Source organism: Paragemmobacter amnigenus (assembly GCF_009908265.2).
In the GTDB taxonomy this organism is placed as follows: domain Bacteria; phylum Pseudomonadota; class Alphaproteobacteria; order Rhodobacterales; family Rhodobacteraceae; genus Paragemmobacter; species Paragemmobacter amnigenus.
In genome coordinates, this window is the sequence record NZ_JAAATX020000006.1 from 169300 (window position 1) to 280292 (window position 110993).

At 66.6% G+C, this 110993-nt stretch carries 111 protein-coding genes and 1 pseudogene (2 of these 112 only partly in view); 61 read left to right on the plus strand and 51 right to left on the minus strand.

Annotated elements, in window-relative coordinates; translation table 11 throughout:
- From GU927_RS10110 to GU927_RS10130, 5 genes are all read left to right on the plus strand, one after another.
- Positions 1 to 513, plus strand: the 3' portion of a protein-coding gene (locus GU927_RS10110; RefSeq protein WP_161762314.1) for a radical SAM/SPASM domain-containing protein. It extends 453 nt beyond the left edge of the window; the window shows 513 of its 966 coding nt (coding positions 454-966); its start codon lies beyond the left edge, outside the window; its stop codon occupies positions 511 to 513.
- 167 nt (positions 514 to 680) lie between these two features.
- On the plus strand, positions 681 to 1373 hold the full coding sequence (locus GU927_RS10115) for an SGNH/GDSL hydrolase family protein (RefSeq protein ID WP_161762315.1): 693 nt from the start codon (positions 681 to 683) through the stop codon (positions 1371 to 1373).
- A gap of 133 nt (positions 1374 to 1506) precedes the next feature.
- Positions 1507 to 2589, plus strand: coding sequence for a phenylalanine--tRNA ligase subunit alpha (pheS, locus tag GU927_RS10120; RefSeq protein ID WP_161762316.1), 1083 nt, complete (start codon positions 1507 to 1509; stop codon positions 2587 to 2589).
- A 326-nt stretch (positions 2590 to 2915) separates the two neighbouring features.
- Positions 2916 to 5324 (plus strand): phenylalanine--tRNA ligase subunit beta, encoded by a 2409-nt coding sequence (gene pheT, locus GU927_RS10125; protein ID WP_161762317.1) that lies wholly within the window; start codon positions 2916 to 2918, stop codon positions 5322 to 5324.
- 191 nt (positions 5325 to 5515) lie between these two features.
- Positions 5516 to 7117 carry a GMC family oxidoreductase gene (locus tag GU927_RS10130; RefSeq protein ID WP_161762318.1) on the plus strand — a complete coding sequence of 534 codons (1602 nt, stop codon included), beginning with the start codon at positions 5516 to 5518 and terminating at the stop codon, positions 7115 to 7117.
- A gap of 7 nt (positions 7118 to 7124) precedes the next feature.
- Here GU927_RS10130 and GU927_RS10135 read toward each other — a convergent pair.
- The 3 genes and pseudogenes from GU927_RS10135 to GU927_RS10145 all read right to left on the minus strand — a co-directional run.
- Positions 7125 to 8378: pseudogene (locus tag GU927_RS10135) on the minus strand (MFS transporter); the annotation flags it as partial.
- 21 nt (positions 8379 to 8399) lie between these two features.
- Entirely contained in the window at positions 8400 to 9044 is a 645-nt protein-coding gene (locus tag GU927_RS10140) for a DUF1523 family protein (RefSeq protein ID WP_161762320.1), read from the minus strand.
- 9 nt (positions 9045 to 9053) lie between these two features.
- Positions 9054 to 9320 (minus strand): hypothetical protein, encoded by a 267-nt coding sequence (locus GU927_RS10145; RefSeq protein ID WP_232489182.1) that lies wholly within the window; start codon positions 9318 to 9320, stop codon positions 9054 to 9056.
- Positions 9321 to 9432: 112 nt separating this feature from the next.
- Here GU927_RS10145 and GU927_RS10150 point away from each other — a divergent pair, with 112 nt between their 5' ends.
- On the plus strand, positions 9433 to 10716 hold the full coding sequence (locus GU927_RS10150; RefSeq protein ID WP_161762321.1) for an acetylornithine deacetylase/succinyl-diaminopimelate desuccinylase family protein: 1284 nt from the start codon (positions 9433 to 9435) through the stop codon (positions 10714 to 10716).
- Between the two features lies 1 nt (position 10717).
- Here the strand turns inward: GU927_RS10150 and GU927_RS10155 are convergent, their stop codons facing one another.
- From GU927_RS10155 to panB, 3 genes are all read right to left on the minus strand, one after another.
- The gene (locus GU927_RS10155) at positions 10718 to 11158 is read right to left on the minus strand and encodes a hypothetical protein (RefSeq protein WP_217765584.1); all 441 of its coding nucleotides are present in this window, start codon (positions 11156 to 11158) and stop codon (positions 10718 to 10720) included.
- 189 nt (positions 11159 to 11347) lie between these two features.
- Positions 11348 to 12187, minus strand: coding sequence for a pantoate--beta-alanine ligase (panC, locus tag GU927_RS10160; RefSeq protein WP_161762323.1), 840 nt, complete (start codon positions 12185 to 12187; stop codon positions 11348 to 11350).
- The gene (gene panB / locus GU927_RS10165) at positions 12184 to 13008 is read right to left on the minus strand and encodes a 3-methyl-2-oxobutanoate hydroxymethyltransferase (RefSeq protein ID WP_161762324.1); all 825 of its coding nucleotides are present in this window, start codon (positions 13006 to 13008) and stop codon (positions 12184 to 12186) included. Before panB ends, panC begins: the two co-directional genes overlap by 4 nt.
- A 149-nt stretch (positions 13009 to 13157) precedes the next feature.
- Here panB and GU927_RS10170 point away from each other — a divergent pair, with 149 nt between their 5' ends.
- Positions 13158 to 13496, plus strand: a complete 339-nt coding sequence (locus GU927_RS10170; RefSeq protein WP_161762325.1) for a cupin domain-containing protein — start codon at positions 13158 to 13160, stop codon at positions 13494 to 13496.
- Positions 13497 to 13600: 104 nt separating this feature from the next.
- On the opposite strand, the gene GU927_RS10175 is transcribed toward GU927_RS10170, so the two are convergent.
- On the minus strand, positions 13601 to 14533 hold the full coding sequence (locus GU927_RS10175) for a L,D-transpeptidase (protein ID WP_217765585.1): 933 nt from the start codon (positions 14531 to 14533) through the stop codon (positions 13601 to 13603).
- Positions 14534 to 14737: 204 nt separating this feature from the next.
- On the opposite strand from GU927_RS10175, the gene GU927_RS10180 reads away from it, so the two are divergent.
- Together GU927_RS10180 and GU927_RS10185 are read left to right on the plus strand one after the other, a co-directional pair.
- A complete protein-coding gene (locus GU927_RS10180; RefSeq protein WP_161762326.1) occupies positions 14738 to 15070 on the plus strand; it encodes a TFIIB-type zinc ribbon-containing protein in 333 nt (110 codons plus the stop codon).
- Positions 15071 to 15132: 62 nt separating this feature from the next.
- Positions 15133 to 16128 (plus strand): P1 family peptidase, encoded by a 996-nt coding sequence (locus GU927_RS10185; RefSeq protein WP_161762327.1) that lies wholly within the window; start codon positions 15133 to 15135, stop codon positions 16126 to 16128.
- Here GU927_RS10185 and GU927_RS10190 read toward each other — a convergent pair.
- From GU927_RS10190 to pgsA, 3 genes are read right to left on the minus strand one after another with little or no spacing between them, the layout of a single operon-like run.
- The gene (locus tag GU927_RS10190; RefSeq protein WP_161762328.1) at positions 16115 to 16552 is read right to left on the minus strand and encodes a molybdenum cofactor biosynthesis protein MoaE; all 438 of its coding nucleotides are present in this window, start codon (positions 16550 to 16552) and stop codon (positions 16115 to 16117) included. The genes GU927_RS10185 and GU927_RS10190 overlap by 14 nt on opposite strands.
- A 3-nt stretch (positions 16553 to 16555) precedes the next feature.
- Complete coding sequence (moaD, locus tag GU927_RS10195) at positions 16556 to 16804, minus strand: molybdopterin converting factor subunit 1 (protein ID WP_161762329.1); 249 nt, start codon at positions 16802 to 16804, stop codon at positions 16556 to 16558.
- On the minus strand, positions 16801 to 17466 hold the full coding sequence (gene pgsA / locus GU927_RS10200) for a CDP-diacylglycerol--glycerol-3-phosphate 3-phosphatidyltransferase (RefSeq protein WP_161762330.1): 666 nt from the start codon (positions 17464 to 17466) through the stop codon (positions 16801 to 16803). The genes moaD and pgsA overlap by 4 nt, the downstream gene beginning before the upstream one ends.
- A 123-nt stretch (positions 17467 to 17589) precedes the next feature.
- Here pgsA and truB point away from each other — a divergent pair, with 123 nt between their 5' ends.
- The 3 genes from truB to GU927_RS10215 all read left to right on the plus strand — a co-directional run bounded on the left by truB (position 17590) and on the right by GU927_RS10215 (position 19975).
- Complete coding sequence (gene truB / locus GU927_RS10205) at positions 17590 to 18492, plus strand: tRNA pseudouridine(55) synthase TruB (RefSeq protein ID WP_161762331.1); 903 nt, start codon at positions 17590 to 17592, stop codon at positions 18490 to 18492.
- 80 nt (positions 18493 to 18572) lie between these two features.
- Entirely contained in the window at positions 18573 to 19082 is a 510-nt protein-coding gene (locus GU927_RS10210; protein WP_161762332.1) for a DUF1643 domain-containing protein, read from the plus strand.
- The gene (locus GU927_RS10215) at positions 19079 to 19975 is read left to right on the plus strand and encodes an alpha/beta fold hydrolase (protein ID WP_161762333.1); all 897 of its coding nucleotides are present in this window, start codon (positions 19079 to 19081) and stop codon (positions 19973 to 19975) included. The genes GU927_RS10210 and GU927_RS10215 overlap by 4 nt, the downstream gene beginning before the upstream one ends.
- 6 nt (positions 19976 to 19981) lie before the next feature.
- On the opposite strand, the gene GU927_RS10220 is transcribed toward GU927_RS10215, so the two are convergent.
- A complete protein-coding gene (locus GU927_RS10220) occupies positions 19982 to 20998 on the minus strand; it encodes a calcium-binding protein (protein WP_161762334.1) in 1017 nt (338 codons plus the stop codon).
- A gap of 273 nt (positions 20999 to 21271) precedes the next feature.
- Here GU927_RS10220 and rpsO point away from each other — a divergent pair, with 273 nt between their 5' ends.
- Positions 21272 to 21541 (plus strand): 30S ribosomal protein S15, encoded by a 270-nt coding sequence (rpsO, locus tag GU927_RS10225; protein WP_161762335.1) that lies wholly within the window; start codon positions 21272 to 21274, stop codon positions 21539 to 21541.
- A 364-nt stretch (positions 21542 to 21905) separates the two neighbouring features.
- Positions 21906 to 24047, plus strand: coding sequence for a polyribonucleotide nucleotidyltransferase (pnp, locus tag GU927_RS10230; protein WP_161762336.1), 2142 nt, complete (start codon positions 21906 to 21908; stop codon positions 24045 to 24047).
- 63 nt (positions 24048 to 24110) lie between these two features.
- Here the strand turns inward: pnp and GU927_RS10235 are convergent, their stop codons facing one another.
- Positions 24111 to 25541 (minus strand): mannose-1-phosphate guanylyltransferase/mannose-6-phosphate isomerase, encoded by a 1431-nt coding sequence (locus tag GU927_RS10235; RefSeq protein WP_161762337.1) that lies wholly within the window; start codon positions 25539 to 25541, stop codon positions 24111 to 24113.
- A gap of 275 nt (positions 25542 to 25816) precedes the next feature.
- Between GU927_RS10235 and GU927_RS10240 the strand changes: the two genes are divergently transcribed.
- Complete coding sequence (locus GU927_RS10240; RefSeq protein ID WP_217765586.1) at positions 25817 to 26653, plus strand: glycosyltransferase family 10 domain-containing protein; 837 nt, start codon at positions 25817 to 25819, stop codon at positions 26651 to 26653.
- On the opposite strand, the gene GU927_RS10245 is transcribed toward GU927_RS10240, so the two are convergent.
- The 3 genes from GU927_RS10245 to GU927_RS10255 are packed head-to-tail and all read right to left on the minus strand — an operon-like array spanning position 26634 to position 28807.
- A complete protein-coding gene (locus GU927_RS10245; protein WP_161762339.1) occupies positions 26634 to 26930 on the minus strand; it encodes a hypothetical protein in 297 nt (98 codons plus the stop codon). The genes GU927_RS10240 and GU927_RS10245 overlap by 20 nt on opposite strands.
- Before the next feature lie 12 nt (positions 26931 to 26942).
- Positions 26943 to 27527: a glycosyltransferase family 2 protein gene (locus GU927_RS10250; RefSeq protein WP_161762340.1), complete on the minus strand. Its 585-nt coding sequence runs from the start codon at positions 27525 to 27527 to the stop codon at positions 26943 to 26945.
- Complete coding sequence (locus GU927_RS10255) at positions 27524 to 28807, minus strand: glycosyltransferase family 2 protein (RefSeq protein ID WP_161762341.1); 1284 nt, start codon at positions 28805 to 28807, stop codon at positions 27524 to 27526. The genes GU927_RS10250 and GU927_RS10255 overlap by 4 nt, the downstream gene beginning before the upstream one ends.
- A 203-nt stretch (positions 28808 to 29010) precedes the next feature.
- Here GU927_RS10255 and rfbF point away from each other — a divergent pair, with 203 nt between their 5' ends.
- The 12 genes from rfbF to GU927_RS10315 are packed head-to-tail and all read left to right on the plus strand — an operon-like array spanning position 29011 to position 39782.
- On the plus strand, positions 29011 to 29778 hold the full coding sequence (gene rfbF, locus GU927_RS10260; RefSeq protein WP_161762342.1) for a glucose-1-phosphate cytidylyltransferase: 768 nt from the start codon (positions 29011 to 29013) through the stop codon (positions 29776 to 29778).
- A gap of 3 nt (positions 29779 to 29781) precedes the next feature.
- Positions 29782 to 30834, plus strand: a complete 1053-nt coding sequence (gene rfbG / locus GU927_RS10265) for a CDP-glucose 4,6-dehydratase (RefSeq protein WP_161762343.1) — start codon at positions 29782 to 29784, stop codon at positions 30832 to 30834.
- The gene (gene rfbC, locus GU927_RS10270) at positions 30831 to 31391 is read left to right on the plus strand and encodes a dTDP-4-dehydrorhamnose 3,5-epimerase (protein WP_161762344.1); all 561 of its coding nucleotides are present in this window, start codon (positions 30831 to 30833) and stop codon (positions 31389 to 31391) included. The genes rfbG and rfbC (GU927_RS10270) overlap by 4 nt, the downstream gene beginning before the upstream one ends.
- The gene (locus GU927_RS10275) at positions 31391 to 32227 is read left to right on the plus strand and encodes an NAD-dependent epimerase/dehydratase family protein (RefSeq protein ID WP_161762345.1); all 837 of its coding nucleotides are present in this window, start codon (positions 31391 to 31393) and stop codon (positions 32225 to 32227) included. Before rfbC (GU927_RS10270) ends, GU927_RS10275 begins: the two co-directional genes overlap by 1 nt.
- Positions 32217 to 33275, plus strand: coding sequence for a class I SAM-dependent methyltransferase (locus tag GU927_RS10280; protein WP_161762346.1), 1059 nt, complete (start codon positions 32217 to 32219; stop codon positions 33273 to 33275). Before GU927_RS10275 ends, GU927_RS10280 begins: the two co-directional genes overlap by 11 nt.
- A complete protein-coding gene (locus GU927_RS10285) occupies positions 33268 to 34038 on the plus strand; it encodes a cephalosporin hydroxylase family protein (protein ID WP_161762347.1) in 771 nt (256 codons plus the stop codon). Before GU927_RS10280 ends, GU927_RS10285 begins: the two co-directional genes overlap by 8 nt.
- 25 nt (positions 34039 to 34063) lie before the next feature.
- Positions 34064 to 35182 carry a GDP-mannose 4,6-dehydratase gene (gmd, locus tag GU927_RS10290; RefSeq protein ID WP_161762348.1) on the plus strand — a complete coding sequence of 373 codons (1119 nt, stop codon included), beginning with the start codon at positions 34064 to 34066 and terminating at the stop codon, positions 35180 to 35182.
- Positions 35183 to 35194: 12 nt separating this feature from the next.
- Positions 35195 to 36133 (plus strand): GDP-L-fucose synthase family protein, encoded by a 939-nt coding sequence (locus GU927_RS10295; protein WP_161762349.1) that lies wholly within the window; start codon positions 35195 to 35197, stop codon positions 36131 to 36133.
- Positions 36130 to 37296, plus strand: coding sequence for a DegT/DnrJ/EryC1/StrS family aminotransferase (locus GU927_RS10300; RefSeq protein ID WP_161762350.1), 1167 nt, complete (start codon positions 36130 to 36132; stop codon positions 37294 to 37296). The genes GU927_RS10295 and GU927_RS10300 overlap by 4 nt, the downstream gene beginning before the upstream one ends.
- A 23-nt stretch (positions 37297 to 37319) precedes the next feature.
- Positions 37320 to 38069 (plus strand): glycosyltransferase family 25 protein, encoded by a 750-nt coding sequence (locus tag GU927_RS10305; RefSeq protein WP_161762351.1) that lies wholly within the window; start codon positions 37320 to 37322, stop codon positions 38067 to 38069.
- The gene (locus GU927_RS10310) at positions 38059 to 38919 is read left to right on the plus strand and encodes a glycosyltransferase family 2 protein (protein WP_161762352.1); all 861 of its coding nucleotides are present in this window, start codon (positions 38059 to 38061) and stop codon (positions 38917 to 38919) included. The genes GU927_RS10305 and GU927_RS10310 overlap by 11 nt, the downstream gene beginning before the upstream one ends.
- Complete coding sequence (locus tag GU927_RS10315; RefSeq protein WP_161762353.1) at positions 38916 to 39782, plus strand: alpha-1,2-fucosyltransferase; 867 nt, start codon at positions 38916 to 38918, stop codon at positions 39780 to 39782. The genes GU927_RS10310 and GU927_RS10315 overlap by 4 nt, the downstream gene beginning before the upstream one ends.
- A 4-nt stretch (positions 39783 to 39786) precedes the next feature.
- Here the strand turns inward: GU927_RS10315 and GU927_RS10320 are convergent, their stop codons facing one another.
- Positions 39787 to 40578 carry a glycosyltransferase family 25 protein gene (locus tag GU927_RS10320; protein ID WP_161762354.1) on the minus strand — a complete coding sequence of 264 codons (792 nt, stop codon included), beginning with the start codon at positions 40576 to 40578 and terminating at the stop codon, positions 39787 to 39789.
- A gap of 111 nt (positions 40579 to 40689) precedes the next feature.
- Entirely contained in the window at positions 40690 to 41349 is a 660-nt protein-coding gene (locus GU927_RS10325; protein ID WP_161762355.1) for a peroxiredoxin, read from the minus strand.
- A gap of 322 nt (positions 41350 to 41671) precedes the next feature.
- Between GU927_RS10325 and GU927_RS10330 the strand changes: the two genes are divergently transcribed.
- Complete coding sequence (locus tag GU927_RS10330; RefSeq protein WP_161762356.1) at positions 41672 to 43132, plus strand: aldehyde dehydrogenase family protein; 1461 nt, start codon at positions 41672 to 41674, stop codon at positions 43130 to 43132.
- A gap of 227 nt (positions 43133 to 43359) precedes the next feature.
- Positions 43360 to 45339: an FAD-dependent oxidoreductase gene (locus GU927_RS10335; protein ID WP_161762357.1), complete on the plus strand. Its 1980-nt coding sequence runs from the start codon at positions 43360 to 43362 to the stop codon at positions 45337 to 45339.
- Here GU927_RS10335 and GU927_RS10340 read toward each other — a convergent pair.
- The 9 genes from GU927_RS10340 to hspQ form a co-directional block, all read right to left on the minus strand.
- Entirely contained in the window at positions 45329 to 46369 is a 1041-nt protein-coding gene (locus tag GU927_RS10340; RefSeq protein ID WP_161762358.1) for an acyltransferase family protein, read from the minus strand. The genes GU927_RS10335 and GU927_RS10340 overlap by 11 nt on opposite strands.
- Positions 46370 to 46391: 22 nt before the next feature.
- Entirely contained in the window at positions 46392 to 47054 is a 663-nt protein-coding gene (locus GU927_RS10345; RefSeq protein WP_232489183.1) for an RluA family pseudouridine synthase, read from the minus strand.
- Complete coding sequence (locus GU927_RS10350) at positions 47051 to 47947, minus strand: homocysteine S-methyltransferase family protein (RefSeq protein WP_161762440.1); 897 nt, start codon at positions 47945 to 47947, stop codon at positions 47051 to 47053. The genes GU927_RS10345 and GU927_RS10350 overlap by 4 nt, the downstream gene beginning before the upstream one ends.
- Before the next feature lie 126 nt (positions 47948 to 48073).
- A complete protein-coding gene (locus GU927_RS10355; RefSeq protein ID WP_232489184.1) occupies positions 48074 to 48871 on the minus strand; it encodes a GFA family protein in 798 nt (265 codons plus the stop codon).
- The gene (locus GU927_RS10360; protein WP_232843772.1) at positions 48871 to 49326 is read right to left on the minus strand and encodes a GAF domain-containing protein; all 456 of its coding nucleotides are present in this window, start codon (positions 49324 to 49326) and stop codon (positions 48871 to 48873) included. Before GU927_RS10360 ends, GU927_RS10355 begins: the two co-directional genes overlap by 1 nt.
- Before the next feature lies 1 nt (position 49327).
- On the minus strand, positions 49328 to 50905 hold the full coding sequence (locus tag GU927_RS10365) for a gamma-glutamyltransferase family protein (RefSeq protein ID WP_161762359.1): 1578 nt from the start codon (positions 50903 to 50905) through the stop codon (positions 49328 to 49330).
- 212 nt (positions 50906 to 51117) lie between these two features.
- On the minus strand, positions 51118 to 51531 hold the full coding sequence (locus tag GU927_RS10370; protein ID WP_161762360.1) for an ATP-binding protein: 414 nt from the start codon (positions 51529 to 51531) through the stop codon (positions 51118 to 51120).
- A complete protein-coding gene (locus GU927_RS10375) occupies positions 51509 to 51844 on the minus strand; it encodes an STAS domain-containing protein (RefSeq protein WP_161762361.1) in 336 nt (111 codons plus the stop codon). Before GU927_RS10375 ends, GU927_RS10370 begins: the two co-directional genes overlap by 23 nt.
- A 63-nt stretch (positions 51845 to 51907) precedes the next feature.
- On the minus strand, positions 51908 to 52234 hold the full coding sequence (gene hspQ, locus GU927_RS10380) for a heat shock protein HspQ (protein WP_161762362.1): 327 nt from the start codon (positions 52232 to 52234) through the stop codon (positions 51908 to 51910).
- Positions 52235 to 52318: 84 nt separating this feature from the next.
- Here hspQ and GU927_RS10385 point away from each other — a divergent pair, with 84 nt between their 5' ends.
- Positions 52319 to 53200 (plus strand): AEC family transporter, encoded by an 882-nt coding sequence (locus GU927_RS10385; protein WP_161762363.1) that lies wholly within the window; start codon positions 52319 to 52321, stop codon positions 53198 to 53200.
- Between the two features lie 76 nt (positions 53201 to 53276).
- Complete coding sequence (locus tag GU927_RS10390) at positions 53277 to 53861, plus strand: transglycosylase SLT domain-containing protein (RefSeq protein ID WP_161762364.1); 585 nt, start codon at positions 53277 to 53279, stop codon at positions 53859 to 53861.
- 16 nt (positions 53862 to 53877) lie between these two features.
- Here the strand turns inward: GU927_RS10390 and GU927_RS10395 are convergent, their stop codons facing one another.
- The gene (locus GU927_RS10395; protein WP_161762365.1) at positions 53878 to 54480 is read right to left on the minus strand and encodes a LolA family protein; all 603 of its coding nucleotides are present in this window, start codon (positions 54478 to 54480) and stop codon (positions 53878 to 53880) included.
- A 349-nt stretch (positions 54481 to 54829) separates the two neighbouring features.
- Between GU927_RS10395 and GU927_RS10400 the strand changes: the two genes are divergently transcribed.
- Positions 54830 to 56131, plus strand: a complete 1302-nt coding sequence (locus GU927_RS10400; RefSeq protein WP_161762366.1) for a D-amino acid dehydrogenase — start codon at positions 54830 to 54832, stop codon at positions 56129 to 56131.
- Between the two features lie 126 nt (positions 56132 to 56257).
- Here the strand turns inward: GU927_RS10400 and GU927_RS10405 are convergent, their stop codons facing one another.
- From GU927_RS10405 to GU927_RS10420, 4 genes are all read right to left on the minus strand, one after another.
- Positions 56258 to 57292, minus strand: a complete 1035-nt coding sequence (locus GU927_RS10405; protein ID WP_161762367.1) for a lysine-2,3-aminomutase-like protein — start codon at positions 57290 to 57292, stop codon at positions 56258 to 56260.
- A 110-nt stretch (positions 57293 to 57402) separates the two neighbouring features.
- A complete protein-coding gene (locus GU927_RS10410; RefSeq protein WP_161762368.1) occupies positions 57403 to 60489 on the minus strand; it encodes a DNA translocase FtsK in 3087 nt (1028 codons plus the stop codon).
- An 11-nt stretch (positions 60490 to 60500) separates the two neighbouring features.
- The gene (locus GU927_RS10415; protein ID WP_161762369.1) at positions 60501 to 61679 is read right to left on the minus strand and encodes an aminotransferase class I/II-fold pyridoxal phosphate-dependent enzyme; all 1179 of its coding nucleotides are present in this window, start codon (positions 61677 to 61679) and stop codon (positions 60501 to 60503) included.
- Between the two features lie 134 nt (positions 61680 to 61813).
- A complete protein-coding gene (locus GU927_RS10420) occupies positions 61814 to 63145 on the minus strand; it encodes an amidase (protein WP_161762370.1) in 1332 nt (443 codons plus the stop codon).
- Between the two features lie 76 nt (positions 63146 to 63221).
- Here GU927_RS10420 and GU927_RS10425 point away from each other — a divergent pair, with 76 nt between their 5' ends.
- The gene (locus tag GU927_RS10425; protein ID WP_161762371.1) at positions 63222 to 64451 is read left to right on the plus strand and encodes an FAD-dependent monooxygenase; all 1230 of its coding nucleotides are present in this window, start codon (positions 63222 to 63224) and stop codon (positions 64449 to 64451) included.
- A 52-nt stretch (positions 64452 to 64503) separates the two neighbouring features.
- On the opposite strand, the gene GU927_RS10430 is transcribed toward GU927_RS10425, so the two are convergent.
- From GU927_RS10430 to trxA, 3 genes are read right to left on the minus strand one after another with little or no spacing between them, the layout of a single operon-like run.
- Positions 64504 to 64686, minus strand: a complete 183-nt coding sequence (locus GU927_RS10430; RefSeq protein WP_161762372.1) for a Trm112 family protein — start codon at positions 64684 to 64686, stop codon at positions 64504 to 64506.
- Entirely contained in the window at positions 64683 to 65327 is a 645-nt protein-coding gene (locus GU927_RS10435) for an LON peptidase substrate-binding domain-containing protein (protein WP_161762373.1), read from the minus strand. The genes GU927_RS10430 and GU927_RS10435 overlap by 4 nt, the downstream gene beginning before the upstream one ends.
- Positions 65328 to 65354: 27 nt before the next feature.
- Positions 65355 to 66257: a thioredoxin gene (gene trxA, locus GU927_RS10440; RefSeq protein ID WP_161762443.1), complete on the minus strand. Its 903-nt coding sequence runs from the start codon at positions 66255 to 66257 to the stop codon at positions 65355 to 65357.
- A 131-nt stretch (positions 66258 to 66388) separates the two neighbouring features.
- Here trxA and GU927_RS10445 point away from each other — a divergent pair, with 131 nt between their 5' ends.
- The 6 genes from GU927_RS10445 to GU927_RS10470 all read left to right on the plus strand — a co-directional run bounded on the left by GU927_RS10445 (position 66389) and on the right by GU927_RS10470 (position 70680).
- Positions 66389 to 67027 carry an SGNH/GDSL hydrolase family protein gene (locus tag GU927_RS10445; protein WP_161762374.1) on the plus strand — a complete coding sequence of 213 codons (639 nt, stop codon included), beginning with the start codon at positions 66389 to 66391 and terminating at the stop codon, positions 67025 to 67027.
- A 34-nt stretch (positions 67028 to 67061) separates the two neighbouring features.
- Complete coding sequence (gene rfbC / locus GU927_RS10450; protein ID WP_161762375.1) at positions 67062 to 67622, plus strand: dTDP-4-dehydrorhamnose 3,5-epimerase; 561 nt, start codon at positions 67062 to 67064, stop codon at positions 67620 to 67622.
- A complete protein-coding gene (gene rfbB, locus GU927_RS10455; RefSeq protein WP_161762376.1) occupies positions 67619 to 68659 on the plus strand; it encodes a dTDP-glucose 4,6-dehydratase in 1041 nt (346 codons plus the stop codon). Before rfbC (GU927_RS10450) ends, rfbB begins: the two co-directional genes overlap by 4 nt.
- Positions 68656 to 69510, plus strand: a complete 855-nt coding sequence (gene rfbD, locus GU927_RS10460; RefSeq protein ID WP_161762377.1) for a dTDP-4-dehydrorhamnose reductase — start codon at positions 68656 to 68658, stop codon at positions 69508 to 69510. The genes rfbB and rfbD overlap by 4 nt, the downstream gene beginning before the upstream one ends.
- The gene (gene rfbA / locus GU927_RS10465) at positions 69507 to 70382 is read left to right on the plus strand and encodes a glucose-1-phosphate thymidylyltransferase RfbA (protein ID WP_161762378.1); all 876 of its coding nucleotides are present in this window, start codon (positions 69507 to 69509) and stop codon (positions 70380 to 70382) included. Before rfbD ends, rfbA begins: the two co-directional genes overlap by 4 nt.
- Positions 70383 to 70488: 106 nt before the next feature.
- The gene (locus GU927_RS10470; RefSeq protein WP_161762379.1) at positions 70489 to 70680 is read left to right on the plus strand and encodes a hypothetical protein; all 192 of its coding nucleotides are present in this window, start codon (positions 70489 to 70491) and stop codon (positions 70678 to 70680) included.
- Positions 70681 to 70931: 251 nt separating this feature from the next.
- On the opposite strand, the gene GU927_RS10475 is transcribed toward GU927_RS10470, so the two are convergent.
- From GU927_RS10475 to GU927_RS10495, 5 genes are read right to left on the minus strand one after another with little or no spacing between them, the layout of a single operon-like run.
- Positions 70932 to 71168: a formate dehydrogenase subunit delta gene (locus tag GU927_RS10475; RefSeq protein ID WP_161762380.1), complete on the minus strand. Its 237-nt coding sequence runs from the start codon at positions 71166 to 71168 to the stop codon at positions 70932 to 70934.
- Positions 71158 to 71961 (minus strand): formate dehydrogenase accessory sulfurtransferase FdhD, encoded by an 804-nt coding sequence (gene fdhD, locus GU927_RS10480; protein ID WP_394357669.1) that lies wholly within the window; start codon positions 71959 to 71961, stop codon positions 71158 to 71160. The genes GU927_RS10475 and fdhD overlap by 11 nt, the downstream gene beginning before the upstream one ends.
- Complete coding sequence (gene fdhF, locus GU927_RS10485; protein WP_161762382.1) at positions 71958 to 74834, minus strand: formate dehydrogenase subunit alpha; 2877 nt, start codon at positions 74832 to 74834, stop codon at positions 71958 to 71960. Before fdhF ends, fdhD begins: the two co-directional genes overlap by 4 nt.
- A complete protein-coding gene (locus GU927_RS10490) occupies positions 74831 to 76360 on the minus strand; it encodes a formate dehydrogenase beta subunit (protein WP_161762383.1) in 1530 nt (509 codons plus the stop codon). The genes fdhF and GU927_RS10490 overlap by 4 nt, the downstream gene beginning before the upstream one ends.
- On the minus strand, positions 76360 to 76830 hold the full coding sequence (locus GU927_RS10495) for a formate dehydrogenase subunit gamma (protein WP_161762384.1): 471 nt from the start codon (positions 76828 to 76830) through the stop codon (positions 76360 to 76362). The genes GU927_RS10490 and GU927_RS10495 overlap by 1 nt, the downstream gene beginning before the upstream one ends.
- 200 nt (positions 76831 to 77030) lie before the next feature.
- On the opposite strand from GU927_RS10495, the gene GU927_RS10500 reads away from it, so the two are divergent.
- The 3 genes from GU927_RS10500 to GU927_RS10510 all read left to right on the plus strand — a co-directional run bounded on the left by GU927_RS10500 (position 77031) and on the right by GU927_RS10510 (position 79993).
- Entirely contained in the window at positions 77031 to 77933 is a 903-nt protein-coding gene (locus GU927_RS10500) for a D-amino acid aminotransferase (RefSeq protein ID WP_161762385.1), read from the plus strand.
- A 70-nt stretch (positions 77934 to 78003) separates the two neighbouring features.
- Positions 78004 to 78720, plus strand: a complete 717-nt coding sequence (locus GU927_RS10505; protein ID WP_161762444.1) for a sulfotransferase-like domain-containing protein — start codon at positions 78004 to 78006, stop codon at positions 78718 to 78720.
- Between the two features lie 79 nt (positions 78721 to 78799).
- Positions 78800 to 79993 carry a phytanoyl-CoA dioxygenase family protein gene (locus GU927_RS10510; protein WP_161762386.1) on the plus strand — a complete coding sequence of 398 codons (1194 nt, stop codon included), beginning with the start codon at positions 78800 to 78802 and terminating at the stop codon, positions 79991 to 79993.
- 51 nt (positions 79994 to 80044) lie between these two features.
- Here the strand turns inward: GU927_RS10510 and GU927_RS10515 are convergent, their stop codons facing one another.
- Both GU927_RS10515 and GU927_RS10520 read right to left on the minus strand, forming a co-directional pair.
- Positions 80045 to 81268 (minus strand): argininosuccinate synthase, encoded by a 1224-nt coding sequence (locus GU927_RS10515; RefSeq protein ID WP_161762387.1) that lies wholly within the window; start codon positions 81266 to 81268, stop codon positions 80045 to 80047.
- 127 nt (positions 81269 to 81395) lie between these two features.
- A complete protein-coding gene (locus GU927_RS10520; protein ID WP_217765587.1) occupies positions 81396 to 82391 on the minus strand; it encodes a hypothetical protein in 996 nt (331 codons plus the stop codon).
- A 126-nt stretch (positions 82392 to 82517) separates the two neighbouring features.
- Between GU927_RS10520 and ilvA the strand changes: the two genes are divergently transcribed.
- A complete protein-coding gene (gene ilvA, locus GU927_RS10525) occupies positions 82518 to 83765 on the plus strand; it encodes a threonine ammonia-lyase IlvA (RefSeq protein ID WP_161762390.1) in 1248 nt (415 codons plus the stop codon).
- 6 nt (positions 83766 to 83771) lie between these two features.
- Here ilvA and GU927_RS10530 read toward each other — a convergent pair whose 3' ends face one another.
- The gene (locus GU927_RS10530; RefSeq protein ID WP_161762391.1) at positions 83772 to 84077 is read right to left on the minus strand and encodes an Hpt domain-containing protein; all 306 of its coding nucleotides are present in this window, start codon (positions 84075 to 84077) and stop codon (positions 83772 to 83774) included.
- A 161-nt stretch (positions 84078 to 84238) separates the two neighbouring features.
- Between GU927_RS10530 and GU927_RS10535 the strand changes: the two genes are divergently transcribed.
- Complete coding sequence (locus tag GU927_RS10535; RefSeq protein ID WP_232489186.1) at positions 84239 to 85423, plus strand: PP2C family protein-serine/threonine phosphatase; 1185 nt, start codon at positions 84239 to 84241, stop codon at positions 85421 to 85423.
- On the opposite strand, the gene GU927_RS10540 is transcribed toward GU927_RS10535, so the two are convergent.
- The gene (locus GU927_RS10540) at positions 85420 to 85863 is read right to left on the minus strand and encodes an NUDIX hydrolase (protein WP_161762393.1); all 444 of its coding nucleotides are present in this window, start codon (positions 85861 to 85863) and stop codon (positions 85420 to 85422) included. The two genes, GU927_RS10535 and GU927_RS10540, sit on opposite strands and share 4 nt — an antisense overlap.
- Positions 85864 to 85933: 70 nt before the next feature.
- Here GU927_RS10540 and hslO point away from each other — a divergent pair, with 70 nt between their 5' ends.
- The 7 genes from hslO (at position 85934) to GU927_RS10575 (ending at position 94227) form a co-directional block, all read left to right on the plus strand.
- The gene (gene hslO, locus GU927_RS10545) at positions 85934 to 86929 is read left to right on the plus strand and encodes an Hsp33 family molecular chaperone HslO (RefSeq protein ID WP_161762394.1); all 996 of its coding nucleotides are present in this window, start codon (positions 85934 to 85936) and stop codon (positions 86927 to 86929) included.
- Positions 86922 to 87518 carry a CoA pyrophosphatase gene (locus GU927_RS10550; protein ID WP_161762395.1) on the plus strand — a complete coding sequence of 199 codons (597 nt, stop codon included), beginning with the start codon at positions 86922 to 86924 and terminating at the stop codon, positions 87516 to 87518. Before hslO ends, GU927_RS10550 begins: the two co-directional genes overlap by 8 nt.
- Positions 87515 to 88654, plus strand: coding sequence for a CCA tRNA nucleotidyltransferase (locus tag GU927_RS10555; protein WP_161762396.1), 1140 nt, complete (start codon positions 87515 to 87517; stop codon positions 88652 to 88654). The genes GU927_RS10550 and GU927_RS10555 overlap by 4 nt, the downstream gene beginning before the upstream one ends.
- A 60-nt stretch (positions 88655 to 88714) precedes the next feature.
- A complete protein-coding gene (locus tag GU927_RS10560; RefSeq protein WP_161762397.1) occupies positions 88715 to 90562 on the plus strand; it encodes an ABC transporter ATP-binding protein in 1848 nt (615 codons plus the stop codon).
- A complete protein-coding gene (locus GU927_RS10565) occupies positions 90559 to 92412 on the plus strand; it encodes an ABC transporter ATP-binding protein (RefSeq protein WP_161762398.1) in 1854 nt (617 codons plus the stop codon). The genes GU927_RS10560 and GU927_RS10565 overlap by 4 nt, the downstream gene beginning before the upstream one ends.
- On the plus strand, positions 92409 to 93629 hold the full coding sequence (locus tag GU927_RS10570; RefSeq protein WP_161762399.1) for a class I SAM-dependent RNA methyltransferase: 1221 nt from the start codon (positions 92409 to 92411) through the stop codon (positions 93627 to 93629). The genes GU927_RS10565 and GU927_RS10570 overlap by 4 nt, the downstream gene beginning before the upstream one ends.
- Before the next feature lie 100 nt (positions 93630 to 93729).
- Positions 93730 to 94227 carry a L,D-transpeptidase family protein gene (locus GU927_RS10575; protein WP_161762400.1) on the plus strand — a complete coding sequence of 166 codons (498 nt, stop codon included), beginning with the start codon at positions 93730 to 93732 and terminating at the stop codon, positions 94225 to 94227.
- 52 nt (positions 94228 to 94279) lie between these two features.
- Here GU927_RS10575 and GU927_RS10580 read toward each other — a convergent pair whose 3' ends face one another.
- A complete protein-coding gene (locus tag GU927_RS10580) occupies positions 94280 to 94837 on the minus strand; it encodes a CAP domain-containing protein (protein WP_161762401.1) in 558 nt (185 codons plus the stop codon).
- Between the two features lie 201 nt (positions 94838 to 95038).
- On the opposite strand from GU927_RS10580, the gene GU927_RS10585 reads away from it, so the two are divergent.
- Both GU927_RS10585 and GU927_RS10590 read left to right on the plus strand, forming a co-directional pair.
- Positions 95039 to 95641, plus strand: a complete 603-nt coding sequence (locus GU927_RS10585; protein WP_161762402.1) for a L,D-transpeptidase — start codon at positions 95039 to 95041, stop codon at positions 95639 to 95641.
- Between the two features lie 145 nt (positions 95642 to 95786).
- On the plus strand, positions 95787 to 95966 hold the full coding sequence (locus GU927_RS10590; RefSeq protein WP_023663741.1) for a hypothetical protein: 180 nt from the start codon (positions 95787 to 95789) through the stop codon (positions 95964 to 95966).
- 95 nt (positions 95967 to 96061) lie between these two features.
- On the opposite strand, the gene hemH is transcribed toward GU927_RS10590, so the two are convergent.
- Together hemH and GU927_RS10600 are read right to left on the minus strand one after the other, a co-directional pair.
- A complete protein-coding gene (gene hemH, locus GU927_RS10595) occupies positions 96062 to 97114 on the minus strand; it encodes a ferrochelatase (RefSeq protein ID WP_217765592.1) in 1053 nt (350 codons plus the stop codon).
- 112 nt (positions 97115 to 97226) lie between these two features.
- The gene (locus tag GU927_RS10600) at positions 97227 to 98054 is read right to left on the minus strand and encodes an SAM-dependent methyltransferase (RefSeq protein ID WP_161762404.1); all 828 of its coding nucleotides are present in this window, start codon (positions 98052 to 98054) and stop codon (positions 97227 to 97229) included.
- A 31-nt stretch (positions 98055 to 98085) separates the two neighbouring features.
- Here GU927_RS10600 and GU927_RS10605 point away from each other — a divergent pair, with 31 nt between their 5' ends.
- The 5 genes from GU927_RS10605 (at position 98086) to GU927_RS10625 (ending at position 101470) form a co-directional block, all read left to right on the plus strand.
- Complete coding sequence (locus tag GU927_RS10605; RefSeq protein ID WP_232489187.1) at positions 98086 to 98811, plus strand: double zinc ribbon domain-containing protein; 726 nt, start codon at positions 98086 to 98088, stop codon at positions 98809 to 98811.
- A gap of 39 nt (positions 98812 to 98850) precedes the next feature.
- Positions 98851 to 99105 (plus strand): glutaredoxin 3, encoded by a 255-nt coding sequence (gene grxC / locus GU927_RS10610; RefSeq protein WP_161762405.1) that lies wholly within the window; start codon positions 98851 to 98853, stop codon positions 99103 to 99105.
- Entirely contained in the window at positions 99105 to 99941 is an 837-nt protein-coding gene (locus GU927_RS10615; RefSeq protein ID WP_161762446.1) for a carbon-nitrogen hydrolase family protein, read from the plus strand. Before grxC ends, GU927_RS10615 begins: the two co-directional genes overlap by 1 nt.
- Positions 99938 to 100384, plus strand: a complete 447-nt coding sequence (locus GU927_RS10620; RefSeq protein ID WP_161762406.1) for a MarR family winged helix-turn-helix transcriptional regulator — start codon at positions 99938 to 99940, stop codon at positions 100382 to 100384. The genes GU927_RS10615 and GU927_RS10620 overlap by 4 nt, the downstream gene beginning before the upstream one ends.
- A gap of 249 nt (positions 100385 to 100633) precedes the next feature.
- Positions 100634 to 101470, plus strand: coding sequence for a YihY/virulence factor BrkB family protein (locus GU927_RS10625; RefSeq protein WP_161762407.1), 837 nt, complete (start codon positions 100634 to 100636; stop codon positions 101468 to 101470).
- On the opposite strand, the gene GU927_RS10630 is transcribed toward GU927_RS10625, so the two are convergent.
- From GU927_RS10630 to rbfA, 3 genes are all read right to left on the minus strand, one after another.
- Complete coding sequence (locus GU927_RS10630; RefSeq protein ID WP_161762408.1) at positions 101464 to 104973, minus strand: translocation/assembly module TamB domain-containing protein; 3510 nt, start codon at positions 104971 to 104973, stop codon at positions 101464 to 101466. The genes GU927_RS10625 and GU927_RS10630 overlap by 7 nt on opposite strands.
- Positions 104973 to 106730 (minus strand): autotransporter assembly complex protein TamA, encoded by a 1758-nt coding sequence (locus tag GU927_RS10635; protein ID WP_161762409.1) that lies wholly within the window; start codon positions 106728 to 106730, stop codon positions 104973 to 104975. Before GU927_RS10635 ends, GU927_RS10630 begins: the two co-directional genes overlap by 1 nt.
- Positions 106731 to 106910: 180 nt before the next feature.
- Positions 106911 to 107333 carry a 30S ribosome-binding factor RbfA gene (rbfA, locus tag GU927_RS10640; RefSeq protein WP_217765593.1) on the minus strand — a complete coding sequence of 141 codons (423 nt, stop codon included), beginning with the start codon at positions 107331 to 107333 and terminating at the stop codon, positions 106911 to 106913.
- 97 nt (positions 107334 to 107430) lie between these two features.
- Between rbfA and dapB the strand changes: the two genes are divergently transcribed.
- On the plus strand, positions 107431 to 108240 hold the full coding sequence (gene dapB, locus GU927_RS10645; protein WP_161762410.1) for a 4-hydroxy-tetrahydrodipicolinate reductase: 810 nt from the start codon (positions 107431 to 107433) through the stop codon (positions 108238 to 108240).
- 113 nt (positions 108241 to 108353) lie between these two features.
- A complete protein-coding gene (locus GU927_RS10650) occupies positions 108354 to 108719 on the plus strand; it encodes a dihydrodipicolinate reductase (protein ID WP_161762411.1) in 366 nt (121 codons plus the stop codon).
- Positions 108720 to 108843: 124 nt separating this feature from the next.
- On the opposite strand, the gene GU927_RS10655 is transcribed toward GU927_RS10650, so the two are convergent.
- On the minus strand, positions 108844 to 109032 hold the full coding sequence (locus tag GU927_RS10655) for a DUF1674 domain-containing protein (protein WP_161762412.1): 189 nt from the start codon (positions 109030 to 109032) through the stop codon (positions 108844 to 108846).
- Positions 109033 to 109097: 65 nt separating this feature from the next.
- Here GU927_RS10655 and GU927_RS10660 point away from each other — a divergent pair, with 65 nt between their 5' ends.
- Positions 109098 to 110348 carry an RsmB/NOP family class I SAM-dependent RNA methyltransferase gene (locus GU927_RS10660; RefSeq protein WP_161762413.1) on the plus strand — a complete coding sequence of 417 codons (1251 nt, stop codon included), beginning with the start codon at positions 109098 to 109100 and terminating at the stop codon, positions 110346 to 110348.
- A 52-nt stretch (positions 110349 to 110400) separates the two neighbouring features.
- Here GU927_RS10660 and GU927_RS10665 read toward each other — a convergent pair whose 3' ends face one another.
- A protein-coding gene (locus GU927_RS10665) for an SDR family NAD(P)-dependent oxidoreductase (RefSeq protein WP_161762414.1) crosses the window boundary here: on the minus strand, positions 110401 to 110993 show its 3' portion. It continues 145 nt past the right edge of the window; 593 of the gene's 738 nt are visible here — the last part of the coding sequence; its start codon lies off the right edge, out of view; the stop codon is at positions 110401 to 110403.

Genomic DNA, 110993 nt, shown 5'->3' on the forward strand with positions numbered 1-110993 from the left:
AACCGCATCGCCGAAATCGCCCACCGCACCGGCCTTCAGGCCCGCTTCAGCCAGATCCGCCCCAATGACAGCATCATCGCCCGCTTCGACACGCCCAAGCTGGAAATGGAAACCCGCGCCATCAACTTTGACCGCCACGGCAATGACCGCGGCGGCTTGCTGCCGGACCTCTCGCCCGAAAACCCGCGCACCGATCCCTGCAACTTCGTCTTCCAGCATTTCCACATGGGCTATACCGGCAATGTCGTGCCCTGCTGCCACATCCGCAGCGACCGCCCCGAACATGCCAAACACGTCATCGGCAACCTCGACCGCGCCGAGACGATCTTCGACATCTTCTTCGGGGCCAAGGCCGCCGCATGGCGCCGCGGCCTGATCCACGACCGCGCCAAGACCGGCCCCTGCGCCACCTGCACCGCGCCCGTCATCCTGAACCAGCCCAACTGGCGCGAACTGCTCCAGAACGCCTATCAGCGCCACGTCGCCCCCCTCGAAGGGCAGGCGGCCACCTGACGCGGCCCGCCCCTGCCGCAGTCCGCCCCTTTGACCGCACGAACAACCGTCCGCAGCATTTCCTCTGTTTTTTCACCCGCCCGCCGCATCCGCAACCGAAGCGCGCCTTGACCGCGCCGCCTTTCGCCCCCAGCCTCGACCCGAAATTTGATCCTGAAAGTCTTGCCATGATCCGTTCCTTCCTCGCGCTCCTCTCCCTCTTCGCGCTGCTCTCCTGCGGCGAGATGGTGACAGACCAGACAAAGGACGCCCGCATCTTTCTCATGGGCGATTCCATGATGGCGGCGAACCGCAGCTCGGGCAAAGCCGTCGCCGACGAGATCGAACGCAGGCTGGGACAAGAGGTTATCGACCGCTCGGTCTACGCCGCGCGCTACTTCTACTACCTGCCCCTCACCGGCGCGGCCGGAATGCGGATCGGCGCGCAATACCAGCCGGGCAACTGGGACTGGGTGGTGCTGAACGGCGGCGGCAACGACCTGATGTTCGGCTGCGCCTGCGGGCATTGCAACACGATGGTGGACCGCCTGATCTCGAAAGACGGCCGTCAGGGCGCGATCCCACAGATGGTCGCCCGCATCCGCAAGGACGGGGCAAAGGTCGTCTATTCCGGCTACCTGCGGAACCCTGGCCTCTTCACCCCCGTGCGCGCCTGCAAACCCTATGGAGACGAGCTTGACCGCCGCCTCGCCCGCCTTGCCGCCACCGACCCCAAGGGCATCTTCTTCCTGCCCATGTCCGACCTCGTCCCCCATGGCGACCCGTCCCTGCACCAGCAGGACCTGATCCACCCCTCGCCCAAGGGCAGCGCCGCCATCGGCGCCCGCATCGCGGCCACGATCCGCGCCAACGGCGGCTGACCCCCTTCATCTCGGCCCAAATACTCTCGGGGGTCCGGGGGCAGACGGCCCCCGGGGCAGATGCAGGGCGCCCCGCCCCTTGCATCGAAAGCCCCTTCCCGCTACCACCCCTGCGTTCCCTCAGGAGGCACCGATGGACGGGCTCGACACGCTCAAGGCCAAGTATCTTTCCGCCGTCGCCGGCGCGTCGGACGAATCCGCGCTGGAAGAGGTCCGCCTCGCCGCGCTGGGCAAGAAGGGCGAGATCAGCGCGATGATGGCCGGCTTGGGCAAGATGGACCCCGACGCGCGCAAGGCCGCAGGCGCCAGCCTGAACGCGCTCAAGGACGAGATCGACGCCGCCCTGCGCGCCCGCAAGGCCGGTCTGGCCGATGCCGCGCTGGACGAACGGCTGCGGACCGAATGGCTGGACGTCACCCTGCCGGGCCGCCCCCGCCGCACGGGCACCATCCACCCCGTCAGCCAGGTGATGGAGGAGCTTTCCGCCATCTTCGCCGACATGGGCTTTGCCGTCGCCGAAGGCCCGCAGGTGGAATCCGACTGGTACAATTTCGACGCGCTCAACATCCCGCCCGAACACCCCGCGCGGCAGGAACACGACACCTTCTTCATGCACCGCGCCGCAGGCGACGACCGCCCGCCCCACGTGCTGCGCACCCATACCAGCCCCGTCCAGATCCGCGCCATGATGGACAAGGGCGCGCCCATCCGCGTCATCGCCCCGGGCCGCGTCTACCGCATGGACATGGACCAGACCCACACGCCCATGTTCCATCAGGTCGAAGGTCTGGCGATCGACCGCGACATCTCGATGGCCAACCTGAAATGGACGCTCGAGGAATTCTGCCGCGCCTTCTTCGAGGTGCCCTCCGTCGAACTCCGCTTCCGCGCCTCGCATTTCCCCTTCACCGAACCCTCGGCCGAGGTGGACATCCGCTGCTCGTGGGAAGGCGGCCAGCTCAGGATCGGCGAAGGCGACCGCTGGATGGAAATCCTCGGCTCCGGCATGGTCCACCCCAAGGTGCTGCGCGCCGCGGGCGTCGACCCCGACGAATGGCAGGGCTTCGCCTTCGGCATGGGCATCGACCGTCTGGCCATGCTGAAATACGGCATCCCCGACCTGCGTGCCTTCTTCGAATCCGACCTGCGCTGGCTGCGCCACTACGGCTTTGCCGCACTCGACATGCCCAACCTTCCGGGCGGGCTCAGCCGCTAAAAGAAAAGGCCCCCGCGCAGGGGGCCTTTCCGGGGACGCAGGCAAAGCCTTGGCTCAAAGCGCCAGAACCAGCACCGCGACCAGCGACAGCCCCATGATCAGGATCAGTCGCCAGGCCGGAACACGGCGGGTAGGTTGGGGTACATCAAACATCGGGTCCATGCCCCGACCCTGCCCCTGATCCAGAGCAAGATTGTGGCAACCCCGCGCCTTGCCACGGGCAGCGCGCAAACAACCCGTTTCCACCCCGGAAACCGCCCCGCCCGCTTCCCCTTTCCCGCCCTTTGCGCTAATCCCTGCCCCGACATTCCGAAGGGACCGGCAAGATGAAGTTCACCCTCTCCTGGCTGAAGGACCACCTAGAGACCGAGGCATCGCTGGATGACATCCTCTACGCCCTGACCGATCTCGGTCTGGAAGTGGAAGAGGTGACCGACCGCGCCGCCAAGCTGTCCGCCTTCACCATCGCCAAGGTGCTGCACGCCGAACAGCACCCCGACGCCGACAAGCTGCGCGTCTGCCGCGTCCTGACGGACGAGGGCGAGAAACAAATCGTCTGCGGCGCCCCCAACGCCCGCGCGGGCATCACCGTCGTCCTGTGCAAGCCGGGCACCTATGTGCCGGGCATCGACACCACCATTTCCGTGGGCAAGATCCGCGGCGTGGAATCCCACGGCATGATGGCGTCGGAACGCGAACTGGAACTGTCCGACGAACATAACGGCATCATCGAACTGCCCTCGGGCGAGGTGGGCGAACGCTTCTCGGACTGGCTGGCGAAGAACCGGCCCCAGATTGTCGACCCGATGATCCACATCAAGATCACCCCCAACCGCCCCGATGCACTCGGCGTGCGCGGCATCGCCCGCGACCTTGCCGCGCGCGGTCTGGGCACGCTGAAACCGCTGGCGATCCCCGCGATCAAGGGCGGCTTCCCCTCGCCCGTCCGCGTGGAAATCGACCCCGCGCTGAAATCGAAGGGCTGCCCCCTTTTCGCGGGCCGCACCATCCGCGGCGTGACAAACGGCCCCTCGCCCGACTGGCTGCAACAGCGCCTGACGGCCATCGGCATGCGGCCCATCTCGGCGCTGGTGGACATCACCAACTTCTTCACCTTCGCCCTGAACCGCCCGCTCCACGTCTTCGACGCGGCCAAGGTCGCAGGCCCCCTCCGCATCCACCCCGCCAAGGGCGGAGAGGAGCTTCTGGCGCTGGACGGCAAGACCTACACGATCCGCGAAGGCATGATGCTCATCTCCGATGACAACGGGCCGGAATCGCTCGCTGGCATCATGGGCGGCGAACATTCGGGCTGCACCGAGGCGACGACCGACGTCTTCCTCGAATCCGCCTTCTGGGACCCGATCACCGTGGCCTCCACCGGCCGCGCGCTCAAGATCAACTCCGACGCCCGCTACCGCTTCGAACGCGGGGTGGACCCGGCCTTCACGCTGCCGGGCCTCGACCTTGCCACGCAGATGATCCTCGACCTCTGCGGCGGCGAAGCCTCCGACCTTGCCATGGATGGCGCCGTGCCGGACGTGACCCGCGCCTACCGCCTGAACCCCGCCCGCGTCATCTCGCTGGTGGGCATGGACATCCCCGAAGCCGAACAGCGCCGGACGCTGGAAGCACTGGGTTTCACCCTGTCGGGCGACATGGCCTCGCCCCCCACATGGCGCCCCGACATCCTCGGCGAAGCCGATCTGGTCGAGGAAGTCGCCCGCATCGCCTCGCTGACCAAACTCGAAGGCAAACCCCTGCGCCGCACGCAGGCCGGCGTCCCCCGCCCCATCCTGACGCCCCTGCAAATCCGCGAGAAATCGGCCCGCCGCACCCTCGCCGCACTCGGCTACAACGAATGCGTCACCTACAGCTTCATCGACCATGAGGCCGCCACCCTGTTCGGCGGCGGCACGGATGCGGTGCGGGTCGAAAACCCCATTTCCTCGGAAATGACCCACCTGCGCCCCGACCTGCTGCCGGGCCTCCTGCGCGCCGCCGCCCGCAATCAGGCGCGCGGCTTCGCCGACCTCGCGCTGTGCGAGATCGGCCCCGCCTTCCACGGCGGCGAACCGGGCGAACAGCACCTGCAGGCGACGGGCCTGCTCGTCGGCCACACCGCCCCGCGCGATCCCTATGGCAGCCGCCGCCCCGTCGACGTCTTCGATGCCAAGGCCGATGCCGAAGCGATCCTCGCCGCCCTCGGCGCCCCCGCCCGCGTGCAGATCACACGCAAGGTCGCCGCATGGTGGCACCCCGGCCGCTCCGGCGTGATCGGCCTCGGCCCCAACACGCTCGCCACCTTTGGCGAGGTGCATCCCCGCGTCCTCGCCGCCCTCGGCGTCAAGGGAACTGCGGTGGCCTTCACCATCCTCGTCGCCAACGTCCCCCTGCCCAAGGTGAAGACCCCCACCCGCCCCGCACTCGCCATCAGCGACCTGCAGGCGGTGGAACGGGACTTCGCCTTCGTCGTGGACAAGGGGGTCGAGGCGCTGACAGCCATCAACGCCGCCCAGGGGGCCGACAAGGCACTGATCGAAAGCGTCCGCCTCTTCGACCAGTTCACCGGCGAGAAGGCAGAGGCACAGATGGGCGCGGGCAAGAAATCCATCGCCCTGACCGTCCGCCTGCAACCCACCGAAAAGACCCTGACCGAGCCGGAAATCGAGGCTGTCTCGGCCAAGATCATCGAAAAGGTGACCAAGGCCACAGGCGGCACCCTGCGCGGCTGACCGTAGGATGGGCACTATTGCCCATCCTGCACCAGCGCACCCTTAACCACGTTTCACCCGCATCTGTGCGCCAATCGCGTATGTACAGCTGTCTGCACAGTTTGCGGCACAACCATCGGCACACCCCCCGCCGCCACGTCACGCTTCCCCAGCGCCCCGACGGTCCCTAATCTCGGCTGGTGGAGGTGCCCATGCAGTACGATTACATCATCGCCGGTGGCGGCTCCGCAGGCTCGGTCCTCGCCGCCCGCCTGTCCGAAGACCCCGCCGTGACGGTCTGCCTGCTGGAAGCGGGCGGTGACGGAAAATCCTTTCTGATCAACACCCCCGCCATGGTCGCCGCCATGGTGTCGGGCCGCCCGAAACTGCACAACTGGGCCTTCCGCACCACGCCCCAGCCCCACCTGATGAACCGCCGCTGCTATCAACCGCGCGGCAGGGCACTGGGCGGTTCCTCGGCCATCAACGCCATGCTCTACACCCGGGGCCACCCGTCGGATTACGACACATGGGCCGACCTTGGCGCCGATGGCTGGGACTGGCGCTCCGTCCTGCCTTACTTCCTGAAATCCGAAGGAAATTCCCGCGGCGCCTCTGACCTGCACGGCGCGGACGGCCCCCTCAGCGTCACCGATCAGGCCAGTCCCCTGCCCGCCACCCATGCCTTCATCCGCGCCATGCAGACCCTGCAACTCCCCGAAACCCGCGACTTCAACGGCCCCACGCAACTGGGCGCGGGGCTCTATCAGGTCACCCAGTTCCACAGCGGCCCCCGCAAGGGCCGCCGCTGCTCTGCCGCCGCCGCCTATCTGCATCCCGTGCTGTCACGCCCCAACCTGACGGTCCTCACCGGCGCGACGGTGCAGCGCCTGACGCTCGACGGCAAACGCGCCACGGGCCTGATCGCGCGGCAGGGCCGCCGCACCCTCACCCTCACCGCAGGGCGCGAGGTCATCCTCTCGGCCGGGGCCTTCGGGACACCACAGATCCTCCTCCTGTCCGGCATCGGACCGGTCGAGGAGCTGCGAACCCATCGCATCGCGGTTAATCACGCCCTCGAAGGCGTCGGGCAAAACCTGCAAGACCATCTCGACCACACGCTGCACTGGCGCTCGCTCCGCCCCGATGTGGTGGGGTTCAATCCGGCGGGTATCCTGCGCCTCTTGCGCGGGATCGCGCCCTTCCGCCGCCACGGCACCGGCGTCCTCACCAGCGTGGGGGCCGAAGGCGGGGCCTTCTTCTGCTCGCGCCCCGACCTGCAAATCCCTGATCTTCAGGCGCATTTCTGCGTCGCCATCGTGGATGACCACATGCGCCGCATCCACCTTGCCGACGGCTACACCGCCCATGTCTGCGTCCTGCGCCCCCAGTCGCGCGGCACCGTCGGACTTCAGGACGCCAACCCCGCCAGCCCCCCGCGCATCGACCCCGACTTCCTGTCCGACCCCCGCGACATGGACACGCTCAAACGCGGCGTCCGGCTTCTGGAACAGGCGATGGACTCCGAACCCATGGCCCCGTGGCGTGGCCAGAGGCTCTATCCCCTTGACGGAACGGACAAATCCCTCGAAGCCGACATCCGCGCCCGCGCCGACACGATCTATCACCCTGTCGGCACCTGCCGCATGGGGCGCGACGAACTGGCGGTGACCGATCCCGAACTGCGCGTTCACGGTCTGGAAGGGCTCCGCGTGGCAGATGCCAGCGTGATGCCCCGCCTGATCGGGGGAAACACCAACGCGCCCACCATCATGATCGCCGAACGCGCCGCCGACCTGATCCGCAACGGTTAATGACCGGTTAAGAACCCGCAAACCCCCGCCCGATCGCCCGCCACCCCAGCGCGGCCAGCACGCCCGCCCCCGCGGCGGCGATCCACAGCGGCAGCACCAGCGCCACAGGCCGCGCCACCACCCCCTCGGCCCAACCCATCACCGCACCCGACAGAACCAGCCCCAGAGGCATCATTCCCCAGGCCAGCAGCCGGTACAGGCTGTTGACCCGCCCCAGCAGCCGGTCCGGTATCACCCTCTGCCGATGGCTGACCGATACGAGGTTCCACACCATCCCCGTGAACTCGAACAGGCCCAGCATCACCGCCAGCACCACCGCATTCCCTGCCAGCGCCACCCCCGCAAAGGCAGGGGCCGAAGCCGCCAGCATCCACTGCGCCGTCCGCGCGGGCCCCAGCCGCGCCACGACCCGCCCGCCCAGCAGACTGCCCGCAATCCCCCCGACCGCCCCCCCCGCCAGCACCAACCCATAGGCCGCAGCCGACAGCCCCAACGTCTCCTGCGCGTGCAGGACCAGCGCCACGACGACCATCTGGTGCAGCAGGTTCCACACCCCCGTCACCACCGCCAGCACCCTGAGCAGCGGCGCGCGCATCAGGAACCGCGCCCCTTCGGCCAGCTCTGCCCGCCAATCCGCCGCCCCGTCCCGCACCGGCCGGAACGCCCCCCGCACCCCCAGCAGCAGCAATACCGCCACCGCATAAGCCCCCGCATTCAGGGCAAAAGGCAGCACCAGCGCCACCCCGATCAGCGCCGCCCCCAGCGCAGGCCCGACCAGCGCATTGCCGATCAATTCCACGCTCCACAACCGCCCGTTGGCCAGCTCCAGCCGCTCTGCCCCCACCAGCGCGGGCAGCATCGTCTGCGCGGCATTGTCGCGGAACACCTCAGCCCCGCCCACCACCAGCGCGGCCCCCAGCATCACGGCGAAAAGCCACGGCACGCCCAGCCCCACCACCGGCGCGGGCGGCAGCGGACCGGCCAGAACCACCGCCCCCGCCACCACGGCAAAGGCCAGCGCGCGGAGCACATCCATCGCCAAAATCAACCACCGCCGGTCCACCCGATCCGTGACCACCCCCGCGGGCAGCGCCATCAGGAACCACGGCAGGCGCAACGCCACAGGCACCAGCGCCACAAGGAACGGATCACGCGTCAGCAGTGTCGCCGCCCAGGCCCAGGCGACCACCGCAACCCCGTCGGCCAGATTCGTCGCCCCACTGGCAAGGATGAACCGCGTCAACATGCGCGCAGCCAACCCCGCCCATGGGGCAAAATCAACCTACTTCCGCCCGAAAACTCGCCGGAACCAGCCGCCCACCCCCGCCCGCGCCCGATCCGCGCGGCGGTCGAGATCGTCGAACGCCTCCTGCGCTTCGATCACCGCAGGCTCGATCATCCGCTCGCGGAACTGCGCCAGCATCCGCCAGACCATGGCCACCAGCCCCGCCAGCAGCGTCAGGATCACGATGCTGACCCATGGAATGATCCGCACATCGGGGCTTTCCACCTGCCGCAGCGAGATCGCATTAGGAAAGATCGTGAACAGCTCGTTGCGCCAGCCGTAATGCGTCACCGCCACCCATTTCGGCGCGGCGGTTGTGGATTGCAGCTCCTTCGCCTCTGTATTGGTGCTGGAACTGTCCATCTTGAAATAGGGCGGCCAGCCCCAGCCCGTATCCTCGTTGCGGTATTCCATCGTGCTGCCATCGGGATAGACGGCATTGATGAAAAAGATGTCGCGGCTCGTCCCCGACCCCGTCCCGACATCCGGCGCCGCCCAGAACCAGCTGTTCTCGCCCAGATCCATGCGGCGGTTCTCGGTCCCCACGATCCGCACGATATCCGTCTGCGGCAGTGTATAGTGCAGGAAGGCGAAGATCAGCAGCGCCAGCGTGCCAAGAACGGACCATTTCAGATAACGCATTGCCGCCCCTCAGGAAAAATTCAAAATCCAGACCAGCGCCACCACGACGACGGTCGGAATGACAAAGACCAGCCAGATCAGCCGCCGCCTCAGGCTGTGTTCATAGGCCGCCAGCCCCTCGGCGATGAAGGCATCGCGCGATCCCGTGCCACCCTCGTGGTCATAGGTCTTTTCAAGCCGTTCGCGTTCCACCGACCGCGCATAGATCGCCAGCAGCCAGTAGATCACCGTCAGCGCGATATAGCCGAAAAGCGCCAGCTTGAAGAAAGCGATCATCCGCGAAACCCCGTCACCCTTGCCCCGCCAATGTGGCCCCGCCGCGCCACAACCGCAAGGCACGGCCCGCTTGCCCCTTGGCAGCGGCCCCCGCGACCCCCACCATAGGGGAATGGATGCCCTGACCCACGCCGCCCTGACCCACGCCATCGACGCCCGCCGCGCCGCCCTGATCGGGCTGGCACAGGACCTGATCCGCATCCCCACGCTCAACCCGCCGGGGCGGTGCTACCGCGACATCTGCGACTACCTCGCCGCCCGCCTGATGGCGCAGGGCTGGACGGTTGAACTGGTCCGCGCCACCGGCGCGCCGGGGGACAGCGACGCCTACCCCCGCTGGAACATGGTCGCGCGGCTGGAGTCGGGCCGCGCGGGCGACTGCGTGCATTTCAACAGCCACCATGACGTGGTCGAGGTGGGCCACGGCTGGACCCGCGATCCCTTCGGCGGCGAGCTGGACGGCGACCGCATCTATGGCCGCGGCGCCTGCGACATGAAGGGCGGCCTTGCCGCCAGCATCATCGCCGCCGAAGCCTTCCTTGCCACCACCCCCGACTGGCGCGGCGCGATCGAGATCAGCGCCACGGCAGACGAGGAATCGGGCGGCTACGGTGGCGTCGCCTATCTGGCCGAACGCGGGTATTTCAGCCCGGACCGCGTGCAGCACGTCATCATCCCCGAACCGCTGCACAAGGACCGCATCTGCCTCGGCCATCGCGGCGTCTGGTGGGCCGAGGTGGAAACCCATGGCCGCATCGCCCACGGCTCCATGCCCTTCCTTGGCGATTCGGCCATCCGCCACATGGGCGCCGTTCTGGAAGAGATCGAGCATCACCTCTACCCCCTCCTCTCCACCCGCACGACCGCCATGCCCGTGGTCCCGCCACAGGCCCGCCAATCCACGCTGAACATCAACTCCATCCACGGCGGCGAACCCGAACCGCCCGCAGGATCGACCGCCCTGCCCGCGCCTTGTGTGGCTGACCGCTGCCGCATCATCCTCGACCGCCGCTTCCTGATCGAAGAGGCGCTGGACGAGGTCAAATCCGAACTCCGCGCCGTGCTGGACCGCGTGCAATCCCGCCGCGCAGGGTTCACCTACACGATCCGCGACCTGTTCGAGGTGCAGCCCGTCATGGCCGACCGCGACGCGCCCGTCGTCCGCTCCACTGCCGCCGCCATCGAGCGGGTGCTGGGACAGGTGGCCGATTATGTCGTCAGCCCCGGCACCTATGACCAGAAACATATCGACCGCATCGGCCGTCTGAAGAACTGCATCGCCTATGGCCCCGGCCTCCTGCACCTCGCCCACCAGCCCGACGAATGGGTGGGGGTGCAGGACATGACCGACAGCGCCAAGGTCATGGCGCTGGTTCTGGCCGATCTTCTGGGCTGACTCAGCAGGCGGTTACGACCGTACCCGGGAAGTCAGGCGCACCGCAGGGGGCAAACAGCGGCACGGTGGCCGGTGCCTCGGCCTTGCCTGCGCTGTCCAGACCAATGCTCAGGCTTGGTTGCCCGCCGCCAAGGCCAAAGTCGACGATGCCGGACAGATAGGGAAAGATCACCCCGCCAGACACGAAGGGCTTGCCCGTCCCGAAATCCCAGCCGCCCCCGACGGCCCCGGCATGGTTGACCGTTCCCTGAAACCCGATGGCGCGCAGTTGCACATCGCGCGGGTTCTGCGGATCAAAGGTCAACCGCAACTCGCCTCCGGTCATGTCGCCATTGGGCTGCACCGTGGTCTGCCGCCAGCCAATCCCGAAACGCGGAGTGAACCCGCCCCCCAGATCGAAGGACAGCCCGACAAAGGCCGAGTCAGTGGTCAACTCTGTCACCTGCTGCGGCGGCAGGGCAAATGCGGGGGAAGCCAAAGTGGCACAGACGGCGACGGCGGCAATCGGTTTTGCGAACAAGGTCTTGCTTTCATGATGAAGGATCGAGTGCGATCCATACCCGTGCCACCATCGCATCACGACAGGTCAGAGGTCTGGACGGACCACCCGTACGGATGACCCACCCCGCCCTCAGACCGCGATATTGTCGATCAGCCGCACACCATCCAGCCACGCCGCCGCCAGCATCCGCACCGGACGCGACGCATCGGTCACCGGACCCAGCGTCGCGGCATCGCGGAATTCGATGTATTCCACGCTCTCGAACCCTTCGGCCAGCACGGCCTGCGCGGCGCGGTCGGCCACCTGATCCTGCGGCACGCCCGACCGGAAATCCCGCGCCGCCGCCAGCATCGCGGCATAGAGCGCGGGGGCCTTCTGCCGCCCCGCCGCCGTCAGCCGCACATTGCGCGACGACATGGCCAGCCCGTCGGGATCGCGCACCGTCTCGCAGCCGACCACCGTCACGGCCATGTCCAGATCCGCCACCAGCCGCTGCACCACCTGCAACTGCTGCCAGTCCTTCTGCCCGAAATAGGCCCGGTCCGCCTGCGTCATCCCGAAGAGCTTGGCCACCACCGTCGCCACCCCGTCGAAATGCCCGGGCCGCAGCGCCCCTTCCAAGGGTTGCGACACGCCCCCCACCGACACGGTCGTCACGAACCCCTCGGGATAGACCTCCTCGGGCGCGGGGCAGAACACCACCTCCACCCCCACCCAGCGCAGAAGGGCGGCATCGGCATCCTCGGTGCGGGGGTATTTCTTCAGGTCATCGGGATTGTTGAACTGCCTGGGGTTCACGAAGATCGTCGTGATCACCCGCCCGCATTCCGCCTTGGCCCTGCGCGCAAGGCTCAGATGCCCGTCATGCAGCGCGCCCATGGTCGGGACCACGCCCACCACATGCCCCTCGGCCTTCCAGCCACGCACGACGGCGCGCAGCTCCTCCACCGTCCGGATGATGACCGTCAAGATTTCACCTGATCCGCAAAGCCATGCTCCGGCCCCGGAAAGGCCCGCGCCCGCACCTCGGCGGCATAGTCCGCGATGGCCTGATCCGCCGCCGCGCCCAATTCGGCATAACGCTTCACGAATTTCGGCTTGAACGCGGTGAACATGCCCAGCATGTCATCGATCACCAGAACCTGCCCGTCGCAATCCACCCCCGCGCCGATGCCGATGGTGGGGATGGAAAGCTCACCCGTGATTCGCGCCGACAGGCCGACCGGCACCTTCTCCAGCACGATGGAAAACGCCCCCGCCGCCTCACAGGCCCGCGCATCGGCCATGACCCGCTCCGCCTCGGCATCGCGGCCCACGACCTTGTACCCGCCCAAAGTGTTCACCGCCTGCGGGGTCAGCCCGACATGCGCCATCACCGGCACCCCCCGCGCGGTCAGAAAGGCGATCGTCTCGGCCATGTGCTGCCCGCCTTCCAGCTTCACCGCCGGCGCGCCGGTTTCCGCCATCAGCCGCGCCGCGTTGCGATAGGCCTGCGCGGGGCCTTCCTCGTAACTGCCGAAGGGCATGTCGATCACCGGCATCGCCTTCTGCAGCCCCCGCACCACGGCGCGGCCATGCAGGATCATCATCTCCAGCGTCACGCCGATGGTCGACGGCATCCCGTGCAGCACCATCCCCACGGAATCGCCCACCAGCGCAATGTCGCAATGCGCATCGACCAGCCGCGCCATCGGCGTCGTATAGGCCGTCAGCACGACAAGCGGCACACCACCCTTGCGGGACGTGATGTCCGGCGGCAGCACGGGGCGGACGGGGGCGGTCGCGCTCATCGGCGTCTCCCTGTTTCAACTCTGCCCGATATACAGGCACAGCCGCCCCGCAACAGCAAGTCCGTTCGCTGCGCTGCGGCGTGGATCGCGCCCCTTGACCGGCGCCGCCCGCCCGCCTCCCATGCAAGGCACAACAGACGGAGCATCCCATGACCCACCTCGCCCGCGTGACCCGCGACGGCATCCCCCCCGAAACCACCCGCCCCGACCCCGACCGCGTGATCGCGGGCGACCCCGTCCACACCACATGGAACATCGAAGACCGCGACGGCCTCTTCTGCGGGCTGTGGCAATCCACCCCCGGCAAGTGGCGCGTGTCCTATAGCGAATGGGAATATGTCCACATTCTGTCCGGCCATTCCATCCTGACCGATGCGGCGGGCCGCGAAACCCACCTGAAGGCAGGCGACAGCTACATCATCCGCCCCGGCTTTACGGGTACATGGGAAGTCGTCGAGACCACGCTGAAGGACTACGTGATCCGCTAAGGCCGTACGAATTTTCTGGCGAAAATTCGCGCCCCACACCTACGGCAGCGAAAAGGGGCGATGCACCGCATCGCCCCCCGATTTTTCGCAGAAAAATCGCCCGCTCAGCCAGCGGCCGGCGCAGCCGCCGCTTCCGCCACAGTCTCGCCCGTCAGCTCATCCAGCGTCGGGCACTCGGCCTCGTCGATGCCACGGTTGCGGCAGATCCGCAGGCGGCGGCGCTCGTCCTTCTCGGCCTGCTTCGCGGCGGCCTCGGCGGCCAGACGCTCGTCTTCGATCCGCTTCGCCTCGGCCTCGGCAATGGCGATCTTGTCGGCCTCCAGCTGCGCGCGGTTTTCCGGCGTGTCCGGCACGGCGCGGCCATAGGCGTCGTCCATATAGGGCCCCTCGGCGGCAAGGCTCTGCTCCAGCGTCCGCACCACGATGCGGTCACCCACCTCGGCATTCTCGAACAGATGGATGGCGTCCTGATTGAACAGCCGGATGCAGCCCGCGCTGGTCGCCCGCCCGATCGAGGCATTGTCGATCGTGCCATGCACGCGGAACATCGTGTCCCGCCCGCCGCGATAGAGATACAGCGCCCGCGCCCCCAGCGGATTCTCCAGCCCGCCCGGCAGCCCGCCCGCATAGGCGGCGTAAAGGTCGGGCCGCGTGCGGACCATGTTCGCCGTGGGCGTCCACGACGGCCATTCCTGCTTGCGCCCGACATAGCCGGTCCCGCGGAAGGAAATCCCCTCGCGCCCGACGGCAATGCCATAGCGCGTGGCCTTGCCCCCCTCCTGCACGTGGTAGAGGACGCGCGCATAGGTATCCACCACGATGGTCCCCGGCTTCTCGTCGCCCGCATAGGCCACCTCGGTCCGCGGGTTGGTGCCGAACAGGTGCAGCGGCTCGACCGCGGGGATCAGGTATTCCCCGTCCTGCACGGCCTGATAATGGGCAGGCACCTGCGCCTCGGGCGGGATGCTCTCGGTCTGGGGCGCACCGGCACAGGCGGCAAGACCCAGAAGGGCGGCAAAGGCGGTCAGTCGGATCATCAGGGCGTTCACGATATCTGGACTCGCTTGGTCAAAGGTCGTGCCTACAAGCACTTTTGGATATGAACCCGTCAAGCCCCGCTCCGGTTTCATCACCAGTTTTTGCCGCCCGCCCGGCGAATCCGCCGATTTTGTCCGGAAAGCTTGCATCCCGCCCCGCCATCCCCATCTCCACCTCAACCAAACGCACAAGGAGACGGACCGATGCGCTGCCCCGTGGACAACGAAACCCTCGTCATGGCCGACCGCAACGGGGTAGAGATCGACTATTGCCCGAAATGCCGCGGCGTCTGGCTGGATCGCGGCGAGCTGGACAAGATCATCGAACGCGTCGCCGCGCCCGCCCCCGCAGCGGCCCCGCAGCCCCCCGCCCCGCCGCAGGGCTATGCCCCGCCGCAGGGCTACGCGCCGCCGCCGCCCCAGGGCTATGCCCCCCGCCCGCAGGGCTGGGACAGCGACGACCGCGGCTATGACGACCCGCGCCGCCACGGCTACAAGAAACGCAAGAGCATCCTGGGCGAGATCTTCGATTTCTGACCCTTGCCGCAGCCCCCTGCCCGTGCGACCGATTAAGGGCAGGGGATTTGGTCAGGCAGACGATGGAACGCGGCACGCGCAACCTGATCACCGACGTGGCAGGCCTGCGCGTGGGCAATGCCCATGACGCGTGCCTGCGCTCGGGTGTCACCGTGCTCTGCGCCGACCGCCCCTTCACCGCCGCTGTCAACGTGATGGGCGGCGCGCCGGGCACGCGTGAAACCGACCTCCTCGCCCCCGACCGGCTGGTGCAGCAGGTGGATGCGCTGGTGCTTTCCGGCGGCTCCGCCTTCGGGCTCGACGCCTGCTCGGGCGTGGCGGATGGCCTGCGCGGCATGGGGCGCGGCTTTGCCGTGGGCGACCAGCGCGTGCCCATCGTCCCGGGCGCGATCCTCTTCGACCTGCTGAACGGCGGCGACAAGGCATGGGACCGCAACCCCTATTCCACCCTCGGCCGCGCCGCGCTGGACGCCCTGACCGACCGGCCCGCCCTCGGCACCGCAGGCGCGGGCTACGGCGCGCTGACCGGCACGCTCAAGGGCGGGCTCGGCTCCGCCTCTGCCACCCTCTCTTCGGGCCATACCGTGGGCGCGCTGGTGGCCGTGAACGCGCTCGGCTCTGCCACCGTGGGCGACACCCACCATTTCTGGGCCGCCCCGTGGGAGCTTGACGGCGAATTCGGCGCCCTCGGCCCCGCCCCGCATCACGACCCCGCCCACGAACCCCCGCCGATGAAACGGATGGGAGAGGCCACCACCATCGCCATCGTGGCCACCGACGCCGACCTGACCCAAGCCGGCTGCCAGCGCATGGCGACCGCCGCACAGGACGGCATGGCGCGCGCGCTTGTCCCCTCCCATACGCTGATCGACGGCGATCTGGTCTTTGCCTGCAGCACCAACGTCCGCCCCCTGCAGGACCCCGTGGCCGATGCCTTCGCCCTCGGCCATGCCGCGGCCTGCTGCCTTGCCCGCGCCATCGCCCGCGCGGTCTGGCTGGCGGAACCCATGGCAGGCGATCGCCAAACCGCCTACCGCGCCCGCTTCACCACCGCGTAAGCGCCGCCTCGTCCTCGTCCTTGGCCGCGACCCATGCCGCGCCATCCGGCCCGATTTCCTTTTTCCAGAAGGGCGCGCGGGATTTCAGGTAATCCATCAGGAATTCCGCCGCGGCAAAGGCATCGGCCCGATGTGGCGCGGCGGTCGCCACCATCATGATCGCCTCGCCCACCGCCAACCGACCGTGCCGGTGGATCACCAGCGCATCGACCAGCGCCCAGCGCGCCACGGCCTGCGATACGATCCCCGCAATCGCCTTTTCCGTCATGCCCGGATAATGCTCGATCTCCATCGCGGCCATGCCGCCATCGCCGCGCACCACGCCGGTAAAGGTCACCACCGCCCCCGCGCCAGCCGCCGCCGCCGCGAAACCCCGCGCCTCCTCGCCCAGATCGAAGGGCGCCTCCTGCACGGCAACCCGCATGGCTTAGCCCCCCGTCATCGGCGGGAAAAAGGCCACCTCGCGCACACCGGCCAACGGCGCGTCAAACGAGGCAAGCTCCTGATCCAGCGCCACCCGCAGGCTTGCCAGATCGGCAAAGGCCGCCTCGTACCGCTCTTCCCGCGCGCGCAATTCCTCGACCAGCGCCATCACCGTGGCGGCGGATGTTTCCACCCGCTCCTTCGGCAGGCCGATGCGTTCCCGCACCCATGCGAAATACAGAACCTCGATCATCGGTCATCCCGCAGAAAGGGCAGCGACTTGCGGAAATAATCCCAACCCGTCACCAGCGTCAGGATCGCCGCCACCCAGATCAGCACCAGCCCCACCATCGTCGCATAGGACGAACAGCCCCGCGTCCCGCAGGACCGGATCGGATCGGCCAGACCCTGACTGACCAGCTCGGCATAGGCATCCATGGTCAGCCCCTGCCGCGCGATCCCCTCCACATGTTCCAGCCCCGTGCCAAGGAACAGCACCGCAATCGCCACCATCTGCGCCGTGGTCTTCCATTTGGCCAGCTTGGTGACCTTCAGAAGCCCCGCCTTGGCCCCGAGGAATTCGCGCAGGCCCGACACGAAGACCTCGCGGAACAGGATCGCCGTGACCGGCAGGATCAGCCACGGGTTCATCCCCGAATAGCCCGTGATGATGACCAGCGCGATCACCACCATCGCCTTGTCGGCAATCGGGTCCAGCATCGCGCCGAATTTCGATTCCTGCTTCCACGCCCGCGCCAGATAGCCGTCGAACCAGTCCGTCACCGCCGCGCTGACAAACAGCGACAGCGCCAGCCAATCCGCCCACGGCCTATGGAAATAAAGGAACATGACAGCCACCCCCGGCGCGGCCAGCAGACGGATAACCGTCAGGATATTGGGCAGGTTCCATGTCATGCCCGCAGGGATAGCAGGGGAAACACCGGATAGAAAAGGGTAAACGCGCCCTTGCAAGGTTGACGGGCGACACGCGCTTCGCTAGCAGGCCGCCTCTGGCGAACGGCAGGCGGGGGCGGCATCATGGCGCGGACGAAAAAGGGCAGGCCCGTTTCCGGCTGGCTGATCGTGGACAAGCCCGCAGGCATCACCTCCACCGCCGTGGTGAACAAGGTGAAATGGGCGCTCGCCGCGCAGAAGGCGGGCCATGCCGGCACGCTCGACCCCGCCGCGACGGGCGTTCTGGCGGTCGCTCTGGGCGAGGCGACAAAGACCGTCCCCCACATCACCGACGCACTGAAATGTTACCGTTTCATGGTCCGCTTCGGCGCCGCCACCACCACCGACGATGCCGAGGGCGACGTCCTCGAAACCACCCCCGCCCGCCCGACCGACGACGCGGTCCATGCCGCCCTGCCCGCCTTCCGTGGCCAGATCGAACAGGTTCCCCCCCAATTCTCGGCCGTCAAGGTCGATGGCGAACGCGCCTATGACCTTGCCCGCGAAGGCGAAAGGCTCGACCTCGCCCCCCGCCCGCTCTGGGTCGACAGCCTCGACCTGATCGACCGCCCCGATCCCGACCACGCCCTGTTCGAGATGGTCTGCGGCAAGGGCGGCTATGTCCGCTCCATCGCCCGCGACCTTGGCCGCGCGCTGGGATGCCTCGGCCATGTCCTGTGGCTGCGCCGCGAATGGTCCGGCCCCTTCGACGCCGCGCAGGGGATCACGCTGGACGACATCGACCGCCTCGCCCATACCCCCGACCTCGACGCGCATCTCCAGCCCCTCGAACTCGCGCTGCAAGACCTGCCGCAAGTGACCGCCACCCCCGAAGGCGCTGCCCGCATCCGCAACGGCAACCCCGGCATGGTCATCGCCACCGGCATCGACTGGGGGACCGAGGTCTGGGCCACCTACCAGAACCGCGCCATCGCCATCGGCCGCTACCAGTCCGGCGAACTCCACCCCTCGCGCGTCTTCAACTGACCTTCCCTCTTCATCTTGGCACAAATACTCTCAGGGGGTCCGGGGGCAGAATGCCCCCGGCTTGGCCGCAGGTTCCGCCGATGATCACCCGCCACCACCAGAAGGGCGACGCTGCCAGCACCGCCGTCTACTCGCCCTGCGAACGCTACCGCTATCTCTTGACCCGCGTCTGGAACCCCGACGGGCCGAAGGCGCTCTTCGTCATGCTCAATCCCTCCACCGCCACCGAATTCCAGAACGACCCCACGGTCGAACGCTGCGAACGCCGCGCCCGCGCCTTGGGGTACGGCGCCTTCCGCGTCACCAACATCTTCGCCTTCCGCGCCACCGACCCCCGCGTCATGCGCGCCGAAGCCGACCCCGTCGGTCCCGCCAATGACGACGCCATCCGCGACAGCGCCACCGGCTGGGCCGACCGCATCATCTGCGCCTGGGGCACCCACGGCGCGCATCTGGACCGTGGCGCGCGGGTGGAATCCCTGCTCCGCGCCACGGACCGCCCGCTCTATACCCTTGGCCTGTCCAAGGACGGCCACCCGAAACACCCGCTCTACATCGGCTACGACCGCCAGCCGGAGCTTTGGCAATGACCACCATCGCAGGCTTCACCCGCAGCCGCATCGCCCTTCCCGATGTCACCCTCTCGGTCCAGACCGCAGGCGACGGCCCGCCCCTGATCCTGCTGCACGGCTTCCCCGAGAACGGCCTCTGCTGGGCCAATGTCGCCCCCGCCTTCACCGCCAGCCACCGCGTCATCATCCCCGACCTGCGCGGCTACGGCCAAAGCGACGCGCCGCCCGACGACGCCACCCACGACACCTATTCCAAACGCCGCATGGCGCGCGACATCGTGGCGCTGATGGATGCACTGGACCTGCCCGCAGCCGCCATCCTCGGCCATGACCGCGGCGCGCGGGTGGCCTATCGCCTTGCGCTCGACCATCCCGACCGCATCACCCGCCTCGGCATCATCGAGATCGCGCCCACCGCCGAATACTGGGACGCATGGGGGTACGACCTTGCCATGGCCGCGTGGCACTGGACCTTCCTCGCCCAGCCCGCGCCGGTGCCCGAACGCATGATCGCCGCCGACCCCGTCGCATGGGTCGACCATACCCTGCGCGGCTGGACACTGGCGAAATCGCTGGACTGCTTCGCCCCCGCCGCCCTGCACGCCTACCGCGCGCAGGCCACCGACCCCGCCCGCGTCCATGCGATGTGCGCCGATTACCGCGCCGGCGCCACCACCGACCGCGCGCATGACATCGCCGACCGCGCCGCAGGCCGCCGCATCACCGCCCCGCTCCACTTTCTCTGGGGTCTGCACGGCTTTCCCGCCCGCACCGGCGATCCGGCAGGCATCTGGCGCCGCTGGGCCGACACCGTGACCGACACCTCCTGCGACTCCGGCCATTTCGTGATGGAGGAAAACCCGCAGGCCGTGCTTGCCGCCTTCCTGCCCTTCTTCGCGCCACCCGCCTGACTGTCGTCAGACCAGCCGCAGCCCGATCTCGTCCACGCCCAGCCCCGCCGCCCCCGTCACCCGCGCCATCACCGCGCCATCCAGCAGGATCACCGCATCCGCGCCATCCCCGATCACTTCGAGCAGCGGCTCCGATCCATCCGCAGGCGCGGGCAGTTCCACCACCAGCCGGTCCTCCTGACTGTCGTAATCCGCGATCACCGCCGCCCCTCCGGCAAGGATCACGAATTCATCCGCCCCCGCCCCGCCTGTGGCATAGCTGCCCCCCGACAGGACCAGCGCATCATCCCCGTCCCCACCGTTCAGGAAATCCGCCCCGCCCCCTGCGACAAGGCGGTCATTCCCCTCCATCCCGTCCAGCGTGTCATCACCGGCACCACCGGAAAGCTCGTCCCCGTCCGCCCCTCCGGTCAGCCAGTCATTGCCAGCCCCGCCCTCCAGACTGTCCCGCCCGTCACCGCCCGCCAGCGTGTCATCCCCCGCCCCGCCAAAGGCCAGATCGTCGCCCGACTGACCGGCCAGCAGATCGTCACCCGCATCCCCGTCCAGCAGATCATTCCCCGCACCCGCCGCCAGCCGGTCATTCCCGTCGCCAGCCAGAAGACTGTCATCGCCAAGGCCGCCATCCAGATCGTCGCCCCCGTCACCCCCGTCCAGCGTATCCGCCCCGCCCCCGCCCGACAGCGCATCCCGCCCGCCCCAACCGCGCAGCATGTCATCGCCACCGCCCCCGGCCATCACGTCACCCGCCACGGAATCGCCGTCCATCCAGAGCGGCTCATCCGGCACAGGCGGCGCATCGCTGCTGCGCGGCATCCCCTCATCCGGCCCGTCCGGTTGCGGCGCAAGGAACCCGTCTTCCCCGTCGTCCCAATCCGGCAGAAGCATGCCGCCCCCTGCCACATCGCCCGCAGGATCCGGCTCCGCATCGGTATCCACGGCGGGATCATCCCCGTCCCCCGCCACGCCACTGCCGATGAACCCGGCCATGACCAGCCCGAACAGGCCCAGCAATCCCAGCATCCCCGCACCCCTTACCGCACCACCGGACACCCCTGCCCGCCACATGCCGAAGATGCCAGAATCACCCCCCCGCTTCCAGCAGCGCAGGCCCGCTTTCTCTCGGCGTGGTTAACCCCCCGCCGCGCCACGGATCACAAAACGCCTTTCCTTCCTGCCCGTTTTCTCCTATACGCCCGCATCCGCAGCGGATCGACCGACTCGCCGCGGACCTACCGGCCTTGCTGGACGACATCCCGGCTTGTGCCTTCACCCTCTGGATACAGGAGAGATCCGATGTCGATCACCGTCGAAGAAAAGACCCGCCTCATCAAGGAATACGCGACCAAGGAAGGCGACACCGGCTCGCCCGAAGTTCAGGTCGCCATCCTGTCGTCGCGCATCGCGACGCTCACCGAACATTTCAAGGCCCACAAGAAGGACAACCACTCGCGTCGTGGCCTTCTGATGCTCGTGGCCCAGCGCCGCAAGCTGCTGGACTACCTCAAGGGCAAGGACGAAGGCCGCTACGCCTCGCTCATCTCGCGCCTCGGCCTGCGCCGCTGATCGCAAGACAGTTCCGATGCAGACGCCCGCACCGCAAGGTCGCGGGCGTTTCGCTTTTGGCACCCGCGATTTCTGACGCAGAAATCGTCGCGGAATTTGACACAAATTCCGCCCTCCCCCCCGCGCCACGCACCGGACCCGGTTTCTGCGCCAGAAACCGGCGCGGAGTTTGCGTCAAACTCCGCTTTCCCCGCCACTGCCCACTACGTCCTTCCCAAACCACCGCTTTTCCTGTATGCGCCCCCCATCTGCGACGTGAGGCCATGCCCCCGGCCACATGCGAAGGATAGGGGGCGGCGGCAATGGGGCCGCCATGAAAACGGGGGACCGGCAGGGGCCGTGATCCCTCAGATAGGATCCGCTGATGTTCAACGTTATCAAGAAATCCATCCAGTGGGGCGGTGAGACGCTCACTCTGGAAACCGGGAAGGTTGCCCGTCAGGCCGACGGCACCGTGATCGCCACGCTGGGCGAAACCTCGGTCATGGCCAACGTCACCTTCGCCAAGCAGGCGAAGCCGGGTCAGGACTTCTTCCCCCTGACCGTGCACTACCAGGAAAAATACTACGCCGCCGGCAAGATCCCGGGCGGCTTCTTCAAGCGCGAGGCGCGTCCTTCGGAAAAGGAAACGCTGACCTCCCGCCTGATCGACCGTCCCTGCCGCCCGCTCTTTGTCGACGGCTTCAAGAACGAAGTCCTCGTCATGGCGACGGTGCTGTCGCATGACCTGCACAACGAACCCGACATCGTGGCAATGATCGCGGCCTCCGCCGCGCTGACCATCTCGGGCGTGCCCTTCATGGGCCCGATCGGCGCGGCCCGCGTCGGCTTCTCGAACGGCGAATACGTGCTGAACCCGTCGGTGGACGATCTGCAGAACCTGCGGAACAACCCCGACCAGCGTCTGGACCTCGTCATCGCGGGCACAAAAGACGCCGTGATGATGGTGGAATCCGAGGCCTATGAACTGACCGAGGCCGAAATGCTCGGCGCGGTGAAGTTCGGCCATGCGGCGATGCAGCCGGTGATCGACCTGATCATCGACCTCGCCGAAGACGCGGCCAAGGAACCCTTCGACTTCTCGCCGCCGGATTACTCGGACCTCTACGCCCGCGTGAAGGCCGCAGGCGAAACCCAGATGCGCGCCGCCTTCGCGATCAAGGACAAGCAGGAGCGTACCAACGCGATCTCTGCCGCCGTCGACGCGATCAAGGCCGCGCTCTCGGACGAAGACCTTGCCGACGCCAACCTCGGCTCGGCGATCAAGAAGCTGGAAAGCTCCATCCTGCGCGGCGACATCATCAACGGTGGCGCCCGCATCGACGGCCGCGACAACAAGACCGTGCGCCCGATCATCTCGGAAACCGGCGTCCTGCCGCGCACCCACGGCTCGGCCCTCTTCACCCGGGGCGAAACGCAGGCGCTGGTCGTGACCACGCTCGGCACGGGCGAGGATGAGCAGATCATCGACGCGCTGCACGGCAACTCGCGCTCCAACTTCCTGCTGCACTACAACTTCCCGCCCTATTCGGTCGGTGAAGTGGGCCGCGTGGGCTCCCCCGGACGTCGTGAAATCGGCCACGGCAAACTGGCATGGCGCGCCCTTCAGGCCGTCCTGCCCGCACCGACCGACTTCCCCTACACCATCCGCGTCGTGTCCGAGATCACGGAATCGAACGGCTCCTCCTCGATGGCCTCCGTCTGCGGCGGGTCGCTGTCGATGATGGATGCGGGCGTTCCGCTGAAGGCACCGGTCGCGGGCGTGGCCATGGGCCTGATCCTCGAGGACGATGGCCGCTGGGCCGTGCTGACCGACATCCTCGGCGACGAGGATCACTTGGGCGACATGGACTTCAAGGTCGCAGGGACCGAGAACGGCATCACCTCGCTCCAGATGGACATCAAGGTCGCGGGCATCACACCCGAGATCATGGAACAGGCGCTGGCACAGGCCAAGGACGGCCGTCTGCACATCCTGGGCGAGATGAACAAGGCGCTCTCCGCGCCGCAGGGGTTCAGCGAATACGCGCCCAAGATCGAAACGCTGACCATCCCCACCGACAAGATCCGCGAAGTGATCGGCTCGGGCGGCAAGGTCATCCGCGAGATCGTGGAAACCAGCGGAGCCAAGGTCGACATCAACGACGACGGCGTCATCAAGATCGCCTCCTCGTCGGCGGATGCGATCAAGCGCGCCTATGACATGATCTGGTCGATCGTCGCCGAACCCGAGGAAGGCCACATCTACACCGGCCGCGTGGTGAAACTCGTCGACTTCGGCGCCTTCGTGAACTTCTTCGGCAAGCGCGACGGTCTGGTCCACGTCTCCCAGATCGCCAACAAGCGCCTGAACCACCCGAACGAGGTGCTGAAGGAAGGTCAGGAAGTGAAGGTCAAACTCCTCGGCTTCGACGACCGCGGCAAGGTCCGGCTCGGCATGAAGATGGTCGACCAGGAAACCGGCGAGGAAATCGTCGAGAAGAAGGGCGAGTCGGAAGAGGCGTGATCGCCCCCCGACCGTGACGACAGGACCCCGGCAGCAATGCCGGGGTTTTCTTTTGGGTCCGGATCAGCCCTTGGCGCCCTGACCGCGGGAATAGATATCCTCGTAACGGATGATGTCATCCTCACCCAGATAACTGCCTGTCTGGACCTCGATCAGGACCATCGGCACCTTGCCGGGGTTTTCCATCCGGTGCTTCGCGCCAAGCGGAATATAGATCGACTCGTTCTCGCCGATCAGACGGACCGAGTCATCGACCGTGACCCGTGCGGTGCCGTTCACGACGATCCAGTGCTCGGACCGGTGCAGGTGCGACTGAAGCGACAGCGCAGCGCCGGGCTTGACGACGATGCGTTTGACTTGGAACCGATCAGACAGGGCAAGTGTTTCGAACCAGCCCCACGGACGATGATCACGCGGAAAGCACTCGGCCTGTTTCGCGCCCTTGGCCTTAAGCAAATCCACGGCTTTCTTGACATCCTGCGCGCGGGACCTGTGGGCAACCAGAACGGCATCGGCGGTGGCGACAGCCAGAATGTCCGACAGGCCGATCCCGACAAGTTCCACGCCCGAATCCTCGGCACGAAGCAGGGTGCCATGGCAGTCGATGGCCGTGGCATTGCCGCCCAGCGCGTTGCCCTGCCCGTCAGGGCGCATTTCGGCCGAGACCGCGTCCCAGCCGCCCAGATCGGACCACCCCGCGCCGAAGGGCACAGCGACGAGGTTGTCCGCGCGTTCCATCACCGCGTAGTCGATGGAGAGGGACTCGACCGCCGACCATGCCGCGGGATCAAGGCGAATAAAACCGAGATCGACGCGCGCCGCATCGACGGCAGCCGTGACGGGGGCCAGAAAGTCGGGCGCATGTCGGGCAAATGCGTCAAGCATGGTGCGGGCCGAGCAAAGGAAGATACCAGCATTCCAGAGGAAGTTTCCGGCAGCGAGCATGGTTTCAGCCAGATCGCGGGGCGGCTTCTCGACAAAGCGCTTGAGGGCAATGGTCGTGCCTTCCGTCGCTGGGCCGACAAGTTCAAGCCAGCCATACCCCGTCTCGGCGCGGGTCGGACGGATGCCGAAGGTGACGATCATTCCCTCCTCTGCCGCTGCCACACCGGTCTGAACGGCAGAACGGAAGGCTTGCGCGTCAGGGATCACATGATCCGACGGGGCGACCAGCATCAGCGCATCAGGATCGGTCCTGGCCAAGTGGATCGCTGCAGCAAGGATGGCAGGGGCGGTATTGCGCGCATCGGGTTCGATCAGGACCGGACCGGGGTCTATACCCGCATCCTGCAACTGCTCGGTCACGATGAACCGGTAATCCGATCCGGTGATAACGAGAGGCCGCGCAAAACCGTCACCAGACAGACGCAGGGCCGAAGACTGGAACAGACTTTCCTCCGAAAGGAGCCGGACAAACTGCTTCGGGAAGCTCTTGCGGGAAAGGGGCCAGAGCCGGGTGCCGGACCCGCCACAGAGAAGAACGGGGTGAAGCATACATGATCCTTTAAACAGTCAGGTGGCGCATACTGCCCGCCAAACAGGAGCTTCGAGGCTACGGCATTGCTAAGAAGCCCAGGATTAAAGCAAGTGCAATGAAAAGATAACCATTGCATGCGCGGAGCGCGAGAGGTTGTTCCCAAACATGACCAAGGATCAAACTTGCGGAAGAACCGGCTGGCAGGCATCACTGCGGCTAATCTCATGAAGTTTGGCGGACCATGCAAACTCCTTCAGCGACCTCTAGTGCTCTAGCAGTCATTCCTTACGAGATGCGGCGGCATGCGATTGAAACCCTTTCACTCGATGCACTGCACTGGCCACTTGGCCGTCCTGATCGATTGCTCGAGGCGACAGTGTCTGAGATGGGGCCGCAGGACCACATAGTCACCTATCCGACCACCGCACTATATCTACGACGCCACAGGGGGCTGCGGGCCCACCTGTCTATCGTAATCGTAGAACCTGACGCCATACACGCCAAGCACGTTTGGCTTGCAGCGATCTTCTTTTGGCGCTTCCACCGCATCCTTACCCGCAACACTCTACTGTTACGCTGGATACCGAATGCCAGACTCTTCGTTTTCGGTGGTACCCAGATTGCGAATCCGTCGACCACGCGAACGGACAAGACCCGACACCTGTCGGTCATCGCCTCGGCAAAACGTGATCTCGAAGGCCATCGCCTACGGCACACGATCATTGCCGCGCTTCGCGAACGCTGTATAGCGGCGGATATCCTTGGTCGCGGCTATGCCCCGTTTGGCCAAAAGGAAGACGGCCTCGCCCCCTATCAATATTCTATCATTATAGAAAACGTCCGCGAAAAATCCTACTTCACCGAGAAGCTGGTAGATGCCCTGCTCTGCCGCACGATCCCCATCTACTGGGGTGCTCCAGACATTGACTGCTACTTCGACCCTGCCGGCATGATCATTGTCACGTCGGCGGACGAAATATTGACCGCTGCGGCCAACCTACCCGAAATTCCGTCCCCAGACATGAAGCGAGCAGCAGAGCGAAACCGCGAAATCGCGCTGCGGTATGCAGATCTAGACCAGCGTATTGCTGCGGCCGTCCTTGCTCCTCTCAAGGCAACGGCCCCCTGATCCAGCGACCCAGAATGCGATTCCAACGATGTGTGGTATGTGCTTCGGACGTTTTCCAGCACAGAAGGAAATACGCAAGCCGACCCTTCAGGCCATGAACGGGCAACATGTCCCGCTTGCCCCAGAGCGCACGGAAGTAGTCCACACGCGCGCGCAGCATCTGACCCGCTGTCTTGGGTCCATAGACCTTCTTGGACCGAGGATTGGGCACAACATAGATTTCGCTGCCTTCGACGGGGACGATCTCTCTACGCAGCAGAAACATCAGCACGATCATTCTGTCCCCGCCCTATGCGTCAGGGAACAGTCGGAATGCCTCGTCGATACGTTCCTGCGCGACATCGCTGCGATAAAGCCCATAGAACCATGACGGCGGAAAGGCAATCTGCCTGAACCCGCGTCCGAACCGTCCATAAGTTGCAAGATCGAGAACGTCGCGGTTCACTGGCAGAAAACTGCCCCGAGCATGCTTGCCCGCCACCTTTGGCACGGCCAACGCCGCGTGCGGTTCCGCTTCCAGCGCCGCGACGGCATGGGTCAGGAAATCGTCGTTGATCGCATCATCGGCCGCCAGCAGCAAAAGGTATTTCGATCGCCCCGCCAGAAAACGCCGGGCCCGGGCAAAATTCTCGACCACCGGAAGCAAACGCCCTGACGGGACACAATGAAACCGCGGGTCGGTCCTGCAGAATTCCTCGACGATCTTGCGCGTATCGTCCGTGGATGCATTCTCGAACACGAAGAACTCGGCATCGGCAAAGGTCTGTCGCGCCAGGCTCTGAAGGCTTTCCAGAATGGTCGCCGCTCCGTTATGCACCGGCAATCCCACACTGACCGTGCAGCGCGCGCGCTCGGGTATTTCGGTCCAGTTCACAGGCTTTCCCCGCTGTTCACCGCTGCGGCCCGCATCTTGACCCGTGTCCAGGCCGCCCTGCGCGAACATGTACCGGATGCGACCGCGAGCCCGTCATCCGCAAGAAGGGTGTCATAGATCCGCGCCGCCACTTCGATGTCAGACCGCCCGTCCAGCAAGGCCGCAACCTTGACTTGCGACAGACGGTCGCCAAACTTTACCAGCATCGCAGCCATCTTCTGCGGACCAATACGGTGTAACCGCCGCTCCAGCCCGCCCAGAGGGGACAGCGCCCGGTCCAGTTCCGTCACACTTCCGCTCGTGACGGCATAGCCCCGCAGAAGCCGCAACATGTCGGTGCGCTCTGCGGCTGTCAGACGGCTCATGTTCCGAAGGATGTATTGGTACCAGCCACGGTAGGAAGGCCGCGGTGCGCTTGGCCCGATCACATTCCGAACCGTTTCGAGTGTCATGAAGAAAGCAGCCGGCACCCCCATTCCGACAAAACCCGCGTCCTGCACGCTATCCTTTTCCGCCTCTTTCTCGAATCGGTTTGCAGGGCTCGTGTCCGATACAACCTCCGGCCCGCCTGCCGCCGACCCGGTCACATGGCTCTGGTGTGAATTGCCCGTGCTCGCCTTGCTATAGCCGCTGACCGAGAAGGGATGGGCGACATGCAGGTGACGACCCCCGGTCAGGACAGCAAGGAATGTAAAGAAGAAATCGGGGACCTTGCTTCGAAAGAACGGCTGCCCCACGGGCGTCAGGCTATCCAGAAACGCGCGCGACACGGCGCCATGATACAGCGCGGGATAGGAGCCGGGCCAATACATGTTTCCCGCGAGGAGCATCCTGCGCCATCGTGTGGTGTGGCTCGGCGTTACAGTGCCGAAACAGCTTCGCCTCGACAATCTGGCGCGCCCCGCCCTGCCACCACCCTGCAATTCGGGCCAACCGAAGGTCGGCAGGCTCCAGCTGAGCGAATCGGGCCTTTCCCGTTCCAGCAGCTTTCGCAGCAACCCGAACTGTCGGGGCAACAATCCGTCATCGTCCCCGATGAAAACGACATAGTCGCCGCTGCTGTGGTCAAGCCCGCATTGGAAATTCTCGCGCATCGACACCCTGCGACCCGGATTTGCGACAACCACACGCGGATCCTTCAGGCCTGACAGGAACGCTCCGGTACCATCGCTGCAGGCATTGTCGCTCACGACGATTTCCAGATCGGGGTCATCGATGGCAAGCACGGTGGCAAGAGAGTGCTTCAGATAGGGCAGGCGTTCCCGCGTCGGGATGATCACACTGATCTTCACTCATAAAACCCGGACAAAGCCGGCGATGGCGCTCAGGCACCAAAACCGGACACAACTCGCACAAACAGACCAAAGTGGTTATCTGCGTATTCCCCTTCCTGCGCAACTTGCTTTATCAGGGATCGCAAAGCAGGGCGCAGAGGCCGTGCGGGATTGTCAGTGACTTATCTTACGTCAGGCAGAGCATCGAAATGAAAGCCGTCATCCTTGCAGGTGGACTAGGGACACGGATCAGCGAAGAGTCGCATCTGCGCCCGAAACCCATGATCGAGATCGGCGGCCGCCCGATCCTTTGGCACATCATGAAGATCTACGGCTCCCACGGCATAACCGACTTCGTGATCTGCTGCGGATACAAGGGCTATGTGATCAAGGAATACTTCGCCAACTACTTCCTGCACATGTCCGACGTGACCTTCGACATGGCCGAGAACCGGATGGAAGTGCACCACCGCAAGGCCGAACCCTGGCGCGTCACGCTGGTGGATACGGGCGAGTCGACGATGACCGGCGGGCGTCTGCGCCGTGTGGCGGATTATATCGACGGCACATTCTGCATGACCTATGGCGACGGTGTTGCGGATGTGGACGTCACGGCGCTCGTCGCACGCCACCGCGAGGCGGGGCTCGAGGCGACGGTAACCGCAATCCAGCCGCCGGGCCGCTATGGCGCGCTCGACATTGCCGAGGGTCGCGTGACGCGGTTTCTGGAAAAGCCGGTCGGTGACGGCCAATGGATCAACGGTGGTTTCTTCGTCTGCGAACCCTCGGTCCTGCGCCGCATTTCGGGCGATGCGACACCGTGGGAATCCGAGCCGCTGGAAAGACTTGCCGCCGACGGGCAACTTTGCGTCTACCGTCACGGCGGTTTCTGGGCGGCGATGGACACCTTGCGCGACAAGAACCAGCTCGAGGAGTTGTGGCGCGGCAACCGGGCGCCGTGGAAGGTCTGGTCCTGACCGATGGCGGGGTTCTGGTCCGGCAAGCGCGTTCTGGTCACCGGCCATACCGGCTTCAAGGGAAGCTGGCTGTCCGAGATGCTGCTGTCCCGGGGCGCGCAGGTGGCGGGCCTCGCCCTTCCGCCCGATACGCGCCCTGCCCTGTTCGACCAACTGGACCTTGCCGCACGCATGGACCATCTAGCAGGTGACATCCGCGATCCGGTCCTCGTGGCCGCAAGACTGCGCGAGGTGCAGCCCGAGGTTGTCCTGCATCTTGCCGCACAGCCGCTCGTCCGGCGGTCCTACCGCGACCCGCTGGAGACCTGGTCCACCAATGTGATGGGAACCGCCCATGTGCTCGAGGCGGTGCGCGCTCTCGACACGCCCTGCGCGGTGGTGGTCGTCACGACCGACAAGGTCTACGAGAACCGCGAATGGGAACACCCCTATCGCGAAACGGACCCGCTGGGCGGCCACGATCCCTATTCCGCGTCCAAGGCGGGAACGGAACTCGTCGCTGCAAGCTGGCGCAAGGCATTCTTCACGGCGGGCCCCGTGCGTCTGGCCACGGCCCGTGCGGGCAACGTGATCGGCGGCGGGGACTGGTCCGAGGACCGGATCCTGCCCGATCTCGCCCGCGCCTTCGCGGCGGGTCGCGCGCTGCCCGTCCGCAACCGCCACGCTGTCAGGCCATGGCAGCATGTGCTCGATCCGCTCGCCGGTTACCTGCTGCTGGCCGAACGCCTGTCCGGCCCCGACGCCGCCCGCTTCGAGGATGGCTTCAACTTCGGTCCCGAACCCGCAGACCAGCGCAGCGTCGGCGACCTGGTGCAAGAGGCGCGGCGGCATTGGGCCGGTGAATGGTCCGATGCAACCGATCCCGCCGCCCCGCACGAGGCGGGCCGCCTTGCCCTGTCCATCGAACGCGCGCGCCTGATGCTCGGCTGGCAGCCGCGCTGGGACTTTGCCCGCGCCGTCGCGGAAACCGTGGGCTGGTATCGCGACGTCGCGACCGGCGCGGATCCGGCCGCGCGTGTGCGGGACCAGATTGCCGGTTTCGGGGAAGCAGAATGAAATTCACCGAACTGCCCCTTTCGGGGGCTTATCTGATCGACATCGAACCCCGCGGCGATGAACGGGGGCTTTTTGCCCGCGTCTTCTGCACCGAGGAATTCGGGCGACACGGCCTCGCCACCCGCTGGGCGCAGTGCAACACGTCATTCAGCGCCAGATGCGGCACGGTGCGCGGCATGCATTTCCAGCGCCCACCACATGCCGAAGTGAAACTCGTCCGCTGCACTGCGGGCGCGATCTTCGATGCCATCGTGGATATGCGCGCGGGATCGCCAACTTACGGGCAATGGACCGGTGTAAACCTGGATGCGGAAAACCGCAGAATGCTGTATGTCCCCGAGGGCTTTGCGCACGGGTTCCAGACCCTCGTTGATGGCACGGAAATCCACTACATGGTCTCTGCCCCGTACAGTCCGCAAGCCGAAGGGGGACTGCGGCACGATGACCCCGCCATCGGAATCCGTTGGCCATTTCCCGTCACCGTCGTCTCGGAACGTGACCTGGATCATCCGGACTTTGCACTCCAAGCGCCCCTCACGATCGAAGGTCGGCTGTAATGCGCATCCTTCTTACCGGAGCGACAGGCTTTGTCGGCCGACAGGTTGCGCGGCATCTGGTGGACCTTGGCCAATCGCCGGTCTGCCTTGTCCGCCCGGGAAAAGAGGCGCCGGACGGTCTGCAGACGATCGCCTGCGACGACCTCTTCGCGCTGGATGCAGCCGCATGGCGGCTGCTGCTCGACGGCTTCGATACCATTATCCATACCGCATGGTACACCGAACCCGGCAAGTATCTGCAATCGCCCCGCAACCTGTCGTGCCTTGCAGGCACCCTGAGAATGGCCGAGGCGGCCATGGATGCGGGTGTGCGCCGCATCGTCGGGATCGGCACCTGCTTCGAATACGACCTGTCGCGGGGCTATCTGGCGACGACCTCGCCGCTCGGACCCGAAACCCCCTATGCCATGGCCAAGGCAGCATGCTGGCAGACCCTTCAATCGGTCCTGCCGACTGCCGGCCTATCCTTTGCCTGGTGCCGGCTCTTCTATCTTCACGGCGAGGGCGAGCATGCCAACCGACTCGTGCCATATCTGCATTCCGCGCTGTCCGAAGGCAGGACGGCAGAACTCACATCCGGCCGCCAGATCCGGGACTTCCTCGACGTGTCGGAGGCCGGGCGTCGTATCGCCGCCGTCGCGCTGTCCGACATGACGGGGGCGATCAACATCTGCTCGGGTCGCGGCCAGACCGTCGCCGAACTTGCCACGGCGGTTGCAGAACGGTATGGCCGCACGGACCTTCTCCGTTTCGGAGCCCGCCCAGACAATCTCACCGATCCCCCCTGCGTGATCGGCGAGCCCACTCCGATCAAAGAGGCCACGAGTGAGCGTTGAACGCGAGTTGTATCGCCAGACAGCCTTTCCGCTGTTCCAGAACCGGCTTTACGAAAGCCGTGACGCCGCGCGCAACTGCCCGAAAGCCGACATTCGACTGGTCGAGGACCTTTCGACCGGTCTCGTCCGGAACGCCGCCTTCGATGCGGCGATCATGGATTACGACAGCTTCTACAACAACGAACAAAGCCTGAGCGCCGCCTTCCAAGACCATCTCGCCCGTGTGGCGGGCCTGATCGAAACCACGATGGGCAACCAGCGGCTGGTCGAGGTCGGCTGCGGCAAGGGAACCTTCCTCGAACTGATGCTGGCGCGGGGGGCCGATCTTGTCGGATACGATCCGACCTATGAAGGTTCCAACCCCCGCGTCCGGCGCGAGTATTTTTCCGAAGACCTCGGTATCCGCGGCGACGGGCTGATCCTGCGCCACGTGCTCGAACATATCGAGGATCCGGTATCCTTCCTGTTCCGCCTTGCCGCCGCCAACGGGAATCGCGGTCTGATCTATATCGAGGTGCCCTGCTTCGACTGGATATGCCGCAAGCGTGCATGGTTCGACATCTTCTACGAACATGTGAACTATTTCCGGCTTGGCGACTTCCGGCGGATTTTCGGCCGCCTGCTTCATGCCGGCCACGGCTTCGGTGGCCAGTATCTCCAGATCGTGGGGGATCTTTCCACGCTGCGCAGGCCCGAACGCGACCTTGCCGACGCGGCGGATTTTCCGACCGATTTCATCCAGCACCTGGCGCAGGAGGCCGGCGCCGAAACCGGCCCCTGCATCGTCTGGGGCGGCGGTTCCAAGGGCGTCATCTTCTCTCTCCTGCGCGAACGCGCCGGGCACCCCGTCGATCGGGTGATCGACATCAATCCCGCGAAACAGGGCAAATTCCTGCCTGCCACGGGGCTCGAGGTGCTGTCGCCTGCTGCCGGACTTGCCGGATTGGCGTATGGCACCGTCATAAATGTCATGAATCCGAACTACTTGGCGGAAATTCAGTCGCTGGTCGGTCCGGAATTCGTTTGCAAGGGAATGAGTGATGACTGAATTCGAACGCGAAGTCGAAACCCGCCTTGCGGGAGCCGCGCAGAATGCCGACCTGCGGACCGCCGCATCCGGTTTCATGGAGCGCTCCATCGAGGCAAGATATTCCTACAACTGGTTCTGGATGGGACGCCCCATCATCCAATACCCGCAGGACATCTGTGCCCTGCAGGAGCTGGTCTGGAAGGTCCGCCCCGATGTGATCGTCGAGACCGGCATCGCACATGGCGGTTCGCTGGTGCTTTCCGCCTCGCTTCTCGCCATGCTCGACCTCTGCGACGCGACCGAGGCGGGCACCACGCTTGACCCCGCAAGGCCGAAGCGCCGTGTGGTCGGTGTCGACATCGACATCCGGGAACATAACCGCGCCGCAATCGAGGCGCACCCGATGTCAAAGCGGATCACGATGATCCAGGGATCGTCGGTCGACCCCGACATCGTCGCCCGCGTGCGGCAGGAGATCGGGGACGCGGGAACCGTGCTCGTCTGCCTCGATAGCAACCACACCCACGATCACGTGCTGCGGGAACTCGAAGCCTATGCGCCGATGGTTACCGTCGGAAGTTATTGCGTCGTGTTCGACACCGTGATCGAGAACCTTCCGTCCGCGATGTATAGCGACCGTCCGTGGGACGTCGGAGACAACGCCATGACCGGCATGCGCGAATTTCTGTCGCGCAATCCCGGCTTCGAGATCGACCACGCAATGGATGCCAAACTCCAGATTTCGGTTGCGCCGAACGGGTATCTGCGCCGCACGCGTTGAGCGGGCGTTACACAAGGGAACGGCCATGAAACGCGCACTCATCACCGGCATCACCGGACAGGACGGCTCCTATCTTGCCGAACTCCTGCTCGAAAAGGGCTACGAGGTGCATGGCATCAAGCGCCGTGCCTCGCTGTTCAACACGGCGCGGATCGACCACATCTTCCAGGACCCGCACAATCCCGACCCGCGGCTGAAGCTGCATTACGGCGACCTGAGCGACACCTCGAACCTCACCCGCATCCTGCGCGAGGTGGAGCCGGACGAGGTCTACAACCTCGGCGCGCAGTCCCATGTCGCGGTCAGCTTCGAAGCGCCGGAATACACTGCGGATGTGGATGCCATCGGCACGCTGCGCCTGCTCGAGGCGATCCGCTTTCTGGGCTTGGAGAAGAAGGCGCGCTTCTATCAGGCCTCTACGTCAGAACTTTACGGCCTCGTGCAGGAAACCCCCCAGCGCGAGACGACGCCCTTCCATCCCCGCAGCCCCTATGCGGTGGCGAAGATGTACGCCTATTGGATCACGGTGAACTACCGCGAGGCCTACGGGATGTATGCCTGCAACGGCATCCTCTTCAACCACGAGAGCCCGCGGCGGGGCGAGACCTTCGTGACCCGCAAGATCACCCGCGGCCTGTGCAACATCGCGCAAGGGCTGGAAGAGTGCCTTTACATGGGCAACATCGATGCGTTGCGCGACTGGGGCCACGCCAAGGATTACGTGCGGATGCAGTGGATGATGCTGCAGCAGGACGCGCCGGACGATTTCGTGATCGCCACGGGCGTGCAGTATTCCGTGCGCGAATTCATCCAGTGGACCGCTGCCGAACTGGGCATAAGGCTGCGCTTCGAAGGCGAGGGCGTGAACGAGGTCGCGGTGGTGGATGCCGTCACCTCGAACAGCGCGCCCGCCGTGAAACCGGGGCAGGTGGTCTTGCGGATCGACCCGCGCTATTTCCGGCCGGCCGAGGTCGAGACGCTGCTGGGCGATCCGACCAAGGCGCGCGAAAAGCTGGGCTGGACGCCGCAGATCACAGCACAGGAAATGTGCCGCGAGATGGTGGAACATGACCTGCGTGCGGCCCAGCGTGCCGCTCTGCTGAAACGGCACGGCTACAGCGAACCCGTGGCACTCGAAGGCTGAGGGGGCGCGCGCATGGCTGGGGAAAAGGGCCGCCTACTCATCACCGGCGGCAGCGGCATGGTCGGGCGCAACCTGCGCGAACATCCCGCAATCGCAGGCTGGCAGGTGCTGGCCCCTTCCAGCGCGGAACTCGACCTGACAGATGCCGCCGCGGTCCGCCGCTGGCTGGCCGACCATCGACCCGATGCCGTCATCCACGCGGCGGGGCTGGTGGGCGGGATACAGGCGAACATGGCGCGGCCAGTCGACTTTCTTGTCATCAACGCCGCAATCGGCCAGTCGGTCATTCTGGGCGCGCGGGAAGCGGGCATCACCCGCTTTATCAACCTCGCCTCGACCTGCATGTATCCGCGCGGGATGGACACACCTCTGTCCGAGGACATGGTGCTGACGGGCGAGCTGGAACCCACCAACGAAGGCTATGCCATCGCCAAGATCCTTGCCACGCGGCTGTGCCAGTATATCCGCCGCGAAGATGCCTCGCTGCACTACAAGACGCTGATCCCGTGCAATCTTTACGGTCGCCATGACAAGTTCGACCCGGCACATTCGCACCTCGTGCCCGCCGTGATCCACAAGGTGCATCAGGCAAAGCAGGCCGGGTCAGATAGCGTAGAAATCTGGGGGGATGGCACCGCGCGGCGCGAGTTTCTCTATGCCGGCGATCTGGCGGACGCGACGCTGCGGGCACTGGACAGGATCGACACCTTGCCAGACCTGATGAATGTCGGCCTCGGCCATGACCACAGCATCAACGACTATTACGCCGCCGCCGCCGAGGTTGTGGGCTGGACAGGGCGCTTCGTGCATGATCTTTCCCGACCCGTCGGGATGAAGCGCAAGCTGTCCGATGTCTCGTGCCTGTCTGCATGGGGCTGGCAGGCACCGACCTCATTGCGGGACGGCCTGCGCCGCACCTATGACTTCTACCTTGAAAGGGTCGCCGCATGACCTTCCGCTATCCGCTCGCCACCTCGTCCTGGGATCAGGCGGAATATGACGCGATCCAGCGCGTCATCACATCCGACCGCTATTCCATGGGGGCCGAGGTCGCGGCCTTCGAGGCGCAGTTCGCACGGCAGTTCGGGTCTGCCCATGCGATCATGGTCAATTCCGGCTCCTCCGCGAACTTGCTGATGACGGCGGCGCTGTTCTACACCTCGAACCCCGCCCTGCGCCTGCAACGGGGGGACGAGATCATCGTTCCCGCCGTGTCATGGAGCACGACCTACGCCCCCCTCGGCCAGTACGGCCTGCGGATGAAGTTCGTCGATATCGACCTGCACACGCTGAACTACGACCTCGACGCGCTGGCCGAAGCGGTGACAGACCGCACCCGCGCCATCATGGTGGTCAACCTTCTGGGCAACCCCAACGATTTCGACCGCATCCGCGCCATCATCGGTGACCGTCCGATCGTGATGATCGAGGACAATTGCGAATCGATGGGTGCCACCTTCAACGGTCGCCAGTGTGGCACCCAAGGGGTGATGGGCAGCTATTCGGCCTTCTTCTCGCATCACATCTCGACCATGGAAGGCGGCATCGTCACCACCGATGACGAAGAGCTTTACCACGTCATGCTGTCCCTGCGGGCGCATGGCTGGACCCGCAATCTGCCCAAGTTCAACCGCCTGACGGGCGAGAAGTCGGACGATCCCTTCGAGGAAAGCTTCCGCTTCGTACTGCCGGGTTACAACCTGAGGCCATTGGAGATGTCCGGCGCCATCGGGCAGGAGCAGTTGAGGAAACTTCCCGCCCTCATCGCAGGCCGCCGCGCAAATGGCGCGCTGTTCCAGGACAGGATGCAGAACCATCCCAAGTTCATCATCCAGCAGGAAACCGGCGAAAGCAGCTGGTTCGGCTTCTCCCTCGTGCTGCGCCCCGGCGCGGGGCACGACCGGCGCGAGGTGGTGCGCGACCTCACCGCCCGCGGCTTCGAATGTCGCCCCATCGTGGCGGGCAACTTCGCCAAGAATCCGGTGATGCAGCACTTCGACCACGACATCCACGGCAGCCTGAAGAACGCCGGATACATCGACGTGAACGGCCTGTTCGTGGGCAACCACCACTACCCCATTCCCGACGCGATCGAGGAACTGGCGCGGGTCTGACCCGCGCCCGCAGGGCGGCACCGATGCAGGTTCAGGGCTTCATCATCCACCTCGACCGCGCCACCGCCCGCCGTCCCCAGGCGCAGCGTCTGGCTGCGATCAGCCCATGTCCAACCGAAATCCTGCCCGCCATAGACGGCCGCGCGATGGACCCCGTCGCACTGGAGGCGGCCTATTCCGCAACACCGCTCCTTGCCCCGCCCTATCCCTTCCGCATAGGCGCGGGCGAGATCGCCTGCTTCCTCAGCCACCGCAAGGTCTGGACGGAGATCATGGCGCGCAACCTCGACGCCGCGCTGGTGCTCGAGGACGATGTCGATCTCGGACCCGAATTCCCGGCGGCCTTCGCGCTGTCCTGCCGCCACATCGACTCGCTCGGCTATATCCAGTTCCAGACCCGTCCCCTGCCCGCAGGCCGGACACTTGCCTCGGAAGGCTCCGTTTCCCTGATCCGTCCGGCCGTCCTGCCGCTCCGCACATCAGCCCAGCTCGTCAGCCGCGCCGCAGCCGAACGCCTGCTCGCCCTGACGGAACGTTTCGACCGCCCGATCGACACCTTCCTGCAGATGACCTGGCACTCGGGCATCCCCTTCGCCTGCGCCAGCCCCTCCGGCGTCTCCGACCTGACAGAGGCGCTTGGCGGCACCGTGGCACAAGTGAAGGCACAACGTGCCGCTATAACGGAATTGAAACGATCTCTCGAGCGAGCAGCCTACCGCAGTAGGATACGCGCTCTTGCCGCTCTATCGAAATGGAATAAGAATGAAAAATGAACCGCTTCTGACGATCGGTTTGCCAGTTTATAATGGCGAGCAATTCCTGCGCGAAGCGCTAGATAGTGTTTTGTCCCAGAGTTTCAGTGAGTTCGTGCTAATTATTTCTGACAATTGCTCGACTGACAATACGCTAGAGATCTTACAAGCATATGCCGCGATGGACAATAGGATCCGGCTCAAACAGCAGGCCGCGAATATTGGCGCAGTTGAGAATTTTCGTTTTGTTTTTGACAACTGTGAAACCGAATACTTCTGCTGGGCCGCCGCTGACGATCTCCTAGATAAGTATTGGATTGAGAAACTTTTGCAGGTTGCTCAACAAGAGCCGTGCCTGGCCTTCGGTACAATTCAGACGATTGACTCGGCGGGGAAGTATTTAAACCACCCCGCCAATCATCGCTCTTTCAATTTTGTTGGTGCAGTTCCGTTTCGTCGGATAAAGTATTTTATATCACCCGGTCTTCTTGGAAAAGCCAACCCTATCTATGGCATATTCCGAAAAGCTGATTTAAAAGACGAATTCTGGACTTCTTTTAAATCAACCAGCTTTGGAATGGACGTGGCTGCGCTTTACAGGCTATTGGAGTCTATGCCGATACGTTCAAGAACAGATACTTGCCTTTACAAGAGACGACACCAGGGAAACGAGGCGGTTAATCCTACCCAAATACGTCGCAAACCCTTTTTCCGGAAAACAATGTTTCTCGTTTTCCTTAGTCAAAGTACTTGGCTGGAACGTTTGCTACTCGTTCTTGCCTACCCCATTGCTGCGTTTGGAGTGTTCTATGCTAAGTTTGCATATCTCATAATGCGAGCGATCGAAAGAAGTACCAGGAACCGGACATGATCCACGTGCGCCTTGCAGGCGGTCTGGGCAACCAGCTTTTCCAGTATGCCGCCGGTCGGGCGCTCGCCCTGCGCCGCGGAACCGGCCTGCTTCTCGACACGCGCGAACTTGGCCGTGGCGGTCCCGCACATTCCGTCTACGGGCTGCACCACTTCGCCATCGAGGCACGCATCGCGCGCGACGCCGATCTGCCGCCAGACCGGTCGCGCCCTCTGGCCCATCTCCTCTGGCGGCGGTTCGGGCGCAACCCCCGCTTCCTCCGTGAACGCGGTCTCGGCCTGAACAGCGCCGTCCTTGACGCACCGGACGGCACCTATCTGCACGGCTATTTCCAGTCCGAAGCCTATTTCTCCGACGCGCTGCCTGCCTTGCGCCACGAGCTCTCGATCGTCACCGCTCCTTCCGCCGAAAATGCCGGCTGGCTTGCCCGCATCGCTGCCGACGGGGATGCCGTCTCGCTTCATATGCGGCGGGGCGACTACGTGTCGGACGCAAAAGGCGCAACCACCCACGGCACCTGTGACGCCGCCCATTACCGCCGGGCCATCGCCGCTCTGACCGAGCGCACCGGCCGCACCCCGTCGCTCTATGTCTTTTCGGACGATCCCGATTGGGTGCGCACAAATCTGGACCTTGGCCTGCCGATGCATGTGCCCGGCCACAACGGCCCCGATGTCCCGCACGAGGATCTTCGCCTGATGTCGGCATGCCGCCACCACATCATCGCCAATTCGACCTTTTCATGGTGGGCAGCATGGCTTGACCCGCGCCCCGACGCGATCACGATCGCGCCACGCCGCTGGTTCGCGAACCCGTCCCTGTCGAATCCCGACATCCTGCCCGCCCGCTGGATCGCGGTGTGACGGATCACCGGATCGTTTCGCCCCGCTCGAATTCCCCGCGCCGGATCTCCAGCATCCGGCTCACCCCGAACAGTTGCCCCGCGACCCATGATGGCAGCGCATCCAGCGTCAGCCGCAGCCGGCGCATCTTGCCGCGCAATGTTGCCGCGCCCTTGAACATGCGCTCGGTCGACGCGACGGGCAAACGCTCGAGCTTGGGGTAATCCGCGAAATAATCCATCTGCACACCGATGGCCGGTTCGATCTGCCGGAACCGCGCCCATGGCCGCGTCCAGAAATAGGCATCCGCCATGGCGTAGATCTGCTCTTCCTCCGCCATCCGCGCCGCCGCCTGCGGACCGATCCAATAGGCTCCCAGCCCGTTCTTGTTCTGGTGGATGCGTACCGCTCGCCCGATCCCCTCGACCGACCACTCCGCCGACTTCGCCAGCAGATGCCGCCGCAGCACATATTCCAGATCATAGATCACGTCATCGCCCGCCGGATGCGCCGCCAGATGGTCCAGCACCGCCTTGGTCCGCGACGACAGCACCACGTCATCCTCGATGATCGCGCAGGCCTCGCCACCTGCCGCCACCGCCTCCCAGGCGCGACGATGGGACAGGAAACAGGCGATATCCTTGCGCCAGACCCCCCGAGTCCAGCTATCCGCGGCCTTCTGGCAGAAACTGTCCGGCACATCCTCGAGCGATACGGCATCGATGAAAACCGCCTCGAGGCCCAGCCGCGCAAGCTGCTCCTCCTGAAAGCGGCGCCGCCCCACATGGAAGGCGGGATTGATCACAATGACTTTCATGGAACCACAAGCGGCAAGGTCTACGGCTCGACTATACCCAAGCCCCGCTTATTGCCAGAGCAGATCGCGCAAAGTGGCAAAGCCACCCCTTCGCGCGATCACGACTGTGCATCACTTTCCGCCCACCTTCGCAAACCGCAAATACGGCAACCTGACATCCAGCTCCCCGAACCGCTCGCGCGCCTGCTCGTCCGTCAGCGCCAGCGCCACGATCATGTCCTGACCGGGCACCCAGTTGGCCGGCGCGGCCAGCGGCACGCCATCGGTCGCCCGCACCGCATCCAGCGCGCGCAGGATCTCGGCGAAGTTCCGGCCGACCGACATCGGATAGGTCATCGTCAGCCGCACCTTCTTGTCCGGCCCGATGATATAGACCGTCCGCACCGTCGCCGTATGCGCGGGCGTGCGGCCCTCCGACGGGGTGTAGTAATCTGCGGGCAGCATGTCATAGGCCTTGGCCACGGTCAGCGACGAGTCGTCGATGATCGGGAACTCGGCCGGAGCACCCCCGAACGCCTCGATATCCCGCTTCCACTTCTGGTGATCGCCCACCGAATCGACCGACACCCCCAGAACCTTCGTGTTCCGCTTGGCCCATTCGCCCGCCAGCTGCGCCACCGCGCCGAATTCCGTGGTGCAGACCGGGGTGAAGTCGCGCGGGTGGGAAAAGATGATCCCGTAGCTGTCGCCCAGCCAGTCATGGAACCGGATGGTCCCCGCAGTGGACTCGGCAGTGAAATCGGGAGCGATGTCGTTGATGCGAACGGCCATGGCCAGTCTCCTGTCAAACATTCGCATTACAGATACGCCAATCGGAACAGGGTTTCATCCCCCTTGCGGATTTCACCGCCAAATTAGAAGGATGATCCGGCCCACCCCATCCGGCGAAGACGTTTTTCCCCCTGTCCCGTCCCGCCCGCAGCACAGCGCACCGTGCCGCAAAAGTTTTCGGAAACTTTTGCAAATTCCTGCGAAGGAATTTGTCCTGCGCCCCTTGCGCCAACCTCCGCCCATCCGCGACAGGAAATGTCGCTGCGCCACTTGCCCCCGCCCCCTTGCCCTGCCACCTTCCCGTTAACCTCTGGAGGCTCCCATGCTCATCAAGCGCGATTTCTACATCGACGGCCGCTGGACGGCCCCCCTTGCCCCGAATGACTGCGCGGTGATCGACCCCTCGACCGAGGATGCCTGCGCCATCATCTCGCTTGGCTCGGCCGCCGACACCGATGCCGCCGTCGCCGCCGCCAAGCGCGCCTTCCCCGCTTGGGCCGCCACGCCCCCCGCCGAACGCAAGGCCTATGTCGAAGCCATCCTCGCCCAGTACGAAAAGCGGGCCGAGGAAATGGCGCAGGCCATCTCCCTCGAAATGGGCGCACCCATCGACATGTCGCGCGACAGCCAGGCGCCCTGCCTGCCCTGGCACCTCAAGAACTTCCTGACCGCCTTCGACCATATCGAATGGGTCCGCCCCCTCGGCCCCCACGCACCGAATGACCGGATCGCGCTGGAACCCATCGGCGTCGTGGGCCTGATCACGCCGTGGAACTGGCCGATGAACCAGGTGACGCTGAAGGTGATCCCCGCGCTCCTCGCAGGCTGCACCTGCGTCCTGAAACCGTCCGAGGAATCGCCGCTCTCCTCGCTCCTCTTCGCCGAATTCGTCCATGACGCGGGCGTGCCTGCGGGCGTCTTCAACCTTGTGAACGGCGACGGCGCGGGGGTCGGGTCGCGCCTATCCACCCATCCGGATGTGGAAATGATCTCCTTCACCGGCTCCACCCGCGCGGGCAAGGCGATCAGCAAGGCCGCCGCCGAAACCCTTAAACGCGTCACGCTGGAACTGGGGGGCAAGGGCGCCAACCTGATCTTCGCCGATGCCGACGACCGCGCCGTGGAACGGGGCGTGAAGCACTGCTTCAACAATTCCGGCCAAAGCTGCAACGCCCCCACGCGGATGCTGGTGGAACGCCCCGCCTATGACCGCGCCGTGGAAATCGCCAAGCAGGTGGCCGAGTCCACCAAGGTCGCCTCTGCCCACGAACCCGGCCGCCACATCGGCCCCGTGGTGAACAAGCGGCAATGGGACCAGATACAGGGCTACATCCAGAAAGGGATCGAGGAAGGCGCGCGCCTCGTCGCAGGCGGCCTCGGCCTGCCCGAGGGGATGAACAAGGGCTACTTCGTCCGCCCCACCGTCTTTGCCGACGTCAAACCCGGCATGACGATCGAGCGCAAGGAAATCTTCGGCCCCGTCCTGTCGATCATCCCCTTCGACACCGAAGCCGAAGCCGTGCAGATCGCCAACGACACCCCCTACGGCCTGACCAACTATGTCCAGTCGCAGGACGGCACGCGCCGCAACCGCCTTGCCCGCCAGCTCCGCGCGGGCATGGTGGAAATGAACGGCAAATCCCGCGGCGCGGGCTCGCCCTTCGGCGGGGTCAAGGCGTCGGGCCGCGCGCGCGAGGGCGGCATCTGGGGGATCGAGGAATTCCTCGAGGTCAAGGCCATCTCCGGCTGGGACCCCGACGCCGAAGGCATCGCGGCGGAATGATCCGGTCCTGAACGGCTGACTTCATCTCGGCCCCAAATATCCCCCCCCTCAACCACAGCGCTGGCGCCCGTGGTGACGCGAAGTCGGGTATTTGGGCCGAGATGAAGAGGCAGTCGTTCCGCGCCCGATCCATGGCGCTTTCCGGCACCCCCATGTCGCGGCCAACCCTCACGCCCTGCCCGCCCCCTCGTCTAGGCTGACCGCGCCAGCCCCGAAGGACGCGCGCCATGCCAACCCACCACCCCCACCTGACCTCGCCCATCTCCCTGCGCGGCACCACGCTGCGCAACCGCATCGTCTTCGGCGCGCATACGAACAACATGTCCGACATGGGCCACCCCGGCCCCCGCACGCTGGGCTACATCGCAGAACGCGCCAAGGGTGGCGCGGGGATGATCGTGATGGAACCCGTCCCCGTCCACCGCACGGGCGTCCTCACCCGCGGCAACTACCTGCACGGCACCGACGACATCATCCCCGCCTTCCGCAAGGTGACCGACGCCGCCCGCTCCGAAGGCGCCGTCATCCTGCAACAGCTTTACCACATCGGCGCGCATGGCGATTCCGACCTGTCCTTCCAACCCCACTGGTCCCCTTCCGGCCATGCCTCCTACCACGACTCGGACGGCTCCCACTGCATGGCCGAATCGGAAATCGAGGAACTCATCGACGCCCACATCGCCGCCGCCATCCGCTGCCAGAAGGCAGGCTTTCAGGGGGTAGAGGTCTGGGCCGCCTACCACTCTCTCCTCGACCAGTTCTGGACCCCGTGGTCCAACACCCGCGACGACAGATGGGGCGGCTCGCTCGAAAACCGCACCCGCTTTTCCCGCACCATCATCGAAGGCATCCGCCGCGCCTGTGGCGAGGATTTCATCGTCGGCCTCGCCGTCTCCACCTCCGACGCGCATGACGTGACCCTCTCGGTCGAGTCGCTGACCGAAATCGTGGCGCTGCACGACGCCACGGGCCATATCGACTATGTCACCTGCGGCCATGGCGGCTATCTCGACTTCGAACGCCTGATGCCCACCTTCCTCTTTGCGGAAAAACTCACAGCCCCCGTCACCGAAATCCTGAAAGGCGCGGTGAAACACGCCAAGGTGACGTCCGAGGCGCATGTCAGAACCCCCGACAACGCCGAAACCATCATCGCCTCGGGTCAGGCCGACATGGTGTCGATCGTGCGCGGCCAGATCGCTGACCCCCACCTCGCCGCCAAGACGATGGCAGGCCGCGCGGAGGACATCCGCGCCTGCATCTCCTGCAACCAGATGTGCTGGGGCCGCCGGTCGCGCGACTACTGGATCTCCTGCCTCATCAACCCCAGCGCGGGGCGCGAATGGGAATGGGGCGGCGACCGCTTCACCCCCGCCGCCACGCCCCGCCACATCCTCATCGTCGGCGCAGGCCCCGCGGGGTGCGAGGCCGCCCGCGCCGCCGCCGAACGCGGCCACCGTGTCGACCTTGTCGAAGCCGCCCCCCGCATCGGCGGCCAGTTCCGCCTTGCGGGCGAACAACCCCGCCGCGCCCAGATCATCGACCTCTTCGACTGGTACGAACGCCAGTTCGCCCGCCTCGGCGTCACACTCCACCTCAACACCTATCTGGACGAGGGCGACATCGCCGCCCACCCCGCCGACACGGTGATCCTCGCCACCGGCTCCCTCCCCGACCCCGACGCGAAACAGCGCTGGCTCCCCGCGCTGCCCCGCCTGCCGGGGCTGGAAAACGGCAATGTCTGGTCGCCCGAGGACGTCATGCGCCGCGAAGCGCGCCTTGGCGACACCGTCATCCTCTATGACGAAGGCGGCAACTGGCGCGGCGTCGGCACCGCCTGGGCCATGGCCGAACAGGGCAAAAAGGTGATCCTCGTCACCCCCGACCCCTACGTCGGCAAGGAAATCACCCGCACCTCCGCCGATGCCCCCGCCCGCCAGCGCCTGGCGAAACTCGGCGCGCAATTCCTGACCGAACACGTCATCACCCGCTGGCACGGCAACGGCGCGACTGTCCGCTCAGGGCTCACAGGCGAGGAAACCACCCTCCCCGCCTCCGCCCTCGTGATGGCCACGACCAACATCGCCTTCGACCCCTTCCCCGAAACCTTCGCAGGCAAACAGACCCACCGCATCGGCGACTGCGCCGCCCCGCGTCAGGCCCCCTATGCCTTCCACGAAGGCCGGAAGATCGCCCTCACCCTCTGATCTTCTCTGCGGCTTGACGCCCCCAACGGTTCGTCGGTCGCTCCACTACGATGTATGTGACCGTCGACAATCCAACCGTAATTACTGCAACAAGCCCAAAGCGCAGTGTGCCCTCTGCTACTGCATTGCCGAGCAAGGCAATTACCAAGAGATGCCAAAGATAGATGCTGTAACTAATGGTTCCGAGAAAGCGCAGCGGCACCGAGTCAAGCCACAGTCCTCCTCCAACGGAGTCCTTCCGCGCCAAGAGAATTCCTGCGGTCGCCAACCCGATCAATGCACCACCGCCGGGTAGCGGAGACAGTAGGACCAAAATGAACATAGCGACGGAACCCCAAAGCACCGCTCCCGCCATTGGCGAGACTTTATACCAACCTCCATCGCGCATGCGATAACAAGCAGCACCTAAAAGGAAATAGGCTCCGAAGGTCGTGGGAAACCATTTTGCGGCCACAGATTCCGCCACCACCCCAAACACTAACCGCGTCAATGCCGCCAGAACCAGCAGGATCGCAAGCCAAACAAGAAATGTCCGCAGGGCAGTCACACGCGACAAAAGCAACGGCAGGACAATATACCAGAACACCTCGATCGGAATGGTCCACTCCACGCCAAGAATGCTGTTAGCGATCCGATAGTCCAGAAAACTCAGAAAGGTAACGTGCATGAGAAGATTGTATACCCCGATTTCCATACCGAATTCGGTCAGGAAAAACGGCGTTGGCGTAAGCCCTGCATGATACAGAATTGCAGCAATTGCGATGATGGCCCAGTAGGCCGGCGCGATACGCGCCATCCTCCGCACCAGAAATTCACGATAACTGCCGCTCGAAGTCCAGGTTGCCGCGATGGTGAAGCCTGAGATCACGAAAAATACCTGAACCCCGTACTTTCCAGCGCCGGTAATGTTCTGCCCAACCCAACCTAAATCGGAAAAGCCGCCGGTATGAATACAGACAACCATCAAAGCCGCGATTGCACGCAGACCGGTTATGAAATCCGTCTCGCCGTAATTCCTGAGAAAGCTCAAACGATCTCTCCTTTGCTAGCCATCAGAACGGACAGACCGCCGCGAACTCCACCCATCCCCCGCCCTCGGGATGGTGCAGCCCCAACCGCTCCGCATGCAGCATCAGGCGCGGAAAGTCCCGCGCCGCCCCCTCGGCATAGATCGGATCACCAAGGATCGGATGGCCCAGCGACAGCATATGCACCCGCAACTGGTGGCTCCGCCCCGTCAGCGGGAACATCCTGACCCGCGTCTCGCCCGCACCGCGCGCGATCACCTCCCACTCCGTCACCGCGGGTCGCCCGCGCTCGTGGTCGACCTTCTGGCGCGGGCGATAGTCCCAGTCGGCGCAAAGCGGCAGCTCCACCCGCCCGCGATCCGGCCCCATCACCCCCGCCACCCGCGCGACATAGCTCTTCTTCGCCCGCCGCTTCTCGAACTCCTGCCCCAGAAAGCCCTGCGCCGCCTTGTCCCGCGCAAAGATCATCACGCCCGACGTGTCGCAATCCAGCCGGTGCACCAGCAACGCGCCGGGGCGGAACGCCTCCAGCCGCGACATCAGGCAATCCTCCCGCCCCTCCAGCTTGCCGGGCACGGACAGCAGGCCCGACGGCTTGTCCACCACGATGATCCGCGCATCCTCGTACAGGATCACCGGATCGCCCGCCGGCGGGTCATAGTCGAAATCGGCCAGCAGGCTGCTCACACCACCACATGCCCCGCCGCGCGCAGCGCCGCCGCCAGCGCGGCGATATGCGCAGGCCCCACCTCGCAGCAGCCCCCCACGATCGTCGCCCCCTGCGCGACCCAGCCCATGGCGAACTCCACGTATTTCTCCGGCGTCAGGTCGTGGCGATGGGTCAATGCCGCCACCGTCGGCGCATCCTCCAGAAACCCGTCCGAGATATGGGTGAACCCGTTGGCATAGGCCCCGAAAGGCACGCCAAAGCCCTTCACCACCTCCATCGCCGCCGCCATCGCCTCGGGCACGGAACAGTTCACCAGCACCGCCGCAGGACGATAGGCGTCCACCACCCGCTTCAGCTCTGCCAAAGGTTCTTCCGACCGCAGCTTCGTGCCGTCGCGGTCATGCACCGTCACCGACAGCCAGACAGGCTTGCCCCCCGCCTGCGCGCCCTTGATCGCCCCTTCGGCCTGCGTCACGCTCGCCATCGTCTCGCACAGGATCACGTCGACCTGCGGGCCAAGGATCGCGGCGATCTCGGCATATTTCGGCGCGGCCTCGGCGACCGGCAGGGTCACATCCGCGCGGTATGTGGCGACCAGCGGCCCCATCGACCCCGCGATCCGCCCCGCCCCATGCGCCGCCCGCGCCGCCACCGCCTCGGCCACCGCCTTGCGGTGCAGGTCCGCAAACAGGTGATCCAGGCCAAAGCGTTCCAGTCGGTCATGGTGGATCGCATAGGTGTTGGTCGTCGCAACCGTCGCGCCCGCGGCAAAGTAATCGTCATGGATCGCGCGCACCAGATGCGGATGGTCCAGCATCACCCGCGTCGCCCAGAGCGGCGTGGGCTCATCCCCCGACCGCGCCACCAGTTCCTGCCCCATGCCGCCGTCCAGCAACGTGATTTCGGCCATATCCATGCTCCCCTGCTTTTCCCCACCTATCCCTGCCGCGGGCCGCAGCGCAAGCACCCGCCGCGGAACGGGGGGCTTTGCGCCCCCCGGACCCCCCGCAGGGTAGTTGGGCCGAGATGAAGGGGATCAGTCCCGCCCCGCCATTTGGGGCAACCCGTCCGTGATGTCGTAATGGCTGCCCTTTTCGGCCACGAAGATATGCGCGGCCAGACGCCCGCCGGTCGGCCCGTCCACGCATCCCGCCTCGACCGAAAAGCCGCCCACCGCATCGCGGAACCACAGGCTCGACCCGCAGCGCCCGCAAAAGCCGCGCAGCGCACCCCCCGCCGTGCGGTATTCCGCCAGCCCCTCGCGCGACTGCCAGTCGACCGACGCCTCCTCCGCATCGAAGGAGGCGGAATAATGCCCCGAAAGGCTGCGGCACTGGTGGCAATGGCAGGCGGTGATCTCTCCCGCCGGTCCGGCCACCGTGAACCGGCACGCCCCGCACAGGCAGGACGCCGCCAGCCGCTCCGGCGCGGCCACGGCTTCGGGCGGCGGCCCTTCGGGGGCGTAATAATCCCCGGCATCCTGCGTGTAGATATGCTCCGCCACGCGGATATCGACCGGCCCCTCCAGCGCGGCGGGGGAAAAGCTGATGCAATGCTCCTCGGGCGTGCCCCAGTCGAAGACGGCATCCGCCTCGGGCAGCCAGAACAGCGTCGCCCCGCAGTCGCCGCAGAACCCCCGCTGCGCCACCGGCGAAGACCGGAACCACCGCAGCCCCCGCCCCTCGGTCACGCGCCACTTCGCCACGGGAACCGAGGCCGCCGCCCAGTAATGCCCGCTCACCTTGCGGCATTGCGTGCAATGGCAGGCCAGCGCGTCGCGGATCGGCCCCTCCACCTCGAACCGCACCGCGCCGCAGTGGCAGGCACCCCGCATCACACCGCGTCCCGGAACACTTCGGCCAGCAGCGGCACCAGCCAGTCCTCGTCCGCCTTGGTAAAGGCCGCGGGCGTGTCGCTGTCCAGATCCAGCACCCCCAGCAGCTCGCCCTTCCCGTTCCAGACCGGCAGCACCAGTTCCGACCGGGTCGAGGAGGAACAGGCGATGTGATCGGCAAACGCCTCCACATCCGGCACGTTCTGCACCTGCCCCGTCCGCGCCGCCGCCCCGCAGACGCCACGGCTGAACGGGATGATCAGACAGCCATGCCCGCCCTGATAGGGCCCGATCTTCAACATCTCGGGCCCCGTCACGCGGTAGAACCCCGTCCAGTCGCAGAACGGATGGTGGTGATGGATCTCGCACACCACCGTAGCCATCAAGGCGACCGTATCCGTCTCGCCCGCGCAGAGCGCACGGATCGCCGCCGTGATCGCGTCATAGTCCACCATGTCAGTACCCCAACGCGCAGCCATCTTTGCGGGGGTCCGATGCACCGACCAGAACCCCGTCCTCGCCGATCAGGATCGCCTGACAGCCGCCAATGGGATCGTTCGGGATCGACACCTGATGCCCCATCTCCGCCAGCCTTGCCCGCACCGCATCGGAATAGCCGCGTTCGACCAGCATCCCCTCCGCGCCGGAAAAACAGCGCGGCGCATCGTTGGCCGCCTGCGGATGCATCCCGTAATCCACCAGATTGGTGACATAGCGCGCATGGCCGCAGGGCTGATAGGCCCCGCCCATCACGCCGAAGGGCATCGTCACGCGGCCACCCTGACGCAGCATCCCCGGAATGATCGTGTGCATCGGCCGCTTGCCCGGCCCCGCCTCGTTCGGATGCCCCGCCTGCAGGGTAAAGCCAGCCCCGCGGTTCTGGAAATTGATCCCGAACTTCTCGGACGCCAGCCCCGACCCGAACCCCCAGAAGATCGAATAGATCAGGCTGACCGCCATCCGGTCCTTGTCCACGACCGTGATATAGATCGTGTCCTTGTGCACCGCCTCGGTCAAAGGTGCCGCCGCCGCCATCGCCCGCTTCGGGTCGATCAGTGCGGCCAGCTTCGCCGCCGTCTCGGGCGCCAGCATATGCGCCAGCCGCGACATGTGGTCGGGGTCCGCGATGAAACGGTTGCGCGCGTCATAGGCCAGCTTCGCCGCCTCTGCCTCAAGATGCGCGCGCTCCACCCCGAACGGGTCCATGCCCGGCAGGTCGAAATGACTCAGGATGTTCAGCATCAGGATCGCCGTCGCCCCCTGCCCGTTCGGCGGATGCTCCAGCAGCTCGACCCCCTTGTACTGCCCCGACACAGGCGTGGTGTAGTCGCAGGCCACCCCCGCGAAATCCTCCATCGTATGCGTCCCGCCCAGCGCGCGCAGCGATGCGACCATGTCCTCGGCCACCTCGCCCTCGTAGAACCCCTTGCGCCCCTCCTTCGCGATCCGGCGCAGCACCTCCGCCTGACCGGGCGCGCGGAAGACCTGCCCCGCCTTGGGCACCGCACCGTTCACCAGATAGTGCCGCCGCGCCGCCCCCTGCAGCCGCACCGCATCGCCTTCCCAGTCGAAGGCCACGCGCGGCGCGACGGGGATGCCCTCGTCGGCATAGCGGATCGCGGGGGCCAGCACCGCATCCAGCCCCAGCTTGCCCCAATCCGCCGACAGCCGGCAGAAGGCATCCACCGCCCCGGGCAGCGTCACGGGGTCCACCCCGTCCAGCGGCACCGCCGTCAGCCCGCGATCCCGCATCGCCTGCGCCGAATAGCCCGCCGGTGCCCGCCCCGACCCGTTCAGCGCGATCACATCCTCGCGCCCCGCCGGTTTGATCAGGACAAAGCAATCCCCCCCGATCCCCGTCATCTGCGGCTCGGCAATGCCCAGAAGCACCGCCCCCGCGATGGCCGCATCCACGGCATTGCCGCCCCGCTCCATCACATCGACGGCCACCTTCGCGGCCAGCGGATGCGACGTCGCGCATATCCCGTTCTGGGCATAGACGGCCGACCGGCCCGGCATGTGGAAATCGCGCATCCTGTCCTCCCCGTTTCCCTCGACGGGAAACTAGGGGGCCGCGCGCGACAAGCCAATATTTCTTGCAAAACCCCCGCGCGCAAAGCGACCCCGATGCCTGGGACACGTTTTGGGGGCTGGAAATCCGCGGCATCGGGGTGCAGCCCGAAGGCTACACCCTAGTAACGGCGTGTGGCGCGCGGGGTTTAGCCCGCCGCGCCGCGCAACGCGCCTCAGTCCCCCGCCCGCACGCAGAGCGACAGCACATTCATCCCCCGCTGCCGCCGCATCCGCACCCTCTCGGTCAGGGCAAGGATCAGCGGCCAGCCGAACCCGCCCTCCGCCGCGCCCGCGGGCATCGCGGCACGAACCGCCCCGCGCGGCACGGGACCGGCGGCATCCACGATCCGCCACGCCCGCCCCGCAGGCCCCCGCCCCGGCAAAAGGCCGATCCAGCCCGCCCCGCCCGCATAGCCATGCTCCACCACGTTGTTCAGCGCCTCGGCCAGCACCAGAAGCGTGCAGTCCCGCTCCTCCGCCGTCAGCCGCGCCAGCGCGGGGTCCGACTCCAGCCGCTGCAACAACCCGCGCACGGCGGCAGGGTCCGCCGCGATCACATGCCGCTCAGACCGCCGCGCGCAGGGCATCGCCCACCCCCGCATGGATGGTGAAGATCTGCTCCATCCGCGTCAGCCGGAACACCCGCGCCACCGCAGGCGTCAGCCCCGCCAGCTCCAGCCGCTGCTCTGCCCGCATGAAGCGCTGCACCGCCACCACCGCACCCAGCCCGCTGCTGTCCAGAAACCCGACGCCGGACAGGTCCAGCACGACCCGCGCCCCCGCCCCCTCGACCGCCGCCTTCATGCGGTCCTTGAACAGCACCGCCACCATGGCATCCAGCCGCGGCTGGTCGGGACGGACCACCGTCACCTCTCCCTGCCTCTCGACACAAAGCTCCATGCGCCTATCCCCCTTGCCGACCGGCGGAAGGATGCACGCGGACCCGTGAAGAAGTGGTAAGCGTCAGTTCAGCTGGAACTGCAACGGATAGCGCCCGTCCTCGAAATCCCCGAACAGGTCGGGCAGGTCGGGATGGCCCACGGGTTCCCCCGTCTCGTCCGGCAGCAGGTTCTGCTCGGACACATAGGCCACGTAATAGGATTGGTCGTTCTCGGCCAGCAGGTGATAGAAGGGCTGCTCCTTGGCGGGGCGCGCCTCTTCGGGGATCGCGTCATACCATTCCTCGGTATTGGCAAAACGCGGATCAACGTCGAAGATCACGCCGCGGAAGGGGTGCTTGCGGTGACGGACCACCTGTCCGATGTGATATTTGGCTTGGGCCGTGAACATGACATTGCATCCCCTGTCCCTGTTTACTAATCCCTCGCCGCATCCTTTGTCCATCGGGCAGGTGGACCAGCGGGGAAACAGTCTGTGAACCTCATTCTGACAGTGCTCGAAATCGTGGCGCCCGTCGGCCTTCTGGGTCTTGTGGGCTTTCTCTGGGTCCGCCTCGGCTTCGAATACCGGCTGGAGTTCATCACGCGGCTCTGCATGACGCTCTCGCTCCCCCCCCTCGTCTTCACCGCCCTGATGAAGACCGAGATCGACCCCGCCGCGCTGACCTCGCTCTCGCTTGCCGCCGCGCTGGCCTATGGCGCGCTGACGGTGGCCTTCTGGGCGGTCACCACCGCGCTCGGCCTCGACCGCCGCACCTTCCTTGCCCCGCTGATCTTCGGCAACACCGGCAATGTCGGCCTGCCGCTCGCGCTCTTCGCCTTCGGGCAGGCGGGGCTGGGCTATGCGGTCGTCGTCTTTGCCGTGATGATCCTGTGGCACTTCACCTTCGGCCTCTGGATGGTCGCGGGCGGAGGCTCCCCCGCGCGGCTGCTGCGCGAACCCATCATGGGCGCCACGCTTCTGGGCGCGCTCTTCCTCTGGCAGGGCTGGGAAACCCCGCGCTGGCTGACCAACTCGCTCGACCTTCTCGGCCAGATCGCCATCCCGCTCATGCTCATCACGCTGGGCGTTGCCGTCGCACGGCTCAACGCGGGCAAGCTCGGCCGCGCCGTCTGGCTCTCGCTCCTGCGCGCGGCCATCTGCCTTGCCGCCTCTCTCGGCGCGGGGCTGCTCTTCGGCCTGCCCCCCGTGGCGCTCGCCGTCCTGATCCTGCAGGTCACCACCCCCGTCGCCGTCACCTCCTACATGATGGCGGAAAAATACGGCGCCGACGCGCAATCGGTGGCCGGTCTCGTCATCGCCTCCACCCTGCTCTCGGTGGTCACACTTCCGCTCACTCTCGCATTCCTGATCTGACGGAACGCAGTCAGCAGTTTCCCCCGCCGCGCTTTTCCCCTATCCTCCCGTCAAAACAATACCGTGCGAGGGGCAAATGAGCAGATTTCTCCGCGCGTCGATCCTGCTTCTGTTGCTCGCCTCCTGCGGGGGCGGCAGGTTCTCGGCGCCCCGTAACCTTGACAACGCCTGCGCCATTCTGGACGAGCGTCCGGCCTATTACCGCGCCATGAAGGACGCGGAACGCCGCTGGGGCATCCCGATCCACGTGCAGATGGCGACCTTCCATCAGGAATCGAAATTCATCGGCAATGCCCGCACCCCGCACCGCTATGCGCTGGGCGTCATCCCGATGGGCCGCCAGTCCTCGGCCTATGGCTACAGCCAGGCCCTCGACGGGACGTGGGAGGAATACGAGGACGCGGTCGGCCGCTTCGGCGCGCGCCGCGACCGCATCGACGACGCGGCCGATTTCATGGGCTGGTACATGGACATCTCCACCCAGAAGCTCGGCATCTCGAAATGGGACGCACAGGCGCAGTATCTGGCCTATCACGAAGGCCGCACCGGCTATGCCAACCAGTCCTATCTGGGCAAGCCGTGGCTGATGGATGTCTCGGCCAAGGTCGCCCAGCGGGCCGAGATGTACCGCGGCCAACTCGCCTCTTGCGGCGCGATCTGACCCCCCGCGGCGGGGCCTACTGGCCCCGCTTCTCGCGCTCCACCGTGATGTTGAACAACGACGCGGGCAGATCGCCCCCCGTCACCATCCGGTCGAGGATCACGTCGGTCTTGTTGCCCAGATCATCCGTGATCACCCATTGCCGCAGCGCGACCGGATTGTCCGAAAACACCAGCTCGATCGTGCCGTATTGCGGGTTCTCGGGGTCCTGCGCCACGACGCGCGTGCTATCCTGCGCCTCGTAATGGCCCACCACCATCTTCGCGCGGCCAAGGTCCACCGTCCGCTCGAGGATGATGTTCAGCGGCGTGCGCTTCAGCGGATACTGCTCCGGCGGCTGGTTCGACTTGGCGTCGAAGATCGCCACCTGCCCGCCCCCCGCCATCACCAGCGACCGGTCCGGCGGCGCATATTCGAACCGCACCCGCCCCGGCCGCTTGATGTACAGCGTCCCGGTCGAGATGGTGCCATCCGAATTCACCTGCGTGAACTCGGCCTCGGCCGTGGTCAGCGCGTTCAGATAGGCGCTCAGCTTGGCCAGAGGGATCGGCTCGGCCATCGCCGGCAGACCAAGGGCAAGCGCAAGGATCGGGGCCAGAAGGGCGGTGCGTCTGTTCATGTCCCCAATATACGCCCTCCCCGCGCGCCTTGCATCCCCGCACACCCCCATGTTGCGGCCTTGTGCCGATCCTGTGACCGGCGGTGACAAGGTCCACCCCGCCCCGGACCTGCTCCGGGGCCTCCCCGTCCACCCGCGCCACTTCCTCCACCGACGCAAATCTCCAAATTTCCGGCCTTTTTCATAAATTCCTTCGACCTTTACAATCCAGAACGGAAGTTTCTTCACTTATTTCTGACAAAAACGACCATTCCTCCCGCAACGACCCACCCCCGCGCAAAACATCGCAAACACCTCCCGCCCCCTTTCCCCCATCCTCCAGCCAATCCCCAAGGAATCGGAGCGGGCCATGAAAGTCGTTATCCTCGGCGCAGGCGTGATCGGCGTGACCTCGGCCTGGTATCTGGCCAAGGCCGGCCACGAGGTGACGGTGATCGACCGCCAGCCCGGCCCCTCGCTGGAAACCTCCTTCGCCAATGCGGGCGAGATCAGCCCCGGCTACTCCTCCCCCTGGGCCGCGCCGGGCATTCCGCAAAAGGCCATCAAGTGGATGTTCATGAAGCACGCGCCGCTCATCATCCAGCCTCGACCCGACCTTCACAAACTCGGCTGGATGGCGAAGATGCTGGCGAACTGCACCACCGCCGCCTACCAGACCAACAAGCGCCGCATGGTGCGCCTTGCCGAATACTCGCGCGACTGCCTGATGGAACTGCGCGCCGAAACCGGCATCGCCTATGACGAACGCACCCAAGGCACGCTGCAACTCTTCCGCACGCAGAAACAGGTCGAAGGCGCCGCCAAGGACATCGAAGTCCTCCGCGCCGACGGCGTCCCGTTCGAGGTGCTGGACCGCGACGCCTGCATCGCCGCCGAACCGGGGCTGGCCGCAGCCCGTGACAAGATCGCGGGCGGCCTGCGCCTGCCGGGCGACGAAACCGGCGACTGCTTCAAATTCACCAACGCGCTGGCGGCGATGGCCGAACAGCTTGGCGTGACCTTCCGCTACGGCGTCTCCATCGAAGGGCTGGACTCCGAAGGCGGCCGCATCACCGCCGCCCGCACCGGCGAAGGCCGCATCACGGCGGATGCCTTCGTCGTGGCACTGGGCAGCTACTCGCCCTTCCTCGTCGCGCCCTTCGGGATGAAACTGCCGGTCTATCCGGTCAAGGGCTACTCCATCACCGTCCCGATCACGGACGAAAGCCGCGCCCCTGTCTCCACCGTCATGGACGAAACCCACAAGATCGCCATCACCCGCCTCGGCGACCGCATCCGCGTCGGCGGCATGGCGGAAATCGCGGGCTTCGACCTGTCGCTGAACCCCAAACGCCGCGCCACGCTGGAACATTCCGTCGAAGACCTCTTCGGCGGTGCGGGCGACCAGTCGCGCGCCACCTTCTGGACCGGCCTGCGCCCGATGACGCCCGACGGCACCCCCGTCGTGGGCCGCTCCACCATCCCCAACCTCTTCCTGAACACCGGCCACGGCACGCTCGGCTGGACCATGGCCGCAGGCTCGGGCCGCGTGCTGGCCGACATCGTCTCGGGCAAGCGGACCGAGATCGAAAGCGCCGACCTTGGCTATGCGCGCTACCTCAAGGACCGCGCGCGCGGCGCACAGGGCTTCGGCGCGGCGCAGCCCGCCTGACCCGCGGGATGGGCACCATTGCCCATCCTGCCCGACCCCATCCGTAAACGGATCATCGCTCCACAGCCCGCTGCGTGCTGACAGGTTGCGGTACAACCGTCGGCACAGCCGCCGGTACAGCCATCTTCACCGCTCCGGATCGCGGTACCCATGCACCCCGCCCCGCCAGTCGGTGATGCGCCACAGGCCCCCGCCCAACGGCTCGGCATAGTCCCGCACCAGCGGCACCTTCCCGTAACCCCCCGGAATATCAAGCACATAGGTCGGGATCATCGCCCCGCTGACCCGCCCCCGCAGCGCGGCCATCAAGGCCTGCCCCTCGGCGATCGTCGTGCGGAAATGCCCTGTCCCCTTGGCCAGATCGCAATGGTGCAGGTAATAGGGCTTCACCCGCAACCGCATGAGTTTGCGGAACAATTCCTCCAACACCGCCACGCTGTCATTGATGCCGCGCAGCAGAACCGACTGCGACAGCAGCCCCACGCCAGCCCCCGCCAATCGCCCCAAGGCCGCCTCCGCAGCCTCTCCGATCTCCTGCGCGTGGTTGGTATGGACCACGACCCAGACCACCGGCCCCCGCAGCGCATCGACCAACTCCGGCGTGATCTTTTCCGGCGCAACCACCGGAATCCGCGTGTGAATCCGCACCACATCGACATGCGCAATCGCCGCCAGCCGGTCCATCAACCCCTTGATCCGGCGCGCAGAAAGCACCAGCGGATCACCCCCCGTCAGGATCACCTCGCGGATCGCCGGATTAACCGCGATGTAATCCAGCGCGGCGACAAGATCAGCTTCGGGCAGCGATCCCTCGTCACCCACCGCCTCGCGGCGGAAACAGAAACGGCAATAGACCTCGCAGGTTTTCGTCACATGCAGGATGACACGGTCCGGATAGCGATGCGTCAGCCCCTTCACGGGGGAATGGGTCTCATCCCCGATGGGATCGCCCAATTCCCCGTCGCGGATGGTCAGCTCCTCGACCGCGGGCACGAATTGCCGCGCCACGGGGTCATCCGCTGTGTCCACGCGGTCACGCATGGCCCGCGTCATGCGGATTCGGAACGCCTCTTCCACGGGGCGCAGGGCAGGGGCCGACGCGGGGGTGACCAGCCCCTCCTCCACCATCTCTGCCAATCCGTTGATCGCCCGAACCGCCATGAACCGCCCTTCCGCCTCAGGGTGCGGCACCTAGCAAGGCAGGCCGCAAAGGACAAGGCCGCCCCGAAGGACGGCCCCGCTTAACCTTCCGTTAACCCTTCGTTAACCCCTCACGCCTCCGGCACGAGGATCTCGCGCTTGCCCACATGGTTCGCGCGGGTCACGACGCCCTCTTCCTCCATCTGCTCCACCAGCCTTGCGGCCTTGTTGTAGCCGATGCCCAGCTTGCGCTGGATGTAGGACGTCGAACATTTCCGGTCCTTCGCCACGATGGCCACCGCCTGATCGTAAAGGGCATCATCCCCACCCTCGCCCGACCCGCCAAGGCCCAGCACCATGTCGATGTCATCCGCGCGGTCATCCTCGGGCCCCTCGACCACGCCGGACATATAGGCGGGCGGACCGAAGCTCTTGAGGTGATTGACGATTTCCTCGACCTCTTCGTCGGAAACGAAGGGCCCGTGGATACGCGTGATCTTCGCGCCACCGGCCATATAGAGCATGTCCCCCATACCCAGCAGTTGCTCCGCCCCCTGTTCGCCAAGGATGGTGCGGCTGTCGATCTTGGACGTGACCTGAAAGGAAATCCGCGTCGGGAAGTTCGCCTTGATCGTGCCGGTGATGACGTCGACCGAAGGCCGCTGCGTCGCCATGATCAGGTGGATGCCCGACGCCCGCGCCATCTGCGCCAGACGCTGGATGCAGGCCTCGATCTCCTTGCCCGCCACCATCATCAGGTCGGCCATTTCGTCAACGATCACAACGATATAGGGCAGAGCGACGGGGGCGAATTCCTCGGTCTCGAAGACCGGCTCGCCGGTATCCTCGTCGAATCCCGTCTGGATCGTGCGCTTGAACATCTCGCCCTTGGCCATCGCCTCGCGCACCCGGCCGTTATAGCCCTCGATGTTCCGCACGCCCATCTTGGACATCTTGCGGTACCGCTCCTCCATCTCGCCCACCACCCATTTGAGGGCGACGACGGCCTTCTTCGGGTCCGTCACCACGGGCGACAGCAGATGCGGAATCCCGTCATAGACCGACAGTTCCAGCATCTTCGGGTCGATCATGATCAACCGGCATTCCTCGGGCGTCAGCTTGTAGAGAAGGCTCAGGATCATCGTGTTGATGGCGACCGATTTCCCCGACCCCGTGGTCCCCGCGATCAGCAGGTGGGGCATCTTGGCAAGGTTCGCCACCACCGGCTCGCCCCCGATATCCTTGCCGAGCGCGAGGGGCAGCCGCATGTTGCTGTCGCCAAAGTCCCGCGCCGAAAGGATTTCCCGCAGCACGACCTTTTCGCGGTGCGCGTTCGGCAATTCGATCCCGATCACCGTCCGTCCGGGCACCGTGGACACCCGCGCCGACAGCGCCGACATGCTGCGCGCGATGTCATCTGCCAGCCCGATCACCCGCGACGCCTTCAGCCCCGGCGCGGGTTCCAGCTCGTACATGGTGACGACGGGGCCGGGGCGGACCGACACGATCTCGCCCTTCACCCCGTAATCGTCCAGCACGTTCTCCAGCATCCGCGCATTCTCTTCCAGCGCCTCGTCCGAAAGCTGGTGACGCTGCACCGTCGACGGGGCCGACAGCAGCGACAGCGGCGGCAGTTCGTATTCCTGCTGGATTTCCTCGAATTTCAGGCGCGGCTGCGCCTCGGCCATGGCCTGCCGCGACACGGGGGCGGGCTTCTTGACCACATGCTGCACCACGGGGCGGCGGTCGGCCAACACGGGCGCCCGCGGCACGACCGGCGCAGGGTCGTAATCCGGTTCCAGATCCGCATCCGCCTCGGGGTTCCAGTCCGCAGAGCCGTCGGCGCGGAACATGTTCTGCCCTTCGTCCCATTCCGCCTCGTCGTGATAGGCGACGGGTTCCGCAGCCTCGGCCATCCGCTCTGCCGACCGCAGCGCAGCCCCCAGCGGCGGAACGACCGAAGAGGTCACGGACACATCCGCCGCCGCAAAGACCGGCGGTTCGGGCGGCAGCGGCGGCACGGTACGGCCATGCGTGTTGGGGTCAAAGACCAACGGCTGCGGCCCGCGCCGCAATGCCGGTTCGCGGCGCTGGATCGCGGATTGCACCACGCTGACCGGACCGCCCGGATTGCGGATGCGCGACTTGATCGCGTCCGAGATGCGGGCGCGGATGCGGTCCTCGTCCGGCCCCAGATCGTCGTTGAACTCCGGCTCCGGCTCCACCAGTTCCGGCTCCGGCTCGACCAGACGGCGCTTGATCCCCGACACGCGCGACAGAAGGCCCAGCTTTTCCTTGGGCGGCGCATAATGCGCGGCCTCGGCCAGCGGGGCGGCATAGCGCGGCTCGGCCCTCAACTGCGCCGGACGGCCCCAATCCCCCGCCCCCTGCGCGGGCGACATCGGCGGTTCGCTCATCGGGCGGCGCACCACGTTCTGCCGGCCTGCCGCCACCGGCAGCACCGGCGCAGCCTCGCCCCATGCGGTGGCCTGACGGCGCACCGCCGCACCCTGCCGCGCCTCCTGCGCCGCGCGGCGGCGGTCCTGCATGGCAAGGGCCGCACCCTGCGCCCCGCGCCCCGCAGCCCCCATCGCCCGCGAATAGGCCAGCACCGACCCCACCATCAGGAACCGCCCGATCACCCGCAGCTCCGCCATGTCAAAGCCGGTCACAAAGGTCATCATCGCCAGAAGGCCCAGCCCCATCACCAGCGACAGCAGCTTCAGACTGATCCCCGCGCCCCCCGGCACGATGCCCACCAGCGCGCCCAGCACCGTATCCCCGAACAGCCCCCCCAGACCAAAGGAATGCGGCCAATCCGCCCCCGGCACCAGCGTCGCGGCATAGACCGAACACATCGCCACCGCGATCACGGCAAAGACGATCCGCCCCAGCGCCCGCTCGGCCCCGCGATGCAGCACAAAGCGCACGCCCCATGCCGTCAGGATCAGCGGGATGGACCACGCCCCCTTGCCCCCGATGATCACCAGCGTGGACGACACCGCCGCCCCGAACCGGCCCAGCAGGTTCTTCGCCGGTTCCTCGGTCGCCACCATCCAGCCCGGATCGTCGGGGCTATAGCTCCACAGCATCAGCGCGAAGAGCAGCGCCACCCCGATCAGGACCAGCCCGATCAACTCGCGCCCGCGCCGTTCCAGCATCGCCTGCATGTTCTGATCCAGAAGGGGATCCCGCTGCCGTGCCTGATAGGATGCCATGCCGCCGTTCCTCACCCATACACGCAGTCGCGCAGCCTGATCAGCCCGCGCCGCGTTTCTTCTGCGGGCGCCACAAGGGCGACCCGGATATATCCCTTGCCGGGGTTCTGCCCCCCGGCCTCGCGCGAAAGATAGGCGCCGGGCAGGACGCGCACGCCCGCCTCTTTCCACAGCTTCAGCGCCGCCTCCTCGCCATCCTCGACGGGCAGCCACAGGAAGAAACCGCCCTCGGGGTTCCGGAACCCCTGCACGGCCGCAAAGACCTCGTCCGCGATGCGGAACTTTTCCTGATAAAGCGCAAGGTTCGCCACCACATGCGCCTCGTCGCTCCAGGCCCGCTCGCTCACCCGCTGCACGGGCAGGGGCAGGGGCGCACCGGCAAAGGCGCGCAATTGCCGGATGCGGGCAATCCCTTGCGCGCCCCCCGCGACAAAGCCAGACCGCAGGCCGGGCAGGTTCGACCGTTTGGACAGCGAATGGAAGACGAACACACGCTCGGGGTCCGCGCCCGCCTCTGCCACCACCTGCAGCGCACCGGGCGGCGGCGCATCGCGCCAGATCTCGGAATAGCACTCGTCGGCAAAGATGCGGAAATCATGCCGTTCCGCCAGCGCCATCAGCCCCGCCAGATAGTCGCGCGACGCAATCGCCCCCTGCGGATTGGCGGGCGAACACAAATAGGCAATCGCCACGCGGTCCAGCACATCGGCAGGCAGGCCCGCATAATCCGGCAGGAACCCCGTCGCCGCCGTGGCAGGCACATAGACAGGCTCCGCCCCCATCGCCAAGGCGGCCACCGCATAGACCTGATAGAACGGATTGGGCATCAGCACGACCGGCCGCCCGCCCCCCTTCGTCTCGGGACACAGGGCCACCGCCGCGTTGAACAGCCCCTCGCGCGTGCCGTTCAGCACCATCAGCCGGTCCTCGGCCAGTGTCACGCCATAGCGCCGCCCGATCCATCCCGAAATCGCCGCCAGCAGTTCGGGCGTCCCGTCATTGGGCGGGTAAACCCCGAAGCCCGCAATATTCTCCGACAGCACCCCCGCCACGAAATCCGGCATCGGATGGCGCGGTTCGCCGATCGTCATGGCAATCGGCTCGGCCCCCGGCTTGTGGGGGTCGAGCAATTTCCGCAAACGCGGAAACGCGTAATCCGGCAGGCTTTGAAACCGCTCTGGAAACTGCATTCATGCCTCAATATCGGGGTCGTACCGCCCCGTTTCCCGGCACGATAACCAACAGACGCGCGGCGGTCCAGAAAAAGCCTGCGACCCCCGCCACTTGCGCGCCAAAGTTGTGGCTTTTGCGACTCGCGCGCGCCTTAGCGCAGCGCCCGTGCCGCCGCTGCACCCAGCCGCAACAGCCGCTCTTCCTGCATGGGCGGGGCCATGAAGCTGATCCCGCAGGACGGCTGCCCCGTGGGCAGCGTCAGCGCGCACAGACCCATCAGGTTGGCAATCCGCGTGTTCCGCAGCGCCAGCAGGTTTTCGGTGACGTAATAGGCGTTGTCATCCATCAACCGCGCCGCATCGGGCGGCAGGATGGGGGATGTGGGGATCACCACCGCATCATAGGCCGCCGTCCGTTCTGACCAGACCTTGCGCAGCACCTCCAGCCGCCGCCAGCCGGCCACGTAATCGGCGGCGGAAAACCCCGCACCGGACCGGAAGCGTTCAAGGATCCGGGGGAACATCTTTTCCGGCGCCGCCTCGATCACCTCGCGCCAGATGCCATAGGCTTCGGCGGTGAACAGGGCGGCGGCCAGACCCATCGCCTCGGCCACCTCGGGCACCTTGCCGTGCTCCACCACCGCCCCCGCGCCCGACAGGCGCGTCAGGGCGTCGTCGAACCCCTCGCCCGGACGGTCGCGCAGGTCGTCCAGCGCGACGGTCTGCAACACCAAGAGACGCACCCCCGCAAGGCTCGCCCCGCCAAGGTCGGTGGGACGCCCGCCCTCCATCGCCGCCAGAAGGAAGGCGCAATCCTCCACCGTCTTGGCAATCGGCCCGACCGTGTCGAACTTCTCGCACAAGGGCACCGCGCCCCGCGTCGACAGCCGCCCCGCCGTGGTCTTCAATCCCACAAGGTCATTCCAAGCCGCCGGAATCCGCACCGACCCGCCCGTATCCGACCCGATCGCCGCAGGCGCCAGCCCGAAGGCCACCGATGCCGCCGCGCCCGAGGACGACCCCCCGGCCACCGCGCCCTCGTCATTCACGCAAGGCGGCGTCGCCGTCACGGGGTTCAACCCCAGACCGGAAAAGGCCAGCTCGCTCAGATGCGTCTTGCCAAGGCAGACCAGCCCGCCCTGCGTCGCCACCTCGACCACATCCGCATCCCGCACGGGCGTCCGCCCCTTCAGCAGCGCCGACCCCGCCTCGGTCGCCACGCCCGCCGTATCGAACAGGTCTTTCCAGCTGACCGGTACCCCGTCCAGAAGCCCGCGCCGGAACCCCTTGCGCGCGCGGCCATGCGCCGCCATCGCCTCGGCCCGCGCCCGTGCGGGGGTGGTGCGGGCATAGATGCGCTCGGCCAGAGGATGGGTCGCGATGGCGTCCAGATGCTGTTCTGCCAGATCGACGGGGTTGATCCGCCCCGCCCCGATCTCGCGCCCCAGTTCCGCCGCGGTCATGTTCTGCCAGTTCTTCGCCATGCCAATCCCCGTTTTCCCGAACGGTAGCGGCACAGCGGCGCATGGACAATCCCGCCACGACGGCCATATTCGCCCCATGATGCCCGATACCGATATCCTGATCGCCGGAGGCGGCCTGAACGGCCCCGCGCTGGCCCTTGCGCTGGCCCAAGGCGGGCTGCGCGTCACCGTGATCGACGCCCGCCCCGCCCCCGCCCGCGCCGAGGCGGGCTTTGACGGCCGCGCCTATGCACTCGCCATCGCCTCGCGCCGCCTGCTGTCCATGATCGGGATCTGGCAGGCCGTGGGGGACAAGGCCCAGCCCATCCACCGCATCAAGGCATCGGACGGGCTGGCGGGTCAGGGCCCCGCGCCCTTCTTCCTGACCTTCGACGCGGCAGAGATCGAGGAAGGCCCGATGGGATTCCTGCTGGAGGACCGCCACCTCTACGCGGCCTTCCTTGCCGCGATGGAGGCTGACCCGAACATCACGCTCCTGTCGGGGGAAACCGTCACCGACCAGACCGTCACCCCCGACCGCGTCACCGTCACCCTCGCCAGCGGCAAGGCGCTGTCGGCCCGCCTGCTGATCGGCTGCGACGGGCGCGGCAGCGGCACCGCCACCCGCGCGGGCATCCGCCGCGTGGGCTGGGGCTATGGCCAGACCGCCCTTGTCACCGCGATCCGGCATGAGAAGGACCACGAAGGCACCGCGCACCAGTTCTTCATGCCCGAAGGCCCGCTGGCGATCCTGCCGCTGAAGGGCGGCCACCATTCCAGCATCGTGTGGAGCGAGACGGACGCCAACGCCGCCCGCATCCATGCCCTGCCCGATGACCAGTATCTTGCCGCCCTGCGCCCCCGCTTCGGCGATTTCCTCGGGCAGATCGAACTGGCGGGCGACCGCTTCACCTATCCGCTGTCGCTGTCGCTGGCCGAACGCTTTGTCGCGGCGCGCGTGGCGCTGGTAGGGGATGCGGCGCATGGCGTGCATCCGATCGCAGGGCAGGGGCTGAACCTCGGCCTGCGGGACGTGGCGGCACTGGCACAGGTGGTGATCGAATCCGCCCGGCGGGGCGAGGATATCGGCAGCCCCGTGACGCTGGATGCCTATCAACGCTGGCGCAGGTTCGATTCCACCGCGCTGGCGCTGGGGATGGATACGGTCAACCGGCTGTTTTCCAACGACAACCCCATCCTGCGCGCGGGGCGCGACCTTGGGCTGGGGATCGTCAACGCCATGCCGGGCCTGCGCCGCCGTTTCATCCGGCAGGCGGCGGGCTTGCAGGGCGACCTGCCGCGCCTGCTGGCGGGGAAGGCGATCTAGCCTCGCTTGCCTTTGGTCGGGGCGACAGCCTCGGCCAAGGCGACAATCCGGATCAATCCAGCGGCCGCGCCTCGCCCACCAACATGATCGGGATCCCGTCGCGGATCGGAAAGGCCAGATGCGCGGCCTTCGACACCAGTTCCTGCCGCTCGGCGTCATAGGTCAGCACCGCCTGCGTCACGGGGCAGACCAGCGCCTCCAGCATCCGGCGGTCGAACACTGTCGCGTCCGTCATTGCATCACCTCTTCCCCCGACCCGCCGCGCAGGGCGAATTCGATCAGCGTCACCAAAGTCTCGCGCCGCGTGGTCAGCGACGGCGCCTCGAGCAGCGCCTGCTTGTCCTCGGGGCCGAACGGGCACAGCATCGACAGCGAGTTGATCAACAACTCCGTCTCAGCCTCTTTCAGGCTGGACCAGTCGGTCGACAGGTTCTGCGCCGCGAAATACCGCCCCAGCAGCGCCAGAAACTCCTCGCGCCGGAAGCCCGCATCTTCCTCGACCGGCCCCAGATCGCGCCCGAACCCCGCCCAATCCACAGTGCAACGGCGATAGGGGGTGAACCCAGTCACCTCCTCCTTCACGCGGAACCGGGAAATACCGGCCAGCGTGATCATATACCTCCCGTCCTCGGTTTCCGAAAACCCCGTCAGACGCCCCGCACAGCCGATGGCATTCAGCCGCTTTTCCGCCGTCCCCGGCACCTCGCGCGGCTGGATCATGCCGATCAGCCGGTGCTTGGTCTTCAGGCAATCCTCGATCATCGCCAGATAACGCGGCTCGAAGATATGCAGGGGCAGACGGCCACGCGGCAAGAGCAGCGCCCCGGGCAGCGGAAAGACAGGGATCGTCTCGGGCAGGTCAGCGGCTTTGATCATGTCGGGTCAGGTAGCCCGCCCCGCGCATCAGGCAAATATCATCGACGACAGGCGGCGACGGCCTTTCAGCGCCACGGGGTCCGTGGGCTTCAGCGCCTCGAAGATCGTTATCAGTTGCGCCTTGGCGGCACCATCGTTCCATTCGCGGTCCAGCTTGAACAGATCGAGCAGCACATCCACCGCCTCGTCCACCTTGCCCGCCGCGTGCAGCGCGGTCGCCAGATCGAACCGCGCCTGACGGTCCTGCGGATCGGCCTCGACCGCCGCGCGCAATTCCTGCTCCGGCCCCGCATTGGCGGCCTGCTTGGCCAGTTCGAGCTGCGCCCGCGCGGCCTCGACCTCTTTCGCCTTGGCGATGGCGGCGGGGGCGGCGTCCAGCATCGCCTCGGCCTGATCGAACTGCCCCAGCGCAAGGTGGCAGCGCACCAACCCGCCATAGGCCGCCGCATTCTCGGCCTCTTCGCCAAGGATCGCGGCAAAGGTTTCGGCGGCATCCGTCACCGCGCCCTCGGCCAGCATCTGCTCGGCCGCCTCGATCGCCTCGGCCAGACCGCCGTCACCGGCAAGGGCCGACAGCTTGTCGACGAATTTCTTGATCTCGGATGGCGGCACCGCGCCCTGGAAGCCGTCCACCGGCTGGCCCTGCCAGAAGGCATAGACGGTGGGGATCGACTGGATGCGCAACTGCGCCGCGACCATCTGGTTCTGGTCCACATCGATCTTGACCATCCGCACCTTGCCGCCCGCCGCCTTCACCGCCGCCTCCAGCGCGGGGCCCAGCGTCTTGCACGGGCCGCACCACGGCGCCCAGAAATCGACGATCACGGGAACCTCGCGGCTCGCCTCGATCACGTCCTGCATGAAGGTCGCCTCGGTGCCGTCCTTGACCAGATCACCCTGCGGCGCCGTCTTTTCGCCCATCCCGAACATCGCATTCCTCATCAGGCATATCTTTGGCCCCTATATGCGCGCGGGTGGACAAAAGGCCAAGGGGGCAAACCTGCTTTACCTGTGCCGCACACGGCCCTAGCCTTGCGCGCGATACGACACCGGAGACACCCATGCCCGTCCTGCTGACCTATGGCGACAGCAACACCCACGGCACACCGCCCATCATCGACCGCCGCGAATACCGCCGCTTCGGTCCGGGCGTCCGCTGGCCCACGGTGGCGCAGGCCGAACTGGGCACAGGCTGGGACCTGGCGGAAGAGGGGCTTCCCGGCCGCACCGCGCAATATGACGACCCCGTCATGGGGGCGCATATGAACGGCCGTGTGGGGCTGCGGATCGCGCTGCAGACACATGGCCCCATCGACGTGATGACGCTGATGCTGGGCACCAACGACGTCAAGACCCGCTTCGCCGCCACGCCCGAAGACGTGGTGGCAGGGGTCGCGGGCCTTCTGGATGTCGCCACATCGCTGGAATACCAGGATCGCCACGGCGGGTTCAAAATCCTGCTCATCTGCCCCCCGCCCGTGGTCGAGGTCGGCCCCATCGCCGCCGAATTCTGGGGCGGTGCCGCGCGGTCGCAGGCCCTGCCCCCGCTCTATGAAGCCTTGGCACGCTCGCGCGGCGTTGGGTTCCTCGACGCGGGCAAGGTCATTTCCGTCAGCCCCCTCGACGGCGTGCATTATGACGAAACCGCCCATGCCGCCCTTGGCAAGGCTGTCGCTGCAGCCATCCGCGCGCTGGTCTGACCCCGTCCCTTTGCGAGTGTGAATCGAGACCCCCATGCAGATCGAACAGACGGCCCTTTCCGGCGTCCTCATCCTGACGCCGCGACGTTTTGGCGATGACCGCGGCTGGTTCACCGAAACCTGGAATGCCGCCCGCATGGCGGCGGCAGGGCTGGACCTGCCCTTCGTGCAGGACAACCATTCCTTCTCTGCTCAGGCAGGCACCCTGCGCGGCCTGCACTACCAGTCGCCCCCCCGCGCGCAGGACAAGCTGGTGCGCTGCACGCGCGGCGCGATCCGCGACGCGGTGGTGGATGCGCGGCGCGGGTCGCCCTCGTACGGGCAGTGGGTCGCGGTTGACCTGACCGCCGAGAATGGCCGCCAGATCCTTGTTCCCAAAGGTTTCCTGCACGGCTTCGTCACCCTGACACCGGATACCGAGGTGCAATACAAATGCACCGACACCTATTCCCCCGACCATGACGGCGGCGTCCGCTGGGATAGTTGCGGCATCGACTGGGGCCTGACCGCGCCGCCGGTCCTGTCGGCCAAGGACACCACCGCCCCCGCCTTTGCCGACTGGCAAAGCCCCTTCACATGGGGGGACGCGGCATGAAACTCCTCGTCACCGGTGGTGCGGGATTCATCGGGTCTGCCGTGGTGCGGCTGGCCGTTTCGCGCGGGCACCATGTCGTCAATCTCGATGCGCTGACCTATGCCGCCTGCCTCGACAACGTGGCCCCCGTCGCCACTTCCCCCCTCTATGCTTTCGAACAGGCCGACATCCGCGACCGCGCCGCACTCGACCGCATCCTTGCACAGCATGACCCCGACGCGATCATGCACCTGGCCGCCGAAAGCCATGTCGACCGGTCCATCGACGGCCCCGGCACCTTCATCGACACCAACGTGACCGGCACCTATACCCTGCTGGAGGCCACCCGCGCCTTCTGGACGCGCAAGGGAAAACCCGGAACCTTCCGCTTTCACCACATCTCGACGGATGAGGTGTTCGGCTCCCTCGGCCCCACCGGCAAGTTCACCGAAGAAACCCCCTACGACCCGCGCAGCCCCTATTCCGCATCAAAGGCGGCGTCAGACCACCTCGTCCGCGCCTGGCACGAAACCTATGGGCTGCCGGTCGTGCTGACCAACTGCTCCAACAATTATGGCCCCTACCACTTCCCCGAAAAGCTGATCCCCGTCGTGATCCTGAACGCCTTGGCGGGCAAGCCCATCCCCGTCTATGGCAAGGGCGAGAATGTCCGCGACTGGCTGTATGTCGAAGACCACGCCGACGCCCTGCTGACCGTGCTGGAACGCGGCCAGACCGGCCGCAGCTACAATATCGGGGGCGAGAACGAGGCGACCAACCTCGACATCGTCCGCACCCTCTGCGCCCTCTTGGACGAGATGCACCCCGACACCGCCCCGCATGACCGCCTGATCACCTTCGTCACCGACCGGCCCGGCCACGACCTGCGCTATGCCATCGATCCGGCCCGCGTCCGCGGCGAACTGGGCTGGCGCCCGTCTGTCACCTTGCAGGAAGGGCTCCGCCGCACCGTCCGCTGGTATCTGGATAACGAACCATGGTGGCGCGCCCTGCAATCGCGGGCGGGCGTGGGCGAAAGGCTGGGGGTCAAGGCATGAGGCTCCTGGTCTTCGGCCAGACCGGACAGGTCGCCCGCGAACTGGCCCGCCGCCTGCCGCCCGATGTCACCGCCACCTTCCTGTCCCGCAGCGACGCCGACCTGATGCAGCCCGCCACCTGCGCCGCCGCCATCACCGCGCGCGACATGGACGCCGTCATCAACGCCGCCGCATGGACCGCCGTCGACAAGGCCGAGTCCGAGGAAACCGCCGCCACCACCGTCAACGGCGACAGCCCCGCCGCCATGGCCCGCGCCTGCGCCGCCAAGGGTGTGCCTTTCCTTCACATTTCAACCGATTACGTCTTTGACGGCAGGGGCGACACCCCCTTCGCCCCCGACCACCCCACCGCGCCCCTGAACGCCTATGGCCGCTCCAAACTGGCGGGCGAAACCGCCATCCGCGCCAGCGGCGCGCGGCACCTGATCCTGCGGACAAGCTGGGTCGTCTCCGCCCACGGGACGAATTTCTTGCGCACCATGCTCCGCCTCGGCGCGGAACGGCCGTCGCTGAACGTGGTCGCGGACCAGCACGGCGCCCCCACCCCCGCCGCCGCCATCGCAGACGCCCTGCTGACCGCCACCCGCGCCATGACCCAAGGCGCGGCGGGCGGCACGCACCACTTCGCCGGAACGCCCGACACGACATGGGCCGACTTCGCCCGCGCCATCATGGCAGGCGCCGGATTGCCCTGCGATATCAACGATATCCCCACCAGCGCCTACCCCACCCCCGCCGCGCGACCCGCAAACTCGCGCCTTGACTGTTCCACCTTCACCCGTGACTTCGGCATCCCCCGCCCCGACTGGCGGGCACATCTTGCCGGAATATTGCAGGAGCTTCGCACATGACCGACCGCAAGGGCATCATCCTCGCCGGTGGCTCCGGCACGCGGCTTTGGCCCATCACCATGGGCGTGTCGAAACAGCTCCTGCCGCTCTATGACAAGCCGATGATCTATTACCCGCTGTCGGTCCTGATGCTGGGCGGGATCCGCGATATCGCCATCATCACCACGCCGGAAGATCAGGCGCAATTCCAACGGCTTATGGGCGATGGCAGCCAGTGGGGCCTGTCCTTCACATGGATCGTCCAACCCTCACCCGACGGTCTTGCCCAGGCCTACATCCTCGCCCGTGATTTCCTGAACGGCGCGCCCTCGGCAATGGTCCTTGGCGACAACATCTTCTTCGGCCACGGCCTGCCCGAAACGCTCGCCGCTGCCGATGCGCGGGTCACGGGCGGCACCGTCTTCGGCTATCGCGTGGCCGATCCGGAACGCTATGGCGTGGTGGATTTCGCCCCCGACGGCACCGTCCGTACCATCGTGGAAAAGCCCGCCAACCCGCCGTCGAACTATGCCGTCACCGGCCTCTACTACCTCGACGGACGCGCGCCGGAACTGGCGCAATCCATCCGCCCCTCGCCGCGCGGAGAGCTGGAAATCGTTGATCTGCTTGAGAAATACCGCGCCGAAGGCGCGCTGTCGGTTGAACGCATGGGGCGGGGATTTGCGTGGCTGGACACCGGCACCCATGGCTCGCTTCTGGATGCGGGGAACTTCGTGCGGACCCTGACCGACCGGCAGGGGCTTCAGGTGGGCTCGCCGGACGAGATTGCCTTCCGCGCGGGCTTCATCACCCGCGATGACCTGCTGCGGCGGGCCGAAATCTTCCGCAAGAACGACTACGGGCGTTATCTGCTTGGAATCGCGTCGGAATGATACATGCAAAATAGATGATGCATTACGCCCGTTCTGCGCTACGCTTGCGCTAACGGGCCAATGATTCAAGACCGATGGCCCACCCTTTGGGAGGAGGGTTCCGGCAATGAACAAGCTCATCGCAGTCGTCTGTGTCATCTCGTGGTCAGGTTTCTGGGCCTTCGGCTATCTGGCGCTGTCTGCCGACATCACGGATCAAGCACAGATGGTGACCGCAGGATTTCTGGCCTTTGCCGGCTTCCTGACGGGGATGTTCACCTATATGCGCCTGTCCCGCGACATCCCCCTAAACCACTGAGGGCGCTGGCTTAATCGCCGCCTCCTCACCGAAACGCCCGTCCGTTTCCCGTGCAGACGGCCGTACCGCAGGCTGTGCATACGCACGCCAGCCAAAGCAGCCGTTAACCACGGGCGCGACTCAGCACGCCCCTTCATCTCGGCCAAAATACTCTCGGGGGGTGAATGGCCGCCCATGGGCGGCCAGAGGGGGCGGAACGCCCCCTGCCACGAAAGGCAAAGACGTGCGGGCGGAACGCCCGCTCTGCCGGATCAGACGGTTTCCGCCACGGGCCGCTTGATGGTCTGTGCCGCCTCGAGCACGAGCGGACGCAGGCCCGCGCCGCCGGCATCGACCACCTCGAAGAAATGCCGCCGCATGCGGGGTTCCCAGAAGTCGTTGATATGCGCCGCGATGCCCGCCACGCCCTCGGCATGGGGTTTCGATTCGAAGAATTTGGAAATCTGGTTGGCCATGTAGACCAGTTTCTCGTGCGGGTTACCGGACATGGGCTGTCTCCGTCAGTCGGTCGGAATGGGTGAAGACCTCGAACCGGTCGGGCCGGGCAAGGGCGATCAGGGTCAGACCCGCCTCGTCGGCAAGGTCCACGGCATGGGCGGTCGGGGCCGACACGGCGATCAGGATCGGCGCGCCAAGGGCGCAGACCTTCTGCACCATGTCGATGGACACGCGGCTGGTCAGCACCACCGCGCCCTGCGGATAGCCCGCGCGGATCACATGCCCCGCCAGCTTGTCCAGCGCATTGTGCCGCCCGACATCCTCGCGCGCGGCGACCAGCCCTTCGGGCGTCCAGTAGGCGGCGCAATGGGCGGCGCGGGTATAGTCGTGCAGCGGCTGGCGGTCGGTCAGCGAGGCCACGGCGCGCATCACCTGCGCGGGCGTCATGCGGAAGGGTGACGGCGCGATCTGCGCCACGGGGCGCATGGCCTGTTCGATGCTGTCGATCCCGCAGAGGCCACAGCCCACCGGCCCCGCCATCGTACGGCGGCGCGCGGCAAGGGATTGCGCCACATCCTCGGCCACCCAGACCTGCACATCGACACCGTCGCCCGCAGGCACGATATCGACGCTATCGATCTGGTCCGGCCGCGCGATGCCTTCGGTCAGGGCAAAGCCATAGGCGAAGTCGGTCAGGTCGGCAGGCGTTGCCATCATCACCGCCTGCGTCGACCCGTTGAAGGTCAGCGCGACCGCCACCTCTTCGGGCAGGGGCCGCGACCCCTGCTCGATCCCGCCGGAGCCGAAGCTCAGGCGGGGAAGGCGGCGCGCCGTCTCCATCACTCGGCTGCCAGAATGCGGCGCGAGGCTTCGGCCTGTGCGGCGTATTCCTCCTGCCATTCGGTCGGGCCGTTCGAGGGCGATACCTGCACCGCCGTCACCTTGTATTCCGGACAGTTGGTCGCCCAGTCCGAGAAGTCGGTGGTGATGACGTTGGCCTGCGTCGTCGGGTGGTGGAAGGTCGTGTAGACCACACCGGGCGACACGCGATCCGTGATCTTGGCCCGCAGCGAGGTTTCCCCCGAGCGGCTGGCCAGTTTCACGAATTGCCCGTCACGCACGCCGCGCACTTCGGCGTCATGCGGGTGAATTTCCAGCACATCCTCGTCATGCCAGACCACGTTGTCGGTCCGCCGCGTCTGCGCGCCCACATTGTACTGCGACAGGATGCGCCCCGTGGTGAGCAGGAGCGGGAAGCGCGATCCCGTCTTTTCATCCGTGGCCACATATTCGGTGCGAATCAGCTTGCCCTTGCCGCGCACGAAACCGTCGATATGCATCAAGGGCGTGCCTTCGGGCGCCTTTTCGTTGCAGGGCCACTGGACGGAGCCCATTTCTTCCAGCTTTTCATAGCTGACGCCCGCGAAGGACGGGGTCAGCATGGCGATCTCGTCCATGATCTGGGACGGGTGGGTATAGGCCCAGTTCGCCCCCATGGCCTGCGCGAACATCTGGGTGACTTCCCAGTCGGCATAGCCCTGACGCGGCGCCATCACCTTGCGCACGCGGTTGATGCGGCGTTCGGCGTTGGTGAAGGTGCCGTCCTTTTCCAGGAAGGATGACCCGGGGAAGAAGACGTGGGCGTAGTTCGCGGTTTCGTTCAGGAACAGGTCGTGGACGATCACGCAATCCATCGCGGCAAGGCCGGCGGCGACGTGTTTGGTGTCGGGGTCGGATTGCAGGATGTCTTCGCCCTGGCAATACAGGCCCTTGAACGTACCTTCCACGGCGGCGTCCAGCATGTTGGGGATGCGCAGGCCCGGTTCGTTGTCGATCTGCACGCCCCAGAGCGATTCGAAGACTTCGCGGACGCTGTCGTTCTTCACATGGCGATAGCCCGGCAGTTCATGCGGGAAGGACCCCATGTCGCAGGAACCCTGCACGTTGTTCTGCCCGCGCAGCGGGTTCACGCCCACGCCGGGGCGGCCGATGTTGCCGGTCAGCATGGCAAGGTTGGCGATGCCGATGACGGTGGTGGACCCCTGAGAGTGTTCCGTCACGCCGAGGCCATAGTAGATCGCCCCGTTGCCGCCCTTGGCATAGAGGCGGGCGGCGGCGCGGAGTTCGTCGGCCTTCACGCCGGTCAGGAACTGCGTCGCTTCCGGCGAGTGGCGGGGGTCGGACACGAATTCGGCATAGTCTTGGAATTCATCCCAGTCGCAGCGGGTGCGGACGAATTCCTCGTCGAACAGGCCTTCGGTGACGATCACATGGGCCAGTGCCGTGACCACGGCCACGTTGGTGCCCGGAGTCAGTTGCAGGTGATGCGCGGCCTTGATGTGGGCGCTGTCGACAAGGTCGATCCGGCGCGGGTCGACCACGATCAGCTTTGCGCCCTTGCGCAGCCGCTTTTTCAGGCGGCTGGCAAAGACCGGGTGGCCGTCGGTCGGGTTCGCGCCGATCAGGATGACGACATCGGTTTCTTCCACCGAGTCGAAGTCCTGCGTGCCGGCGCTGGTGCCGAAGGTCTGGCCCAGCCCGTAACCGGTGGGCGAATGGCAGACGCGGGCGCAGGTGTCGGTGTTGTTGTTGCGGAACACCGCGCGGGTCAGCTTCTGGACGAGATAGGCTTCTTCATTCGTGCAGCGGGACGAGGTGATGACGCCCACCGAATGACGGCCATGCTTGGCGATGATGCCCTTCATGCGGTTCGAGGCAAACTCCATCGCCTCGGCCCAGGACACCTCTTTCCACGGGTCGTTGATCGAGTCGCGGATCATCGGCGACAGGATGCGGTCCTTGTGGGCGGCGTAGCCATAGGCGAAGCGGCCCTTGACGCAGCTATGGCCGCGGTTGGCCTTGCCGTGCTTGTAGGGGACCATGCGGACCAGCTCGTCGCCGCGCATCTCGGCCTTGAAGGAACAGCCGACGCCGCAATAGGCGCAGGTGGTGATGACGGAGCGTTCGGGCGTGCCGATCTCGATCACCGATTTTTCCTGCAGGGTGCCGGTCGGGCAGGCCTGCACGCAGGCGCCGCAGGAGACGCAGTCCGACGACAGGAAGTTGTCACCCGCCATCCCAGCCGACACGCGGCTGCCGAAGCCGCGGCCTTCGATCGTCAGGGCGAAGGTGCCCTGCACCTCTTCGCAGGCGCGGACGCAGCGGGAGCAGACGATGCATTTCGCGGGGTCGTAGGTGAAATAGGGGTTGGAGTCGTCCTTGGCGATCCAGTTCGGGTTCACCTCGCCGCTGGTATTGCGGACCTCGAAGTGGTTTTCGCCCTTTTCATAGCGCACATCGCGCAGGCCGACGGCCCCCGCCATGTCCTGCAACTCGCAATCACCATTGGCCGCACAGGTCAGGCAGTCCAGCGGGTGGTCCGAAATGTAAAGCTCCATCACGCCACGGCGGAGTTGCTTCAATTTGGCGTTCTGGGTGTGGACCTTCAGACCCGGCGCGACGGGCGTGGTGCAGGAGGCAGGGGTGCCTGCGCGGCCTTCGATTTCCACAAGGCACAGGCGGCAGGAGCCGAAGGCGTCGATGCTGTCGGTGGCGCAGAGCTTGGGGACCGAGATGCCGATTTCCGCCGCGGCGCGCATGATGGACGTGCCTGCGGGAACGGTGACGTCGAAGCCGTCGATGGTCAGCGTGACCATCTCCTTCGCCTTGGAGGCGGGGGTGCCAAAGTCGCGGTCGGGGATGATGAAGTCTTTCATTCGGCGGCCTCTTTCATCGCGGGGGCGAAGTCGTCGGGGAAGTGGGTCAGCGCGGACATCACCGGATAGGGGGTGAAGCCGCCCAGCGCGCAGAGCGAGCCGGATTTCATCGTGTTGCAGAGGTCCGTCAGCAGCGGGATCGCGCCCGTATCGCCCTTGGCGATGCGGTCCACCGTTTCCACGCCACGCACCGCGCCGATGCGGCAGGGGGTGCATTTGCCGCAGGATTCGATGGCGCAGAATTCCATCGCAAAGCGCGCCTGTTTCAGCATGTCGGCCGAGTCGTCGAACACGACCAGACCGGCATGGCCGATCAGACCTTCCTTGGCGCCGAATTCCTCATAGCCGAAGGGGGTGTCGAAGAGCGCGCGCGGAAAATAGGCGCCCAGCGGGCCGCCCACCTGCACCGCCTTGACGGGGCGACCGGAGGCCGTGCCGCCGCCGATGCTATCAACGATCTCGCCCAGCGTCAGACCGAAGGCGACCTCGAACAGACCGCCGAACTTCACGTTCCCCGCGATCTGCAGCGGGATCGTACCGCGCGACCGGCCAAGGCCGAAATCCTTGTAGAAGGCTGCGCCGCGTTCAAAGATCACCGGTACGGTGGCCAGTGAAATCACGTTGTTCACCACCGTGGGCTTGCCCATGAAGCCCTGCAGCGCGGGCAGCGGCGGCTTGGCGCGGACCGTGCCGCGCTTGCCTTCCAGCGAATTCAAGAGCGACGTCTCCTCGCCGCAGACATAGGCGCCAGCGCCGGTGCGGATTTCCATGTCGAAGGCCTTGCCGGAGCCCAGCACCGACGCGCCCAGCACGCCCGCCTTGCGGGCGATTTCCACCGCCGCCGTCATCACCTCGATCGCGTCGGGATATTCGGAGCGCAGATAGACGAAGCCCTTGGTCGCCCCCGTGCCGATCCCGGCAATCGCCATGCCTTCGATCAGGGTGAAGGGGTCGCCTTCCATCAGCATCCGGTCAGCAAAGGTGCCACTGTCACCCTCGTCCGCATTGCAGACGATGTATTTGCGGTCGGCCTTCGCCTCGGCCACGGTTTTCCACTTGATGCCGGTGGGGAAGCCCGCACCACCACGGCCACGCAGGCCGCTTTCGGTGACTTCGGCCACGATGGCTGCGCTGTCCATGGCCAGCGCGCGGCGCAGGCCCACCAGACCGCCATGCGCCTCGTAATCCGACAGCGACAGCGGGTCGATCACGCCCACGCGGGCAAAGGTCAGGCGCGTCTGCTTCGCCATCCACGGCAGGGCATCCGTCAGGCCCAGCGCCTTTGGGTGGTTTTTCAGGTCGGCCAGCAGTGCGGGAACTTCGGCAGCGGTCATGGGACCGAAGGCAACGCGCCCCTCGGGCGTTTCCACCTCGACCAGCGGTTCCAGCCAGACCATGCCGCGCGATCCGTTGCGGACCAGATCGACCGTCACGCCGCGCCTTGCGGCCTCGGCCAGAACGGCAGCCGCCACCTCGTCGGCACCCAGTCCACGGGCCGCCGCGTCACGGGGAACATAGACCTTCATCAACGCACCCCCTCTATGATCGCATCAAGCCGCGCCTCGTCCACGCGACCCACCACCTTGCCATCGACCAGCGCGGCGGGCGCACAGGCGCAAAGCCCAAGGCAGAACACCGGTTCCAGCGTGATCTGACCGTCCTTGGTCGTCTCGTGCCATTCGATGCCCAGACGGTCCTGCGCGTGTTTCGCCACGCGGTCGCCGCCCATCGCCTGACAGGCCTCGGCCCGACACAACTTCAGGACATGCCGTCCCGCCGGATCCTCGCGGAAATCGTGGTAGAAGGACATGACGCCATGCACCTCGGCCCGCGTCAGGTTCAGCCGCTTGGCAATGACGGGCAGCGCGTCGCGCGGCACATAGCCATAGGCGTGCTGGATGGCGTGCAGGATCGGCAGCAGCGACCCCTCCATCCCCTCATGCGCGTCGAGGATTTCCCCCACCCGCGCGGCGATTTCGGTGCTGGTCTGCGTCATCGGCGGCCTCTTTGGTAGCTGGCTATGGGCATACGCGGTTTGATAGGGAATTCAATATCAAATTCCCGTTGTTTGATAGACACGATCTATCAATCCACCCGTTTCGCCCGTGGGCTGTCAGCCCCGCCAGACAGTCCACGCGCCCCCTTCACCTTCGCCGCCGCCGCCCTTACCGTGGCCGCAGCGAACAGGGGACCAGAATGACCGACCACGTTTCCACCCATGCGGCGGAAGAGGACATCCGCAACGAAAGCATCCTCATCTATGTCAACGGACGCATTGTCCCGAAACGGGATGCCCTGATCTCGGTCTATGATTCCGGCTTCATGCTGGGCGACGGGGTGTGGGAGGGGATCAGGCTCTATAACGGCAAATGGGCCTTCATCACCGAACACATGGACCGTTTGTACGAGGCGGCAAAGGCCATCGACCTCGACATCGGGATGACGAAGGACGAAATGATCGCCGCCGTGCTGGACACGCAGGCCGCGAACGGGATGGAAACCGATGCCCATTGCCGCCTGATGGTCACGCGGGGGATCAAGACCCGCCCCTTCCAGAACCCGCGCCTGTCGCAGCAGGGGCCGACCGTCGCCATCATCATGGAACACTCGCGCCCGAAACTGCCGCGCCCCATCACGCTGGCCACCGTGCCGCATCTGCGCGGCCTGCCCATGACGCAAGACCCCAAGCTGAACAGCCATTCCAAGCTGAACTGCATCCTTGCCTGCATCGCCGCGCAAAAGGCCGGCGCGGACGAGGCGCTGATGCTCGACATCCACGGCTTCGTGAACACGACCAACGCCTGCAACTTCTTCATCGTCCGCAAGGGCGAGGTGTGGACCAGCACGGGCGACTACTGCATGAACGGCATCACGCGGGGCAAGGTGATCCAGCTTTGCCGTGAAAACGGTATCCCGGTCTATGAACGCAACTTCTCGCTGGTGGACACCTATGGCGCGGACGAGGCGTTCCTGACCGGCACCTTCGGCGCGCAGACGCCGGTCGGCGTGATCGACGGGCGGCAAATCGGGACGGGGCAGATGGGGCCGATGACAGAACGGCTGCGCGGTCTTTACAAGGCGCTTGTTGCGCGGTCCTGAGCGACCGTTCGCTGCGTATGTACAGTTTGCGGCACGGTTTGCGGCACAACGTCCGGTACAGGGAATGACGATGAAGATAGCGATGTGGTCCGGCCCCCGGAACCTGTCTACCGCGATGATGTATTCCTTCGCCGCGCGGGGCGATTGCGCGGTCTGGGACGAACCCTTCTACGCGGCCTATCTGGCGAAAACGGGCATCGACCACCCGATGCGCGACGCCATCATCGCCGCCCATGACGCCGATCCCGCGTCCGTCGCCGCCGCCTGCACCGGCGCGGTGCCAGACGGGAAAGACGTGCATTATCAAAAGCATATGACGCTGCACATGATCCCCGAATTCGACCGGGGCTTCATGCGCGACCTGACCAACGTCTTCCTGATCCGCCACCCCGCCCGCGTCGTGGCCAGCTATTCCCAGAAGCGCGAGGCGCCGACGCTGGCCGATATCGGCTTTGTCCAGCAGGCCGAACTGTTCGATCAGGTGGCGGGCTGGTCGGGCCGGACGCCCATCGTGATCGACAGCGCCGACATCCGCGCCAACCCGCGGGAATCGCTGGAAAAACTCTGCGCCGCGCTGGGGATTGCCTTCACCGCGAACATGCTGTCATGGCCCGCCGGACCCAAACCCTATGACGGCGTCTGGGCACCGCACTGGTACAACGCCGTCCACGCCTCTACCGGCTTTGGCGAGGCGGAGGGGCCGCTTCCCACCCTGCCCGCCGAATACGCCCCGCTCGTGGAACAGGCTTTGCCGCATTATCAACGGCTTGCACGGTTCAAGCTTTGACGGGAAACCGTCAGGGCGGGCCTTGCCGGACGGCGTGCGACGGCGCAAACTCCCCTTAACCAGCATCGGGGAGGATGCCATGCTCAACCGTTCCACCGCCGCCGCGCGCGCGGCCCGTGTCTATCTGCGCGCCGAGGATTGCCGTGTCGAGGATCTTGCAACCCTCTGCGCGCAAACGGTTTCCCTGTCGGATTATCCCTTTGCGGCAGATGTGCAGAAAAACATCCCCGTCTACGACTGCCCCGCGCTCCTGCCCGCGCTGGCCGACCCCGACGACCGCCGCGCGCTGATGGCCGAATGGGCAGAGGCGATGCTGACCGGCCCCGGCGTGGTGGTGCTGAAACGCGCCGAACCCGACCTTGCCATGCTGGACGAGGCGACCGCCCTGTTCTTCCGCCTGATCGAGGAGCAAAACCGCGCAGGCACCGGCGGGGGCGACCATTTCGCGAAACCGGGCGCGAATGACCGGCTGTGGAATTCCTTGGAAAAACATTGCCTTGCGGACCCCGCGAACTTTGCCCGCTATTACGCCAACCCCTTCCTTGCCGCGATATCAGAGGCATGGCTTGGCCCGCATTACCAGATCACGGCGCAACTGAACGTGGTCAATCCCGGCGGCGCGGCGCAGTCGCCGCATCGCGACTACCACCTCGGCTTTCAATCCGCGGCGCAGATCGAACGCTATCCGCGCCATGTGCAACTGCTGTCCCCCGCCCTGACGCTGCAAGGGGCCATCGCCCATGTGGACGCCACGGTGGAAACCGGCCCGACCCAGCTTCTTCCCTTTTCCCAAGCCTATGACGCGGGCTACCTCGCCATGAACCGCCCCGATTTCCGCGCCTATTTCGCGGAAAATTATGTGCAGCTTCCGCTGGAAAAGGGCGACATGCTGTTCTTCTCACCCGCCCTGCTGCACGCCGCAGGCACCAACCGCAGCGCGGATATCCGGCGGATGGTGAACCTGTTTCAGGTGTCGTCCGCCTATGGCCGCGCGATGGAAACGGTGGACCGTACGCGGATGACCAAGGCGCTCTATCCCGTTCTTCTTGCTGCGAAAAACGACGGCAGCCTCACCCAAACCCAGATCGCCAACGCCATCGCCGCCTCTGCCGAAGGCTACAGCTTCCCCACCAACCTCGACCGCGACCCGCCCTTGGGCGGCATGGCCCCCAAGACGCAGGCGGCTCTGGTGGCCGAGGCGCTGTCGGGCGACTGGGACGCAGACAGGCTGAACGCGGCGCTGGATGATCAGGCGGCGAAAAAGCTGGCCTGAAATGAAAAGGGCGGGCCGAAGCCCGCCCGAATTCAAGGGGTTACGGCCCGCTCACTTCACCCGCGCGTTCCGCGTGGCGATCAGTTTCAGCCGCAGCGCGTTCAGGCGGATGAAGCCTTCGGCGTCCTTCTGGTCATAGGCGCCCGCGTCTTCCTCGAAGGTCACGTGCTTTTCGGAATAGAGCGAGTGGTCCGACCACCGCGCCACCGTCCGCGCCGACCCCTTGTAGAGCTTCACCCGCACCGTGCCCGTCACATGTTCCTGCGTCTTGTCGATCAGGGCCTGCAGCGCCTCGCGCTCGGGGCTGAACCAGAAGCCGTTATAGATCAGCTCGGCATAGCGCGGCATGATCGAATCCTTCAGGTGACCGGCACCCGAATCCAGCGTGATCTGCTCGATCCCGCGATGCGCCTCGAGCAGGATCGTCCCGCCGGGAGTTTCATACAGGCCGCGCGACTTCATCCCGACAAAGCGGTTTTCGACAAGGTCCAGCAGGCCAACGCCATGCCGCCCGCCCATCTCGTTCAACCGCGTCAGGATGGTGGCGGGCGAAAGCCGCTCGCCATTGATCGCCACGGCATCGCCGCGCTCGAAGGAAATCTCGACGAATTCGGCCTGATCGGGGGCCTTTTCCACCGGCACCACGCGCTGGTACACGAATTCCGGTGCTTCCTCGGCGGGGTTCTCCAGCACCTTCCCCTCGGACGAGGTGTGCAGCAGGTTCGCGTCGACCGAGAAGGGCGCCTCGCCCCGCTTGTCCTTGGCAATCGGAATCTGGTTGGTTTCCGCGAATTCCAGAAGCTTCGTGCGGCTGGTCAGATCCCACAGCCGCCACGGCGCGATGACCTTGATCGCGGGGTCCAGCGCCGCCACGCCCAGTTCGAACCGCACCTGATCGTTGCCCTTGCCGGTCGCGCCATGCGCCACGGCATCGGCCCCGGTTTCCTGCGCGATCCGCACCAGTTCCTTGGAAATCAGCGGCCGCGCGATGGAGGTGCCCAGCAGATACAGCCCCTCATACAGCGCGTTGGCGCGGAACATAGGGAAGACGAAGTCGCGCACGAATTCCTCGCGCAGGTCGACGATGTGGATGTTCTCGGGCTTGATCCCCAGAAGGATGGCCTTCTGCCGCGCCGGTTCCAGCTCCTCGCCCTGACCCAGATCGGCGGTGAAGGTGACCACCTCGCAGCCGTATTCGGTCTGCAACCATTTCAGGATGATCGAGGTATCCAGCCCGCCCGAATAGGCAAGGACGACTTTCTTCGGCTTCAGCATCGCAGCCTCTTTTCCCAAGGAATTATTGGCGCGCGGTGTATCGGGTCTTGTCCGGTCGGGCAAGGGCGACGGGCCAAAGGAAAAGGGGCGGCACATGGCCGCCCCTTTGATGGCATTCAGGCGGGGATCAGGACCCCACGGCCTCGGCGATGGCTTCCAGATCGCCTTCGAAACGGGCGCGCAACTGGTCCAGCAGCGCCTGCTCCTCGGGCGTCATCTCGTCCGTCGCGTCGGGGTTCTTGTTCCACAGGGCAAGGACGGCCTTTTCGGCGTCGGTGACGGCATTTGCCGCCTCGATATCATCGGCGCTCGGAGCGTCGCCCTCGGGCATTCCGGCAAGAAGGTCCTCGATATCGGGGTCCTCGACGAAAGCCTCGGGGCGTTCACCGACCTGCAGATCCGCGATTTCCGGCGGGATTTCGGTGCTGCCGACTGTCAGGCCCGCGTCGGTCAAAGCCGTGAGATAGGCTTCATTCTCGGCCTCCCACGCGCTGAGCCGGTCGTCATAGGTCGCGCCAAGCGCCTTGGCCTCTAGGTAGGCGTCGATCTCCTGCTGGTAATCCTCGCCCAGAAGCAGCGTTGCCTCGCCTGCGAATTCCTCGAACAGGGCGGCACGGTCCAGCACCTCTTGCGCGTCCAGATCGCCCAGTTCCGAATCCGCGGCAACCAGCGCGGCGACGGCGCCGACCGGACCGTTGGTGTTGCCGTTGCGGATATGGGCCAGCACGGCGTTGATATTGGCATTCATCGCGCCGTTCATGTTGCCAAGTTCGTTGGCGGCAAAGGTGATCTCGCCCTCTTCGGTCGCGGTCACGGCTGCCTTGGGCTTGGCGCTTTCGGGCTTGGCCTTCGCAACCGACTGCGCGGCGGGCTTGCCGCCGCCATTGCCGTTGCCGCCACCGGCCGAGGATTTCTCGGCCTTGTTGCCGCCACCGTTGCCGCCACCGCCATTGCCGCCGCCGTTACCACCGCCGCCGCCATTGCCGCCGCCGTTCCCCCCGCCATTGCCATTGCCGGCATAGGCCGCGCCATCGCCGCCAGCAGGAAAGACCACCGAAGCGAGCGGGCTGAGCATCAGGGTCGTAATACCAAGCACAGTCACGATCTTCTTGGGATGGAACATGGTCCTCTCCTCGCCTAGTGTCAGATGTGCAGACCGCGTGTTTCCACAGGGTCAATGTGGCGACATTAAGGAAGTTGAATAAGCGGACCGCAACCACGACGATAATTTTCAGGGGATTCCCGCCGAATGAGCGAATTCGCCACCGCAGCCCGCGCCGCGGAACACGCGCTGAGGGAGCTTTTCCCCGAGACCCCGCTGCAACGCAACGAACACCTCTCGCAACGCTATGACGCCGACATCTGGCTGAAACGCGAGGATCTGACACCCGTCCGCAGCTACAAGATCCGCGGAGCCTTCACCGCCATGGGCAAGGTGCTGCAGCGCACGCCCGACCGGCGCCGATTCGTCTGTGCCAGCGCGGGCAACCATGCGCAGGGCGTGGCCTTTGCCTGCCGCCATTTCGGGGTGGAGGGGACAGTCTTCATGCCCGTAACCACGCCGCAGCAGAAGATCGACAAGACCCGCGCCTTCGGGGGCGACACCATCCGCGTCGTCCTGACGGGCGACTATTTCGACCAGACGCTGGCCGCGGCGCAGGCCTTTTGCGCCGAGCAGCAGGCGCATTTCCTGTCGCCCTTCGATGACGAGGATGTCATCCTCGGTCAGGCCTCGGTGGGGGTGGAGATCCTTGACCAGCTCGGCACGGCCCCCGATCTGGTAATCCTGCCGGTGGGCGGGGGCGGGCTGTCCTCGGGCGTGACCGCCTATCTGCGCGAATGTGCCCCAGCGACCGATTTCCGCTTTGTCGAACCGCTGGGGGGCGCGTCGCTGATGGCAGCGCTGAAGGCCGGAGAGCCGTCGAAACTCGCGCGGGTGAACAGCTTTGTCGACGGGGCGGCGGTGGCGCGTCTGGGCGACCGGACCTTTGCACGGCTGAACTGGGTCGATGCGTCCAACGTGCTGCTGGCGCCCGAAGACCGCATCTGCGTCACCATGCTCGAGATGCTGAACGTCGAGGGGATTGTTCTGGAACCCGCCGGTGCGCTGTCGGTGGATGTGCTGCCGGAACTGGCCGCGGAAATCCGCGGCAAGACCGTGGTCTGCGTCACCTCGGGCGGGAATTTCGACTTCGAGCGGTTGCCGGAGGTGAAGGAACGCGCCCAGCGCTATTCCGGCGTGAAGAAGTATTTCATCCTGCGGATGCCCCAGCGCCCCGGTGCCCTGCGGGAATTCCTTGGCATGCTGGGCCCCGATGACGACATCGCGCGGTTCGAATACCTGAAGAAATCCGCCCGCAACTTCGGGTCGGTCCTGATCGGGATCGAAACCCGCCGGTCGGACAATTTCCGCGAGCTGTTCGGCAAGCTGGACGCGGCGGCCTTCACCTATCGCGACATCACCAATGACGAGATTCTGGCCGAATTCCTGATCTGACGCGGGTCAGGCCGGAACGAAGCCTTCCAGCGCAGCGCGCGTTTCGGCATAGAGCCGAGCCAGCGCCTGCGCGTCATAGCCTTCGCCGCGCTCGCCCTTGCGGCACATCTCGGCCAGATCGTCGAAGCCGAGGTTGAGCGCCACGCCCTTCAGGAAATGCAGCTCTGCCCGTGGCGGGACGGCCGCGCCTGCGCCGGACAGCCGCGCGATCACCTCGTCGCTTTCGGCCAGAAACAGCGCCACGACCTCTTCATAGCCATCCTCGCCGATCTCCGCGCGCAGCGACAGCAGACGGTCCTCGTTCAACAGCATGGTCCACACCCCTGATTGCCCCGACGGGACGATGCGGCCGGGGCGGTGAAGCAGGCGTAAAGACCGCAGGGCGTTTTCCGCACAATGCGATCTTTCGGCGGGCCTTTTCGGTCTGTTTACCCCCTGCGGGCAGGATGGGCCGGACAGGAAGGGAGTCCGCCATGCTTGCCACACAGCCGCGCCGCGTTCTGGTGACCGATGACAGCGCGGCACAGCGCCGGATGCTGGCACTGCACCTGACCCGCTGGGGCTATCAGGTGAGCGAGGCCGCAACCGGACAGCAGGCGATCGCGCTGGCCCGCAGCACGGACTTCGACATCATCCTGTCGGACTGGATGATGCCCGGCATGACCGGTCCCGAATTCTGCCGCGCCTACCGCGCCCTGCCGCGCGACGGTTACGGCTATTTCGTCCTGCTCTCCGCCCGCAGCGAAAAGACCGAGATTGCGGATGGTCTGGACAGCGGGGCGGATGATTTCCTGACCAAACCCGTCGATTCGACCGAATTGCTGGCCCGCCTGCACGCGGGCGAGCGCATCCTGCAGATGCAGGCCGAACTGCGCCGCCGCCACCGCGATCTGGAACGGCTTTACGCCGAGGTGCAGCGCGATCTGGCCGAGGCGCATGAACTGCAGGCCTCGCTCTTGCCCGATCCGGTGCAGCGCTTCGGCCCGGTCGAGGCGCTGTTCCATGTCCGCACCTCGGGGCATCTGGGGGGCGACATGGTGGGGTGGTTCCCGCTGGGGCCTGACCGGATCGCGGTCTATGCGGTGGATGTGGCGGGGCACGGGGTGGCGGCGGCGCTGATGGCCGCGCGGCTGGCGGCGCTTTTGTCCCACAGCGGTCGCGACCAGAACGTCGCCTTCCGCGACGGGCATCCCCTTTCTCCGGCCGAGGTGGTGTCGCGGCTGAACCGGCTGCTCTGCGCCGAGGTGCGGGGGGACCAGTATGTCACGATGGTCTATGCCGACCTGTCGCTGGCGGACGGGACGCTGCGGATGGTGCAGGCGGGGCATCCCCACCCGCTCCTGCTGCGCCGCGCGGGGCGCGACCGCCGGCTGGGACGGGGCGGCTTTCCCGTGGGGCTGGTGCCGCAGGCGGACTATGCCGAAACCCGCATCCACCTGCGCCCGGGCGACCGGCTGGTGATTCCGTCGGACGGGATCACCGAATGTCCGGGGCCGCGCGGTGACCTTGGCGATGCGGGCCTGCTGCGGCTGATGCGCGGACTGGCGGACAGGACCGGCCCCGCGCTGCGCGACGGCGTGATCGCCTCCCTGACCGGCCATGCGGGGACGACCGACTTTCCCGACGACGTGTCCTTCGTGATCCTAGACCGGACCTAGCGACGGCCGAGGAGGCGGGCCAGCATCGCGCGGTCGCCCGCATTGCCCAGAAGCTCCAGCCCCGCCACGGCGGGCATCCAGACCGCGCTGTGGCCTGCCTCGGTCGGGGGTCCGTGCCGCCGCACGGGCCGCGCCAGATAGATGGTGCAGAGCTTTTCGGCCCAGAGGTCGTATTCCGGCATGTAGGTGAACCGCCGGAACGCCCCCAGCCGCCGCTGCACCGCGATTCGCCATCCCGTCTCTTCGAACACCTCGCGGTGGAGCGCGGCGACGGGATGCTCACCCGCGTCGATACCGCCGCCGGGAAGCTGGTATTCCGGTACCGGCGCGGCCTGATGCGTGGCCAGAAGTTCGTCCCCGTCCAGGAGGATCGCATAGACCCCCGGCCTCCGCCTGTAGCGTTGACCTTGCTTCACTTGTTCCCCATATCGGCGGATCATCTGTTTGGCCCCGTGGTTGCCCGTGCCATATTGGCGCGGTATTCGGGACCGGCACAATCGGGAAACCCCTATGACCATCGGCTCTCAACTCGCCTGGGACGATACCGTCCTGCCGTTCCAGCTTGACCGTTCCGACATCCGGGGGCGCGTCGCGCGTCTGGATGGCCTGCTGGACCAGGTTCTGAAACAGCACGACTATCCCCCGCAGATCGAGGCGCTGGTCGCCGAGGCCGCCCTGCTGACCGCGCTGATCGGCCAGACGATCAAGCTGCGCTGGAAGCTGTCGCTGCAGGTGCGCGGCAAGGGTCCGGCGCGCCTGATCGCGACCGACTATTACGGCCCGACCGAGGACGGGCAAAGCGCCCGCATCCGCGCCTATGCCAGCTTCGACCGCGACCGGCTCGACCCCGCCGCCCCCCCGTTCAGCCAGATCGGCGAGGGTTATCTGGCCGTGCTGATCGACCAGGGCGAGGGGACGGTGCCCTATTCCGGCATCACCCCCATCGCGGGCGGGTCGCTGTCGGCCTGTGCGGAAACCTATTTCGCGCAGTCCGAACAGCTGCCCACCCGCTTTGCCGTGACCTTCGGCAAGAGCCAGCACCCCGGCGAGGCGCCGCACTGGCGCGCGGGCGGCGTGATGCTGCAGCACATGCCCAAGGCCTCGCCCTTCGTGGCGGGGGGCGAGGGGACGGGCGAAGGCGGGCTTCTGACCCATGCCGATATCCTGACCGGCGACGAGAGCGAGAACTGGAACCGCGCCAACCTCCTGCTGGACACGGTCGAGGAGATGGAGCTGATCGGCCCGTCGGTGCAGCCCACCGACCTGCTGGTGCGCCTCTTCCACGAGGAAGAGCCGCGCGTCTTCGACGCCCAGCCGGTACGCTTCGGCTGCTCCTGCTCGGTCGAGAAGGTGCGGAATTCGCTGTCGATCTATTCGGCCAAGGACATCGCCCACATGACGACGCCCGAAGGCATCGTCACCGCCGACTGCCAGTTCTGCGGCGCGCATTACGAGCTGGACCCGAAAACAGTCGGGTTCGAGGCGGAAAAGGCCCCGGATGCATGAGGCCGAGGAAAGGCTGCGCAAGGCATTGAACCGCCCTGCGCGGCCTTCGTCGGATTTCGACCTGAACCCCGCCATCACCCTGCCGCCTGGCCGCACGCTGCGGCCTGCGGCGGTGCTGGTGCCGGTCTGGCTGCGTCCCGACGGGGCGCGGCTGATCCTGACCAAGCGGTCCTCGCATCTGAAACACCATCCCGGGCAGATCGCCTTTCCGGGCGGCAAGGTGGACGCGGGCGATGACGGCGTGATCGGCGCCGCCCTGCGCGAAACCCGCGAGGAGATCGGCCTTCCCCCCGCTCTGGTGGAAATCGCCGGAACCCTGCCCCCGCACGAGACGGTGACGGGGTTCACCGTCACCCCCGTTCTGGGCTTCCTGCGCGACAGCTTCACCCCCGTCCCCGAGGCGGGCGAGGTGGACGAGGTCTTTACCGTGCCCCTGCCGCATGTCCTGACGCCGTCCCATTACGGAATCGAGAGACGCCTGTGGCGGGGCGAGTGGCGGCGCTATTATGCGGTGCCCTATGGCCCCTATTACATCTGGGGTGCCACCGCCCGCATCCTGCGCGGTCTGGCCGACAGGGTGACGGCATGAGGGTCTCGGGCGACTGGCTGACCGATCCCGCGACGCAAGGCGTCTGCGCCATGCTGACCACGGCGGGGCATCAGGCGCTGCTGGTGGGCGGCTGCGTGCGCAACGCCCTTCTGGGGGTGGCGGTCACCGATATCGACATCGCCACCGACGCCACCCCCGACCGCGTGGTGGAACTGGCCCGCGCGGCGGGTCTGAAACCCGTTCCCACGGGGATCGACCATGGCACCATCACCGTCGTCGCGGACGGCAAGCCGCATGAGGTGACGACCTTCCGCCGCGATGTGGAAACCGATGGCCGCCACGCCACCGTGGCCTTCTCCACCGACGTGGCCGAGGATGCCGCGCGGCGCGATTTCACCATGAACGCGATTTACGCCCGCGCCGATGGAACCGTGGTCGATCCCTTGGGCGGCCTGCCCGACCTGCGCGCGCGGCATGTCCGCTTTGTGGGCGATCCCGACCGGCGCATACGCGAAGACTACCTCCGCATCCTGCGCTTCTTCCGCTTTACCGCATGGTATGGCGACCCCGCGCTGGGCATGGATGCCGACGGCCTTGCCGCCTGCGCCGCGGGCATCGACGGGCTGCACGCCCTGTCGAAAGAGCGTGTGGGGGCGGAAATCCGCAAGCTCCTGTCCGCGCCCGACCCTGCCCCCGCGGTGGCGAGCATGGCGCGCGCAGGCATCCTGAACGCCATCCTGCCCGGCACGGATGACCGCGCCTTTGCGCCGCTGGTGCATCTGGAGGGGGACGAACCGCCCCGCTGGCTGCGGCGACTTGCCGTCCTTGGCGGGGACGATCCGACCGACGCGCTGCGCCTGTCGCGCCACGAACAGCGCGACCTTGCCACCCTGCGGGACGGGATCGCAGGCACCCGCAGCCCCGCCGCCCTTGCCGCGCTGCATGGCGCGACACTGGCGGGCGATACGGTGCTGTTGCGCGCGGCCCTGCTGGAAACCCCTCCGCCGCCCGACTGGCGGGCCGCGGTGGTGCGGGGGGCGGAAACGCCCTTTCCCGTCACCGCCGCCGACCTGCCGCACCTTTCCGGCCCCGCGCTTGGCGCGGAACTCAAACGCCTGAAAACCGCTTGGCTTTCGTCGGACCTGCGCCTGACCCGCTCACAACTCCTTGGCTGACGGTTTCCCTTGCCCGCGAACGGGTCTATATGGTGAAGCCTTGGAAAAGAGGCTTCTCCCGTGTTCCGTTTCTTCGAAGGCCTCGTCGACCCCTATGGTCCCTACGAGCAAACCGATACGCCGCCGCGGCGGCTCTGGCCCTTTCTGAAGGATTACATCCGCCCGTTCCGGACGGTCTTTGCCATCACGGCCATGCTGTCGGTCGTGACGGCCTTCGCCGATGTCGCGCTGATCTGGTATGTGGGCCGTCTGGTGGACCTGCTGGCCCAGAACGGCCCCGCGCAGGCATGGGCGCTCTACGGGACCGAGATGGTCCTCGTGGCGCTGGCCATCCTGATCCTGCGCCCGCTCCTGCTGGTGGGGAATGTCGCGCTTTTGCACAACACCATCCTGCCCAATTTCGGCACGATGATCCGCTGGCGCGCCCATGCCCATGTCATCCGCCAACCCGTCGGCTGGTTCGAGAGCGACTTTGCCGGACGCATCGCCAACCGCATCATGCAGACGCCCCCCGCCGCGGGGGATGCGGTGTTCCAGACCTTCGATGCGGTTGCCTTCGCCTCGGTCACGGTCGTCGGTGCGGGGATCATGCTGGCCGATGCCGACCCGCGCCTGCTGCTGCCGCTGATCGTGTGGTTCGTCTTATACGCCGCCCTCGTCCGCTGGACGATCCGCCACGCGGGCCCCGCCTCCAAGGCCAGCTCCGATGCGCGGTCTGCCGTGACGGGGCGGGTGGTGGATGCCTATACCAACATCCATTCCGTCAAGCTCTTTGCCCATGACGACCGCGAACTCCTCTACGCCAAGGAGTCGATCGAACACGCGCGCGAGACGTTCAAGCGCGAGATGCGGATCATCACCAAGATGGACCTCGCCCTGACGGTCCTGAACGGGTTTCTGATCGTCGCCATCACCGGCTGGGCGATCCTTCTGTGGTATCAGGGCGCGGCCAGCATCGGCACTGTCGCCGCCGCGACCGCGCTTGTCCTCAGGCTCAACAACATGACCTACTGGATCATGTGGGCCTTCTCCTCGCTCGTGCAGGCGCTGGGCGTGGTGCAAGAGGGGATGGAGACGATCACCCACCCCATCGGCCTTGTGGATGCGAAGGACGCGAAACCCCTTCACTTCACCGAAGGCCGGATCGAGATCGACGCCATCCAGCACCATTACGGGCGCGGCTCGGGCGGGTTGCAGGGCGTGTCGCTGACCATCCGCCCGGGCGAGAAGATCGGGGTCGTGGGCCGCTCGGGCGCGGGGAAGTCCACCCTCGTGAAGCTGATGCTGCGTTTCTACGACTGCGAGGGGGGCCGCATCCTGATCGACGGGCAGGACATCGCGCATGTCACGCAGAACAGCCTGCGCCAGAAGATCGGCATGGTGCAGCAGGACAGCTCGCTCCTCCACCGATCGGTCCGCGACAATATCCTCTATGGCCGCCCCGACGCGACCGAGGATGAAATGATCGCCGCCGCCAAGCGGGCCGAGGCGCATGACTTCATCCTCACGCTGGAAGACCCGCAGGGGCGGCGCGGCTATGACGCCCATGTGGGCGAGCGTGGCGTGAAACTGTCGGGCGGGCAGCGGCAGCGCGTGGCGCTCGCGCGCGTGATCCTCAAGGACGCGCCCATCCTGATCCTCGACGAGGCGACCTCCGCGCTGGACAGCGAAGCCGAGGCCGCGATTCAGGACGCGCTTTATGGTGTCATGCAGGGCAAGACCGTCATCGCCATCGCGCATCGCCTGTCAACCATTGCCGCGATGGACCGCATCGTGGTGCTGGAGGATGGCCGGATCGCGGAACAGGGCAGCCATGCAGACCTGCTGGCCAAGGGCGGGCTTTACGCCCGTTTCTGGGCGCGGCAGTCGGGCGGTTTCATCGGACTGGAAGAAGAGGCTGCCGAATGACGAAACTGCTCCGCGCGCTCGGCAATGCCATCGACGCCTTCCGTCCCGCCGACACGCCCCCGCCGCAAAAGCTGGGTCCGTTCTTCCGCTGGTCGCTTTCTGGCTCGTGGCCCGCGCTGACGGTGGCGGGGATCCTGTCGTCCCTTGCCGGTGTGACAGAGGTCGTCTCGGCCCTGATCCTTGGCTGGGTGATCGATGCGGCGCTGGCGTCGGGTCCGGCGAACTTCCTGTCGGACCACTGGCAACTGATCGGCATCTTCGTGCTGTTCTATCTGGTGCTGCGCCCGCTGGCCTTCGGCATCTCGGCGGCGTCGAACTCCATCATCGTGGGGCCGAATGTCCTGCCGCTGGTGCTGTCGCGGCTGCACCGCTGGACGCTGGGTCAGGCCGTCACCTTCTTCGACAACGACTTCGCCGGTCGCATCGCCACCAAACAGATGCAGGCCGCCCGCGCCGTCACCGATGTGGCGACCGAGGTCATTAACACCGTCTGCTTCGCGCTGGCCTCTGTCATAGGCTCCGTCGTCTTTCTGCTGGCCATCGACAACCGCATCGCGCTGGCGCTGGCGGTCTGGCTGGTCGCCTATGTCCTGCTGATCCGCTTCTTCATGCCGCGCGTGCGCGTGAACTCTGCCGCCCGCGCCTCGGCCCGCGCGATGGTGTCGGGGCAGGTGGTGGACACGATCACCAACATCAAGACGGTCAAGCTCTTTGCCCATGCCGCTTTCGAGGACAAGGTCGCGCTGCGGTCGATGGAGGTGTTCCGCGACAAGTCGCTGGAATTCGGCGTGATCTCCACATGGTTCCGCTTCTCGCTGATGACCCTTGCGGGGGTGCTGCCGATCCTGCTGATCGGGGGGGCCGTCCTGCTCTGGATGCAGGGCGCGTCGACCGCGGGCGACATCGCGGCCTCGGGCGCCATCGCCATGCGGATCGCGCAGATGTCGGGCTGGGTCAGCTTTACCCTCATGTCCATCTACACCTCGGTGGGCGAGGTCGAGGACGGCATGAAGACCCTCGCCATCCCCCACGCGCTGGCCGATGCGCCCGACGCCCGCGAACTGCCGCCCATCAGGGGCGAGATCACCTTCGACCACGCCTCCTTTGCCTATGGGCGCAAGCGGGGCGGGGTGGCGGATGTGGCACTGGCCATCCGCGCAGGCGAAAAGCTGGGCATCGTCGGGGCGTCGGGCGCGGGGAAATCCTCGCTCGTCTCGCTCCTCCTGCGGCTTTACGACACCGAATCCGGCCGCGTCCTGATCGACGGGCACGACGTCCGCACCGTCACGCAAGAGAGCCTCCGCCGACAAATCGGGATGGTCACGCAGGAAACCGCGATGTTCAACCGCTCTGCCCGCGACAACATCGCCTACGGCAAGCCCGACGCGACCGAGGACGAGATCATCGCCGCCGCCCGCGCCGCCGAGGCGCATGATTTCATCGTCAACATGATCGACCACAACGGCCGCAAGGGATACGACGCCCACCTTGGCGAGCGCGGCGTAAAACTTTCCGGCGGCCAGCGGCAGCGCATCGCCCTTGCCCGCGCCTTCCTCAAGGACGCGCCCATCCTCGTGCTGGACGAGGCCACATCCGCACTCGACTCCGAAGTCGAGGCGAACATCCAGTCCGCCCTGTCCCGCGTGATGGAGGGGAAAACCGTCCTCGCCATCGCGCACCGGCTGTCGACCATTTCCGCGATGGACCGCATCGTCGTCCTTGACGACGGCCGCATCGTCGAGGAAGGCACGCATGACCAACTCCTCACCCGTGGCGGCCTCTATGCCCGCTACTGGAACCGCCAGTCGGGTGGTTTCATCGGTGTGGAAGACAAGGAAGCGGCAGAGTGATCCTGACCATCGAGCGCATCGGACATCTCGGCGACGGCATCGCCCGTGGCCCCGATGGCCCCGTCTACATCCCCGGCCTGCTGCCGGGCGAAGAGGTCGAGGGCACGCTGGACGGCGACCGCCTGATCGATCCGCGCATCGTCACGCCCTCGGCCGACCGCAAGAAACCACCCTGCGCCCATGCCCGCACCTGCGGCGGCTGCCTGATGCAGCACGCGTCGGACCCGTTCGTCACCACGTGGAAGGAAGGCATCGTGCGCGGCGCGCTGTCGGGGCAGGGGCTCGAGGCACCGTTCCGGCCCACCCATACCTCGCCCCCCAATTCCCGCCGCCGCGCCACGCTGGCCGCGCGCAAGACCAAGGGCGGCGCGCTGATCGGCTTTCACGCCCGCGGGTCGGACCTGATCATCCCCGTCCCGAACTGCCAGCTTCTGCATCCCGGCCTTCTGTCCACGCTGCCCGCGCTCGAGGCGCTCACCCGTCTTGGCGGATCGCGTACCACCGAACTGTCGCTGACCGTCACGCACAGCCTTGGCGGACCCGATGTCGCCGTCGCGGGCGGCAAGGAGCTGGACGGCGCCCTGCGGATGGAGCTTGCCCGCATCGCGGAAAGCCACGGCATCGCGCGGCTGACATGGGGCGGTGAAACCGTCGCGCTGCGAACCGCGCCGATGCAACGCTTCGGCAAGGCGCTGGTCGCCCCGCCCCCCGGGGCCTTCCTCCAGGCCACCCCTCAGGGCGAGGCCGCACTTCTGGCCGCCGTCACCGATGCCGTGGGCGATGCCCGCCGCATCGCGGACCTGTTCGCGGGCTGCGGCACCTTTGCCCTGCCCCTTGCCGAACGCGCCGAGGTTCTGGCGGTGGAAGGCGACGCCCCCATGACCGCCGCGCTGGAAAAGGGCTGGCGCGGGACGCCGGGGTTGAAGAAAGTCACCACTGAAACCCGCGACCTGTTCCGCCGTCCGCTGGAACCGGACGAGTTCAAGGGGATCGACGCCGTCGTCATCGACCCGCCCCGCGCGGGGGCCGAGGCGCAGGTTGCCACCCTCGCCCGAAGCAAGGTTCCCGTCATTGCCGCCGTGTCCTGCAACCCCGTCACCTTTGCGCGGGACGCGCGGATGCTGGTCAATGCGGGGTGGCGGCTGGACTGGGTGCAGGTGGTGGACCAGTTCCGCTGGTCCGCGCATGTCGAGCTTGCCGCCCGCTTCTCGCGCTGACGAATCCGTGAAGGGTCACCGACTTACGGTCGCCTTTCCTCAACACCCGTTTTCCGTTATGCGCGGGACATAAGCAAAAGACGGCAAGGCGGGCAGTGACATGCGGTTTCTTCGGGTTTTTCTGGTTCTGGCTGTGGCATTCGGTCTGGCAGCCTGTGGTGGTGGCGGCAAGTTCCGCAAATATTACGGTCCCGAGGTCACCTCGGTTCAGGTCCACAAGGCCGACCGCAAGATGTACCTGCTGCATCACGGGCGGGTGCTGAAATCCTATGATATCGCGCTGGGCTTCGCGCCCGAGGGTCACAAGCAGTTCGAAGGCGACGGCAAGACACCCGAAGGTGCCTATTACATCACCCACAGGAACCCGCGTTCGCAGTTTCACCTGTCGCTGGGCATCTCGTACCCCAACACGACCGACGTCGCCTTTGCCAAGGCGGCGGGCAAGCCGCCGGGGGGCGACATCTTCATCCATGGCGGCCCGCCACGGCCTGTTTCCGTGCGCGACTGGACAGCGGGCTGCATCGCCGTGACCGACCGCGAGATGGAAGAGATCTATTCGATGGTGAACCCGGGCACGGTGATCCACATCCTGCCCTGACGGGCCAAGGCAGGACCGGAATTGAAACGGGGGCACCTTGGCCCCCGTTTTCCTATCCTGTCAGCCCCGCCATCGGAAAGGCACCCCCGCTGGAGCCCGTGACCAGCGTCCACCAGATCTTGCCGTTCGGTTCCTGGAACCAGGCAAAGCCCAGCTCGGTCGCGGCGGGGTCAAGAATGACCTGCCGCATGTCGGGCGATTCCATCCATGTGGCCAGCGTTTCCAGCTCGGTCTCGAAGGTTTCCGAGATCAGCTCGCCCAGCAGCTTGCCGCCGTAACCCACGCGCCGCACCCGCTCCAGCGGCGAGGAGCCGTCCGATCCGAAATGCCACGGGCGGTTCTGCACCGACATGTCGCGTGCATGGGTCGCCGCCGCCGCATTCAGTTGCGCGTTCAGCACCAGCGGCTGCAGCCCCCGCGACGAACGCAGCGCATTGACCGAGTCGAGCAGGCGATACTCGATCGTCCCCGCCCCCTGCGCGGCAGTGTCATAGACCTGCGGCAGCGGCTTGCCATCCGCGCCCAGCCGCGGCCCCGCCCCCATCGTCGGCACACAGGCCGACAGCAGCGCCATCGCGGCCCCCGTCGTCAGGATTGTCCGTCTGTCCATCTGCTCTGCTCGCCCCCGTCACGCCATGGCGCGGTTGTGGTTATGCCGCCCGTTTACCGAAAGCCGCCACCCAGTTCAAACCCAACTCTGCGTGACCGCGCCGACCCGCGATCCTTTGCCCACTGACGCGGGTTTGATTTGCCCCGTCGCGGCAAAATCTGTAAACGCAGCGTCAAAACACGCAAAAGAAGGGGCAAGCAGATGTCTGCAGACCGCAAGTTCGGGCTGGATCGCCGCCATTTCGTCGCCGGTGCCGCCGCCGCCATGGGCGCCGCCGCCTTTCCGGCCTTCGGCTTCGAAGGATCGACCGAGATTCTGCCGGGCGCGTCGAGTTCCGTCCGCAACAATGCCTCCAGCTTCCGGATGCTGGACTGGCAGGATTACTTCGAGAACACCCGCAAGGGTGCGATCCTCGCCGACCTCACCTCGCGCGCGCTGCATTTCTGGTCCGAGGACCAGTCGATCTATCGCCTATACCCCACCTCTGTGCCGCTGTCCGAAGATCTGACCCGCCGCGGCCGGACCGAAGTGGTGCAAAAGGTCGAAAACCCGACCTGGCGCCCGACCGCATCGATGAAAGCCCGCAATCCCGACTGGCCCGATGTCGTCGAAGGGGGCGCGCCGGACAATCCGCTGGGGGTGCGCGCGCTGTATCTGGGCTGGCCCGCCTATCGGATCCACGGCACGCATGACACCCGAAAGATCGGGCGGCGGTCGTCGAACGGCTGTGTGGGGCTTTATAACGAGCACATTCTCGAATTGTACGAACTGGCGCAAGTTGGCACGCAGGTGTTGCTAATTTGACGAAAAGCGCTGGAACGGCGCGTTTGTCGCTTGCTGCAAGTTGCAATCCGCGGGCGTTGCTGTTTAAGAGAAGCCACGAGGTATATCTTGGGTGCATGTCGTCGCCTCTGCAACATCCGTCGGCATGCAATAACTGGAGGTTAACATGAAGAAACTCGCGCTCGCTGCCGCTCTGACGGTTGCCGCCTCGACCGCTTTCGCTGGCGGCATGGCTGAACCGGTGATGGAACCGGAAGTTGTCGAAGCGAACACGTCGTCGTCGGCTGGCGGCATCGTTGTTCCGCTGCTGCTCCTGCTGGTCATCGCGGCTGCTGCCTCGAACTGATCTCTGGATCACGTATCAGGAAAGGGTCGGTGGAATTTTCCACCGACCCTTTTCTTTTGCCCGAAGCGTGACGTGTCACCCCGCAGAGCGGGCCTTCAGGCCCAGCCCGCCAGATTTTCCCCGATCACCTGCACCAGCGCGTCGATATGCGCCGCATCGACGTTCAGGCAGGGGATGTAGGTGAACTCCTCGCCGCCCGCGTGCTCGAACGCCTCGCGGATTTCGCCGTTGATCTCTTCCAGCGTCTCGATGCAATCCGCCGAAAAGGCGGGCGCGATCACCGCGATGCGCTTCTTCCCCTGCTTGGCCAGTTCGGCCACATGCTCGACCGTATAGGGGCGCAGCCATTCCTCGGGGCCGAAGACGGACTGGAAGGTCGTGTCGATCGACCCCTTCTCCCACCCCAGCCGTTCCCGCAGCAGGCGCGAGGTCTTGGCGCATTGGCAATGGTAGGGGTCGCCCTGCATCAGATAGCGCTTCGGCATACCGTGATAGGACGCGACCAGAACGTCGGGCTTGTGATCCAGCGCGGCATAGGCCCGCTCGACCGACTGTGCCAATGCCTCGATATAGGCGGGATGGTCGAAATATTCCGGCACCGTCCGCACTGCGGGCTGGCGCTTTTCCTTCATCAGCGCGCGGAAGAACTGGTCATTCGCCGTGGCGGACGTCGCCCCCGCGTAATGCGGATACAGCGGGAAGAACAACACCTTCTCGCAGCCCGCCTCGACCATGGCGCGCACCTTCGACTCGGTAGACGGGTTGCCATAGCGCATGCAGAAATCGACCATGATCCCGTCGCCATAACGCGCCGCGATCCCGTCGGCGATCTTGCGCGTCTGGTCCTTGGTGATCGTCAGAAGCGGGCTTTCGTTCAGATCGTGGTTCCAGATCAGCTTGTAATTCGCCCCCGACGAAAAGGGGCGCTTGGACAGGATCACCAGTTGCAGCAGCGGCTGCCAGATCCAGGCCGAATAGTCGACCACCCGCTTGTCCGACAGAAACTCGTTCAGATAGCGCCGCATCGACCAGTAGTCGTAATTGTCCGGCGTCCCGAGGTTGGCCAGCAGCACCCCGATCTTCGCCTTGCGCACCGGCGGATGGTCCGCGGGCGCATGGGCCAGACGCCCCTCGCCCGGCCGGATCATCGCCGCATCATGCCCCGTCACGGCACCCTGCATCGAAGCCTTGGCATCCAGCATCGCGGTTCCCTTTAATTCCTTGATTGTTGGGCGGGACATATAGGCTTATCCGCCGGGGTCAACCATTCCTGTCGCGGTCGGGCAGGCGCAATTCGTCCGTGCCCAGCGCATCGGCCAATCTTTGGGCTGCCGAACCCGGCCGCAGCGGCTTTTGCTGGCTGTCATCGGGCGCCCATCCCGTCAGGCAGATAATCTCGAACGTGGCGCGCAACCGGCCATCCGGCCCCGCGTGATGGGCCGCGTAAAGCTCCGCCGCGCGGGCAAAGACCGCCCGTCGTGTGGGCCGCCGCAGCCGAGCGGCCAGCGCGTTGCCCTCGCCCATCGCCCGCAGGTCGTGCAGCAGCGCGGCGAAATCGCCGTAAGTCACCGTTTTCGTGAAGCTGTCCGCCACCGGCAGCGCGAACCCCGCCCGCTGCAGCAGCGCGCCCAACTCGCGGATCTCGCCCATGGGAAGCACGCGCGGCGACAGCCCCCCCGTCACCTCGGCCTCGGCCTGCGCCAGACAGGCGCGCAATTCGGCCAGCGTCTGCCCGCCGAACAGGAACCCCAGAAACAGCCCGTCCGCCCGCAGCGCGCGGCGGCACTGCACCAGTTGGCCCACCGGATCGTTCGCCCAATGCAGCGCCAGCATGTGGATCACCAGATCGTGACCGCCAACGGCAAGGTCAAGCACATCGCAATCCCCCGCCACCGCCATCGCAGGCAGCGGCCACTGCGCCGGAAAACCGGTCACCACCGCAGGCGACGTAAACGTCCTGTTAACCTCTGCCAGTCTCTCCTCGACCTCGGCCACCACCTCGTCATGCAGGAACAGCGCATCGGGTTTTGCCCGCGCGCGGTTGCGGGTCAGGGCGGGGCGGTCGGTCAGGATCGGCGGTGTCTGCATGGCGCGGACCTTGGGACGAAGGACAGGCGAAATGCAATCCCCGGCGACGGCCCTGCTGCACATGCTCTACCCGCCGCAATGCGTGTCCTGCGGCGAGATGGTGGAGGGCGACTTCTCGCTCTGCCCCGCCTGCTGGCGGAACACGCCTTTCATCGGCGGCCTTGTCTGCGACAGTTGCGGCACCCCCCTGCCCGGTGACGATACCGGCCCCGTGCATTGCGACGACTGTCTCAGGCTTGCGCGGCCATGGACACGGGGGCGGGCGGCTTTCCTTTACCGTGACAGGGCGCGCGACCTTGTCCTCGCGCTCAAGCATGGCGACCGCAGCGATCTGGCCCGCCCCGCCGCGCGCTGGCTGCACCGCGCGGCGGGGCCCCTGCTCGGCCCGCAGACGCTGGTGACACCCGTGCCGCTGCACTGGCTGCGCCTCTTGCGGCGGCGCTACAACCAGTCGGCGCTGCTGTCGGCCGGGCTGGCGCGTCTGGCGGGGCTGGAGCATTGCCCCGACCTTCTGGTCCGCACCCGCCGCACCCCGCCGCAGGACCACAAGGACCGCGACGCCCGCTTCCGCAACCTGACCGGCGCGATTCGCGCCCATCCCCGCCGCCTGCACCTGCTGCAGGGCCGCGACATCCTGCTGGTGGATGATGTGATGACCAGCGGCGCCACCCTTGCCGCCGCCGCCGAAGCCTGCCTTGCCGCAGGCGCAAGGCAGGTATCCGTTGCCGTGCTGGCCCGCGTTGCGAAGGATGCCTAAATCCCTATAGTTCCGCCAACCGCGCGAAGGATAGGCCCCGTGAAACCCGTCGAGATCTACACCACCCCCATCTGCCCCTATTGCCATGCCGCCAAGCGGCTGCTGGCAAAGAAGGGCGTCCCCTTCACCGAAATCGACGTCAGCCGCGACCCCGCGCTGCGCGACGCCATGACCGCCCGCGCCCATGGCCGCCGCACCGTGCCGCAGATCTTCATCGGCCAGACCCATGTCGGCGGCTGCGACGACCTGCACGAGCTGGACGCCGCAGGCAAACTCGACCCGCTGCTCGCATGATCCGCGCGGGGCTGGTGCAACTGACCGTCACCGACGATCCGGCAGCCAACCTGCCGGAGACCGTCGCGCTCGTACGTGCGGCGGTGGCGGGCGGGGCGGGGTTCGTCCTGACGCCGGAATGCACCAACGCGCTCGGCTCCGACCGCGCCCGCCTGCGCGCGGCGCTGCACCGCGAGGAGGACGACCCCACCCTCGCAGCCCTGCGGGACGAGGCGGCACGCGCGGGCATCTGGCTACTCGTCGGCTCGCTGGGCCTGCTGACCGGTGATGCGGATGGCCGCTTTGCCAACCGCTCGTTCCTCATCGCGCCGGACGGGTCCATCGCGGCGCGCTATGACAAGATCCACATGTTCGACGTGAACGTGTCCGAAACCGAGGTCTACCGCGAATCCGCAGGCTACCGCCCCGGCAACCGCGCCGTTCTGGCGCAGACACCCTTTGCCACGCTGGGCCTGACCGTCTGCTACGATGTCCGCTTCCCCCATCTTTACCGCCGCCTTGCCCAAGGCGGCGCGCAGATCATCACCGTCCCCGCCGCCTTCAACCACATCACCGGCGCGGCGCATTGGGAAACCCTGCTCCGCGCCCGCGCGATCGAGACGGGCTGCTTCATCCTCGCCCCCGCCCAGACCGGCTTCCATGCCGAAACCGAAGGCAAGGGCCGCCGCACCCATGGCCATTCCCTCGCCATCGCGCCCTGGGGCGAAATCCTTGCCGATGCGGGCACCGACCCGGGCGTCACCTTCGCCGACCTCGACCTCGATCAGGTCGCCAAGGCCCGCGCCCGCATCCCCTCGCTCTTGCACGACCGCGACTTCACGGGGCCCGACCCATGAAAGCGCCCGAAAAGACCGAAGACATCGCCGTCGCCCTGTTCGGAGAGCTGTTCATGGCCGACCAGCTCGCCCGCAACCGCATCTCCAAGGTGCTGCCCAAGGGGATGGAGCTGTCGCATTTCTCGGTCCTCAACCACCTCGCCCGCGTGAATGACGAACGCACCCCCGCCCAGCTTGCCCGCGCCTTCCACGTCACGCGCGGGGCGATGACCAACACGTTGGGCCGTCTGGAATGGGCGGGCCACATCCACATCCGCCCCGACTGGGACGACGCGCGCCGCAAATTCGTGGCGATAAGCCCGTCAGGCCGCGCCGCCCGCGACGCCGCGGTGCAGGCCGTGGCCCCCCTCATCGCCGAAGTGGTGCAGGCGCTGGGCGCGGACAGGGTGCGCGCCGTGCTGCCCGTGCTGCGCGAGATGCGGACGCGGCTCGAGGGCGAATAGGGCCAAATCCTGATCGGGTCCAAGGCGCAAGGCGGGGTGAAAGGTGCCGGTGGCACGTTTCACCCCGCCGCCGGTAGGGACGCGCATGATCCGCCGGGGCGGGCGCCTCTGGCGCACGACCCGTGGGGGCGGGTCGTGCGCGGCCCGTGGCTTTGGGCCACGGGCCGGAACCAACCGTCGCGCGGGATGTCGGGCGGGCAAGACCACCCGCCGATTGCCCCGCCCCCCATCCCCCCATACACTCCCCCCATGCGCCTGCCCAACATCCCCGTCATCCTGCGCGACCTCTGGCACCTCTCGGACGAGCGGGAACTTGACCTCATCGCCGCGGGCATCGCCTTTTACGGCTTCCTCGCCCTATTTCCCGCCGCCGCCGCCGTCATCGCCATCTGGGGCTTCTTCGCCGATGCCACCCTGATCCGGCAGGAATTGCTGCTGGCCAAGGACTATCTGCCCGAAGACGCCTACATCCTGATCTCGGACCAGATCGAGTCCCTGCTGGCGCTGCAATCCGACAGCCTCGGCCTTGCCACCTTCATCTCGCTTTTCCTCGCGCTCTGGACGGCGCGCGCCTCCATCGCGGCGCTGATGCGGGGGCTGAACGCCATCCACGGCCTGCCCAACCGCGCCAGCCACTGGCACCACCTGCGCGCGATCCTTCTGACCTTCGTCCTTGTCGGCCTTGCCATCGCGGCGCTGATGGCGGCGGTCGTCGGGCCGCTCATCCTCAACTTCTTTCCGCTGGGCGCCTTTGCCACGATCGCGCTGGAGGTGGTGCAGCTTCTCATCAGCCTGATGATCGTGGTGATCGGCGTCGCGCTGGTCTACCGGCTTGGCCTGAACCGGCAGATCCGCCACCCGCTCTTCACCCGCGGCATCCTTGTCGCCGTGGTGATCTGGGTCGCGGCCTCGCGCGGGCTGGTCGTCTATCTGGCCAATTTCGACACCTACAACCGCGTCTACGGCTCTATCGGTGCGGTGGCGGCGCTGCTTGTCTGGCTTTACCTGTCGGGCTACGCGATCCTTCTGGGCGCTGCCGTCGATGCCTCGCGCGCGCGGCGCAGGGCCGAAGGGCTGCTTCAGTAATCCCGCTCGAAGAAGATCCCCAGCCCCGTCTCGCCCGATGATCCGGTCCGCGCCCGCACGGTGACCGATTCGCTGATGTCGAGGTTCAGGTTGATCTGGCTCTGCCCCTGATCATCCACCTCGACCTCGGTATAGACATTTTCGGACAGGTATTTCCCCGCCCGCACCGTGGCGCCGCCCTCGGCCCCCGTCTGCACATCCAGATCGTCCAGCCCGAATCCCTGCCGCAACCGCCCGACGATGCCCACGCCCCCGCGCCCCGCCAGCGTCGCCACCGCATTGGCCAGTTGCGCCGCCTGAAGGGCTGACAGAGTCTCGATCCCCCGTCCGAACAGCAGGCGCGACAGCACCTCTTCCTCGGGCAGTTCGGGGTTCGAGGTGAAGGTCACCACCGGCTCGGTCGCAGGCCCGTCGATCCGCACGAAACTCGTCACCCCGTCGCTCTCGTTCGAGGCCGCGACCGAGAGCATCGGCACGAAGTTACCCTCCAGCGCCAGCGTCGCCTCGCCCAGCTCCAGCCGCTTGCCAAGGATGTCCAGCCGCCCGCGGATCAGGCTGAACGACCCCGACGGCACCACCGCCGCCGTCGTCCCGCCCAGCCGCAGGGTGCCGCCCAGTTCCGCATCCAGCCCGCGCCCGCGCACATAGATCTGCGACGGCGCCGATATCGTCAGGTCCAGCGCAAGGGGCCGCGCCGCCGTCCGGCCCCCCGCCGCATCGCCGCCCAGCATCCCCGCCCGCGCCCGCGTCGCCCGCACCTCGCGCGGTTCGTTCACATGGCGCAGGTCAGGCAGGTCCGCCGACCCGCCCAGCCCGGTCGAGGGGATCTGCACCTCGGTCCCCGCTAGGACGATCTGCCCGCCCACCGTGCCACCGTCGGCCAGCGGCCCGCGCACCGTCACCTCGCCATTGGCGGTCGTCTCGAACAGGTTGGGGTCGCGCAGAACGGCATTCTGCAAGCCAAGCCGCAGGTCCGCAGCAAAAGGCGCGGCCAGCCCGACCGACCCGCCGAAACTGACCCCGCCGCCGCTGGTCAGCGCCGCACCGCCCGTCACCTGCGCCCGCCCGCCCGACAGGTCTGCCGTCACATCCAGACCCTGCAGCGCGAAAAAGACCGAAGGGTCCGAGAACCGCCCCCCCGACAGCGACACCCGCCCCGAGAGAGAGGAGAGCGCGAAAGGCCCGCGCAGGCCCAGATCGAACCGCACCGGCCCCGAGATCAGCCGCCCCGACAGGAAGGCATTGGCCAGCCCCGCCTGCGCCGTGCCGGTCACCCGCAGGTCAACGCCCGCTCCATCCCACGCAAGGGCGCCTGCAATGCGCGTGTCGATGCCCCCCGGTCCCGTCGCGCGCAGGTCCAGATCATAGCCCGCCGCCCGTTCACCGGCCGTGCCCGAAACGGTCACCGGACCCGGAAACTCGGGCAGCAGCAGCCCCAGATTGGCCAGCCGCGCCGAAACATCCAGCGCCGCAGGATCGCCATCGGCTGACAGCGTCACCTGCGGATTGCCCAGACGCAGCGCATTCACCCGCATCGCGCCGCCCTCCAGCGACAGGTCCACCGCAAGCGTGGTCTCGCCCCGCAACAGCCTGTCCGCCTCGGCCTGCCCGACGCCCAGATCGCGCGCGCGCCCGTCCAGCGTGACGCGCATCGCCTCGGGCGCGCCGTCCATCCGCAGCGTGCCCGACACCCCGCCGCGCAGCCCGCCGCCCAGCACCGACAGGTCGCGGAAATCCACCGTCGCCCCGATGCCCACCTGCCCGCTGGTCACCATGCCCGACGCCCGCGCCTGCAAGGTTCCGGCCGAAACCGACAGATCGCGCAGCACCGTCCCCTCGGGCGTGCGCGCCGCCGAAAGCCCGATCCGCGCCTGCCCCCGCAACAGCGCATCCGCCTGCGCCTGCGCCACGGTCACGTCCTGCCCCGCCACTTCGGCCACCAGATCGAAGGCACCCGTCAGCGGGCTCGCCCCGCCCGTCACCGTCATTTCCGCCGCGCCGCCCAAAGGCCGCCCGACCAGCGCCGACAGCCGCCCCAGATCAGCCATCCGCGCTACGGCAGACCCTGAAACCGTCAGCGCCGCATCCAGCCCCTCGACCACCGCGCGCCCGTCCAGACCGTAATCCGCACCCCGCAGGGCGATGCGCGGCAGGCGCAGACCCGCGCCCCCCTCCTGCCAGGCCAGAATCACCTGACCCGACACATCGCGCCCCAGCGCCGCCGCCACGCCTGCATCCGCCGGCACCACGCCTTCGCCCGCGAAATCCAGCGTTGCGCCCAGATGCGACCGCCCGTCCCGCCGCCAGATGCGCCCCGACCCCTCCAGCACCAGACGCTCGGCCACAAGCCCTGTCCGCTCCAGCCCCGTGACGGTCAGATCGCCCGACCACCCCTCGCCCCGCGTCCGGTCATAGGCCAGATCCAGCACGACCGACCGCACACGCGTGCGGTCCTCGCCCGACAGCGGCAGCAGGACCGGCGCGCCGTCCGGCAGACCGATCCGCCCCTGCACCGCGAAATCCAGCGGCAACCCGTCCGCCGCCAGCACCATCCGACCCGACAGGTCCACCGCCTGTGCATCCAGTGTGAAATCCCGCAGCCGCACCACCCCTTCGGGCGATGTGTCGCCACGGGCCTGCAGCGCGATGCGGTCCCCGAAGAAGGCCGCATAATCCGGCAGCCACAGCGGCGCGAGATCCCCCGCAAGGTTCACCACGAACCCCCGCGTCCCGTCCTCGGACCCCAGCAGTTCCACGGTTCCCGCCAGCCGCTCCTGCCCGTCTGTCTGCAACCCGACCGTGGCAAGGAAATCGGTGACGGGCCCCGTCCCCTGCACCGCCAGCCGCGCCGAAGGGGCACCCGGTATCCCCAGCTTGCGGACGGCAAGGCCACCCGCAGCCTCTTCTGCCAGCAGGTCCACGACCAGTTGCCCCGTCTCATTGGCGAAGGAGGCCGTCAGGTCCAGCTTTCCCGCAGGCCCGTCATCCAGCCGCTCCAGCAGAACATCCGCCGACCCCTCGCCCCCCGCAAGCCGCCCCGACGCCTCCAGCCGCCCTTCCAGCGCCTCGCCCAGCACGGCCTCGCCCAGTTCGATCCGGTCGGCCGCCAGCCGCCCGATGCTGACGCTCACCGGCAGGTCGGGCAGGGCAAAGCTGCCCGCCTCGGCCGAAGGTCCGCTTTCCCCCGTGTCTGGCAGGCGGTCCAGCACGATCCGCTCTGCCGACAGTTCGGACACATCCACCACCCCGCGCAGCAGGGCGGAGCGGCTCCAGTCCAGCACCACGCCGTCCAGCGTGATCCAGACCCCCGCATCATCGGCAATCGTGATCCGCTCGATCGTCGCCCGCGACGACAGCGCGCCCTCGAAACCGGTGATCACCACGGAACGCCCCGCGCCCGACAGGTTGTCCTCCAGAAGGGCGGTCAAATAGCCGCGGTCATCCTCCTGCGCGGCGGCGCCGAGCGGCAGACAACACAGCGCAAGGGCGGGCAGGACACGCATCAGAAGGCCTGCCCCAGCCCGACATAGATCTGCACGCCATCCCCCGTGTTACCCCCGACCGGCGTCGCCACATCCAGCCGGATCGGCCCGAACCCCGTGTCATAGCGCAGCCCCAGACCCGCGCCGGAATGCCAGTCGCCGGAATTGCCGAACCCGCCCACATCGATCCGCCCGACATCGTAGAAGCCCACGATCCCGATCCGGTCCGTCACCCTTGCCCGCGCCTCCATCTGCGCGCCAAGGAAATGCGTCCCGCCGATCCTCGAATCGATCAGCCCCCGTGTCAGCAGAACCCCCAGCGACTGGTAGGGCTGCCCCCGCACCGTGCCGCCGCCGCCGCTGTAGAACAGATCGTCGCGCGGCGTATCCAGCAGCGCCGACCCCGTCACCGCCCCCGCCTGCACCCGCCCCGCCAGAACAAAGCGGTCCTCGGCCCCCAGCCCCAGATAGCCCCGCGCATCCAGCGTGCTGCGCGTCCCGCTGCCCGTGGTGCCAAAGCCGAAAAAGGGCTTCACCTCGGCCTCCAGATACCAGCCCGCCGTCGCGTCGGTCTTGTCGTTGCGCCGGTCCCAAGTCACGCCGACGGGGATCGAGACGTTGCGGAACAGGAACCCGCTCACCCTGTCGCGCCCTTCGGCATATTCGTAATCCAGCCCGATCCGCCCCGTCAGCGCATCGGTGAAATAATGCGTGGCGGTCAGCCCGACGGTCGCGACATCCGCCTGATAATCCTCTTCGTCCAGATGCCCCAACTCGGCCGCGATCCCCACCGTCGTATCGGGGGTGAAGGTCGCGGGCCGCTCCAGCGACACACCCAGCGTGTAATCCACCCCGCTCGACTGCGCGCCCAGATTGGCAACCTCGCCATCCACGCGCAGCCGCTCGGCCCCGCCCAGCAGGTTGCGGTGCAGCCAGTAGCCGGTCAGCGACAGCCCCTCGAAACTGGCGATCTCGCCCCCGAAACTGAACCGGCGCGGCTTTTCCTCGACCACGGTCGCGGTGACCGACAGCAGGTCGGGCGGCATGATCCCCTCGGCCTCGGTCATGGTGACAGACCGGAACACCCCTGTCCGCCGCAACCGGTTCGCCGCGCGGTCCAGCTCCTCGGGCGAAAAGACCTCGCCCTCGGGCAGACCGGCGATCTTGATGACCCGCGCCTCGCGCATCCGCGCCTCGCCCGTCACCGTCAGCGGGCCGAAGCGCAGCCGCGGTCCGGGGTCCAGCGCGATGCGCGCGGCCAGCGTGGCATCGGCATGGTTCGCCGTCACCTCCTGCCCCGAAACCGCGGCCTTGGCATGGCCCGCGCTGCGCCACCCCCCGACCCCCGCCACCGCCGCCTCGCGCACCACGCCCGACAGCGCGGGCCGCCCCGCCGCGAACCCCTCGGGCAGCACGGTCCCGCGCGCCAGCGGGCCGATCCGCGCCTCGGACAGGCGGAAGGCCGGGCCGGGATCGACGCGCACCGTCACCACATCGATCCGCGACGGCGCATCCAGCGGTGCGATCCCTGCCGCCTCGCGCCCGTCGATCAGGATGTTGATGACGCCGGAATAATGCCCCGCGGCATAAAGCGCACCCAGAAGCTTGCCGTAATCCGCCCGCGCCACGGCAAACAGGTCCTGCGCGTCCTCCTGCCCGTCCAGTTCCGATGTCACCAGAAGCGATGCAGCGCGCAGCGCCGCCGTCAGGTCCCCGTCACCGCCCGCCACCGCAAAATCCAGCCGCTCCAGGGCCGCAGCCTGCCCCGCCACCGACATCAGTGCCGCGCAGGACAGGCCCCGCAGTCCATTCCGGATGCGACGAAGCGATGGCCGGGATAGAACAGGCAGCAAAACAACCTCCGGTGCGGGTATTAAGGACTATTGCAACTCCCCAAACCCCGCGCAATCGCAACGGTTGCATGACCGCCGGATTCCGCCTGCCGCACAAGGGGCGGGCTATTCGCCGGAGCCGTCTTCGTCCTTCGCCTCGATGTCGCGGCGCACCGTCTCGTCCGAAAACAGACGCCGCGTCTCGTCCAGACGGTCAAAGGTCTCGTCAGGGCGGAAACGCAGGTCGGGCGCGTATTTCAGCGTCATCTCCGCCCCCAGCCGCCGCCGCAATTCGTGCTTGTTGCGGGCAAGCGCGGCAATCGCCTCGTCGACCGACACAGACCCCATCAGCGGCATCACATAGACCGTCGCCACCTTCAGGTCCGGCGAACAGGACACCTCGCCCACGGTAATGGACATGCGGTTCAGGTCGGGATCGTGGATCTCGGCACGGTTCAGCACATCCGACAGCGTGCGGCGGATCAGTTCACCGACACGCAGCTGGCGTTGCGAAGGGCCATTGCCCGAGGAAAAGCGTTTGCTGGACATTGCCCCCACATAGGCCCTTTGCGCGCCCCCCGCAACGGCGGGCTTTCGCCACGCGCCATCAGCCGCTAAACGGGCGGCAGAGCAGATGGGGGCAGACATGGCCGATCTTCCGGGAATCGTGGTGACGGGCGCGTCGGGGCGCATGGGGCAGATGCTGGTGCGGACCATCGCCGCCTCGGACAAGGCCCGCCTCGTGGGCTGCGTGGAACGCGCGGGCCACGGCTGGATCGGCCGCGACGTGGGCGAGGCGATGGGGGGCGCGCCGCTGGGCGTGGCCGTCACCGACGACCCGCTGGAAGCCTTTGCCCGCGCGCAGGCGGTGATCGACTTCACCGCCCCCGCCGCCACGGTGGACTTCGCCGCGCTGGCCGCACAGGCCCGCGCCGTCCACGTCATCGGCACCACGGGGCTGGAGGCCGCGCATCTGGCGAAGATCGACGCCGCCGCCCGCCACGCCGTCGTGGTCCGCGCGGGGAACATGAGCCTTGGCGTGAACCTGCTGGTCCGCCTGACGCAGAAGATCGCCGCCGCGCTGGACGAGGACTGGGATGTCGAGATCGTCGAGGCACATCACCGCATGAAGGTCGATGCGCCCTCGGGCACCGCCTTGATGCTGGGCCAGGCCGCCGCCGACGGGCGGGGCGTGCCGCTGGAGGGGGCCATGGAATCGGGCCGCCACGGCATCACGGGCGCGCGCAAGCGGGGGGCGATCGGCTTTTCCGCCGTGCGCGGGGGCGACATCGTGGGCGAACATGACGTGATCTTCGCCGCCGATGGCGAACGCGTCGTGCTGCGCCACATCGCCACCGACCGCGCGATCTTTGCCCGCGGCGCCCTGCGCGCGGCGCTCTGGGGTCAGGGGCAAAAGCCCGGGCAGTACGACATGATGGATGTCCTCGGCCTCTGACCGCGCGAGGAACGGCCCGTCCTATCCTGAAATTGACTGGTCAATGTCATCGGATATTTAATCCGATAGCACGACTCTGCCGTATGACTTCAGCTTCCCGGGAGGCTTTCGCCATGTTGCACACAGTCCTGACCACCGCCCTTCTGTCGCTGATCGCGCTTCCTGCCGCTGCCGAAAGCTTTTCGCGCATCAGCGACCGCGACGATTTCCTGCAAACCGTGCAGGGCCGCGAATTGCGGCTCGGCATGTTCGGGATCGCGCTTCAGGTGGAACCCGACGGCGATATCCGCGGCCGCGCGCTGGGTTGGGATGTGACGGGCAAGTGGGAATGGCAGGACGGCTATTTCTGCCGCGAGATGGACTGGTCGGGCTATCCCATCCCCAAGAACTGCCAGCTGGTCGAGGCGCGCGGGGACGAGGAGATCCGCTTCACCGTCGACCGCGGCACGGGCGACAGCGCGTCGTTCAAGCTGCGCTAGAGAAAATTCTTCTGCGAAGAATTTTCGCGTCGATCTTTCTGCGAAAGATCGGCACCTCGCACGACCCGAACTTTCGCCAGAAAGTTCGCCTGCAGGAATTTTCGCCAGAAAATTCCTGCCCCGCTCAGAAGTCGATCGCCAGACCCTTCTTCTCCCAGTCGCCATAGCGCACGGGTTCCGGCCCGTCGCGCCCGCCCAGCTCGGGCGGCAGCTCCTGCGCCTTGGCGGCCTTGCGGCGCTCCTCGGCCTCGGCCAGCGCGCGCAGGGCGGCGGGGGGAAGATCGGGGCGGGGCGGCTGGGGCGTGTCGGTCATGCAGAGGGTTCCTTGTGCCTGCCGCTTGATATACGCCCGGAGGCAGGCGGAACAAGGGTGACGACATGGCGGCAGAGGGTTTGGCGGCACGGGCGGCGGCAGTCGGCCTGTTGGGTGCCGTTCTGGGCGAAGGCCGGCTGATGGCGCAGGTGGTGGCCGATCCGCAGGGTCCGCTGGCGGGTCTGACCCCCGCCGACCGCGCCCGCGCCCAGCGCCTGACGCTGGCCGTGCTGCGCCATGTGGAACAGGCCGACCGCGTGCTGAACCCGCATCTGCGCAAATCCCCCCCGCGCCTTGTGCGCGACGCGCTGCGCCTTGCCGTGGTCGAAATCGCCCAAGGCGCGCCCGCGCATGGCGCTGTGAATGCCGCGGTCGAGATCGTCCGCCGGGGCAAGCGCACGGGGGCGATGGCCGGACTGACCAATGCCGTGCTCCGCAAGGTGCCGGAAGCCCCCTTTGCCGGCCTTCCCCCCCAGCGCCTGCCGCGCTGGCTGCGCCAGCCGCTGGTCCACAGCTATGGGCGCGACATCGTCTCGGCGATCGAGGCGGTGCAGGCGCAGACGCCCCCGCTCGACCTGACCACCCGCGACGGGGCAGAGGCACCGGACGGAACGCGCCTGCCCACCGGCACCCTGCGGCTGGAGGAAAAGGGGCAGGTCTCGGCCCTTGCCGGATATGAGGCGGGGGGCTGGTGGGTGCAGGATGCCGCCGCCGCCCTGCCCGCGCGCCTTTTGCAGCCGCAGGCGGGCGAGCGTATCCTCGACCTCTGCGCCGCGCCGGGGGGAAAGACGCTGCAACTTGCCGCCGCGGGGGCGCATGTCACCGCGCTCGACCTGTCGGGGCCGCGCATGGAACGGCTGCGCGAGAACCTCGCGCGCTGCGGATTGCGGGCGGATGTCGTGGTGGCCGACGCGCTGGACTGGCAGCCCGACGCACCCTTCGACGCGGTGCTGCTGGACGCGCCCTGTTCGGCCACCGGCACGATCCGCCGCCACCCCGACCTGCCCTTCGTCAAGGATGGCAGCGACCTCCCCGCGCTGGTCGCGCTTCAGGCGCGGCTCCTCGACCGCGCGCTGGGGTTCCTGAAACCGGGCGGGCGGATCGTCTTTGCCACCTGCTCGCTTTTGCCGGAGGAGGGCGATGGGCAACTGACCGCCGCCCTGGCCCGCCATCCGCATCTGCGGGTGGAGCGGCCTGTGCTCGAAGGGATCGACGCGGCATGGTGGACGCCGCAGGGCGGGGTGCGTCTGCGGCCCGACCTCTGGGCGGACCGGGGCGGGATGGACGGGTTCTTCATGGCGCGGCTTGGCGTCTGAAAGACAAAATCCTTCGAAGGATTTTGCAAATTTCTTCGAAGAAATTTGACGCTCACCTCGGCGCGAAAAGCCGGTAATAGGCCCAGTCGGGCAGGAATTGCGACAGCCGGAACACCCAGGCGAAGGGCACCGGAAAGCTGTTCGAGAAGCGGTCGCCCGTCATATGCTCGAACATCACCTGCGCTGCCTGCGCGGGTTCCATGATCTGGGGCATGCGAAAATCGTTCTTGTCGGTCAGCCGCGTGCGGATGAAGCCCGGATTGCACAGCTGCACATCCACCCCCGACCCGCGCAGGTCGCAATACATCGACTCGGCCAGCGACATGGTCCCCGCCTTGGACGCGCAATAGCCCACCGCGCCGGGCAGGCCGCGGAACCCCGACAGCGACCCCGTGATCACCACATGCCCCCGTCCGCGCGCCACCATCCCCGGCACCACCGCGCCCATCACCCGTGCGCAGCCCGTCAGGTTGATGTCACACATCGCCTCGACCGCGTCGGCATCCCAGTCCTGCGCCCTCATCGGCCAGTAGACGCCCGCCAGAAACACCACCCCGTCGATCTGCCCCGCCTGTTCCGCCGCCGCCCGCACCGACGCGGTCGAGGCGACATCGACCGGCAGCGCGATCGCCCGCCCCGGCATCA

What these genes read in the sequence shown, in the direction of transcription:
- GU927_RS10210 (WP_161762332.1), top strand. Translation starts at nt 18,573, where the DNA reads ATGATCACCCGCCACCACCAGAAGGGCGACGCTGCCAGCACCGCCGTC.
- GU927_RS10635 (WP_161762409.1), bottom strand. Translation starts at nt 106,730, where the DNA reads ATGTCGGTGGCGGGGCAGGCTGCGGCCCTGGAGCGGCTGGATTTTGCG.
- GU927_RS10435 (WP_161762373.1), bottom strand. Translation starts at nt 65,327, where the DNA reads ATGATCAAAGCCGCTGACCTGCCCGAGACGATCCCTGTCTTTCCGCTG.
- GU927_RS10515 (WP_161762387.1), bottom strand. Translation starts at nt 81,268, where the DNA reads ATGCTGAAGCCGAAGAAAGTCGTCCTTGCCTATTCGGGCGGGCTGGAT.
- GU927_RS10625 (WP_161762407.1), top strand. Translation starts at nt 100,634, where the DNA reads ATGCGCCTGCCCAACATCCCCGTCATCCTGCGCGACCTCTGGCACCTC.
- GU927_RS10355 (WP_232489184.1), bottom strand. Translation starts at nt 48,871, where the DNA reads ATGCGGGGTGCCTGCCACTGCGGCGCGGTGCGGTTCGAGGTGGAGGGG.
- GU927_RS10175 (WP_217765585.1), bottom strand. Translation starts at nt 14,533, where the DNA reads ATGATCCGACTGACCGCCTTTGCCGCCCTTCTGGGTCTTGCCGCCTGT.
- GU927_RS10180 (WP_161762326.1), top strand. Translation starts at nt 14,738, where the DNA reads ATGCGCTGCCCCGTGGACAACGAAACCCTCGTCATGGCCGACCGCAAC.
- GU927_RS10655 (WP_161762412.1), bottom strand. Translation starts at nt 109,032, where the DNA reads ATGACCGACACGCCCCAGCCGCCCCGCCCCGATCTTCCCCCCGCCGCC.
- GU927_RS10145 (WP_232489182.1), bottom strand. Translation starts at nt 9,320, where the DNA reads ATGATCGCTTTCTTCAAGCTGGCGCTTTTCGGCTATATCGCGCTGACG.
- GU927_RS10315 (WP_161762353.1), top strand. Translation starts at nt 38,916, where the DNA reads ATGATCCACGTGCGCCTTGCAGGCGGTCTGGGCAACCAGCTTTTCCAG.
- GU927_RS10215 (WP_161762333.1), top strand. Translation starts at nt 19,079, where the DNA reads ATGACCACCATCGCAGGCTTCACCCGCAGCCGCATCGCCCTTCCCGAT.
- GU927_RS10500 (WP_161762385.1), top strand. Translation starts at nt 77,031, where the DNA reads ATGACCGACCACGTTTCCACCCATGCGGCGGAAGAGGACATCCGCAAC.
- GU927_RS10325 (WP_161762355.1), bottom strand. Translation starts at nt 41,349, where the DNA reads ATGGCCGTTCGCATCAACGACATCGCTCCCGATTTCACTGCCGAGTCC.
- GU927_RS10375 (WP_161762361.1), bottom strand. Translation starts at nt 51,844, where the DNA reads ATGGAGCTTTGTGTCGAGAGGCAGGGAGAGGTGACGGTGGTCCGTCCC.
- hslO (WP_161762394.1), top strand. Translation starts at nt 85,934, where the DNA reads ATGACCATCGGCTCTCAACTCGCCTGGGACGATACCGTCCTGCCGTTC.
- GU927_RS10240 (WP_217765586.1), top strand. Translation starts at nt 25,817, where the DNA reads ATGCGGCGGCATGCGATTGAAACCCTTTCACTCGATGCACTGCACTGG.
- GU927_RS10390 (WP_161762364.1), top strand. Translation starts at nt 53,277, where the DNA reads ATGAGCAGATTTCTCCGCGCGTCGATCCTGCTTCTGTTGCTCGCCTCC.
- GU927_RS10285 (WP_161762347.1), top strand. Translation starts at nt 33,268, where the DNA reads ATGACTGAATTCGAACGCGAAGTCGAAACCCGCCTTGCGGGAGCCGCG.
- GU927_RS10405 (WP_161762367.1), bottom strand. Translation starts at nt 57,292, where the DNA reads ATGGCGGTTCGGGCGATCAACGGATTGGCAGAGATGGTGGAGGAGGGG.
- GU927_RS10620 (WP_161762406.1), top strand. Translation starts at nt 99,938, where the DNA reads ATGAAAGCGCCCGAAAAGACCGAAGACATCGCCGTCGCCCTGTTCGGA.
- GU927_RS10575 (WP_161762400.1), top strand. Translation starts at nt 93,730, where the DNA reads ATGCGGTTTCTTCGGGTTTTTCTGGTTCTGGCTGTGGCATTCGGTCTG.
- GU927_RS10475 (WP_161762380.1), bottom strand. Translation starts at nt 71,168, where the DNA reads ATGTCCGGTAACCCGCACGAGAAACTGGTCTACATGGCCAACCAGATT.
- GU927_RS10550 (WP_161762395.1), top strand. Translation starts at nt 86,922, where the DNA reads ATGCATGAGGCCGAGGAAAGGCTGCGCAAGGCATTGAACCGCCCTGCG.
- GU927_RS10350 (WP_161762440.1), bottom strand. Translation starts at nt 47,947, where the DNA reads ATGGCCGAAATCACGTTGCTGGACGGCGGCATGGGGCAGGAACTGGTG.
- gmd (WP_161762348.1), top strand. Translation starts at nt 34,064, where the DNA reads ATGAAACGCGCACTCATCACCGGCATCACCGGACAGGACGGCTCCTAT.
- GU927_RS10470 (WP_161762379.1), top strand. Translation starts at nt 70,489, where the DNA reads ATGAACAAGCTCATCGCAGTCGTCTGTGTCATCTCGTGGTCAGGTTTC.
- hemH (WP_217765592.1), bottom strand. Translation starts at nt 97,114, where the DNA reads ATGATCCGGCCGGGCGAGGGGCGTCTGGCCCATGCGCCCGCGGACCAT.
- GU927_RS10320 (WP_161762354.1), bottom strand. Translation starts at nt 40,578, where the DNA reads ATGAAAGTCATTGTGATCAATCCCGCCTTCCATGTGGGGCGGCGCCGC.
- GU927_RS10300 (WP_161762350.1), top strand. Translation starts at nt 36,130, where the DNA reads ATGACCTTCCGCTATCCGCTCGCCACCTCGTCCTGGGATCAGGCGGAA.
- GU927_RS10555 (WP_161762396.1), top strand. Translation starts at nt 87,515, where the DNA reads ATGAGGGTCTCGGGCGACTGGCTGACCGATCCCGCGACGCAAGGCGTC.
- GU927_RS10540 (WP_161762393.1), bottom strand. Translation starts at nt 85,863, where the DNA reads ATGATCCGCCGATATGGGGAACAAGTGAAGCAAGGTCAACGCTACAGG.
- trxA (WP_161762443.1), bottom strand. Translation starts at nt 66,257, where the DNA reads ATGTTCGGGATGGGCGAAAAGACGGCGCCGCAGGGTGATCTGGTCAAG.
- GU927_RS10650 (WP_161762411.1), top strand. Translation starts at nt 108,354, where the DNA reads ATGTTGCACACAGTCCTGACCACCGCCCTTCTGTCGCTGATCGCGCTT.
- rfbF (WP_161762342.1), top strand. Translation starts at nt 29,011, where the DNA reads ATGAAAGCCGTCATCCTTGCAGGTGGACTAGGGACACGGATCAGCGAA.
- GU927_RS10505 (WP_161762444.1), top strand. Translation starts at nt 78,004, where the DNA reads ATGAAGATAGCGATGTGGTCCGGCCCCCGGAACCTGTCTACCGCGATG.
- GU927_RS10140 (WP_161762320.1), bottom strand. Translation starts at nt 9,044, where the DNA reads ATGCGTTATCTGAAATGGTCCGTTCTTGGCACGCTGGCGCTGCTGATC.
- GU927_RS10520 (WP_217765587.1), bottom strand. Translation starts at nt 82,391, where the DNA reads ATGTTCCATCCCAAGAAGATCGTGACTGTGCTTGGTATTACGACCCTG.
- GU927_RS10425 (WP_161762371.1), top strand. Translation starts at nt 63,222, where the DNA reads ATGATGCCCGATACCGATATCCTGATCGCCGGAGGCGGCCTGAACGGC.
- truB (WP_161762331.1), top strand. Translation starts at nt 17,590, where the DNA reads ATGGCGCGGACGAAAAAGGGCAGGCCCGTTTCCGGCTGGCTGATCGTG.
- GU927_RS10430 (WP_161762372.1), bottom strand. Translation starts at nt 64,686, where the DNA reads ATGACGGACGCGACAGTGTTCGACCGCCGGATGCTGGAGGCGCTGGTC.
- GU927_RS10600 (WP_161762404.1), bottom strand. Translation starts at nt 98,054, where the DNA reads ATGCAGACACCGCCGATCCTGACCGACCGCCCCGCCCTGACCCGCAAC.
- GU927_RS10445 (WP_161762374.1), top strand. Translation starts at nt 66,389, where the DNA reads ATGCCCGTCCTGCTGACCTATGGCGACAGCAACACCCACGGCACACCG.
- panB (WP_161762324.1), bottom strand. Translation starts at nt 13,008, where the DNA reads ATGAGCGCGACCGCCCCCGTCCGCCCCGTGCTGCCGCCGGACATCACG.
- GU927_RS10420 (WP_161762370.1), bottom strand. Translation starts at nt 63,145, where the DNA reads ATGGCGAAGAACTGGCAGAACATGACCGCGGCGGAACTGGGGCGCGAG.
- GU927_RS10170 (WP_161762325.1), top strand. Translation starts at nt 13,158, where the DNA reads ATGACCCACCTCGCCCGCGTGACCCGCGACGGCATCCCCCCCGAAACC.
- GU927_RS10585 (WP_161762402.1), top strand. Translation starts at nt 95,039, where the DNA reads ATGTCTGCAGACCGCAAGTTCGGGCTGGATCGCCGCCATTTCGTCGCC.
- GU927_RS10220 (WP_161762334.1), bottom strand. Translation starts at nt 20,998, where the DNA reads ATGCTGGGATTGCTGGGCCTGTTCGGGCTGGTCATGGCCGGGTTCATC.
- rpsO (WP_161762335.1), top strand. Translation starts at nt 21,272, where the DNA reads ATGTCGATCACCGTCGAAGAAAAGACCCGCCTCATCAAGGAATACGCG.
- GU927_RS10245 (WP_161762339.1), bottom strand. Translation starts at nt 26,930, where the DNA reads ATGATCGTGCTGATGTTTCTGCTGCGTAGAGAGATCGTCCCCGTCGAA.
- GU927_RS10535 (WP_232489186.1), top strand. Translation starts at nt 84,239, where the DNA reads ATGCTTGCCACACAGCCGCGCCGCGTTCTGGTGACCGATGACAGCGCG.
- GU927_RS10130 (WP_161762318.1), top strand. Translation starts at nt 5,516, where the DNA reads ATGCAGTACGATTACATCATCGCCGGTGGCGGCTCCGCAGGCTCGGTC.
- dapB (WP_161762410.1), top strand. Translation starts at nt 107,431, where the DNA reads ATGGCCGATCTTCCGGGAATCGTGGTGACGGGCGCGTCGGGGCGCATG.
- moaD (WP_161762329.1), bottom strand. Translation starts at nt 16,804, where the DNA reads ATGATCGAGGTTCTGTATTTCGCATGGGTGCGGGAACGCATCGGCCTG.
- pheS (WP_161762316.1), top strand. Translation starts at nt 1,507, where the DNA reads ATGGACGGGCTCGACACGCTCAAGGCCAAGTATCTTTCCGCCGTCGCC.
- GU927_RS10310 (WP_161762352.1), top strand. Translation starts at nt 38,059, where the DNA reads ATGAAAAATGAACCGCTTCTGACGATCGGTTTGCCAGTTTATAATGGC.
- rfbA (WP_161762378.1), top strand. Translation starts at nt 69,507, where the DNA reads ATGACCGACCGCAAGGGCATCATCCTCGCCGGTGGCTCCGGCACGCGG.
- GU927_RS10150 (WP_161762321.1), top strand. Translation starts at nt 9,433, where the DNA reads ATGGATGCCCTGACCCACGCCGCCCTGACCCACGCCATCGACGCCCGC.
- GU927_RS10235 (WP_161762337.1), bottom strand. Translation starts at nt 25,541, where the DNA reads ATGCTTCACCCCGTTCTTCTCTGTGGCGGGTCCGGCACCCGGCTCTGG.
- GU927_RS10185 (WP_161762327.1), top strand. Translation starts at nt 15,133, where the DNA reads ATGGAACGCGGCACGCGCAACCTGATCACCGACGTGGCAGGCCTGCGC.
- GU927_RS10305 (WP_161762351.1), top strand. Translation starts at nt 37,320, where the DNA reads ATGCAGGTTCAGGGCTTCATCATCCACCTCGACCGCGCCACCGCCCGC.
- rfbB (WP_161762376.1), top strand. Translation starts at nt 67,619, where the DNA reads ATGAAACTCCTCGTCACCGGTGGTGCGGGATTCATCGGGTCTGCCGTG.
- GU927_RS10335 (WP_161762357.1), top strand. Translation starts at nt 43,360, where the DNA reads ATGCCAACCCACCACCCCCACCTGACCTCGCCCATCTCCCTGCGCGGC.
- GU927_RS10490 (WP_161762383.1), bottom strand. Translation starts at nt 76,360, where the DNA reads ATGAAGGTCTATGTTCCCCGTGACGCGGCGGCCCGTGGACTGGGTGCC.
- GU927_RS10395 (WP_161762365.1), bottom strand. Translation starts at nt 54,480, where the DNA reads ATGAACAGACGCACCGCCCTTCTGGCCCCGATCCTTGCGCTTGCCCTT.
- GU927_RS10530 (WP_161762391.1), bottom strand. Translation starts at nt 84,077, where the DNA reads ATGCTGTTGAACGAGGACCGTCTGCTGTCGCTGCGCGCGGAGATCGGC.
- rfbD (WP_161762377.1), top strand. Translation starts at nt 68,656, where the DNA reads ATGAGGCTCCTGGTCTTCGGCCAGACCGGACAGGTCGCCCGCGAACTG.
- GU927_RS10295 (WP_161762349.1), top strand. Translation starts at nt 35,195, where the DNA reads ATGGCTGGGGAAAAGGGCCGCCTACTCATCACCGGCGGCAGCGGCATG.
- rbfA (WP_217765593.1), bottom strand. Translation starts at nt 107,333, where the DNA reads ATGTCCAGCAAACGCTTTTCCTCGGGCAATGGCCCTTCGCAACGCCAG.
- rfbC (WP_161762344.1), top strand. Translation starts at nt 30,831, where the DNA reads ATGAAATTCACCGAACTGCCCCTTTCGGGGGCTTATCTGATCGACATC.
- GU927_RS10410 (WP_161762368.1), bottom strand. Translation starts at nt 60,489, where the DNA reads ATGGCATCCTATCAGGCACGGCAGCGGGATCCCCTTCTGGATCAGAAC.
- GU927_RS10190 (WP_161762328.1), bottom strand. Translation starts at nt 16,552, where the DNA reads ATGCGGGTTGCCGTGCAGGAGGCGCCCTTCGATCTGGGCGAGGAGGCG.
- GU927_RS10415 (WP_161762369.1), bottom strand. Translation starts at nt 61,679, where the DNA reads ATGCAGTTTCCAGAGCGGTTTCAAAGCCTGCCGGATTACGCGTTTCCG.
- GU927_RS10495 (WP_161762384.1), bottom strand. Translation starts at nt 76,830, where the DNA reads ATGACGCAGACCAGCACCGAAATCGCCGCGCGGGTGGGGGAAATCCTC.
- GU927_RS10115 (WP_161762315.1), top strand. Translation starts at nt 681, where the DNA reads ATGATCCGTTCCTTCCTCGCGCTCCTCTCCCTCTTCGCGCTGCTCTCC.
- ilvA (WP_161762390.1), top strand. Translation starts at nt 82,518, where the DNA reads ATGAGCGAATTCGCCACCGCAGCCCGCGCCGCGGAACACGCGCTGAGG.
- hspQ (WP_161762362.1), bottom strand. Translation starts at nt 52,234, where the DNA reads ATGTTCACGGCCCAAGCCAAATATCACATCGGACAGGTGGTCCGTCAC.
- GU927_RS10580 (WP_161762401.1), bottom strand. Translation starts at nt 94,837, where the DNA reads ATGGACAGACGGACAATCCTGACGACGGGGGCCGCGATGGCGCTGCTG.
- GU927_RS10630 (WP_161762408.1), bottom strand. Translation starts at nt 104,973, where the DNA reads ATGCGTGTCCTGCCCGCCCTTGCGCTGTGTTGTCTGCCGCTCGGCGCC.
- GU927_RS10565 (WP_161762398.1), top strand. Translation starts at nt 90,559, where the DNA reads ATGACGAAACTGCTCCGCGCGCTCGGCAATGCCATCGACGCCTTCCGT.
- rfbC (WP_161762375.1), top strand. Translation starts at nt 67,062, where the DNA reads ATGCAGATCGAACAGACGGCCCTTTCCGGCGTCCTCATCCTGACGCCG.
- rfbG (WP_161762343.1), top strand. Translation starts at nt 29,782, where the DNA reads ATGGCGGGGTTCTGGTCCGGCAAGCGCGTTCTGGTCACCGGCCATACC.
- GU927_RS10370 (WP_161762360.1), bottom strand. Translation starts at nt 51,531, where the DNA reads ATGCCCTGCGCGCGGCGGTCTGAGCGGCATGTGATCGCGGCGGACCCT.
- pheT (WP_161762317.1), top strand. Translation starts at nt 2,916, where the DNA reads ATGAAGTTCACCCTCTCCTGGCTGAAGGACCACCTAGAGACCGAGGCA.
- pgsA (WP_161762330.1), bottom strand. Translation starts at nt 17,466, where the DNA reads ATGACATGGAACCTGCCCAATATCCTGACGGTTATCCGTCTGCTGGCC.
- GU927_RS10365 (WP_161762359.1), bottom strand. Translation starts at nt 50,905, where the DNA reads ATGCGCGATTTCCACATGCCGGGCCGGTCGGCCGTCTATGCCCAGAAC.
- GU927_RS10400 (WP_161762366.1), top strand. Translation starts at nt 54,830, where the DNA reads ATGAAAGTCGTTATCCTCGGCGCAGGCGTGATCGGCGTGACCTCGGCC.
- GU927_RS10660 (WP_161762413.1), top strand. Translation starts at nt 109,098, where the DNA reads ATGGCGGCAGAGGGTTTGGCGGCACGGGCGGCGGCAGTCGGCCTGTTG.
- GU927_RS10330 (WP_161762356.1), top strand. Translation starts at nt 41,672, where the DNA reads ATGCTCATCAAGCGCGATTTCTACATCGACGGCCGCTGGACGGCCCCC.
- fdhF (WP_161762382.1), bottom strand. Translation starts at nt 74,834, where the DNA reads ATGAAAGACTTCATCATCCCCGACCGCGACTTTGGCACCCCCGCCTCC.
- GU927_RS10360 (WP_232843772.1), bottom strand. Translation starts at nt 49,326, where the DNA reads ATGGTGGACTATGACGCGATCACGGCGGCGATCCGTGCGCTCTGCGCG.
- GU927_RS10275 (WP_161762345.1), top strand. Translation starts at nt 31,391, where the DNA reads ATGCGCATCCTTCTTACCGGAGCGACAGGCTTTGTCGGCCGACAGGTT.
- GU927_RS10510 (WP_161762386.1), top strand. Translation starts at nt 78,800, where the DNA reads ATGCTCAACCGTTCCACCGCCGCCGCGCGCGCGGCCCGTGTCTATCTG.
- pnp (WP_161762336.1), top strand. Translation starts at nt 21,906, where the DNA reads ATGTTCAACGTTATCAAGAAATCCATCCAGTGGGGCGGTGAGACGCTC.
- GU927_RS10605 (WP_232489187.1), top strand. Translation starts at nt 98,086, where the DNA reads ATGCAATCCCCGGCGACGGCCCTGCTGCACATGCTCTACCCGCCGCAA.
- GU927_RS10590 (WP_023663741.1), top strand. Translation starts at nt 95,787, where the DNA reads ATGAAGAAACTCGCGCTCGCTGCCGCTCTGACGGTTGCCGCCTCGACC.